The organism is Collinsella aerofaciens (assembly GCF_028206995.1).
GTDB lineage: Bacteria > Actinomycetota > Coriobacteriia > Coriobacteriales > Coriobacteriaceae > Collinsella > Collinsella aerofaciens_AQ.
The window spans coordinates 261,372-372,779 of record NZ_JAQLFL010000001.1 but is presented as its reverse complement, the minus strand read 5'-3'; the positions used below and the strand labels follow the sequence as shown (position 1 = coordinate 372,779).

The window sequence follows — 111,408 nt, the reverse complement described above, 5'->3', positions numbered from 1 at the left end:
GTCATCCTGACCCGCGTCATGCGCTACAACGCCGCCGAGGCTCCCGTCAAGATGGGTACCTTCTCCCAGTATCCTTACCCCAACGCGCTGCACAACTACGCCGAGATGGCCAAGTACTGCGGTATCGAGGGCAAGGACGACAAGGAGGTCTTCGAGAACTTCATCACGAAGCTCGAGGAGCTCAAGGACTTCATCGGTGTCAAGAAGACCATCGCCGACTACGGTGTTGACGAGCAGTACTTCCTCGACACCCTCGACGAGATGACCGAGCAGGCATTCAACGACCAGTGCACCGGCGCTAACCCGCGCTACCCGCTCATGAGCGAGATCAAGGAGCTCTACCTGGACGCCTACTACGGCCGCGAGCCCCAGGACTACGCCGTCTGCTAGTTTTTAGCACGGTTTTTTGCGGCGGGGGTGCACGGGTGTTTCACACACCCCCGCCGTCGCTTCTATCGCATCGTTGAAAGGATGCAACCATGCTGCTACCCGATTCCAAGACCGAGCTCGTCCGCCGTGGCAACAAGGTCGTTTACGACCTGGGCGACAAGATCGTCAAGGTCTTTAACGAGACCAAGCCTGTCTCCGACGTGTTCAACGAGGCTTTGAATCTTGCCCGCATCAATGAGTGCGGCATCCGCAGCCCCAAGGCTCTCGAGGTTTCCCAGCTCGAGAACGCCAACGGCTGGGCGCTCGTGACCGAGAAGGTTCCGGGCACCACCCTTGCCGAGAAGATGACTGCCGAGCCCCAGCGCTTCGGTGAGTACCTCGAGATGTTCGTCGACCTCCAGATCGAGATCCACGGCTACACCTCCCCGCTGCTCAACCGTCAGCGCGACAAGTTCGCCCGCATGATCGACAGCCTTGATCAGCTCAATGCCACCACGCGTTACAACCTTCAGGAGCGTCTGGACGGTATGACCAAGGAGTTCAAGGTCTGCCACGGCGACTTCAACCCCTCCAACGTCATCGTCGGCGACGACGGCCAGCTCTATGTGTGCGACTGGGCACACGCTACCCAGGGCTCCCCTGCTGCCGACGTTGCCACCACCTACCTGCTCTTTGCCCTCAACAGCAAGGACCAGGCCGAGGCTTATCTGGAGCTCTACTGCGACCGCGCCGACATGCCCATGCAGGTCGTGCGTCAGTGGACGAGCATCGTCGCCGCTTCCGAGCTCGCTCGTAAGCGCAACGTGAACGATGAGTTCCTGAAGAACTGGATCGACGTCGTCGATTATCAGTAATATCTGAGCGATTTATTTCGCATCGGAGGCACAAAGGAAACCCCGCAGCTCGCATGGGCTGTGGGGTTTCCTTTTAGCGATTGAGTACGCCGACAAGATAAAAGGACGGCCCCGCATCTCCCCTATCTGGAGAAATGCGGGGCCGTCCCGTATATCGAACTACAAGCGAAATCGCCGATTAACGGCGTGCCGCCTTCACAAGCTCGGCGACCTTGGCGACGACCTCGTCGATCGCCACGTCCTCGCGCTCACCCGAAGCACGGTCCTTGAGCTCGACGGTGCCGTTCTTGAGGCCACGCTTACCCAGAACGACCTGATACGGGAAGCCCATAAGGTCGTTGTCGGCAAATTTAAAGCCGGGACGCTCGTCACGGTCATCGACGACGACCTCGATACCCTCGGCGCACAGGCCATCAACGATCTGCTCGCAGACGGTAGCGCACTCCTCCTTCTTGGGATCGAGCGGAATCACCGCGACCTCGTACGGGGCAACGGAGACCGGCCAGACGATACCGTGCTCGTCGTTGTGCTGCTCCACGACGGCAGCGAGCGAGCGGGACACACCAACGCCGTAGCAGCCCATGATGAGCGGCTTCTCCTTGCCGTCCTCGTCCATAAAGGTGGCACCCATGGCCTCGGAGTACTTGGTGCCCAGCTGGAAGACCTGAGAGACCTCGATGCCGCGGGCAGCGGAGAGCGGCTTGCCGCAGTGCGGGCAGGGGTCGCCGGCGACAACTGTGACCAGATCGGCCCACTCATCGACGGTAAAGTCGCGCTCGGGGCAGGCACCGGTAAAGTGATAATCGACCTCGTTGGCACCGCAGGCCCACTGTTTGGACTCGCGCAGGCTCTCGTCGCAGACCAGACGAATGCCATCGGGCAGGTTAACCGGTCCGATAAAGCCCTTGTGCAGACCGTTCGCCTGAAGCTCCTCGTCGGTCATCATGCGATAGCCCTTGCCAAAGACGTGCTCGGCCTTGCAATCGTTGAGCTCGTGATCGCCCGGAACAATGGCCACGACCGGCTTGCCCTCGGCGTCGATGAGTGCCAGCGACTTGCGCGTGCCGTTCTCGGGGAACCCAAAGAACTTAGCAACAGCCTCAATGGTGCCCATGCCCGGAGTCTCAACCTTGGTGAGCGTACCGTCACCAGGACCCTCGGTCACGACGACCTTGGTGCTTGCAGCCTCGTCATCGGCAGCGAAGCCGCAATCGTCGCAGTAGACGAGCGAAGCCTCGCCGGCGTCAGCCAAAGCCATGTACTCGACGGAGGTATCGCCACCGATCTCGCCAGAATCGGCGACGACGGGCAGAGCCTTGATGTAGCAGCGCTCGCAGATATTGGCGTACGCCTGCTTCATCTTGTCGTACTCCTCCTGCAGGCTCTCCTGCGTGGCGGAGAAGCTGTAGGCGTCCTTCATGATGAACTCGCGGCCGCGCATCAGGCCAAAGCGGGGACGGAACTCGTCGCGGAACTTGTCCTGGATGTGGTAGAGGTTAACGGGTAGCTGCTTGTAGGAGCGCAGCTCATTGCGCACCAGGGCCGTGACGGTCTCCTCGTGCGTGGGGCCCAGGACGAACTCGCGACCGTGACGGTCGTCAAAGCGCACAAGCTCCTTGCCATAGGCGTCGATGCGGCCGGACTCACGCCACAGCTCCGCGTCGACCATGATAGGCATCATAAGCTCCTGGGCGCCGGCGGCGTCCATCTCGTCGCGCACGATGTTCTCGATCTTGCGAATCGAGCGCCAAGCAAGCGGCAGGTAGGAATATAGACCGGCGGCCTCCTTGCGGATCATGCCGGCACGGAGCAGCAGACGGTGGCTGGCGAGCTCAGCGTCCGCCGGATCCTCTTTAAGCGTCGGCGCATAAAGCTTAGACATATACATTGCTCGGGTCATTTATTTCTCCTCAATAAGCTTGTCGACCTCGGCCATAAGCGCGTCGACAATTTGGTCCTCAGCTACTTTACCAATGATCTGGCCATGCGAAAAGAGCAAGGCCTGACCACGTCCGCAAGCAACGCCCAGATCGGCATCAGAAGCCTCGCCGGGGCCATTAACGGCACATCCCATCACAGCGATCGAAAGCGGCGCGGAGTAGTTCTTAAGCCGCTCGGTAACCTCCTCGGCAATGGGAATAAGGTTAACCTGGCAGCGGGCGCATGTGGGGCACGAGACAATCTCGGGGCCACGGCGACGCAGGCCCAACGACTGCAGAATACCCCAGGCAACCGGCGGCTCCTCAACCGGATCGGCTGTGAGCGACACACGCATGGTGTCGCCAATGCCTTCGGAAAGCAAGATACCCAAGCCTACAGAGCTCTTGATGGTGCCCTGGAGCTTGGTCCCCGCCTCCGTCACGCCCAGGTGAAGCGGAACGTGGGGAATCTCACGCGACAGGGCTCGATAGGTATCGAGCGTCGTTTGCACGCTATGGGCCTTGGCCGAAAGCACAATGTTCGTAAAGCCGCGGTCCTCAAAGTGCTTGACGAAGCGCTCGCTCGACATCACGAGCTTTTCGGGCTGCGTGAGGTCGTCGCGCTCGGCGATATCCTGCTCAAGCGAGCCCGCGTTCACGCCAATGCGAATCGCGCACCCAGCGGCGCCCGCGGCATCGATCACGGCATCGACCTTGGCCCAATCGCCAATGTTGCCGGGATTGATGCGGAGCTTGGCGGCACCGGCCTCTACGGCGCCGATGGCGAGCTTATGGTTAAAGTGAATATCGGCGACGATCGGCACCGGAGACTCGGCACAGATGGTGCGGAAACCCTCAAGCGCGGCCTCAGTGGGCACGCTCACACGCACGATATCGCAGCCAGCCTGCGCCAACGCGCACACTTGCGCAAGCGTTGCCTGGGCATCAGCGGTATCGGTGCAGGTCATGGATTGGACCACCACCGGCGCGCCGCCACCGATCTGCACGCCGCCCACATGCACGGGGCGCGTCAACTCGCGAGGCAAAGGATGGGATAAAGACAATCCAAACACTCCCCTACAGAATAAATCGAAGGATGTCGGAACGAAGCATATAGACAAACAGCAGCGCAAAGAGCGCGATGCCCACATAGCTCACAATCGTCTGGACCTTGAGCGGAAGCTCGCGGCCCACAATCTTTTGAATGATCTCGATGACCAGCTTACCGCCATCGAGTGGTGGGATGGGCAGCAGGTTCATAAAGCCAAGCGAGAACGAAATGAGGGCGGCAAACGAAAGGAATGTGGCAGGGCCGGCAGCAGCAGCCTGTGAGGACATAACGCTAATTCCCACGATCGAGGAGGACTGATCGAGGATCTCCATCGTATGCTGCGGCTGGAGTAGGCGCATCACGCCCTCCGCTGTCTGCACGACATAGGAGAACGACAGGCGAGCCGACGTGATGGGGTCTAAACGGACCACCTGCGTAGAGGCATACACACCTAGGCGCTCGTCCTCTTTGAGCGCAACCGTGGTCGAATGCTGCTTGCCGTCACGCTCGTACTCGATGGCGATATCGTCCTTACCGGCAGCCTTGCCGATGGCATCGTAAACATCCATCCAGGTAGAGCACGATACTCCGTCAACCGAAAGGATCGCGTCGCCGCCCTCGATACCCGCCTTGGCGGCAATAGACCCCTCGTCAACCTGACCGATCACGTTGGTATCCATCGGCACGGTGACACCCGCAATGGAATAGATACTCATAAGGAGCAAAAAGCCTGTCAAGATATTGACAATAATGCCCGCGAGCAGCATAAAGGCGCGCTTGAGAAAACCCTGGCCAAGATAGGTGTGCGAACGCTCTTGTGCAAGGAACTCGGCCTCGCCGCACGGCAGCTCCCACACATCGCCCTCGAAAGTTGAATGTTCGCGATCGAAACGGCGGCCGTCAAAGGTGGTGTAACCCGCCGCATCTCGCGGCAGCGTCTGATACTTGGTGGGATAGTAGCTCGGCGAGGGCTTCTCCCCTTCCTCATACCAAGGCGCGATAGAGCCCCAACCCAAGAGCAAGGCGCATGCCTCGAGCACAACCTCCTCGGATAGCTCGAGCTCGGCGGCAAGGTCGGCCACGGTCACGCGACCATGACGATAGATAGCCGCGAGCACGCGATCGGCGCAGGAGACGTCGGTCGGATCCATACCGCAGATGGCAGCGTAGCCACCCAGCAGCAGCGGGGTCACGCCAAACTTGGTTCCAATGCGACGCGACGTGTAATGGATGTCAAAGCGGCAAGGCAGGCCCAAAAAGAACTCGGTCACACGGACGCCGCAGGCACGCGCCGCCAAAAAGTGGCCGCCCTCGTGCAAAAACACGAGGACGGAAAGCATCAGCAGGCCCCAAAAGACCGATGAGAGAACGCTCAGAACAGTATCCATAAAACGAAAAAGCAATCCTTATGGGTTAGGAACGGGTTGCGGCGAGCACCTGCGCAGCCTTTTCACGCGCCCATGCATCGATGTCGTGAAGCTGCTCAAACGAATCGACCGCCTGCAAATCGTGGGAATCCATGCAGGATTCCACAATGCGATCGATATCGGTAAAGCTGCAACCATCGTGCAGGAAGGCATCGACGGCGACCTCGTTGGCGGCATTGAGCACGCACGGCATGGTGCCACCCGTCTTGCCGGCACGCTCGGCCAGTGCCAGACAGCGGAAGGTATCCATGTCGGCAGCATCAAACGTGAGCTGCCCCAGCTCGCGGAAATCGATACGAGGCGCCGGGGTATCCCAACGCTCGGGATACGAGAACGCGAACTGGATGGGAATACGCATGTCAGAAGCACCGAGATGCGCCATCACGGAGCCGTCGGCGAACTCGACCATAGAGTGAATCTTGGACTGACGCTGCACGACCACGTTAATGAAATCGAGGTCGCAGTTAAACAGATGCATGGCCTCAATTCGCTCCAGGCCCTTGTTCATGAGGGTGGCGGAGTCGATGGTGATCTTGGCACCCATGGCCCACGTGGGATGTGCGAGGGCATCGGCACGCGTCACGCGATTGAGCTCGTCGCGCGTGCGGCCAAAGAACGGACCGCCCGAGCAGGTGAGCCAAATACAATGAGCCTCGAGCGGGTCCTCCCCCAGATAGCACTGGTAGATGGCGGAGTGCTCAGAGTCGACTGGAATAAGCTGGCCCGGTTGCGCCAACGGCATAAGCAAGTCGCCGCCGACGACGAGGGACTCCTTGTTGGCAAGGGCAAGACGCTTATTTGAGGTCAAGGCCGCATGGCTCGCCTCGAGACCAGCGGCACCCACAATAGCAACGAGCACGCAGTCGACATCGTCGCGACGCGCGAGCTCGCAAACCGCCTGCGCGCCAAGGCCAAGCTTCGTTCCCTCGGGCAACTCCTGCAGCACGGCGTCATCGCCATGAGCGACATCGGCCACGGCAACCGCCGGAACCGAGAACTCGCGGGCAGCGGCAACAAGCTCGGAGGTGCTGGAGTTAACGGACAGCGCCGTCACCTGCAGGCGATTGGCATGCTGGCGGCACACATCGAGCGCCTGGGTGCCGATGGAGCCCGTACAACCCAGGATGGCAACACGGAGGCGTCCATCGGGGCCATACGTCGTCTGGAATGACATTACAGCACGCCTCCGATCATCAGCATCAGCTGCGCGGTGATGCAGCCGAAGATAAGCGAATCGCTACGATCGAGCATGCCGCCGTGGCCCGGGATAAGGTTGCCGGAATCCTTGACGCCCACACCGCGCTTGATGCGCGACTCGATGAGGTCGCCGATAACGCCCAGAACGGACACGACCACGCCGCACAGCAGCGCATAGGGCAGGCTGAGCTTGTAGAAGTGCGTCGCCCACAGAATGAGCCAAATCAAAACCGAGCCCAGGATGCCGCCGACAAACCCCTCCCAGCTCTTTTTGGGAGAGATCTTGGGAACCATCTTGTGCTTACCGATACGGCTGCCCACGATGTAGGCAAACGAATCGGAGACCCAAAGGGACGCGCAAACGCCCACCGAAAGCAGGGCGCCGGCAAAACCGGGCACGGCATCGCGCAGCAGCACGATAGCCGACAGCATAAAGCCAGTGTAGATGGGACCCATGAGCGTCACGGCCACATCAGAGATGCGGGTACGCGGCGACCAGACATACCAAATCCCCACAGCGAGCATCAGGGCAAAAAGCAGGGCATTCAGCAACATCGAATCGCCCAACGCCGACAGCGGAAAGAGTACAGCGGCAGCGATACCCATGCGCTCGTTAGCCATCTTGCCATCGAGCCTTGTCATACGGAAAAACTCATAGCAGCACAGACCGCTCATGACGGAAACAAAGATGGCCGTGGGCACGATACCCAAAACCAAGCACAGGATAAAGACAACGGCGTAGACGATACCAGCGGCGGCACGGGTAATAAAGCCCGCCAGCCACGAACCGGTGCCGCTCTTCGCTGCAGGCGCTCCCGCAGTGGTAGCTTTGCGCGCAGGCGTCTTGGGAGCAGATGCCTTGGGACGATCGGACACGATTAAGCCTCCTCGGTCTTGCTCAGTCCACCAAACCTACGGTCACGGCCCTGATAGGCCAAAATGGCGTCGACAAGGCCCCAACGATCAAAGTCAGGCCAATAGGTATCGGTGACATAGAACTCGGAATAAGCCACCTGCCACAGCAGATAGTTCGAAAGGCGCAGCTCACCAGAGGTACGAATCACAAGCTCAGGATCGGGAAGACCGGCGGTATAGAGGTGGGAGGCCACCATGTCGTCATCAATTGCGGCAGGATCGATCTTACCGGCGGCAGTGTCGAGTGCGATTTGACGGACAGCGCGGGTAATCTCGGCACGCGCGCCGTAGTTGACGGCAAGCGCCAGCGTCATACCGGTGTGATCGGCGCACTCGGCAAGACCGCGTTCAAAAACGTCGCGGGTCTTCTTGGGCAGCGCGGAAATATCACCCAAAAAGACAACGCGCACGTTTTCGCGCTTCAGAAGCGGCAGCTCGTCGATAAACGTCTTGGCAAACAGGTGCATCAAGACGTTGACCTCATGCTGCGGGCGGTTCCAGTTTTCGGTAGAAAACGCATAGGCCGAAAGCACGTCGACGCCCAGACGCACGCAGGCAGTAATAATCTCGCGAAGGGAGACAATACCCGCCTTGTGGCCCTCAGTGCGTGCAAGACCGCGCGACGTGGCCCAACGACCGTTGCCGTCCATGATGCACGAGATATGGTGCGGAATGTTATTGAGGTCAAGGTCGGAAAAACCGACGCCCGCAGGGGCGTCGGCAAAGTACTCGACCAGTTTATGCTCGTCGTATTGCACCTTAGATCTCCATGACCTCGGCTTCTTTTTCCTTCAGAAGCTCCTCAACCTTGGCGACATACTCATCAGTGTGCTTCTGGACCTTGGCCTGCTCGCGACGGACATCGTCCTCGGTGAGCTCCTCATCGCGCTCGAGCTTGTTGTTGAAGTCGCGACGGATGTTACGGATAGACACCTTGGCCTGCTCGGCGTACTCGCGGCACTCCTTGACGAGCTCGCGACGGCGCTCCTCGGTGGGAGCCGGGAACGGAAGACGAACGACGGTGCCATCGGAGTTGGGGGTAATACCCAGATCGGAAGCGCCGATGGCCTTGACGATAGCATTGATGAGTGCCTTGTCCCACGGCTCGATGAGCAGCATGTGGGCCTCGGGGGTCTTGACGGCGGCAACCTGCGTGACCGGCGTAGGAACACCGTAATAATCGACGGTGATGTCGGACAGAATGTTGGCATTGGCGCGGCCGGTACGGACCTTGGAGAAGTTATGCTTGAGGGACTCGAGCGACTTGTCCATATGGGCGGTGATGTTCTCTGCCATGCTTAATCCTCCTGATAGACGAGCGTGCCGACGGGCTCACCCGAAAGCGCGCGCTTGACGGTGTCCTCGCCATCGATGTTGAGGACCAAAATCGGCATACGGTTATCCTGGCACAGTGCCGTAGCCGTGGAATCCATAACCTGCAGACCGCGGACGAGCACCTCGTGATAGGTAATCTTGTCAAAACGGACGGCATCGGCGCACTTGACGGGATCCTTGTCGTAGATGCCGTCAACCTTGGTGGCTTTAATCAGAATCTCGGCGCCGATCTCGCACGCACGAAGAGCCGCGGCGGTGTCGGTCGTAAAGTACGGATTGCCCGAACCGGCAGCAAAGATAACGACGTTGCCCTTGGAAAGGTGGTTGATGGCGCGACGGCGAATATAGGGCTCGCAGATCTCGTTCATCTGGATAGCGCTCATAACGCGGCAGGGAACATCGTTGTGCTCGAAGGCATCCTGCAGGGCGAGCGCGTTCATAACGGTTGCCAGCATGCCCATGTAGTCGGCCTGAGCACGCTCCATGCCACCGGCAGCGCCGGCCATGCCGCGGAAAATATTGCCGCCGCCGACAACGACGCCGACCTCATGGCCAACGGCGAGCAGCTCCTTGACCTGTTTGGCAAGATGGTCGGTAACCTTGGGGTCGATGCCATACTGGCCGTCGCCCATCAGTGCTTCGCCAGAAAGCTTAAGAAGCACGCGTTTATATCGGATGTCGGACAAAGCGATCCTCCTTTAGATTGAACTCTCAACATTCTATCAAAGGCTCTAAGAAGAGCCATGAAAAAGCAGGCTGTGAGTAAAACCCACAGCCTGCTCATTACCAGCTACAAGAGCTTATTTACTCGCCACGGACCAAACGGTCAAAGGCAACGACGGTAATGGTGTCGCCGAGCTCCTTGGAGACCTGCTCAGCGTACTTCTTGATGGTGAGGGAGCTGTCCTTGATGAACTCCTGCTCGGTGAGCACGGACTGCTTGTAGAACTTCTCCAGACGGCCGACAGCCATCTTCTCCTGGATAGCCTCGGGCTTACCGGACTCGGCAGCCTGAGCCATGTAGATCTGCTTCTCGTGCTCGACGGTCTCGGTCGGAACCTGATCGCGGGTAGCACAGATCGGGGCGACGGCGGCAACCTGAAGGGCAACGTCGTGAGCGAAGGTCTTGAAGGACTCAGCCTGAGCGGTCTCGGCCTTCTCGAAGGCGAACTCGACGAGGACGCCGATCTTACCACCCATGTGGATGTAAGAAGCGAGCGCGCCGTTCTCGGCCTTGCGAGCAGCGAAGCGGGAGATCTTCATGTTCTCGCCCATGATGTGAATCATCTCGGTGAGCTCGGAGGAAACGGTCTCCTCGCCCATCGGCTTCTCGAGCAGAGCGTCGACGTCAGCAGGCTCGGTGGTGGCGACAACCTCGGCGACCTTGGAAGCAAAGCCGCTGAACTTGGCGTTGGAGCCAACGAAGTCGGTCTCGCAGGAGAGCTCGAGCAGAGCGCCGGTCTTGCCATCCTCGGAGACGAACGCGGCGACAGCGCCCTCGTTGGTCTCACGGCCAGCCTTCTTGGCAGCCTTGGCAAGGCCGTTCTTACGCAGAACGTCGACAGCGGCGTCCATGTCGCCGTCAGCCTCGACGAGAGCCTTCTTGCACTCCATCATCGGGGAGTCGGTCATCTCGCGGAGCTGCTTGACCATAGCGGCGGTAATCTGGGCCATTGTGGTTCCTTTCAAAGAGATGAAAAAGAATTAACTAAGACTGATTTACTCGGCCTTGGGCTCAGCGGCCATCTCGGCCTCGGAGACCTGCTCCTTGCCGGAGCCAGCGAGGCAGGCGTCAGCCATGAGCTCGCACATAAGGGTGACAGCGGAGATAGCGTCATCGTTGCAGGGGATGCCGTACTCGACCTCGTCGGGATCGGAGTTGGTGTCGATCAGAGCGACGACGGGGATGTTCAGGCGCTGGGCCTCCTTGATGGCGTTCTCCTCGCGCTTGGTGTCGATGACGAAGAGAGCCTGGGGCAGACCCTTCATGTCGCGGGCGCCACCGAGGTTGGTCTGGAGCTTGGTGAGCTCCTTGCCGAGCACAGCCTGCTCCTTCTTGGGCAGAACAGCCATGCGGCCGTCCTCGACCATAGCCTCGAGCTCCTCCATGCGGTTAATGCGGGAGCGGATGGTGACGAAGTTGGTCAGCATACCGCCGAGCCAACGCTGGTTGATGTAAGGCATGTTGGCGCGCTCAGCAGCGTTCTTGACGGCCTCCTGAGCCTGCTTCTTGGTGCCGACAAACAGCACATTGCCACCCTTGGCGACGTTCTTGACGAAAGTGTAGGCCTGGTCGGCGTCGAGGATGGTCTGCTTGAGGTCGAGGATGTAGATGCCGTTGCGCTCACCGAAGATGAACGGCTTCATCTTGGGGTTCCAGCGACGGGTCTGGTGACCGAAGTGGCAGCCGGCCTCGAGCAGGGTGCGGATATTAATCTTGGTAGCCATGTTAAACCTCCTGTGGTTTGCCTCCGCGCGGGGTCATCCTCCAAAACCAACCCGGACATGTGCTACCAAAGCCCGGGCACCACGGTATGAAGTAGCCGCGCGTGCGTGATAAAAACATGTTGCCGTGAAGCAACCCGATGAATGATAGCAGGAATGCATCTTCCTGCCAACCCGCAATCAAAACCACACACCTGAGTGCGGCGCGGGACGTCCCAGCCACTATTCGCCGCGGGGATGGGCTTGAGCCACGGCACGTTTGAGCCGATCGGGTGTGAGATGCGTGTAGATCTGCGTCGTGGACAGGCTCGCATGACCCAGCAGCTCTTGAACCGAGCGCAGGTCCGCACCGCCCTCGAGCAAGTCGGTCGCAAAGGTATGGCGCATCGCATGCGGGGCGATGTCAGCCGGAATGCCGGCGAGCGTCGCCAGCGTATGGAACCGCCGCCGGAGCATGGCAGCGCTCATGCGATTGCCGCGCGCCGATATAAACAGCGGATGCGGCCCGGTAGCGAGGTCACGGCGCTTTGCCCGAGCGAGCAACTCCGGTCTCCCCTCCTCAATATAGAAACGAGCCACCTCGAGCGCACGACGATACAGGGGGACGATACGTTCTTTGCTCCCCTTGCCCCACAGGCGCAGCGTGCGCTCGGACCATGAGATGGATTCCACATTGAGCGCCGCAAGCTCTGAGATGCGGGCACCCGAGGCATAGAGCAACTCGAGCATCGCCGCATCGCGCAGTCCCGCGGGTGTTGAGGTATCGGGGGCTTTGAGGAGTGCCTCCACCTGTTGGGTCGTCAGCACACCGGGCAGATCGCGCGGGAGCTTGGGCGAGGATATTGCCGAGACCGCATCGCCCTCGACAATCCCCTCGACAGCCATCCACCGATAGAGTGAGCGAATGGCAGACAGGTGTGCCGCAAGGGTCCGAGCCGCCACCTGGCCACGCGACAGCTCGGCCAAATAGGAACGAACGGTCCGTACGTCGGCGGCGCGAGCGTCGATGCCCTCGCGTTCGCACCAGGCAGCAAAGCGCTCCAGCCTCGAGCCATAGGCCGTCACCGTGTTGGGAGAAAGTCCCTCGACGCGTGCGATATAGGCGATAAACGAGTCGACGGTGTCGTACAGGTCAAAGGCTATGACCGGTCGCCTCCAAACAGATCGGGGCGAGTAGCCAGATAGGCGTCAAGGGCCTCGAGCGCACGGTCCGCATAGGCCTGGTAGCGGTCGCGCTTGCTGCGGCGCTTACCATCCTCGAGTGGCGGCACCAGGCCAAAGTTGACATGCATGGGCTGATAGCCCACGGTGGCAGGATCGGTCGCATAGCCCACGAGCGCACCCAGGGCGCCCACGCGGGGCAACTCGACGCCCGCGGCACCGATAGCCTCGGCATAGGTGTTGAGCGCCGCGAGCAGACCTGTCGCCACGGCTTCCATGTACCCCTCGGTGCCGGTGATCTGACCGGCCAGGCGCACGCCGGTACCGGGCACGGCAAAGGTGCCATCGAGCACGTGTGGAGCGTCGACAAAGGTATTGCGGTGCATGACACCGTAGCGGAAGAACTCAGCGTTCTCCAGGCCCGGCACCATATGGAAGACGCGCTTCTGCTCGCCAAAGGTCAGGTTGGTCTGGAAGCCCACCAGATTGTAAGCGGTCTTCTCCTTGTTCTCGGCACGCAGCTGAATCGCCGCCCAGGGGCGACGTCCGGTACGCGGGTCGGTGAGGCCGACGGGCTTCATGGCGCCAAAGCGAATAGCGTCCTTGCCGGTGCGTGCAACCTCCTCGGCAGGCTGGCAGGCCTGGAACAGATCGCCGCCCTCAAAATCCTTGAGCACCACGCGGTCGGCCGTGGTAAGCGCCTCGATAAAGGCCTCGTACTCCTCCTTATTGAGCGGAGCGTTGAGATAGTCGCCGCTCCCCTGCTCCTCGTAGCGCGACTGCGAGAACAGCACGTCCATATCGAGCGTGGAGGCATCGACGATCGGCGCCGCCGCATCAAAGAATGCCAGGGCATCGCCACCGACGAGCTTCATGACCTCTTCACTCAGCGCCGGTGAACACAGCGGGCCCGCGGCAATGACCACGTGACCCTCGGGAATCTGCGTAACCTCGCCGTGCACGACCTCGATATTGGGACGAGCGGCAACCTCGGCCTCGACAAACTCGGAAAACTTGACGCGATCGACCGCCAAGGCGCCACCGGCGGGAACAGCCGCGCGATGGGCGCAGTCGAGCAGGACTGAACCCATGCGCTCAAGCTCGGCCTTCAGCAAACCAGCCGCGGAATCCGGACGGGTCGACTTAAACGAATTGGAGCAGACGAGCTCTGCCAGGTGATCGGTATGGTGGGCCGGGGAGCTCACCTGGGGGCGCATCTCGCACAGCTTTACGGCAAACCCGCGGTCTGCCAGCTGGATCGCGCATTCCGAACCCGCCAGACCGCCACCGATAACCGTCACCTGATCGAACTGCATCTGCAAACACCTTTCTAATTGACACGTTTTCCATTGTGACCGAAGGGCGTCTGGGCGTGAAGGGCAAACTTGGAGGGCGCATACCTTCCATCCATCATGCGCTCGATAAGGCCCTCGAGTTCAAGCGAACCCAAGAGTTTGAGTACGCCGACAGCATCGAGTGAGACGAGCGCCGCGATGTCGTCGACCTTGAGCGGAGAGGCGATGAGCGCATGCATCACGGTCTGCTGTGTTGGATTCAGGTCGGCAATGCCGGGAGCATCGGGGCGCGAGTAGCGCAGGGTGCCGTATATGCGAGAGATAGCCATCTCGATGGACTCCTCGTCGACAATGCAGCAGGCACCGTTCGCAATGAGGTAATTCGTGCCACGCGACTCGGGCGATAGGATCGACCCCGGCACGGCAAGAAGTTCGCGCCCCAAATCCATAGCAGCCTCGGCTGTAGAAAACGTCCCGGAAGGCATACCCGCCTCGGATACAAAGAGGGCTTGCGACAGGGCCGCGATCACGCGATTGCGACGCGGAAAGGCAAACTTGCGCGGACCCATGCCCCACGGAGAGATCGACACGACCGCGCCGCCCGTATCGAGCGTGCGCGTAATAAGCCCCGCGCTCGAACGCGGGTAGACCACGTCGGCGCCCGTACCCAGCACCACGACGTGTTTGCCGCCGGCGTTGACCGCAGCCCAACCCGAGGCCTGGTCACAACCGACCGCGCCGCCCGAAACTACCGTCACTCCCGCCTCGACCGCCACCTTTGCCGCAAGCTCTGCCACGGCAAGACCATACGGCGAGGCCTTGCGCGCGCCGATGATGGAGAGCGCGGGCGTCGAAAGCACCTCGGGGTTGCCGCGCACATAGAGCGTCTGGGGTACATCAGAAAGCTCCAAAACGGTCTCAGGATACAACGCGTCGCCTGGATGCAGCTCGAAGGTCCCCTCGGCCATCATTGGTCCCTCCTTCCCTGGTACATCGCCGCCTCGAGCACGTGGTCCTGCGTCACTTGCTCGCTCTCGGCGACATCTGCGATCGTGCGCGCAATGCGAACCAGGCGCACGATGCCACGCCCTGTGAGATGTGTGCGTTTGGACAGACCGAGTACGCATTTCTCGGCAGCATCATCGAGCTCAAAGCTCGAAACGACACCGTCAATGGACCGCGTCTCGTCATCCTTGGCCTCGGCATCCGCATCGTCCATACGGGATTCGCGCCAAGCGCGAAAGGCGCGACCGCGCACAACGTAGTCACGTAACTTGGCCGACGATATACCCTCCGCACCCTCGATAATCACTTGGGGGTCGGGACGGGTCACATCGATCATCATGTCGATACGGTCGGCCAAAGGACCGCGCAGTTTAGACCGATAGCGCTCGACCATCGATGCCGAGCAGCGGCATGGCACCTCACGGTCGCCCAAAAAGCCGCAGGGGCAGGGATTGCTCGCAGCGAGCAGCTGAAAGCGCGACGGGAAGGTAAAGGCCCCGTCGACGCGTACGATCCTCACATAACCGCGTTCGATGGGCTGACGCAGCGCCTGCAGTACACCCGTGGGAAACTCGGCAAGCTCGTCCAAAAAGAGCACGCCGCCATGAGCCAGGCTAATTTCGCCCGGATGCACTGGACGTCCGCCGCCGATGAGGCCCGCGGTCGAAATGCTGTGATGCGGGCTGCGGAAGGGGCGATGCCCCGCAAGCAGTCCATCGATGTTCTCACCCAAAACCGAATGGATGCACAGCGCCTCCTGTTGATCCTCAACGGAAAGCTCGGGCAGGATGCCGGTCATACGGCGCGCAAGCATCGTCTTGCCCGATCCCGGGGACCCAATCATGAGCAAGCCGAGTTCTCCTGCCGCCGCAAGCGCCATGCCGCGTTTAGCGACTTCCTGCCCCAGCACGTCTGCATAGTCGAGCTCAGGCTCAAAGGTCGCCTCGACGCCCTCAGAATCCAAGTAGTGCCGCGCGGCATCGCCCATACCATGAGCAAGCTGAGACAAATGATCGATGAATCCACAATCCACGCCCGCGAGTGGCACATGCTGGTCGGACCTGCCGGCGATAAAAGACAGCCCCATATCACGCGCCAATAGTTGAAACGCCACCTCGCCCTTGACGGGAAGCACCGTACCGTCCAGACCAAGCTCACCTGCGATAAGGCAGCGATCGAGGTTGTCACGGGGAATCTGCCCATCGGCCGCCAATACCGCGATGGCGATGGGCAGGTCAAAGCCGCTACCGGTCTTGCGGATATCGCCGGGTGCCAGGTTAACGGTAATGCCCGAGCGTGGGATCTCGAACCCGGCGGAGCGCATCGCACAACGAATACGACCACGTGACTCCATCACCTCCATACTCGGGATGCCGAGCATCTGGATGCCCGGGATGCCACCGACAAGCGAGACCTCGACCGTGACGTGAATCGCCTCGACGCCGCGGATGCAGGCCGCGTGAACGGCAAACGTCTCGAACGCCATCACGACACCTGCCAATCGAACGCGTTGTACTGGTGCTCGATCTCGGCGATATGCCCGCCGCGAATGGTGACGCCCACGGCATCGAAGCGAATCGCCTTGAGCGGATAATGCTCCATGAGATAGCAGCTTGCGATGCGGCGGTAGCGGCGTTGCTTTTGGGCATCCACGGCCTCCTCGGGAAAGACCCGCGTGGTGCAATCCAGGGCGACGCGTCTCGTCTTGACCTCGGCCATCACAACGACATCGTCGAGCTCATCGAGCAGCACCAGGTCGGCCTCGCCCTCGGTGCAACGATAGCCCTGCTCCAGCAAGGTGTAGCCGCGCTCGTTAAAGTAGTCGATTGCGATAAGCTCGCCCAGCATGCCCAGCTCGCGAGGACTGAGTCCCTTGATAAACTCGGGCGTCATCGCTCCGCAGTCGAGCTCGCCGTTTTCCCAACGCTCTTTGAGCTGCTGCGTCTTGCTCTTTTTGCTTGCGGCACTCATGGGGTCTCCTTTCCCGCACACTGCATTGCCCCGATGATGAGGGCACCTTTCATGCGGGTAAGTACCGGAAGCAAACCAAAAGCTGACCAAATGCCGACAAAAAACGGGCCGTACGCAGCAATGGTGTTGCATACGGCCCGCTACCAGCAGGTTTATAAAACCCCAGGGGTCCCTATCTCCACAATTGGCCTAGAAAAGGCGCTCAGTCTGCAGAAAGTTTCCGCAAAAGCTCACGCGGTGCAGCGGACAAAGTCCATGTTTGCGAATGGCCTCGATGTGCTCGGGGCTCGCATAGCCCTTCGACTCGGCCAGATGGTACTCGGGATACTCGGCGTCGTACTCGACCATCATCTCGTCACGCGTGACCTTGGCCATGATGGACGCCGCGGCGATGCAGGCGATCTTGGCATCGCCCTTCACCACATCGCGCTCGTTAGGAACGGCGCCCAAGGGGTTGCCATCCATAAGCACGCAATCGGGCTCGAGCCCCGTATCGGCCACGGCGCCCGCAACGGCGGTACGGATAGCACGGGCCATGCCCATCTCATCGATATCCTTAGGCGCGATATGGCAAAAACCGATCGCCGTCGCCACCTCGGCAATCTTCACTGAGAGCAACTCGCGGCGCGCCGGCGTGAGCTTTTTGGAATCGTTGATGCCCCAGACGCGCGGCTCCATAGGAAGGCAGACAGCGCATACCGTCAAAGGACCGGCCACCGATCCGCGACCCACCTCGTCGACACCAACGACCACTCCATCGCCGCCAAGCTCATGCATAAGCTCGTACATGTCATTGACGCGCTCGCGCTCGGCAAGCTCTTTGGCATGGCGTTTGAGGGCGCGTTCGCAAGCCTTGATCACCTGCTGGCGCGGGTCCTCGCGATAATGCTCCACGAGGGCGGGAATCTCCTCAAACGTGGCGCTCGCCAACTCACCGGCAACCTGCGATGCCGAAACCGAGCTCGTCATGTTGGCCATACCAGGCCCTCCTTGCATGCAAATCAGATAAAAAGAAGGGCCACCCGAAGGTGACCCTTGTGTCCAAACGAGTGGACAGACGCTGCGATCTTCTTAGCGCTTCTCGGGGATGCGAGCAGCCTTGCCCACCTTGTCGCGGAGGTAGTACAGCTTGGCGCGACGGACGCGACCATGACGAACGACCTCGAGCTTGGCGATCTTGGGGCTGTGAAGCGGGAAGGTACGCTCAACACCGACACCGAAGGACATCTTGCGGACGGTGAAGGTCTCGCGGGCACCGGCGCCGGCCATGCGGATGACGTCTCCCTGGAAGACCTGGATGCGCTCGCGGTCGCCTTCCTTAATGCGGTAGTGAACCTTGACGTTGTCGGCGACGCGAACCTGAGGAATGTCCTCGCGGATCTGCTGACGCTCGATTGCGCGGATGTAATCCATGTGCAATTCCTTACTCTTCTAGAGGTGCCGTACCACCATGGCCGGCACGTAGTTGAACAAACGTATTCGAGTATACACGCGCGGGTTTGCGCTGCAAGAACAATTTTTTACGCAGACAAAAAGACAAAACCCGCACATGATAACCGCCCGTCTCACAAATGAGACGGGCGGCATGAAGGGGGGCTACACTAGGCGTCTACGCCCAAAACGTTAGGCGGGACGCTTGGCCTCGAGCTTGGCCTGGGCGGCAGCCAAGCGCGCGAGGGGCACGCGGTAGGGCGAGCAGGACACGTAGTCCACGTCGGCCACGTTAAACAGGCCCTTGATGGACTTGGGGTCGCCGCCGTGCTCGCCGCACACGCCAAAGTGCATGCCCGGGTTGGTGGCGCGGCCCTTCTCGACAGCCATGCGCACCAGCTCGAGCACCGCCGCGTCGATGGTCTCGAAGGGATTGTCCTTCAAGATCTTCTTATGCATGTACAGCGGGATGAACTTAGCCTCGGCGTCGTCACGCGAGAAACCGAAGGTCGTCTGGGTGAGGTCGTTGGTGCCAAAACAGAAGAAGTCTGCGTAATGGGCGATCTCGTCAGCGACCATGCAGGCGCGCGGCAGCTCGAGCATCGTGCCCACGGGAATATTGAGCTCGACGCCCTCTTCGTCAGAAACCTCGGCGATCACGCGTTCGATAACCTCGCGGGTCTGGACATGCTCGGCCGTGATGGAAACGAGCGGAACCATGATCTCGGGGCGCGGGTCGACGCCCTCCTTGATAAGGTGGGCAGCAGCCGTGGCGACGGCGCGAACCTGCATGAGCGGCAGATCGCCAAAGACGACGGACAGGCGCACGCCCCGTAGGCCGAGCATCGGGTTGGACTCGACCATGCCGTCGATACGACGCAAGCGGGCGCGCAGGACGGCAAGCTCTTTCTCGCTGGCGCCAGCGGCTTCCTTCTTGGTGATGGCGACCTCGAGCTCGCGAGGATTATCCAGGAACTCATGAAGCGGCGGATCGAGCAGGCGGACGACCACATCGCGACCGGACATGGTCTTGAACATCGCCAGGAAGTCCTCGGTCTGAACCTTGAGCAGGTCGGCCAGGGCCTGCTGCTTCACGGCCTCATCGTCAGACAGGATAAAGCTCTGGATGATGTTCTTGCGATCGCCCAGGAACATGTGCTCGGTGCGGCACAGGCCAATAGCCTCGGCGCCAAACTCGAGGGCGAGCATGGCATCCTCGGGATTGTCGGCGTTGACACGCACATGGTTGGCATGGCCGCTGGTCTCGTCCAAACGGATTTCGTCGGCCCAGGACAGGATGGTGTCCAGGTCGCCGGTGAGCTCGGCGGAGACCAGGTCGACGGGACCGTCGACGACGATACCCTGGGTACCGTCGATGGAGATAACGTCGCCTTCGTGCAGCACGCGGTCGCTGCCCTCGATGCGCACGACCTTCTCGGCGGCGTCGATGTGGAAGCGCTCAACGCCGCAGACGCAGGGCGTACCCATGCCGCGAGCGATAACGGCGGCATGGCTCGTCTTTCCTCCGTGGCTGGTCAGAATGCCCTCGGCGGCAACCATACCCTTCAGGTCGTCGGGGTTGGTCTCCCAACGAACCAGAATGACCTTGTGGCCCTCGTTGGCGCGCGCGACGGCGTCATCACTCGAGAACACAACCTCACCCACGGCGGCACCGGGGCTGGCGTTCAGACCGCTGGCCAGCGCCTCGTACCTCTTGGAAGCGTCAAACTGCGGGTGCAGGAGCTGGTCGAGTTGCGCGGGATCGATACGGCTCACGGCCTCTTCGCGGGTGATCAGGCCTTCCTCGACCATTTCGATGGCGATGCGCAGGGCGGCGGTGGCAGTGCGTTTACCCACGCGTGTCTGGAGCATCCAGAGCTTGCCCTGCTCGATGGTGAACTCGATATCGCACATATCGCGGTAATGGTCCTCGAGCGTCAGGAACACGCGCTCGAGCTCCTCACCTGCAGACTCGAGGCCCGGGGTGGTCTTGAGGTCGGCAATGGGCTCGGTGTTGCGGATGCCGGCGACGACGTCCTCGCCCTGGACATTAACCAAAAAGTCACCGTAGAACTCTTTGGTGCCGTCGGCCGGATTACGCGTAAAGGCGACGCCCGTCGCAGAGGTCTCGCCCTTGTTGCCAAAGGCCATGGCCTGCACGTTGACGGCGGTGCCGAGCTCGTCGGAAATACCATGCTGCTTGCGGTAGATGCAGGCACGCTCGTTCATCCAGCTGCCAAAGACGGCCTGGATTGCAAGGCGTAGCTGAAGCTCTGGGTCGTGCGGGAAAACGGGCTTGCCGTCAGCGACCTCGAGCTCGGGATACAGGGCGGCCTCGACGTTATCAGAGAAGATGCCCTTGAAGGTCTCGACAAGCTCCTGAAGGTCCTCGGCCGAAAGCTCGGAATCGACGCGAACACCGGCGACCAGGCGGGCCTGGGTCAGGGCGTTCTCGAACAGGTCGGCATCAACACCCATAACGACGTTGGAGAACATCTGAATAAAGCGGCGGTAGCTATCCCAAGCAAAACGCGGATTTTGCGTCTGGGCGATGAGCCCCTGAACGGAGTCGTCGTTGAGGCCTAAGTTGAGGACCGTGTCCATCATGCCGGGCATGGAGAACGGAGCGCCCGAACGAACCGACACGAGCAGCGGATCGGAGGCGTTGCCGAGCTTCTTGCCGCAGCGGGCCTCGAGGTCCGCCTCGGCAGCAACGATCTCATCGAGTGCACCCTCGGGCCACACGTTGCCGGCACCGGAGTACTCGACGCAAGTCTGGCAGGTAATAGTAAAGCCACCGGGAACCGGCAGGCCGATACGGCTCATCTCGGCAAGGTTAGCGCCTTTGCCGCCAAGCACGAAGTTCATGGACTTGTCGCCCTCGGTGACACAGGTGCCCTGGGCGTCGGTTCCAAAACGGTAAACCCTCTTGCAATCGCTCACGATACTTCCCCTTCCATGCGCTCTCGCGCACGACCGTGGTAACGAATCGACCCGCCGAATGCGGGCCGTGAGGGAACTATACGGCGGGTTTTGGGCAGGCTTGAGCAGAGGGTGCGCGGTTTGGTAAACGTGCTAAAACTGGCGGTAAACGGTAGGTAAAGGTGGTTACCTTATGAAGATACCACTGCAATAAAAAAGCAGGTCAGTGCGATGTTTTTGCTAAATCGCTTTACCATAAGTAGCTAATTTGGGACGGGGCTTTTTTAGCTGCCCCCGTCGGCAATCGGCCAAAAAGCTCGCGGCCTCAGTCGGGGTAGCTAAAAAAGCCCCGTCCCAAATTAGCTACTTTTGTTGGGCTCGACGGGCGGCGCGGCGGGCACGGGCTTCTTGGATTTCCTCCAAGTGGCTAATGATCTCGGCAGCGCTTTCCTCGATGGCCTTGCCGTCGGTACGCACCACAAAGCAGCCTAGGCGTTTCATGAGGGCACGAGCTTCCTCAAGCTCGCTGCGCACGCTCTCGGGCTCGGCATAGGAGCCGGCAACGGCACGAGCGTAGTCATCGCCCAAGCGGCTATCGCGAATTTCGGAAATCACATCGACGGTCGAAATCAGGCCGAACAGGCGCATCGGGTCGACCTCGTAAATCGACTTCGGCGGCTCCATGCCATGGGCCAACGGAACATTGGCAACCTTGTAGCCCTGATAAGCCAGATACATCGACAGCGGCGTCTTGGACGTGCGCGATACGCCCAGCAGCACGATATCGGCACCCGACAAATCGTCGCAACCGCGCCCGTCATCGTGCTCAACGAAATATTCCATGGCCTCGATACGATGGAAATAGCGGTCATCGGTCCTGTGAATCACGCCCGCGACGCCTTTGGGCGGCACACCGATGAGCGACGATAGCACGGCGAGCGTCGGACCGATCAGGTCGACCGAACGGATATGCAGCATGCCCAGGTAATCGAGCACGCGGGCGCGAAGCGCCGGATCGACAATGGTGTGAAACACGGCAATATCGCGATGGTCGGCATCGACGCGCGGGCCCACAAACGACTCCACCTGCTCCACCGAGGTCACCTTGGGCAGGCGCAACAAACGAAAAGCCCCTTCATCAAATTGCCCGGACGCCGCAAGCACCACCTCACAAGCGGTATCACCGAGCGAGTCGGAGATAACGATAACGGTGGGACGAGCGGTGACCGGGCAATCCATGCGGGGCTCCTTTTGCGCTTACGCGCAGGCTGGCTTACTTTTTACGAGCAAGCTCACCGATGTTGGCGATGCCGGAGAAAACGGCCTCGAAGCGGTTGAGCAGCTTAAGGCGATTATCGCGGAGCTGCTCGTCCTTGTCCATGACCATGACCTCGTCGAAGAAACGGTCGATGGGCGCGCGCAGGGCGGCGAGGGCAGCAAATGCGGCCGGGTAGTCCTCGGCAGCAAGGGCAGCATCGACAGCAGTCTGAGCAGCCTCGGAAGCATCGGCAAGCGCGAGCTCGGCCTCGCCCATCAGGCTGCGGTCGTACTCCGCGCCCAGCTCGGACTTGGAGATATGCGCGGCACGGGCATAGGCCGTAGCCAGGTTGTCAAAGGTCTCGGCATCGTTCTTGCGGGCCTCGTCGAGGGCGGCGCAGCGGGCGAAGAAGACGGACGGGGCGATGATGTGCACCGCAGAGACGGCGGCAACGGTATCGGCCGGGATCTTTTCGTCGCGGGCCATGCTCACCAGGCGGCCATGGAAGAAGTCGCGAACCTGCTGGGCGACCTCGGCGGCGTCGAACTCAATGCCCTGCTCGCTATAGAGCTCGAGGGCGAAGTCGATGAGCGACGTGGGGTCGATCGGCAGACGGTCGCGCAGGATGTTGATGATGCCGATAGCGGCACGACGTAGCGCGTAGGGGTCGGAGGAGCCGGTCGGGGGCTCGCCAATGGCAAAGATACCGGCGATGGTATCGAGCTTGTCGGCGCAGGCCACGATGCAGCCAGCGGTGCCCTCGGGCAGCTCGTCACCGGCAAAGCGGGGACGATAATGATCGCGAATGGCGTGGGCGACCTCGTCGTTCTCCCCCATCGCGGTGGCGTAGTAACCGCCCATCACGCCCTGCTGGCTCGTGAACTCGACGACGGCGTTGGATACCAAGTCGGCCTTGCACAGGTGCGCGGCGCGAGCGGCATCGGCGGCCAGGTGGGCGCCCAGATGGGTCTCGCGAGCGATGGCAAGCGCGAGTTGCTCAATGCGCTCGGACTTGGCGAGCACGCTACCGAGCTTCTCCTGGAAGGCAACCTTGGCCAGGCGCTCACGGAACTCGTCGAGGGAGATCTTCAGGTCCTCCTCGTAGAAGAACTTTGCGTCGTCCAGACGGGCGCGCACGACGCGCTCGTTACCGTCGATCACGCGCTCGGCATTCTCGGGCTTGCTGTTGGAAACGACCACGAACTCACGCGTGAGCTTGCCCTCGCCGTCATAGATCGGGAAGTAGCGCTGGTTGGTGAGCATGGACTCGCAGATGATCTCGTGCGGGACCTTGAGGAACTCCTCATCGAAGGTACCGACGAGCACCGTCGGCCACTCGCAGAGGTTAATGACCTCCTCAAAGACCTTCTTGGGCGTATCGACATGGCAGCCGGGACGGGCAGCCTCGACCTCGGCGATACCGGCAAGGATGGCCTCACGACGACGCTCGGCAGAAAGCACACCGGCGTCCTCGAGCACCTGCTCGTAGACGGCGGGGCTGGCGACCACATGGTCACCGGGGCCAAGTACGCGATGACCACGCGTGGTGTTGCCACTCGTCACGTCGGCAAACGACACGGGCACAACATCCTCGCCCAAAAGGCAGCAGATCCAGCGGACCGGACGAACAAAGGTCGCATGCTCGTGACCCCAGCGCTGGCTGCGGTAGTTGGGCCACTGCAGGCCGGCGATGGTCTTCTCGCACAGAGCGGTCAGAATCGGCGTAGCCGGTGCGGAGGGAATGTTCTTCTCGGCGAACACATACTCGCGACCGTCAGTGTCCTCGCGACGGACCAGGTCCTCGGCAGCCACACCGCACTTGCGGGCAAAGCCCTGGGCGGCCTTGGTGGCGTTACCGTCAGCGTCGAAGGCAATGTTGGCCGCGGGGCCACGCTTGACCTCGTGAACCTCATCGGTCGCGGTGGCGACGTTGGCAACGAGTGCAGCCAGACGACGCGGGCTCGAGATCACGCGGACCTCGCCGTGGGCCAGACCGGCCTCGTCGAGGCCCTTGGCGATCATGGTGCCAAGCTGCTTGACGGCATTGTTCAACGGTGCGGAGGGCATTTCCTCCGTACCGATCTCAAACAGGAAATCCTTAGCGTCTGCCATGGCTTACGCCACCTCGCCTTCCTGGTCGGCATTCTCGTTGACTCCGGCGACCTCGGCCATGTAGGCCTCGCAGCACGCCTTGGCGACGGCGCGGACGCGCAGGATGTAGTTGGCACGCTCGACTGCGGACAGGGCGCCACGGGCATCGAGCAGGTTGAAGGCGTGGCTGCACTTCATGACACAGTCGTACGCCGGCAGCGGCAGCTTGCGCTCCAGACAGGAGTGACACTCGGCCTCGTAGTCGTCAAACTTCTGACGCATCATCTCGACGTTGGCGACCTCAAAGTTGTAGGCGCTGAACTCGCGCTCGTTCTCGAGGAACACGTCGCCATAGGTCATGGGCGTGCCGTCGGGCAGGTAGCTCCACACCAGGTCGTAGACCGAGTTGACGCCCTGGGCGTACATGGCGATACGCTCCAGGCCATAGGTGATCTCGACGGGCACGGGGTCGACCTCGATGCCGCCCACCTGCTGAAAATACGTAAACTGCGTGACCTCCATGCCGTTGAGCCAGACCTCCCAGCCAAGGCCCCAGGCACCCAGGGTCGGGCTCTCCCAGTCGTCCTCGACAAAGCGGACGTCATGGTCGTTGGGGTCCAGGCCAATGGCGGCCAGCGAACCCAGATAGAGCTCCTGGGCGTTGACCGGCGAGGGCTTGATGAGCACCTGGAACTGATAGTAGTGCTGCATGCGGTTGGGGTTCTCGCCGTAGCGGCCGTCGGCGGGACGGCGGCAGGGCTGCGCATAGCAGGTGCGCCACTCGGCGGGACCGAGCGAGCGCAGCGTGGTCGCGGTATGGAAGGTACCGGCACCGACCTCGGAGTCATAGGGCTGCATAATGACGCAGCCCTGCTCGCCCCAGTACTGCTGGAGGCGCAGGATGATGTCTTGGAAGGAAAGCGATGAAGCGTTCATGCCTCTAATATCCCCTCGTCGAAACGATTACACGGTTAGGTACTGTACTATAGCGGTTTTTAGTCGATAGCACCGATGCGGTTGAGCGGCCAGTAGCGAACGAGTGCCACGGCCATTAAATCGGAGCGGTCGACCGGCCCAAAATAGCGGGAGTCGGCTGAGTTCTCTCGGTTGTCGCCCATCACCCACACACACCCGTCGGGGACGGTGTAGGGATAGCTTACCTGAGCACCGGGCGCTTGGACCGAAAGTGGCCAGCTCATGCCCGTCGTATAGTCCTCGTCGAGCGCTTGGCCGTCAACGACCACCTTGCCATCCTGCAGGTCGACCGTCTGGCCGGCCGTGGCAATAACACGCTTGACAAGAACATCATGCTCGGAGGTGCCATCGGGGTTGTGAAACACCACGATATCGCCCTGCTTGACGGGCTGACCGAGCTCGAGGCTCACCTTTTGTGCCAGGATCTGGTCGCCAATCTCGATCGTGGACTCCATGGAGCCGGTGGGCACCACAAAGGGCTCGACCACAAAGGTGCGGATCAGGAAGGTGGCGGCGAGCGCGATTAGAATGACCAAAACCCATTCCAAGGCGCCCCGCAAAGTGAAAACGGACCTCTCGCCAAAATCATGTTCAAGATGAACTCGTTGGCGGCCTTTATTGTCCTCTATGTTATTCACCTCTTCCAGAAAGCAAATCCTGCGCGTAAGCGCGCTCCTCGGGCGTGAGCCGCGCCGTCTCGATCAAGTCGGGACGCCAGCGGCAGGTGCGCTCGATGGCGTTCTTGCGACGCCAGACATCGACCTTGGCGTGATCGCCGCTCACAAGCACCGGCGGCACGCCCTCGCCGTTGAACTCGGCGGGACGGGTGTACTGCGCGTACTCGAGCAGGCCTCCGTCCTCGGCGGTCGAGAACGACTCGTCCACATTGCTCATCTCGTCGCCCAGGGCGCCGGGAATCAGGCGTACGACGGCATCGGCAACGACCATAGCGGGAAGTTCGCCACCCGTAAGCACGTAGTCGCCGATCGACAGACGCTCATCGGCATACGCATACGCACGCTCGTCGACGCCCTCGTAGCGGCTGCACACAAACAGCAGGCGCTCACTTTTGAGCAGGCGCTCGGCCACATGCTGCGTAAAGGGCTCGCCACAGGGGGTGAAGAACACTACGGTGGGCTTGGGACCCTCGGAGCTGATGGCCTCGATGGCCTCGGCAATAGGCTCGACCTTCATGAGCATGCCCTGCCCGCCGCCGTACGGCTCGTCATCGACGGTACGATGGCGGTCGTGCGTCCAGTCGCGCAGGTTATACGCCTTAAAATCAAAAAGGCCGGCCTTGCGGGCGCGGCCCAAGATCGATGTGGACATGACGGGCTCAAACATCTCGGGAAAGACCGAAAGGGTCTCGATCAGCATGTTGTCCTCCCTACTTGTCCATATCGATCAGGCCGTCCATAATGTGGACGGAAATTGTTCCTGTGTCGGGAAGATCGAGCACGACCTGCTCGATCACGGGAATCAGTACCTCGCCGTACCGATCGCCCTCAACAACCCAAACATCGTTAGCGGGCGTCGACATGATCTCGACGATCGTGCCGAGTAAACCGAAGCGCTCGTCGACCACCTCGCGACCCATCAGGTCGGTATAGGCAGCGTCGAGCGAATCGAGCTCAAAATCGTCACGATTTGCCAGCACGTAGCATCCCGTGATGCCCTCGGCGGACGTCAAGTCGTCAATGCCCTCAAACGAGACCAGATCGCCATCGCCCGTATCGGTGACGGACACGACCGTGCAAAAGCGGTCGCGCTTGAGCGCCGGCGGCGTCAGGGCGACGCGCATACCCGGCTCTAATACAGAAGGAAGCCCCCGCAGCGGCTGCGCGAGGACCTCCCCCTTCCTTCCGTGCGGCTTGACCACACGGGCGATGTTTTTGTACTGGGACCTCAAGGTCCTAGCCCAGAACCTCTACCTCGACAGCAGTGTCGAGGCGAGCGGCCAGTGCACGGGCGAGCGTGCGAATGGCCTTGATGGTACGGCCACGACGGCCGATGACCTTAGCGACGTCATCCTCGGCGACCGAAACCTCAATCGTAGAGGCGTCGTCACCATCGATGACCTCAAGGCTCACGGAATCCGGGTCGTCGACGATCTGAACAACGAGATATTCGACGAGATCGGCGATGCGATCTGAGAGCATTGCCTCACCCTCGAGCTGTGCAGCGTCAACCTCAGGCACGATTTACTCCTCGGCGCCCTCAGCGGCCTCAGCGGCAGCCTTAGCGGCCTCGGCCTCTTTGGCGAGCTGCTTCTTGGACTTCTTGACGACGGTCTCGGTCTTCTCGCCCTCGTTGGCGGCCTTGACCAGAGCGGCGACGGCGTCGGTGAGCTGAGCGCCCTTGGACTGCCAGTCGGCGATCTTCTCGAGGTCGAGGTTGATGGTCTTGGGGGCGGTCATCGGGTTGTAGCGGCCAACCTCCTCGATGATACGACCGTCACGCGGGGCGCGGGAATCGGCGACGACGACACGGTAGTACGGACGCTTCTTAGCGCCGTGACGAGCAAGGCGAATCTTGACTGCCAAAGGAAACTCCTCCAACCAAGCAGCTTTAGGCTGCAACTACAAACAAACAGTTGAACATAATACGCCATCGACGCGGGCAGGTGAAGTCCGTGAGACCAACTTCTTCGGTGTAGTCGAGGGCAAATCCATATCTTAGACAAGAATTCGGGATTTGCAAGCACATACACGCACCCCACATGAGCTGCGCGGTATACTCATGACATGGAAAGACGCGAACATACATACGGTTATGAGGATGCCATGGGCGTCACGCCGCCTCCCTGGACGGGTCCGGCGGTGGGCCTCATGGACCTCGATGCGTTTTTTGCGAGCGTGGAGATGCTCGACCATCCCGAATGGCGCGGAAAACCGCTCATCGTGGGCGGAGACGCCGATTCGCGTGGCGTCGTGTCCACGTGTTCATATGAGGCACGTCGCTTTGGCGTGCACTCCGCCATGCCCTCGGCCGAGGCACGGCGCTTGTGCCCGCAAGCCATTTGGACGCACGGGCACTTTGATCGCTACCGCGAGGTGAGCGCGGAAGTCATGGCGATTCTCGCCGACGAGACCCCGCGCGTGGAGCGCGTATCCATCGACGAAGCCTTTATCGATATCACACCGGGTCGCTTTGCGCCCGAAGACCCGTTGCTGGTTGCGCGGCGTATAAGCGACCGCGTGGCAGGGCTGGGAGTGACCTGTTCCATTGGCGTGGGCTGCAACAAGACGGTCGCAAAGATCGCAAGCGAGCGTGACAAGCCGTTTGGATTGACGATTGTGCGCCCCGGAACCGAGCAGCGCTTTTTGGCCGCGCTGCCGGTATCTGCCATGAGCGGCATCGGGCGCTCGGCCGAGGAGCGACTGCGCCGCATGCGCATCTACACCCTCGGCGAGCTATCACGTGCACCGGAATCCACCTTGGCCTCTATTTTTGGCGTCAACGGCGAGCGCATGCGTCAGCGTGCGCTGGGACTCGAAATCTCCGAAGTTACGAGTCTCGATGAAGAGCGCGAGGTCAAGTCGGTCAGCAATGAACGCACCTTTGCTAAAGATTTGACTGAGCGCGGGGACATCAAAGCGGCGATTGCGCTGTTGGGCGAGTCGGTTGGACGCCGCCTGCGCCGTCAGGGACTGACGGGCGCCACGGTGACGCTCAAGCTCAAATACTCGTATGGCAGCGGGCGTACGGCACAGCGCCGGCTGCCTCATCCGACCGACGATGAGAACATCTTCGTGGCGGTTGCACTCGAACTGCTCGACAACATCTGGCAGGATGGCATGCATGTTCGCTTAGCAGGCATCGGCATGAGCGATTTCGACCACCAAGGCGGGATCCAAACCGACCTGTTCTGCGAAGTCGACGACCGCGGAGCCCAATCCAGCGACCGACGCGACCTCTCCGTCGCTATCGACGCCGTCCGAGACAAATTCGGCGACACCGCCCTTTCCTTCGGCCGCCAATCCCGCTTCAACGATTAGTCCCTGAGGCAAAAAGAAAGCCGGGTAGCTGCGGAAAACCGCAACTGCCCGGCGATATGCGTGAGGGTAGCTAAACCCCGTCTCAAATGAGCTACTAGAGGAGATTGAGGGGGAGCTGGGGGGCGTCTCCCCAGAGTTTCTCGAGGCGGTAGAAGTCGCGGGCTTCGGGAGTGAAGACGTGGACGACAACCGAACCGTAGTCCATGAGCATCCAAGTCTTCTGCTCGCGGCCCTCGATGGAGAACGGATGCTCGCCGCAAGCCTCGGCGACCTTCTCCTCAATCTCGTCGACGATCGAATCAACCTGGCGGTTGTTGGTGCCGGTAGCAAGGACAAAGTAGTCGCACACATCGGAAAGCTCAGTCAGGTCGAGCACCTGAACGTCCTCGCCCTTCTTGTCGTAGGCGGCCTGCGCGGCGGCGCGGGCGACATCCTCGGCGGCGACACCGCTCGCGGACAGCGAGGCGGCGGTGCGGTCGGACGTGGCGGCGAAGCTCTTGTGCTCCACATCCTTGAGAATCTGCTCGTCAGTCATGGTCTCGTCGGCCATGGAATACCTCTTTCTAGACGCACCCGAGCTAGCGTAGCTGGGCGTAATGGTTGTAAATCGTAATAGCCGTGGGATAAAGATAACGCCCGGACTGGATCACATAGACCAAACCCTGCGCAAAACAGGAGAAGAACAACTCATCGAGCGTCGACTCCCCCACCATCTTGCGCAGCGCATGCGCATAGTCGCCGTGGCGGTTGGGCTCGATGGCATCGGCCACAAAGACCACCATATCGAGCGGCGTCATGTCGCAAGCTCCCACGGTGTGACGGTCGACAGCCTGAAAGACCGCCGGCGACAGCCCGGGAAAAAGCTGCGGAAGCTCATAGGCGGCAACTGGGCCATGCAGCAGCGGTGTCGCGGCCGAAGGAGAGCCGGCAACCTTGATGCCATAGTGAAGCGCGCGGGCCACGAGCTCGTCATCGGAAAGCACCTTGTCCCAGTCGTGGATCAAGCCGGCGGCAGCGGCATCAAAGCGGTCAACGCCGTAGACCTCGGCCAGATGAAGTGCGGTCTCGGCAACACCCAGCGAATGCACATAGCGCTTGCGCTTATCCTTCATGCGAACATCGAGCAGCTCTTGAATGCGCTTGAGCAGTGCGCGCTCATCGCCCTCAAACTGATCCTCTACCGACAACGTAGACCCCCATCACTCAAAATCTTCTTGGCCCAAATCGGCATATAGCCTGCGTTTGCGAATGTAGCCGAGCACGGACTCGCTCGTAAGATAGCGCACGCTCATGCCGCGGGCAACTCGCTTACGAATGTTCGTCGAGCTGATCGCCAGCGCCGGAATCTGAATATAGCGCACGTCGAACGGCAGCCCCGACTCTTTGATTCGGGCACGCGCTGTATCGATATCAAAGCCCGGTCGTGTCGCCGCAATAAAGGTAGCAAGCTCAGCGATTCGTTCGGCATCATGCCAGGTCACGATATCGATAATCGCATCGGCGCCCGTAATAAAGTAGAGCTTTACCTGCGGCGGGTAAAAGTCGCGAAGGGCATGAAGCGTATCAGCCGTATAGGTTACGCCCGGGCGGTCGATCTCGAACCGGCTCGCCAAAAAGGCCGGGTTCGCGGCGGTGGCGAGGACCGTCATGGCATAACGGTCCTCGGCAGGCGTCACCGGCTTGTCAAGCTTAAAGGCAGGCGTGCCCGCCGGCATAAAGAGCACAGCATCCAAGTCGAGGGACTCACGCGCCTGCTCAGCGGTCACCAGGTGCCCGTAATGGATGGGATCAAAGGTGCCACCCATAATGCCGAGCCTAAACTCCTGCCCGTCCTCTAGAGGAAGCTCGGGCAGACCGATTCCACCGCGCAGCGACATGGCTTACTCGCCCTCCGAGGTCTCGGCATCGTCCTCGGCATCCGCCGCATCGACAACCTCGACGCCCTCATCCGCAGCATCGGCCACGTCAATGGCCTCGACGGCAACGTCCTCGCCAGCATCCTCGAGCTCTTCGTACTCCGAGAAGTCCTCGGCGCCCTCAAAGTCAAAAGCGCGCTGGCAAATGCGGACCTCGTCGCCCGCACGGCAACCGGCCTTCTCGAGCGCGTCGTCAACACCCATACGCGCAAACTTATGCTGCAGGTAAATGACGGCTTCCTCGTTTTCCCAGTCGGTCTGGATGACCATGCGCTCGATGGCACGACCGACCACGCGGAAGGCACCGGGCTCTTCCTGGACAATGCGGAAACGCTTCTCGCGCTGCAGGCGGCGACGCTCCCACTCCTCGTCGCGCAGATCGACCGGCTCATCAGAGACCGCCAGCTCGGCGCGAAGCTTAGCCACCTGCTCGCCCACGGCAAGCATCAGCGTGTTGAGGCCGGCGCCCGTAACAGCAGACACGGCAAAGAACATATGGCCATCGTCGAGCGCCGCACGCTTAAGGTCGGCAATCTTGTCGGCCGTGCCCGGCGCATCACACTTGTTGGCAACGACGATCTGCGGACGCTCCGAAAGCTCGGCGCCATACTGCTCGAGCTCGCGGTTGATGATGCGATAGTCCTCGACCGGATCGCGATCCTCAAAACCACCCGTCATATCGACGACGTGCATGATGAGTGCCGTACGCTCAATGTGGCGCAGGAACTGGTGACCCAGGCCCTTGCCCTCGCTCGCGCCCTCGATGAGACCGGGGACGTCGGCAACGACGTAAGAATATTCGCCGGCACGCACCATGCCGAGGTTCGGCACGAGCGTGGTAAACGGGTAGTCAGCAATCTTGGGGCGGGCGGCACTCATGCGCGCAATGAGCGATGACTTACCCACCGAGGGAAAGCCCACAAGCGCGGCATCGGCCATAAGCTTCATCTCGAGCTCGATCCAGTGTTCCTCGGCAGGCTCGCCGAGCTGGGCAAAGGCCGGAGCGCGACGCACCGACGTCACAAAGTGTGTGTTGCCCAGACCGCCGGCACCGCCGGGCGCCACGACGACGCGCTCGCCGTCGTGCACCAGGTCGGCAATCTCGAACATCGGGGTCTGCGTCTCGGGATCGAGCTCGCGCACCACGGTACCCATAGGGACCTTGAGAATCAGGTCCTCGCCGCTCTTACCGTTACGACGGGCACCCTGCCCGTGCGTGCCGCGCTCGGCGCGGAAGTGATGCTTAAAGCGGTAATCGATCAGCGAAGACAGCTGAGCATCGGCCTGGATGACGACATTGCCGCCACGACCGCCGTCGCCGCCATCGGGGCCGCCCTTGGGGACAAATGCCTCGCGCCTAAACGACATGCATCCGGCTCCGCCGTCGCCGCCGCACACGTTAATGCGGCTGATATCGGTGAACTGTGACAACAGAATCGCCTCCTACAAAAAAGAGGGAGACCCTTGAATCCTAAAACTCAAGTGCCTCCCACATATGTGCTCTATGAAGGGTGAATTACGCGTTCGCGAGCGGGCGTACGCTGACCCTGTGCTTGATACCCTTGTGGAACTCAACGGTACCGTCGACCAGCGCGAACAGCGTGTCGTCCTTACCACGGCCAACGTTCTCACCCGGGTGGATGTGCGTGCCGTGCTGACGGACGAGAATCGTGCCCGTGGTTACCGTCTGGCCGGCATAGCGCTTCGTGCCAAGGCGCTGACCGCGGGAGTCACGGCCATTACGGGAGGAACCGAGTCCTTTTTTGTGTGCCATTGTGTATACCTACTCTTTCGTTACGAGTGTAATCTACTCGGCGACGGGAGCCTCGGCAACAGCCTCGGCCTCTGCCTTGACAGCCTTCTTGGCGCGGGACGTAGCCTGGACCTTCACGATCTTCAGCTTGGTGAGCTTCTGACGGTGACCCTTCAGACGACGATAGCGCTTACGCTTGTGGAACTTGAAGACCAGCTGCTTCTCGCCCTTGAACTGCTCAACGATCTGAGCGGTAACCTTGGCCTTGGCCAGCTTGTCGGGATCGGTGACGATCTTCTTACCATCGTTGAGGAAGATAACCGGCAGGGTGACCTTGTCGCCCTCATTGCCCTCGATCTTCTCGACGGTGATGACATCGTCGGTGGCGACCTTGTACTGCTTGCCGCCCGTGTTAACGATTGCGTACATGTTTACTTACCCTTCATGCATCAGTTAGTGCAACAGCCGAATATAGTAGCAGGCGAAAAAACCCCCGTCAACGAGTATGTGGAGCAAATCCACAAGTTCGCACAGGTATGGGGCTGACGAGTCGGCCCTCGTCGTCCTCGCATGCTTGATTCTGACGCTCGACATCGTAGGAGCAGATGGTCACGAGGTCTTGCATACCGGTGGAAACAATAGGTGCATCCACGCCCGGGGTCAAGCCCTGCAACAAAACATCAGCAGCAGAAAGCAAAATTTCCGGACGCATAGAGCCCTCGTTGTCGGCATGGGTGTCGAGCATGAGAACCAAATGGTCCGGGCGCTCCCCCGCCGTGAGCTCATAGCCAACGAGCGTGTGATCCAAATCCAAGCGCTTGCTCTTTTTGCCGCGCGCGTAGTCGATGCCATGATCCGCGCGCAGCGTGTCGATCGCACGACGCACCTCGTCGGCGCTCACGGGCGCCTCGGGATCCAGGTGTAAGTCGATGCGATACGACAGGCGCGTGAGCTGCGCCGTCAATGCCGGCGTGCGCACGTCGATGTACGCCGCCTCGATGGGCGCCAGATCGGCCGGAGACGCCGCAGCCAGGCGCCCAAACGCCTCGTCGAGCGCCACGAACTCGGTCATAAACAGGTCATACCACTCGCAGGTCGACGACGTACCCACCGGCAGCGCCGAAGAGAAGCCCACGCGCATGTGCGGAGAGAAGCCCTGCGTGACGGCATAGGGAAGTCCCGCACGGCGCACGATGCGCTCAATGGTATGGATTACTTCGAGATGGCCCAGGTACTTAAGGCGATCGCGCTTGCCATAGCGAACACGAAGCCTAAAGAGCGAGGGGTTGTCGGTCAGGCGCTCACTCATGCGCGATCACCCATCAATACATTCTTGGCGTGGAGCGTGGGGCAGATCCCGCAGCCGGTGCACGACGTGCGGGTACAGTCGGGAGTCGTGACGCCCTCGAGCGAGCGACGGTACTCGCGCTCGAGGAAGCCGCGCGTGCAGCCGGGGCTCACGTGCTCCCACGGCAGGCGCCAGTCCAACTCGTAGGGCAGGTGCACGAGCTCATTGAGGTCGATGCCGTTTTTGGCAGCAGCTTCCTTCCAGTTATCGAGCGAGAAATGCTCTACCCAGGCGTCAAAGCGAGAGCCCGAGCGCCAAGCATCGATGATGACGGGCGTCATGTCACGACCGGCGCGGGAAAGCGCGGCCTCGATGAGCGAGGTCTCGGCATCGTGGTAATGCACGCGGACGGCACGGTTGCGAACGCTCGTGATAAGCAACTTCTGGCGACGCTTGACGTCGTCGTAGTCGAGCTGCGGGCACCACTGGAACGGCGTGGCAGCCTTGGGGATAAAGACCGAAACCGAGATGGACACCGAGATCGAGCCGCGACGAGCCTTGGGCACCACGGAACGACCGAGCTCCAGCACGTGATCGGCCAGATTGGCGATGGCCACGATGTCCTCATCGCGCTCGCCGGGAAGGCCCATCATAAAGTAGAGCTTCATGCGGTTCCAGCCGGCCTCGAAGGCCGCCTTGGCCGCACGGTCCAGGTCCTCCTCGGTCACGTTCTTGTTAATGATGTCGCGCATGCGCTGGCTGCCGGCCTCGGGCGCGAACGTCAGGCCGCCCTTCTTTTCGCCGGCGACCGACTCGGCCATATCCACGCCAAACGAATCCAGGCGCTGCGACGGAATAGACACGCGTATACCCGTATCCTCCAGGCGACGGTTGAGCCTGCCGAGCACGTCGCGAATGCAGGAGTGGTCGGTCGTGGAAAGCGAGGTCAGCGACACCTCGTCATAGCCGGTCTTTTCCAGACCCTGAATCACCGACGAGACGATCTGGTCGGCCGAGCGCTCGCGCACCGGGCGATACGTCATGCCGGCCTGACAAAAACGACAGCCGCGGGCGCAGCCGCGCAGGATCTCGATAGACAGGCGGTCGTGAACCAGCTGCGCATAGGGCACGCACGACTGCGACAGCGGATTCGTGGCGCCGAAATCCTCAACGACGCGCTTGTAGACCACGGTCGGCGCATCCTTGCCTTCACGCGGCACGGTGTAGCCATGCGGCGAGCAGGGCTCGTCGTGACGAACCTCATAGAGCGACGGCACGTAGTTGCCGGCAATGGATGCAAGCTGCTCGACAATCTGCGCGCGCGGGACCCCTTCGTCACGCAGGCGGCGATGCAGCTGGCAGGTCTCGAGCAGCGATTCCTCGCCCTCACCGATGAGGATGGCATCGAAGAAGGCCGCGTACGGCTCGGGGTTGTACACCGAGGGACCGCCGGCAATGATGATGGGGTCGTCTTCGCCTCGGTCAGCCGCCAACAGTGGAATGCCAGCGAGGTCGAGTGCCTCGAGGAAGTTCGTCACCGCCATCTCGTGCGGCACATGCAGACCGACGATATCAAACGAAGCGACCGGCGCTGCACCCTCGAGCGAGAGCAGCGGAATGCCCGCCTCGCGCATAGCGTCACCCATATCGGGCCACGGCACATAGCCACGCTCGCAGGAGATGCCCTCGGCCTGGTTAAGGATGTTGTAGAGGATGGCGATACCCTGGTTGGGCAGACCGACCTCGTACACATCCGGATAGATCAGGCAGCAACGGTAGTCGGCATCGGCCTTGGAAAGCGTGCCCCACTCGTGATTGATATAGCGACTCGGCTTCTCGACCTTGGCGAGCAACGGCTCAATTAAATGAAAACAGTCTTGGTATGCAACGCGCAACGGAAAACCCCTAAGCAGCGAGATCTGATGCGTCCTGATAGGACGCCATAGGACGGGTAGCGCCCGCGACCGTGGTCACCAGATCGCGAACGCGGGAGAACGTGGCAGTGACCACCTCGTTGGCACGGCTGTAGTCGACATCGCGCTCGTAGAGCGAAACGAGCGCACGGCCCATGCCATAGGTGCCCGCGGCGGCAGTGAGCGCCTTGACGGCAAACCCAATATGCGGCGTCTGCTTGACAAGTGCGCGGGTGACCGCTCGGATCACAAGACCGCCGGCAAGCACGCCCGCGACCTCGTAGCCGCGCTCAGGCTTAATGCCGCGTCCAAAGACGGCAGCGAGCTCAAAGAGCATACCCACCTGCGCCAGCGCCATAACGGGATAATCGGCGCCCGGCAAAAACACCAGCGCACCGGTCGCCATATTGGTGAGCGCGCACGAGGTGATGATACGATTGGCCGCCGCGATGCGCATGAAGGCAAAGTTCGCCGCAAAGGCCGTTTCCTTGTCGGTGCGATCGAGAATCCAGCGGGCAAGCGTCTCGAGCAGATACGTCTTATCGGTTGCCGCTACCACGCCGAGCATGGGCGTGGACTCCTCGATAAACGGCACCTCCACAGCAGACTCGGCAAGCACGCACACGGGCGCACCGGCGATCACGAGCTCCTGCACGGCACTCTCCAAGCGGTCGGAACCACACGAGAGCACCAGCACCACATCGGTATCGGTCTTTGGAGCAATTCGCTCCTCCCCCAGACGCTCGACGCGCACAATGCCCGAGGTCGTCTGCGGCACAAAGGCGTCACGCACCGTCTCGGCCAGAAAGCGCGAGGCGGACGAATCCAGATAGACCGAGACGCGCACCGGCGTATCGGAATCCTTCTTAACGGACGCGCCCATCTTAAAAGCGCGGGTCAGCTTATCTACGGGAATTTTCATAGCAAACCCCTCCAGCGGTTACGCGGCGCCCGAACGATGCCGCCATATGGATTGTACGATACCCACCGTCAGCAGCTGAATCATCATCGAAGACGAACCGAAGCTAATAAACGGCAGCGGAATACCGGTAATCGGCATCATACCGATGCACATGCCGATGTTTTCGAAGGTCTGGAACGCCCACATACCAACGATGCCCACACACGAAAGACGCAAAAACAGCGACTCGCACTTAAAGGCGACGCGAATCGTCGAAAAGATCAGCAGCACGTAGAGACACAGGAGCAAAAAAGAACCGCAAAAGCCAAAGGTCTCGGACAGGAAGGCGAAGACGAAGTCGGTGTGGAACTCAGGCAGAAAGCCGCCGGCCGACTGCGTCGCATGACCCAAACCCTTACCAAAGAAGCCGCCCGAGCCAACGGCGATAAGCGACTGCTGCAGGTTGTAGGCATCGTCCGAATCGGCATTATCGGGGTCGATAAAGACCGTCAGACGGTTCATCTGATACTGCTTGATGAGCACATCGTGGCCGAGCAACGAATCAAAAACCGAATCGAGCGCCAGAACGAGGGCCACCAGGCCCACGAGCAGGGCCAGGGTCGACAGCACCCATTCGCGGCGTGCGCCGCTCATACAAATGACGATGGCGCCCGAAACAAGCACGACCAGGCCCGAGCCCAGGTCGCCCATGGCAACGACGGCCAAAAACGGAATGGACAGCATGCCGCAGAGCTTGACGTAGTCGCGAACGGTATCGATGCGACCGTTATACTGCGAGCCAAGCGTAGCAATAAAGAAGATGGTGATGAGCTTGGCAAGCTCAACCGGCTGGAACGTCAAACCGATACCGGGAATCTTGATCCAGCCCGTCATGCCCAGACCGCCCGTATAGGACAGGCCCGGAATCTTGGGCGAGAAGATCACGATCAGGTCGATGACGAGCAACGCCGTCGAGAAATTGGAAATACCGCGCAGGTCGGTACGCCAGACCAACACCGCCAGCACCGCTCCGATGCCGATTCCCAGCAGATGGCGTGAGAACGAAGCATCGGCCTTAAACTGCGAAGCCGACCAGATGATGATGGCACCGTAGGCGACGAGCGCCACAGTGGCCACGAGCACACCGATATGCACCTTTTGGCGAAACGTGCCGCGCGAGGCCGAAAGTTGCTTGTTGACGCGGTCCAGGCTGCTGCGAGAGCCAGTCTTGGTTGAACGGAACAGATCCGCCGGAGAAAAATCCATCGCAACCTCCTATCGAACCGAAGAATCGCCCGAGGCCGAAGAGGTATCGGGCTCGTCATAAATCACACCGAGCACGTCGCGCACGACATGCATCGCGGTATCTGAGCCGCCGCCGCCCTGCTCTAGGACAGTAGCGATGACATACTTGGGATCATCGGCCGGTGCATAGGCGCAGAACCACGCGTATTCGTCCTCGCCGCTTTTCTCGCCCGTGCCCGACTTGCCGTATACCTGCGGCGTCAGGGTGCCAAAGTGAGCCGCCAGGGACGTCGATGCCGTGTAAATCACGTCGTGCATGCCGTTGCGAACAAGAGCCAAATCCGAATCGCTGTTGATCTTGGCCTCCAGGCGCTTCTTCTTGCCCTTGCCGTTGTACTTATAGGCATCGCCGTCGCCATCGCGCGACACGGCAGACAAAAACACGTGAGGCACGTACTGTTTGCCGCCGTTGGCAAGACCCATATAGGCACACGCCATCTGCAGAGGCGTCACCAGGATGTCGCCCTGGCCGATGGCGATGTTGGTCATATCGCCGGCATTCCACTTGCGATCCTCGGCAGAGGCGTCGGTGAAGTACGACTCTTTCCACTCGGCATCGGGAATACGGCCCGCGCCCTCACTTGGCAGATCGATACCGCAGGTCTTGCCTAGACCCCAGCGACGAAAGACCTCCTGCAGGCCCTCGGGATGTTGCTCGTCATAGAAGAACGCCTTGCCCATGTCGTAGAAGACGGGGTCGCACGAGTTGGCGATACCCGACTGCAGCGTCATGGTGCCGTGGCCGGAATGCAGCCAGCAGTACTTGCCCCACGACTTGCCCAGACCCGTCCAATAACCCGTGCAGTTGGTCGTCTGCCCCGACGTGTAGGTTCCAAACTCAAGACCGGCCAGTGCCGAGAGCGGCTTGATGGTCGAGGCCGACATGTACTGTCCGCTAATGGCGCGGTTGAGCAGCGGGTGCGAACCCTTATCATCATTGAGCTCGGTCCACACGTCATTTGAGACGCCGCCGATAAAGACGGACGGATCGAACTTGGGCTCGCTCGCCATGCCCAGGATCTCGCCATTGTTGGGATCGAGACACACCACAGCGCCGTTGCCGGCATTGCTGTAGCCAGTGGTCTTGGCAAGCTCGATAGCGCTCGCCAGCGCCGACTCACAGGCCTGTTGGATCTTAAGGTCGAGCGTGAGCTTAATGTCGGAGCCGGCCTTCGCGGGCACGGCGCCGGCCTGACCGGTCACATTGCCCGAGGCATCGACCTTAACGGTCTGCTCGCCACGAATACCCTGCAGCAGGTTTTCGTAGTAGCTCTCAACGCCCGCCTGGCCCACGATATCGCCCGACTGGTACGTAATCTTGCCAGCGGAAGCATCGTCATCGCCAGAGGTTTTCTTATTCTGGGCCTCGAGCTGCTCGGAGGTAATGGTGCCGGTATAGCCCAAGATATGGCATGCCGTCTCGCCATATGGATACTGGCGCTCGGTACGCTCGGCAATCTTGACTCCCGGGAACTCGCCGGCATGCTCCTGAATATAGGCAACCGTGGAGCGACGGACGTCAGTCGCGATGGTATGCAGGCTCTGGGCGCCCTCTGTATTGTCCTGGATATTGCGAAGGACCGCCACGTAAGGCATTCCAAGCACGTTGGCAAGATGGCGAACCAGAACCTCATCCTCGGCAAGGTCGCGGTAGGCCACGACAGCAAGTGAGGGACGGTTCTGGACAAGCGCCACGCCATTGCGGTCGAGGATGCGACCGCGCACAGCGGGCGTGGTAACGGTGCGAGTCTGATTGCTATTAGCCTGCTTCTCGTAATAGTCCGACGAGACCATCTGCATGCCCCACAGCTTGACGGCAAGCGCCGCGAACATCGCGCCCACACCCGTGGTGAGGATGGAAAAGCGGCCCTTAAAGGCGGTCGCCGCGGTATTGCCCTCGCCCTCGGTGGCGCGCGGGGCCGTTCCATGCTGCGTATCGTAGGTAAAACGGGAATCGCCACGACGCATGATGACCAGCGCGACCACGATGGCCACAACCAGCACGATACCGGCGATAATAACCGTCAACTGGGAAGACATCTACGGGCCTCCCCTATTTGAGCTTGCGGGTCTTGGGCTTAAAGCGCATACCCGTCTGGCGTCCGCCACGTGCGGAGAATCCATAGCCGGACTGCGGTACGACGCCGGACATCAAAAACGGAATGGCAACCAGACCCGTCAGGATCGAGGACGGCAGCGCATGGCCGAAGATCGCCACGACAAAGCTCGTCTCCAAACCCATAAACAGCAAGATGATGCTGTAGATCACATTAATGACGAGCGCGAAGGCGCCCACCGTGACGCCGCGCGCACTAGGGGTACCGACCGTCTGGCCGACGGCGCTGTGCACCAGGGCAAAAGAACCCACGGTCAGCAGGAGCGACATAACGCCCACCGGCACGGCAGCGGACAGGTCATAGAACAGGCCGCTGCAAAAACCGCACACGATGGCACGGGTCGGGTCGCCCGAGAACACGCTTAGGCACACCAGGATAATCATGAAGTTGACGCGACCGCCCGCAATGGAGATCTGCGGTGCCAGGCCTGCCTGCAGCAGCACGCACACGATGGCGGCGATCACAAACGTGCGGGAGCTCATCCCCTGCTCGTGTAGATCCATGGACATGCCCCCTATTCGCTCGAGCCGGAATCGGTCGTTTCGGACGTGTCGGAACTGTCATCCGAGCTCTCGTCCATCGTCTTGGTCGCAGCGTCGCGCGACGTTCCCTGCGGCGTGCTGTTGGCCGTGCTCACGTCCTCATCCGAAGCCGATTGTTCGTCGGTCAGCGAGGTGATGACCAGCACTTCCTCGTTGTTCTCGGCCGTCGTCTGGGCGCGCACCACAATGGTGTAGTACACATCGTTTGCCGATTTCTCAACCGACGAGACGGTGCCGAGCGGTAGACCCTTGGGGAACACGCCGCCGATACCCGAGGTCACGATGATGTCGCCAACCTTAACATCGGAGTCGACGCTCACGTACTCAAGACGCAGCGTGCCGTCAGCCTGACCCTGCAGCATGCCCTGGGCGCGCGTGTCCTGCACCATGGCGGACACACCCGAGTTCTCGTCGCCAATCAGGCGCACGGTCGACGTTTTGGCCGAAACCTCGATGATCTGGCCGATAACACCGGCCGAACTCGTCACGGGCATGTTGATGGTAAGCCCGTCGGCGGAACCCTTGTCGATGGTGACGGTCGAGGTCCAGGCATCGCCCGAGGCGCCAACGATACGAGCTGCGGTCGATTTGAGGTTGTAGGTCGACTGCAGGCCGACCAGCCCCTCCAGACGCTCAGCGGTCTTTTGAGCCTCGGAGAGCTCAGCAACTTTAGAGGTCAGCTCCTCGTTTTGTTTCTTGAGTTCGTCGAGCGTGTCCTGCGACGCCGTAAGGTTAGAGAACACGTTGCCGATCGCATTGAAGGGAGCCGCCACAGCCGAGCCCACAAAGCGCACCGGCGAGGTAATCGTCGTTACGCCCGAACGCACGGCATGAATCGGTCCTGCCTCGCCCTCGCGGATGTAAAACGTGAGCAGCAACACCGAAATCAGGCTGAAAACAATCAACGGGCGCATACCCGTTGATTGTCGCTTGGTATTCAGATTTGTGGAGAAACCCGAAGATCGTGCCAAATGGAATCCACCTTTTGGAAATTAAGCATTGGTCTGGACGAAGCCGCCATCAAACGCATTGGCCTCGAGCACGCGGGCACAGCCGTTTACGACGTTATCGAGCGCCGTGGGGCTGACGTTGACCGAAACGCCGGTCTCATCGCGCAGGCGCACGTCGAGACCGCGCAACAGTGCGCCGCCACCGGTCAGCAAAATGCCGTAGTACATAAGGTCCGAGGCAAGATCGGGGGGCGTAGCGTCGAGTGCGTCCTTGACGGCCTTGGCCATCTCGTCGAGCGGCTTGTTGAGTGCGCGACGAATCTCCTCGCTCTCGATGCGCACGGTCTTGGGCAGACCGGTAATCACGTCGCGGCCGTTGACCTCGACGTCGAGCTCGTCCTTAAGCGGCACGGCGGAGCCGACCTTGATCTTGATGTCCTCTGCCGTACGCTCGCCGATGGCCAGGTTGTAGGCATCACGAACGTGCGTGAGGATGGCCTGATCGAACTCGTCGCCGGCAATACGGATGGACTGCGAGACGACGATGCCGCCCATAGCGATAACGGCAACCTCGGTGGTACCGCCGCCGATGTCGATGACCATGGAACCGGTGGGTTCCTCGACGGGCAGGTCGGCGCCAATAGCAGCTGCCATAGGCTCTTCGATCAGATAGGCCTGGCGGGCACCGGCCTGGATCGTGGCCTCAAAGACAGCGCGCTTCTCGACCGACGTGACACCGGAGGGAACGCAGACGACAACACGCGGACGCGGAGTCCACGGGTAGCGCTTCTCGGACGCCTTGTCGATAAAGTAGCGAAGCATGGCCTCGGTAACATCGAAGTCGGCGATGACGCCGTCCTTCAGGGGACGAACGGCCACGATGTTGCCGGGCGTACGGCCGAGCATGCGCTTTGCCTCGATACCGACCGCCAGGATGCGCTCGTCGTTCTTGTCGATGGCGACAACGGAGGGCTCGCGAATGACGATGCCCTTGCCGCGCACGGAGACAAGCGTATTTGCGGTGCCGAGGTCGATGGCAAGATCGCCCGCATAGCTACCGAAGAACATATCCATCAAAGAAAACAACGCAACTCCTGATGTGTTGGATGATTGCTGGAAAACTACTAGCTCATCATACTAGCGCAAGCCCGGCACCTCACTTGCGGTGAAGCGCCGGGCAAAGCTAAATCCCATAAGGTCACTACTGGTTGTCAGCAGCCGAGAAATCCATATCGAGCGAAGAAACGGCCCAGCCGATATGGTTGTCGGAGCGCACGAACTTGACGGTGTACTCCTGCTCGCCGCCCTTGGACAGCGATGCCTTCACCTTGGCGGTCGTCTCGGTCATGGACTGATCCATGCCCTCGACGGACACGGTGGCACCCTGCGGAATCGAGGAGATGATCATCGACTTAGCGTCCTCGGACAGGCTCGAGGCCAGGCAAGACTCGGCCTTTGCGGCGTCACCGTCGCCGGCAGCCTGGAACAGATCGGTAACGACAGACTCCTGAGACGGGAAGCCAAAGCCGCGCGTGTAGGCAAAGCCCAGACCGCCCGCGGCGATCAAAATAAGCAGAAGCAGCACGATGAAGACTTTAAGACCCGTATGGCGATGGCGACGACGGACCTTGGCCTGCTTACGATCCTGACGGTCCTGCTGGACCATCTCGGACTCGGACAGCGTAAAGAAGCCGGTGTCCGAGGGATCGGGCATAAACTGACCGGTCGCGCCCGTAGGATCGAGAGGATCGACGGCAGGAGCGTCCATCGCGGGCGCCGGAGCCGTGGCCATAGCCGTCTGGGCAGACAGCGCGGCAAGCGAATCGTGCACGCGGGCAAGCTCATCGGCCTGCTCGGAGGTGAGCTGGTAGATGCCATCGGCAGTAGCGGTGTTAAAGGCGTCGAGTGCGTCGGAGGGACGGCCGGCGGCAGAAAGCGCCTGACCCATGCCGGCGTTGAGCGCACGCGTGTCGTCGCGGGGGCCGGCAAAGTCGATAGCCGTGCGGTAGGTCTCCACGGCGTCCGCCGGACGGCCGAGCTTAATGAAGCAACGACCGAGCTCGCCGAGTGCGGCGGCAGGAGCCGGATTGGCACCGTCGATGGCAGCCTGACGGAAGGCGGTTCCCGCGTTGGCATAGTCGCCCGACTGGAACAGCGCATTGCCCAGGCCCAGATAGGCCTTGAACGGCGTGGCATAGGAAGCATCCTGCGTAGCGGCAGAGAAAGCCTGAGCGGCCGTCGTGTAGTCGCCCACGGCAGCGAGCGCCTTGCCGCGGTTGGTGAGCAGCGCGCCGCGCTTGCCGTAGGTACCGTCGTTGAGGGCGGCGGCATAGGCCTCGGCGGCCTCGGCATACATGCCAAGGTGCATCAAGGCGTTGCCACGAAGGTGATCGGCCTCGCCCATAATCTCATCGGGAGTCTTTGCCGCCCCAAGCATCTGGGCTGCAGCGGAAAAATCACCCGCGCGGTAAGCGGCGCGGCCCTGTTGGATCAGCTGGCTATTCAAGGAAGTCCCCTTTACTCGTGAACGATCTCGACATGGACGATCTCATCGCCGGCACGCAGCTGCGAAATCACATCGAGACCCTCGACCGTGGTACCAAAGACGGTGTAACCAGAATCGAGGTTATGCTGGGCACCCAGGCAGAAGTAGAACTGCGAACCCGCGGAATCGGGATCCATGGAGCGTGCCATGGCAAGGGCGCCATCGACATGGCTGTTGCGCGGATTGGTGGCAAACTCGCCCTTGATGCAGTAGCCGGGGCCACCGGTACCGGGCATGCCGTCGGGGCCCTCAAGACCGGCAGCGACGTCGGCGCCGGACATGTCGCGGGTATTGGGGTCGCCGCCCTGGATAACAAAACCGGGCACATAGCGATGGAACTTAAGGCCATCATAGAAGCCCATCGTGGAAAGCTCGCAGAAGTTCGCGACATGAATGGGAGCGCCCTCGCCGTCAAACTTGACCTTGATGGTACCCTTCGACGTCTCGATTACGGCGCACTCGTCGCCGACAAGCTGATACTCGGGCGTGTAGAGCTCTTTCTTAAAACCAAACATGTGGTTCCTTCCTCGTGCGTTTAAAGCATATTTGTACGAATTGTAGCAATAAGCATGCGCTTACATCAATTGCGCACGTAGGTTATGCCGACTATGGCGAACTAATTTTGGGAACGCTGCTGCGGCTTCCAGGAGCCCACATTGGCGTCGTACTGGTTCAGCGCGCTGTTGCCGCCCTGTGCGATGGGCGCCAGGATCTCGCTTTGGTGGGAACTCATCGACTCGCCATCGGGAATGGCCAGCGAGATATCCCAGCTCTGGCAGATCACGTCGACACGCTCGTACATCCACTCGGCAAGCTGCTTTAAGTGGGCGATGTCGTCCGCATAGACCGTATCGTCCTGATACTTAAGGTTGTTAAGCTCATCTTGCGTCTTTTTGATCTGGTCGCGCAGGGCGTAAGCACTCTGCGACAGCTCCTGACGGGTGGACAGCGGCGATCGGAGATAGCCGTTGTTAAAGGAATCGATGACCTCGCCGATCTGGTCCTCGTCACCGTAGGACACGATGGTCTGATACAGACCGTCGAGCCTGGTATAGAGCTGGTTATCGGTGAGCACGGTTTCTTCCTGGACCACCTCGGCAGAATCGTCTTGCTTGGTATCGTCCTCAGTCGCCTCGCCCTTTTGGCGCGTAGGGAAGGTCGTCTGCGCGGCCTGACCAAACTGGTCATAGAAGCCAGGCATGACACCCATGGGATCGGCCGTCACGAACCAATAGGCACCGCCGCAAACGACGGCAAGGACCGCGATGACGATGAGCGGCTTGGGAATATGACGCTTGTGCTTGTGATAGGCGTCCTCGTCGGGATGCACCTTGCGCTTGGGTTTTTGAGCATCGTCATGCAAGGAAACCGGCGTGGGAATATCGACCTTGGGGATACCGAAATCCTTATCGAAAGCCGGCAGCACGCAGGTCTCGTTAGGATCGGCGGCGTCCGAAAGCACCGCAGCGGCAGAGGCCGGCGCATGAGGCACCTCGGTATCGATCTGCTCTTGCGTTAGGCGCGGAAAGCCTGCCGTGCGGCCCGCTGCCAGGTCGGATGCGGCCGCGTCCTCGGAGAGGATACCCGGAGCGGGGCGTCCGCATTTGGGGCACGTACGATCATGCGGAGAAAGACGGGCACCGCAGCCCTCACAGAACACGAACTCGGTGTGCTCGGGACCATCGCCCGGACCCACATAGGCGTTGCAGTAGGGGCAGAACGAGGCGCCGTCCTCGATAGTCTTAAGGCAATGCGGGCAGATCACGGCATCCTCTTTTCGAAGCAATTCAAACAATCGAGGTTAGAGCATAACATCGCCACGGCCCCACAGGAACAAGGCACCAATTCAACATCGCCAGGGCGCGTAGCTACTTCTTCTTTTTGCTTGGCATCGAGACTTTGATGCCTTGGGCGGACTTGGTCACACGAGAGCGCTTAGCTCCGGTACTCTTCTTTTTCTTGGGCTGGGCCTGGGCCACGCCCTCGAGTGCGCGGGCCTCGGCCTCGCGAGCGGTGCGATCTTCGCGGCGCTGCGCCATGTCGGCGGCGACGCGCTTGGCAAAACGTTCGGCCGTCGAGCCCGTCGAGCTCACCTTGCCGCCACCGCGACCCAGGCGGACGCGCACACCGCGGCCAAAACCAGTTGCGGCATGACGACGACGCGGCTTGAGCGAATCCATCATCGTGGCGAGCTTAAAGAACACCGAGCAGGTAAAGACCACGATAACAGCCAAGATAACCATCTGGCCCATCGACAGGTTGGCAATAGACAGCAGCTCCGGGAATCCGATAACGCCCACCAGGATGCCGGCGACTACAAACACAAAGAGCACCACACGTAAGGGCGTAAGAGGCTGCGAGATGCGCCAGATTAGGCTGACGCTCGCCGCGCACGACGTAAGCAGGCACATCGTAGACAGCGTGAGCTGGCTAAAGCCAAACACGCGCGCCACAAAGATGTCGAGCGCCGCAGCCAAAATGACCGCAATCGACGCCGGCAGTGCACGCTTGAGTACGTTGCTCAAAAACGCACCCTTCACACGAGCATTGTTGGGCTCCAGGCCCAACACAAAGCCCGGCGCGCCGATGCAGAAGAAGTTAATGAGCGTCATCTGGATGGGCTCGAAGGGGTACGGCGGCAGCGCGATACACAGCGCCGCCAGGCCCATCGAGAACAGCGTCTTGGTCAGGAACAGTGAGGCCGAACGCTGCAGGTTGTTGATGGAGCGACGGCCCTCGGCCACCACGGCGGGCATCGAGGCAAAATCGTTGTCGACGAGTACGATTTCGGCCACATTACGCGCGGCATCGGAGCCGGCCGCCATGGCGACGGAGCAGTCGGCCTCCTTGAGCGCCAGCACGTCGTTGACGCCGTCGCCCGTCATGGCCACGGTGTGCTCGCGGCGCTTGAGCGCCTGCACGAGCTCGCGCTTCTGCTGCGGGGTCACACGACCAAAGACATGGTAGCGGTCCACTGCGGCATCGAGCTTGGCCGGCGTATCGAGCGTCGTGGCGTCCACATAAGCGTCCGCCCCCGGCACGCCCACCACGCGCGCGATCGACGACACCGTACGCGGGTCGTCGCCGCTGATCACGTTGAGGGTCACGCCCTGCTCGTTAAAGTAGCCGATGGTCTCGGCCGCCGAGGTACGAATCTCGTCGCGGATGGTCACAAATCCCACGGGCTCGGCCTCGCCCACCATATCCCCATCGGGCGTAAAGCCGTCCACGCGCGCCACCACGAGCACGCGGCAGGTATCGGCAAGCTCGGCGACACGGTTCTCGACCTGGGCAAACGCACGATCAGAGAGCACAAATTGCGCGGCGCCCATTACGTAGGAGCCCTGCGCAAAAGAAGCGCCGCTCCATTTTTTAGACGACGAGAATGGAATGACCGACAGCGGCTCGGACACCTCGACCGGGCGATCGGCGTAATAGTTGAGCAGCGCCTGGCAGGTCTCGTTGGCATCGGCCGAAGTCGCACGTGCCACGTTAGCCAGCGCAAAATCGAGCACTGTGGTATCGACGGGAACAGCCGCCTCGTCCGAGTCCACGCCAAAGCCAACACCCTCAACAGGCAGCGGATACGTGCCCTCGACCTCCATACGGCCCGACGTGATGGTGCCCGTCTTGTCCAGGCACAGCACGTCGACGCGAGCGAGTGTCTCGATGCAGTAGAGCTGCTGTGCCAGCACCTTGCGGCGGGCCAGGCGCACCGTGGCGATGGCGAGCACCGACGAAGTCAGCAGCACCAGGCCTTGCGGGATCATACCCAGCAGGGCGCCCACCGTGGACAGCAGCGCCGACGAAGGCACATGACCGGCCAACAGCTCGGAGAAGCACCACGAAAGCGCGCTATCGCCCGGGGTTCCCGCAGCATCCCACAGCTCGCTCACACTCGAGGCAAACAACGCCAAACCGAGCGGGATCATGATGATGCTCGCAAAGCGCACGATGGCGTTCAGCGCGTTCATGATCTCGGAATTAACCTTTTTGACGTACTTGGCCTCGTTATTAATTTTGGCCACGTAGTTGTCGGCGCCGACATGGATCACGCGGGCGCGCAGCAGGCCCGAGTCGATAAAGCTGCCGCTCATGAGCTCAGAGCCTGGCTGTTTCTTAATAAGGTCGCTCTCGCCCGTCAGCAGGCTCTCGTTCACGAGCGCCTCGCCCGACACCACCACGGCGTCGGTGGGAATCTGGTCGCCGCGCCCCAAGCGGATGATGTCGTCGAGCACGATCTGGTCCAGGCCGAGCTCCACCTCGGCGCCGTCGCGCACCGCGATGGCCTTCTTGGAGGTCAGCAGCGTGAGCTTATCGAGCATCTTCTTGGAACGCATGGACTGAATGACGCCAATAGCGGTGTTCAAGAACACCACGAACAGGAACGTCAGATTCTTAAACGAACCGGTCAAAATGACCAGGAAAGCCAAGATCACGTTGATCAAATTGAACAGCGTGCAGAGGTTCTCGATGATGAGCTCTTTGACCGACTTGGTCTTGTGTTCCATGTTGCGGTTGATTTTACCGGCGGCGATACGCTCCTCGACCTCGGCGGTTGAGAGTCCGCGCTCGATATCCGTTGCTGCCATACCACGTCCCATCACGTCGCGTCGGTATAAGAAAAACCGCCCGGACCATGCGAGGTTCGGACGGTCTTACGTTCGATGGTGCCCCGTCTGCCTAGATTCTAGAACCGAGATCTGCGCCGTTGGGACCGTCGTGCTGCTCAGGATACCACGGGCGGCGTAGCGACACCTTTTCTCGAGAAAAAACCCGCCCGGGATAACCCGAGCGGGCTGCGGCTAGCGCCTGTTGATGCTCACAAGGCACAGGCCGATTGTCGCCACGGTGCCGCCGAAGAGCGCGCCGAGCACGAATGCCAACGCGATCATGCTAGTACGGGTTGCCGTCGGTGACGCAGACCTGGAGTCGGTCGAGCGGCTCGCCGTAGAAACCGGCGTAGTCATCGCCGCCGTAAGTGGAGCCGTCGTCGCACACGGTATCGAGCCATCCGGGGCGCACGGTGGTCTGCGAGCGGTACCACGCCTGCTTGTACTCCTCGCCGCCCGGGGTCACGTAGTACATGCGCACACCGTCGATGGTGTGGCCGGCGATTCCGGCGCAGCCGTTCACGGTGTCGTTGCGGTCGCCCTTGGTCACATAGCCGAGCCAGCCGTCCTCAATGGTGTGAACCTGATACTTGAGCGTGCCGCGGTCGACGCGTGCGCAAAGGAGGTCGTGCTGTCGGCACGGGTAGCCCGCGAAGCCGTTGTCCCCGGCGCCGAAGTCGGTCACCTCGTCCAGCCAGCCGCCGCCCTTGAGGTGGAGGGAGTAGTGGACGGGGATGCGCTTGCCAGATGCCTTTGAGAAGCCGCCGGATGCCGCCTGGGCGGGCTTTGCCGCGGCAGGCTTGGCGGCGGTGGAGGGGGCGGGTGCCTTGCCGCCCTTCATCGCGTCGTACCACGCCTGGGCGCGCTGCATGTAATGGTCGCGCTGGGAGCCCGCAAGCTCGCCGGGGCAAGCCGTGGCGCTCCAATAGCGGTGCGGGAACACGTTCTTGCACCACTCGGGGCGACCGAGGCCGTAGTACAGGCACAGGGCCGCGACAAGGTGCGCGCCGCTCTCGATTGCCTTCTCGTGGACCGTCCACGGGTTGCTGCCGCTGTTCGCGTGCTCGATGGAGATGGTCGTGTCGTTGCCGCGCCCGCTGCCGATTCCATCGCCGCAGGCGTAGGCGCGGTCGGTGTCGTTGACGTGCTGCACGATGTAGCCGTTGCGGTCGACCGAGTAGTGCGCCGAGCAGCCGTTGGCACCCCAGATGCCGTTGCACTGGCCGGCGTTGAGGTCGCCGGCCATGTGGTGGATGGTCACGCCCTTGATGCCGAACGGGCGGCCTGCGGAGAAGTTGCGCCCCAGAAGCTTGTACTCGTCCGGTTGGACGTTCGCGAAGTCTGCCATGTTAGTCCTCCTTGATGTCGCCGAGCGCCAGCAGGGCGTCCAGCCATTTGTCCGTGATGCCGACAGATTTGAAGGCCGCATAGGCCACCTGCACGCCGCCGACGGCGGCGAAGATGGACGTAACCCATGCCGAGGGTTCGGTCGGGACGCCGCCCGACATGGCCGTGAGGGCGCCGCATCCTGCCGAGACGGCGATGGCCGTCCAGCGGGCGACATTGCCCGTCATCGCCTTCGTCTTGATGGCCTGCACGATGTACGGCACGACCAGCACCGTGCATACCGTGAGGCCCGCCTGGATCTCATTCATTCGATTTGCTCCTATCTGTCGGATTCCTTGCTGTAGATCAGGTCGACGCGGTCGCAGATGTGGTCGACCTTCTCCGCCATTCCCTGGCTGCGCGCCTGGCTGTGCGCAAGGTCGTTGTGTAGGACCTCGTTGGATGCCACGACCGACTCCATGAGGGTCTTCATGGCCTCCATGAGGCTGTTGCTTCGCTCCATCTGCGCGGCGATGCGGCCCTCCATCTGCGAGCGCTCGCGGTCCCGCTGCGCGCGCTCGTCTACCTCGGCCTGCTTCCGCTCCTCGCGCTTCATGTCGATGCCGGCCTTGCGCTCGTTCTGCCGCTTGTACTCCTCGAGGAATTGGCGGCCGAAGTAGAACGCGATGAGGCCGAGAAGGACGCCACCGAGCCATCCCGGTCCGTAAGGCGCAAAAAGTTTGAGCACTTCCATCCCGAGCGCCCTCCTTCCGCCTATTCGGCCGCGTACTCCTCGCCGGTGATCTCCTTGTACTCGTCGGCGGTGATCCACTTGCACTCGACGGCCTTATGTACTCGCGCCTTTGTCCAAAGAGATCGGTCGTAGTACTTCTTGACGAGCGCGAAGTGCTTGGAATGCCCGTCGGTCTTCTTCGTCGGCATTACTGGTCACCTCCGACCGTCATGAGCAGGTAGTCGATGTTCGCCGTGTTCTGCTCGGTCTGCGTCGGATTCGACGCCTGCTCGCGCATCTGGCCGAGCAGCGCCGGTACGTCGGGCGTCTCGCCTCTGTCGTAGGCGGCGAGCGCCGCGGTGTAGGCGAGCTTTCGCGCCTTCCGCTCAGCGTACTCGTCATCGTCGATAACGCCCGCGTCGTACGCCGCGTCGGGGTCGCCGATCTGCGACAGCAGATCGCGCAGGGCGTTGACCTCGGCCATGGTGCCATCTTGAAGCTCGTTGGGGCGCGGCGTGTCTTCCTCAGTGTCCATGCGGACTCCTTTCTTGTCGGGGAATGTGCCGCCATCGTATTAGCGCCGTGAGATTGCCGAGCCGCTTTGATGGGCGCAAAGGAAGAAGGCGCGCCGCAGCACGCCTTCGATGCTTCTGTTATTTCGCAGCCGCTTCGCTTAGGCCGCTGCTTTGAGTTGCGGGTTCTCCGCTATTGCGAGGGCTTGCTTCCGCTTGAATCGTCCCTCTGTTTGGCCTGCATTGAGCACCCCCCCCCTGCGCGAGATTTCCGAACAGGCTGCGGTACAGCGCGTCCATGGCCCGCACGCTGCGGTGCGCGTCTAGCCGCTTCATGCCTCCGCGCCAGCTCTGGTAGCTCTGCTCCACCTGCTCGGGGGTCATGATGCCATCGGCGACCATGCGGGCCATCTTCTTGAGCTTGCGGCGCTCCCGCGTTATGGAGTCTCGGCACGGCTTCACGACTATGCGGCCCGTCTCCGTGTAGAAGATGCGCTTCTTCAGCCACGTGAACCCGCGCGTGAGCTTCACCACGCGCGTCTTGCGCTGGTTCAGCTCGATGCCCAGCTCGGCGCATTTGCCCTCTATCAGCAGCAGGCACACCTGCAAGTAGTCCTTGGACTCGTGTATCAGGTAGAAGTCGTCCATATATCGACCGTAGGCCTCGGGGCGCAGCATCTCGGTCACAAAGTGGTCGATGCGGTTGGGGTGGGCCACGGCGCATATCTGGTTCGGCTCGCTGCCCAGCCCCAGGCCCACATCGCCCTGCGCGTCTATCAGGCGGTGCTCCAAGGCGACCACGCGCGGATCTAGCAGCGCGGAGGCCACCTGGTCTTTGACGGGTTGGTGCGCTATGCGCGCGAAGTAGTCGGAGAAGTCGCCCAGGAGGATGTAGCCCTCGCGGCCGCGCCGCCTCCAGTGGTCGGCCAGGTGGCGCTTGAGCAGCTTCAGGGCGTAGTCGGTGCCGCGCCCCTTTATGTTCGCGGAGTTGGCGGCTATGAGGGTGGGCACGATCGCGGGCACGAGCGCGTTTTGTGCCAGGGACTTCTGTACCACGCGCTCGGGGAAGTGCACGGCACTGATATGGCGCAGCTTTCCGCGCTCCCACAGGTCGAACCGTATGAAGCCCCGGCATATGTCGCGCCCCTCCAAAAGGTCGCGGCGGGACAGGACGGCGTTGCGCAGGTAGCTTCTCATGTATCGCTGCGTGGATGCCTTCCACATCACGCCGCGCGCGGCCTGCTTCGATGCCTTGCACAGGCTGTTGAGGTCGGCCACGGTATCAAGCGTGCACGCCTTGACGCGCTCGGCCTTGGCCTGCGCGCGCTTCTCCTCGCGGCGCTTGCGGCGCGCCGCCCGCCTTTGCTCGGAGTTCACAGGAGGCACCCCGCGCGGCTTGCAATGTGGCTCTGGCAGCCGCTTGAGGTATGGCCATGAAACGCGGCGAAGCCACGGAGCGCCGCGCCATGCAAGCAGCGTCCGGCCACCCTCGCGGGGTGCGTATTTACGGGCGCATGCCCGACGGTCGCGCCTTCCTTCCTCTTCGCGCTCTGCTTTCGGCCCTGGGGCCTACTCGGTCTGGCAATAAGGGAATCCGGGGCGGGGGCGAACCCAGACGTTCGTCGCCGAGTTGTAGTTGGCATTGCCGTTGTTGTTGACATAGCACACGTTGGACGCGGAGCCCGACGCAACGGAACGCAGCCACCAATTGTACCGATAAACAAGGCGCGACCGCCGTCCATTATAGCGAACGCAGGCGCTCTAGCTCGGCCTCGGCCTCGGCTATGCGCTCCTCGGTGGACTTCTTGCCGGTGACGCGCACGTTCTTGCGCGCGCCCTTCAGCAGCCTGATCTCCTCCTCGACCATGGCCGCCAGCCCCTCGAAGCGGTTGGCGTTCACGGGCAGGCCGATATCCATGAGGCACTGCATGTCCAGCATAAGCTGCTCGCAGTCCGCTATGGCCAGCGTCAGGTAGCGTTTCCACTCCAGCGCGTTGAACGAGCTGTTGGGGTAGAAACAGTCGGCGCGGTTGACGTTGTACACGATGCCGCGCGCCGTCTCCACGGTCGGCACCGCGTTCAGCAGCCTGTAGGCCTTGGGCACTACTGAGGAGGACGCCATCAGCTTATTAACCTCAACGCGGATGGCGATGGCCTGTGTGAAGAACTTGTACTCGGACACCTCGCGGTTGCGCTGGTAGACGCCGCTCACGTGCACCTCCTGGGGAAACTGGCGGAAAAAACGGCCCGCTTCGCGGGCAGGAGGCGACCGCGCAAGGCGGTCGCCTAGAAGCAGAGTATAGAGCACTCGGCTGGCTAGCCGACGAGGAAGCCGGGGCGGGGGCGAACCCAGACGTTCGCCGCCGAGGTGTAGTTGGCAGTGCCGCCGCTGGCGACATAGCACACGTAGGACGCGGAGCCCGACGCAACGGAACGCAGCCACCAACGGTACCGATTTCCGTTGACTCGGTGAGCGGTGTCGCGGAACAGGTCCCACTGGCAGTCGAAGCCGACGCTGTAGCCCTTGGTGCCCCACACTGGGCAGCCGTACACCTCCATCTCGGACAGCGAGAACACCTTGCCGATATCCTGCCAGCTCCACGAGTTGGAGTCGTTGAGCGCGCCGCTTGCGCTGTAACGCTCCTCCAGCAGGACGCGCTGGGTCAGCAGGTACTTGGTCAGCCCCTCGGGCAGGCAGGCCTCGAAGGCCGTCTCCCACGCCTTGAGGTTGCTGTTGGGGTAGGGGCATTTCCGGTCGGCGGTGCCCTGGTTCGTGTTGGTCGTGTTCCACATCAGGAAGCTGTCGTTGACAACGCCGGTCACGGTCTTGGCCACGGCGATGGGCGCGGAGGCCACGAACGCGATGTGGTGGCCTTTGGAGCTGTCGCCGCAGCAGTAGTACGGGTCGAAGTGCGCCAGGAGGAAGCGCACGGACTGCTGGGCCGCCACGCCCGACGCGCTTACCAGCGGCACGTCGATGTAGTCTCCCACGCGCAGGCCCGCGAAGTTGCCGTTGGCGGCTCGCTTGTGCAGCGCGTCGTACACGCTGCCGTTGCCGATCTCTCCAGCCAGGATGGTGGCGATGTTCTGCCCGCCGTACTTGCCGATTTGGCCCTGGCGGTTGTACTCGGCGTTGTTGAGCGCCGTCTGCGCGTTGCTGCGCGCGGTATCGTCGATGACGTTGAGCGGCTGGCCGCCTACGACCAGCGTCTTTGCATTTGCCATTTATCCTCCTTAGGAAAGGGTTACCGTGCTGCCCGATACCGAGCACGTGCTGCCGAACGTCACCGTGTCCCCGGATACCGACGCCTTGCCGGCAGGGCAGTAGACCGTGCCGTCCATGTAGATGAACTTGTCTGTCGCGTCGGCGAGCATCGTCGCGAGCTGGCCGTTCTGGCGGCGCAGCTCGGCGATGTCGGACTCGCCGGCGGCGCCCTGCGCCGCCGCGTTCGCGATCTGCAATGCCGCGCTTGCCGCCGCATCGGCCCTCGACGCCGCACCGCTAGCGGCGGATGCCGCATCGAACGCGGATTGACCGAGCCGAGATAGCTCAGTGCTCCACTTCCTATAGAGCTCGTCGAGCTCCTGGTCGTAGCTGACGGCAGGCCCTGTTGTCCCGTCCACATTTTCCAGGATGACGAGCGCGAAGTCCTCGGTCGTCTCGGAGGCCCCGTTGGCGCTGTAGAACTCGAAGTATGCCAGCCTGCACCTGCCGGTGCCGTTGACGGCCTCCGGCGCCAGCGTGGCGCTCACCGATACCGTGCCGACGGTGGCGGCGCAGCGAGCCCACGTGCCGTCGGCATGGAGCACGCACAGGCGCGCTGACTGGTAGGTCGGCGTGTAGGCGGCGCCGTCCGTGGTGAGTGTCGCGGTCACCCGCTGGGTCTGGGTCTCGCCCCGGCGCACGGTGACGCGCTGCGGGATGGTGCCCGGGCGCTTACGCATGTCGAGTGATATGGCGTGGTTGATCATTCCTTGGCCTCCAGCGCCCTGAGCGCGGCGAGCGCGGCCTTGAAGGCCTCGACCGGGTCGACGGCCTCGGCCCCCTCCCCCGTCTCCTCGGCCGTGGCCGGCTGCGGGTCGACGATGGCCGAGAGCGCGTCGAAGCACGCCACGGTGGCAGCCGTGCGCTTGTCGACGTACCCGGCGGTCGCCAGCGGGATGCCGTTGACCGTGGGGTCTGGCTTGCGGACGTCCGCGGCCTTGACGACCTCGCGCGAGCCGTCGTCGTACTGGGCGACAAATATGAGTCCGGCGTCCTCGGCGCGCTGGAGCACGTCCGGGTCGTACTCCGTCAGGCACTGCTCGTTATTGCCGATGATGTCGTGGACCGCGTAGCCCACGACGATTTTCTTGCTTGCTTCCATTCCTTCTTGTCCTTTCATCTCTTATCCGCTCCACCCGGACGGCATGGTCGACACGCCGATCAGCAGGCCGTTCCTGAACTCGAGCACCGACGATGTCTGGGACTGGTCGTTGAAATATTTCTTGCCGTTCTCCGTGTAAAGCGGGTGGTATGCCGCTCCGACCTTGGTCGTCAGGCCTGACCACGTCGTGACGCTCGTGTCGGCGCTGCCGCTCACGCTGAGCCTCGGGGTCGAGACTCGCACGACGCCCTGTCCCTGCAGCTGCAGTCCGTGGTAGATAATCGACGGATTGTCGATGTCATGTGAGGTTGAGGAGCATTCGATGTATCCGTACTGCGTGCCGTCCTTGAACCCAGCCAGCTTCCCGCTCGAGTCGAGTTCCATGGCGTACCTGCTGCTGCGGTTTCCACCGGTGAAGCTTCCGGTCGCCGTGATGTTCTTCGCCGTCATGTAGTTGGTCGTCAGCACGCCTTCCTTGAGGTTCCACGAGTTGCGCCCCTTTGCGTCCGCGAGAGTCCCGGTTGCGATGTATGTCGCGTTGACGTAGACCCTGTTGTTGCTCATGTAGAGCCCCTGGTCGGCACCGTTGTTGGTCAGGCGGTCGAAGATGGCCTTCTGGTCCATCTGCTCGTCGTAGGCGCTCAGGATGCCGTCGGCGTAGTCCGACGCGTTCTTCTGCTCGATGGCGTGGCGCGCCCCGGTCGCGGCATCGGCGTAGTCCTTGACCGCGCTCGAGTAGGCTCCGAATGCGGCGTCGTACTCGTGCATGGCAGCCTTGAGCTCCTCGGCGGTCTTGCATATGATCACCTTGTCGACCTTGTCGGCATAGGAGCCGTACGTGCCGCCCTCATCGGTCGTGCCGAAGGCCTTGGTGTAGCGGGGGCCGAGGACGGACGAGAGGAACTGGGCGCTGAGGGCCTTGTTCGACTTCAGCGCGTTGTACTGGCTCGTGAGCTCCTCGCGCTCTTTGTCCACGTCCTGCTTGGCCTTCTTGACCGCCGCCCTCTCCGCCTCGGTCACCACACCGTCTTTGGCGAGGTCCTGCACCGTCGTGTCGAGGCCGTTGAGCGAGCCCGTCAGGTCGTGCGCGCTCTGATAGGCCTTGTTGTACGCGGCTTCCAGCACCGGCGCCGTGTGGGTGACGCTGCCGTCGCCGTAGGTGACGCGCTCCATCGACCAGACGAAGTATCCGTTCGACCATTGCGGGAGGTCCTCGGACCATCCCAGCTCTGGGTTCTGCGCATTAATTGGCGGCACGCTGTCCGACTGGTTCCTCGCGTACAGCTTCACGCGCGAGACGATGGCACTGCCGGCCATCTGGTTTGATCCGTTGATGGCCTTGGCGAGGCACGGCGCGGTGTACGTGACCGAGCCGTCCGTCCACGTGATCTTGCTCCTCGTCCAGATGTACTTGCCCTTCGCCCACGCGGGCTGTGCCTCAGACCAGCTGCCTCCGGACTGCGCGGTGGCGCTCATGGACAGGTAGTACTGCTCCACGATGCCTTTCACGCCGGTGCCGGTGGAGCCCTTGTCGCCCTTCGCGCCATCAGTGCCGTCCCTGCCACTGATGCACACGGGCTCGCTGTACTCGATGTCTCCGGACTGCATGGTGGTCTTGGTGCGCGTCCAGATGTACTTGCCCGACACCCATTGCGGCGCCGTGGTCTGCCATCCGCCCTGCGGCTCGGTGACGCGCGACGTTCCCTGGGCGTACTCGACGTCCACCGACGCTATCACGGCATCGGCGACGGCGATGTCCTTGCCGTCGAGCTTGGCGCCGGGGCCTAGATGGACCTCGCTCTCGTCGAGGTTCCAGTAGTTCTTGCCGCTCCTGTCTTGGATGGTTCCGGCCTTGATCAGGTCGCCCATGAGCGTGCCGACCGTGATTAGGTCGGCGGTGAAGCCCGCGCCGGTGCCGAAGGTGCGCCAGTCCCACGAGCCGTCGGCCTTGCAGCCGGAGGCGATGCGGAAGCCCTGCGAGCACAGCTGCATGGCGCTGCCCTTGCCCGTGGTCGAGCGGCCGTTTGCGTCCATGGGCACGGATGCGTAGATTGTCCCCTGCTCGAAGCTGGTGAAGGTGTAGCTGCTGCCGGACATGTTGAACTGGGCGTTCATCGCGTCCATGACCTGCTGGAGGTACGACGGCGGCGTGGATGCCGCCACGTCCCAGCTGGACGAGCGCTTGGACAGGCTGGACACTTTCTGCTGCTGCGCCAGCAACATGTCCGCAATTGTCTCGGTCACGTTGCCGAGCGTCACGCGGACGGTGCCGCCGAGCTCATCGGTGACGAGCTTGGTCACGCGGCCCTCGCAGCGCAGCGCCGGGCTGAATGCCGTATCGACGATCTGGACGTCGTCGCCCACGGCGACGCCCTCCCACTCGCGTCCGAACTGCACGAGGTCGACGGCGTCGGCCTCGTAAGTCACTCCCGGCTCTTTGCGGGAGCCGAAGTACGCGCGGGTCTCGGCGAGCAGCGTCGCCGCGTCCTCGCAATTTGGATTTTCATATTGCCCGAACACGTGGGCGTGCCCGCCCCTGCCGTCAGGTCGCCCGTACAGCTTGAGCGCGGTCGCGTCCTCCACGTAGTTCTTGCCGTTGTTAATGTCGCCGAAGGTCAGCTTGCGGCCGTATCCGCCGGTATCCGTCTCGATACCCTTGCCGTAGCCGTAGCAGGCCGTTATCGCCCCGTAATGCTCGGTGCGGGAGACGGATGCCAGGTCCTTGGTGTAGGTGAACCGGCGGTGACCGCCCTTCGCGCCTCGGTGCGAGCGGATGCCCACCCTGCGAGAGGCCACCCTACCGCCGGATACGGTGATTTCAGTCTCAAGCTCGCCGCCGCATTTCAAGATTGACTGGAGAGCCTCGCGCGACGAGGTGTGGTAGAAGGTCAGGCCCTTGTCGACGGTGCCGGTCTGGTCGACCGTTCCGGCGGTCCAGCGGGTCGGCCCAAGGCAGACATTCAGCGCCTGCAAGAAGCCGTAGCCGTAGGGGCGCTTGTCCTCGATATAGTCGCCGTACGTCTCGCAGATTGAGTTGATCGCCGTGTCCGTGTAGACCGTATCGCCTCCGGCGTGGAGGCCCTTGGGGTCTTGGCAGACGTGCTCGTGGACCTTGCCGAGGCGGTCGGCCCACACGAGGCGGTAGCCCTGCTTGAGCGCGAAGGTCGTGGCGATGTCCACGCTGTCCTCGCCGTTGAGCTCGTCGGTATGGGTGAGGGCGAGCAGCTCCTCGGGGCCGATTGTCGATACGTAGGCGTCCTGCCACGTGTATACGTCAATTCGCACCTAGAGCCACCTCTCCTCCCATTCGAGCGTCGCGGTGCCGCCGCTCGTCTTGATCTGCTGCACGCCGTCGAGCGAGAAGAAGTCGCTCGCGACGGTCACGGGCCAGTCCGCGCCGTTGACGGTGCAGCGCTCGGCGCGCATGTCCAGCACGACGGTCTGTGCGCCCGTGAACGACGCCTCGACGCGGACGAACCGCCCGGTCGAGACGTTGGTGATTGTCCAGCTCGAGCCTGCCGGGGGCCTGCACGTGACCGTAGGGTAGGCCCTGTAGTTGCCACCGGCGGCGACGGCGCGCTGGGATGCCGACACCTGCTCGGAGCGCCGCTGCCCGTAGGCGGCGGGGTCTGCACAGTAGAACCCGAGCGTGAGATTCGGCATGTGCGCGTTGCGCCCCTGCTCCGCCCCTCCCCTGTAGCGCGCGAGCATGTAGCGCTCGGGGGCGTCGTCGAGCACGAGGGCCTTCTCGCCGCCGGACAGCGCCGAGGCGAGCACGGCCCTTGCCTCGGCGACCTCGTCGAGGGAGCCGCCGACGATGTTGCAGTCGACCGCTATCTCGACGGGCTCGAGGCCCGTGGCACGGACGTGCGTGCCGTCCATGCCGGGGACCTCGGTCTCATCGAGCCGCACCTTGGGGACAACCGGTCTCGTGACCTTGGTCACCAGCAGGTACGGCGTGAGGTCGATTCCGCCGAATATCATGCGAACCCCCTTGCGGCGAGCGTGTGCCTGCCTCGCATCGCGATGGCGGAGGAGACGCGCTCCGAGTCGATGTACATGTTTCCGTCCTTGTCCCGGATCTGCTCGAGGACGGACAGGATGCCGGCGAGGGCGTCGTCTGAATCCTCCTCGGGACGCGCAGGCGTGTAGACCGCGGACGGCGCGACGGTCAGGCCCGTCGAGAGCATCCCCTGCGCGGTGTCCATGGCGCCGCTGATGGCGGAGACCACGGTGCCGGTGCCGGAGCCGATGCCCTGCGCCCAGCCCTGCATGAGGGCCTTGCCCGAGAAGGTCGTGTAGCCGTGCCCGGAGAAGGGGCCGACCTTTGCCGGCGAGAACGGGAAGAAGGAGCGGATTCTGGAGACTGCGCCGGAGACCGCCGAGGTCACCGAGCCGATTGCGGACATAATGCCGTCCTTCAGGCCGTTGAGTATCGACTTGCCGGAGTTGAAGAGCCAGTTTCTCGCACCCGAGAAGAACCCGGTGATCTTGCCCTTGATGCTCGTGACGGTCCTGTAGACGGAGTTGATTCCGTTGGAAGCCGCGCTCTTGATGCCCTCCCAGATGGACGAGCAGGCGCTCTTGATGCTCCCCCACATGCTCGACCACGTGGAGCTGATGCTGTTGAGCACGGAGCTGATCACGCCGCTGACCTGATTTATCGCCGAGTTGACGGCGAACTTGATGCGTCCCCAGACGACCTCGGCGAAGTCGCGGACGGTGTCCCACACGCTTGACCAAATCGAGCTGATTCCGTCGAGCGCGGACGTTATCACGGACTCGACGACCCCGATGGCCGCCCGCACGGCGAACTCAATCTGAGACCAGACGAGCTCGGCTACCGACTTGATGGTGTTCCAGACCGTATCCCAGTCTCCGCTTATCGCGGCGGTGACCGTGGAGATGACTGCCTGCACCACGGCCATCGCGACCTGGACGGCAGTGGAGATTGCGCCCATCACCCCGGTAAGCACGGCCGAGATGACCGGCCAGACCGCGTTCCAGACGGCGGAGATGATGCCCATCGCCACCTGGATGGCGCCCTGGATGAGCGGCATCGCCGCCAGCACTGCGGACAGCACGGACTGCACGGCGGGCATGGCGATGGCGACGAGCTGCGAGACGGTCGTCATCACATCCGCGATGACGTTGACCAGGAAGCCGATGACCGGCGACAGCGCCTGCACGATGCCGAGCACCACCTGTATGCCGGTGGAGAGCACCGGCAGCACGGCCTGCGCGATGTTGAGCAGCGCCGTGCCGATTGGCGCGATGAGCGGAGCGATGAACCCGATTGCCGCCTTGATGCCGTTGCCGACGGACGTGGCCACGCCCAGGATTGCCTGAAGCGCCGAGCAGATCTGCGAGGAGTCCAGCTTCGGCAGCTTGATACCGATGCCGGCGAGCGCCCCGACGGCGATGTTCCACGCCGTGGCGAGCGCCTCGGATACGATGGGCGTGAGCACCGACGCGATGCCGGAGAGCGCCGCGGGGAGCGCCTTGATGATGCCCTGCCCGATCTGCGCGACGCGCGGCGCGATGTTCTTGGCGACCGCGCCGACGGACGTGAGCAGCTGCTCGGTGAGCTGCGAGAAGTCCACGTCGTCTCGGCCCAGACCGGTGAGGAAGTTCTCCCACGATGCCTTGGCCATGCCGATGGAGCCGGAGATGGTCGTCGCGGCCTCCTTGGAGGTCGTGCCGGTGATGCCCATCTCGGACTGCACGGTGTGGATAGCCTCGACCACGTCGGCGTAGCTGTCGATGGTGAGGTCGGCGGTCTTGCCCTGCGCCGCGCGCAGCTTGTTGGCGTCCACGATGAGTCGCTCCATCTCGGACTTCGTGCCGCCGTAGCCCAGCTTCAGGTTGTCCAGCATCGTATAGTTTTGCTTGGCAAAACCTTGGTAGGCGTTCTGGACGTCGGCCATGTCCGAGCCCATCTTGTTGACGTTGTCCGCCATGTCGCCCATCGCCGTGTTGGCGGACTCGGCGGCCTTCGCCACGTCGCCGCCGCACGAGCTCACGAGCGATGCGGCGAAGCTGGTCGCCTGGGTCATGTATTGGTTTGCGCTCATGCCGCACGTCTTGTACGCTTCCGCGGCGTATCCCTGCAGTTTGCCGGACGCGGAGCCGAAGAGCGTATCGACGCCGCCGACCAGCTGCTCGTAGTCGGCGTATGCGGATACCGCAGCGCCGCCGATTGCGGTCACCGCCGTGGTGAGCGCGCCCATGCCAGCCGCGGCGACGGTCCCGACGCCCCTGGCGACGGTGCCGAGCCCGCTCAGCAGCCCGCCCGAGCGCTTGACGCCGCCGTCCACGCCGGAGGTCATCGAGTCGCCGAATGACTTTCCGGCCTTGGAGCCCGTATCGCCGAACTCCGAGCAGATGCTGCCGGCGAAGCCCTTCATGGACGGCATGAGCGTGATGCACGCCGAGCCTACGCTAGTCGCCATCCCGTCCTCCTAATCCTAGAATCTCGTCGATTTCCGCCCTGTTCGCGAGGGCGTTGCGCTGGTGCCTCTTGAGCTCCGCGAGCTGCCCGGGCGTCTTGAGCGGCTGCGGCTCCTGCGGCGGCCGGTGCTTCTTGTCGCTCAGCCCCCACGCGAGGCTCCTGAGCTGATGCTCGATGCGCCAGAGCATGTACGTCTCCTCGCTCCATTTGAGCTCCGGGTACATGCGGCGCGCGCACCTCGACTCCTTCGGCAGCTGCTCCCACAGGAGGGCGGCGCGCCGGAGGTCGTCCGGTCCGCCCTCGAGCGGGAGGTCGATGCCGTAGTACTGGCGGAAGTCCGCTACGACTTCTGCGCGGTGCCCTTCGAGCTCGAGGACGAACCCTGGGAGTTTTTTGCCTTCGCCGCCTCGAATGCGGCCTGCATGAGCGTGCCCGTGGACTCGACGGAGCCGCCGAGGCGCTCCATGTACTCCTCGTCGCGGCCAGCGAAGACGCGCTCGAAGGCCTCGAACATCCCGCCCGGCTCGGTCTCGCTCTTGGCGAACTGCTTGTTGGTCTTGTAGCTGAGCAGCTCGTCGAGGTCGGCGGTGAACTCGCCGTCGATGCCGGGGATGGTGAACGTGAGCTCGGTCATTACTTGCCCTCCGCGGTCTCGGCGGCCTTGGCGACAGCGGTCTCGGTGGACTGGATGTAGTCGTAGCAGGTGTTGCCGTCATCGTCGGTAAGGTACTTGACCGTGAGGGCGCGCGCAGCGAGCTCGCCAACGGCGAGGGTGAGGTCGTCCAGCTCGGAGGACTGGGCGAGCGGCACGACCTTGCGCCAGCGGCGGCCGTCCTTGAGCACGAGCTCGAGCACGGCGGGCCACGTCTCAGTGGAGTCGCCGTTGTGCTTGACCGTGATCATGCCAGCCTCGTCCTTGACGTTGCCGGAGCCGTACATGACCTTGAGGGTCGCGGCCTTGATCTCGGCGAGCGTGAGCTGCGCGCTCTCGACGCGGGAGGTCTGCGGCGACGCCATGAGGTCGCCGTTCATGTCCTTGATGTCCTCGGAGTCGGTGTCGAGCGTCTCGACGTAGCCGTCCTCGCTGATGTAGCCGAGGCATTTCCACGCCTCGGGCAGCGCGGTCGTGTAGTCGGTCGGCAGCGCCGTTCCGACGGGAGCGGTGAAGATGTAGCCGCCCTTGACTCCCTTGGCGCTGGAGACGTTGGCGACGTTGTTCTTGTTGCTTTCTGCCATGATTGCTCCTTATTCGCAGATGGTCAGGTTGATGTTCGTCTGGTATCTGGGAGTCCCCGTGTCGGGGTCGTCCCATCGGTACGTGCCGTCGGGCACGGCGGAGAACACGTTCGGCTCGTCCTCGATGGCGGAGCACGCCCGCTCGACGGCCTCGGCGATCTCGCGTGCGCGCCTGCGGGTCTTCGCCCACGACGTGGCGAGCACGTGCGGCGACTGGATGAACCGTGTCGCGCTCGTGGCGGCGAGGGTGACCTGGACGAACTCATCTGGTCTCTCGCGCGGAACGTCCGGCACGCACTTGATGCCGGTCGCGCGCATAAGGCGCTGGGCCACTACCCTCTCGATGTCCATCAGTCACCTCCGAAGATTGCCTGCAAGCGGTTGTGCTTCTTCTCGCTGCGGAAGGCGTGGACGCCCTCTGTGTGGAGCGAGCGCCCCTTGGCGAGGGAGCCGCCCATAACGTCACACACGTATCCCGTGTCGCCAGACTTCTTCTCGAGCGATGCGTTGGCGGACGCGATGACGGCGTTTGCCTTCTGGTCGAGCATGGCCTGCACGCCCCCGCCGTTCATGACCTCGGCGTATCCGCCGCGGTTCCAGCCCTTCCACTTGATCTTGACCTCGCACTTCGCCTTAGCCATCGGTTCGGGTCACCTCGCAGGTGAGGTCCCAGGGGCCGGGCGTATTGGCCGCTGTGTATCGCTTGGGGTCGCCGACAACCTTGTAGTCGGTACCTCGCACCGTGACGGTCGCGTCCTTGAGGTCCACATCCGCGCCCTTCGGGAAGCAGAGCGTGTAGGCGACCGTCACGCCGTTCGGGCGCGTCGAGTCGAGGTCGGCGGTCGCGCCGGGGCAGACCACGACGTTGTCGACCGCCGTCTCGGTCACCGTCTCGCCGGTAGGCTCGCCCAGCTCGTCGAACGACTGGGCCGCATAGCGCACGGTCACGGTCTCGCCGGATATGAGGTACATCATTCGGTCACCCCTCCCCTCTCCAAAGGCGTGAGCGCCCCGAGCGCCTGACCGGTGAGGCCGAGGCGCCTGAGGTCGTTCTTCCCGAGGTACATCTCGCCGAGCGCCGAGCCGTAGGTCACCGATGCGGTGTAGATTCCGGCCCCCTGGCTGTACTGCGTGGCGCCCGCCATCGCGGACGGTGCCGTGAGCACGCGGTTGACGAGTAGGCAGCACACGGCGGTGGCGGCACGGTCGAATGCCGGGCACGCCCCCTCGGTGTACTCACCGATTCGGTCCTCGAATGCCGCTAGCATCAGGTCGGATGCGTCCTGCAGCAGCACCCCGGTGCGGGCCTCGTCCGCGGGCTCGCCGTAGCGGCCCCTGTAGTCGTCCACGCTGGCGAGCGCGGCCATGGCTACTCGGCCTCCATGATCCCGGCGTCGATGAGGGCCTGAACGACCTTCGCGACGGTCGGGCTGGCGCCGGGATTGGCGACCTTCTTGGGCAGCACGAGCGGCTTGCCGTCGGTGGACACGAACGCGACGTGCTGCGGGAGGATGCTGGACGCCTTGTCCGCGTCCTCCACGATGAACTTCTGGACTAGATGAGCCATCTCGGTACCCCCTAGGCGCTCTTGAGGACGGCGAAGGCCTTGGGGTCGAGTACCGCGTAGGCCAGCACGGCCTCGGTGCGGTAGGCGATCTGGTTGTAGCCCTTCAGGTCCTGACCGGTGTTGTCGGGGTCGCCGTACTCGATGACCTCGGCGGTGATGTCGCGGACCATGCCCCACTTGATGGCGGAGAAGTCGCCCATGATGGCGGAGACCTTGGTCGGGGTCTTTGCGAGGCGGCCGTTCACGGTTCCGGACACGGAGGCGGGGATGCCGTCGAGGTTGCCCACGTTGAGGGACAACGGCACCTCGGGGTACAGACGCTGTCCGGTGGCCGGGACGCGCAGCTTGCGCAGCTCGGAAGCGAACTGTCGGCTCATGGCGATTCCGTTGATGCCGTAGTCGAGCAGGGCGTCGGAGAGGGAGTCGATGTCGTCGACCGGGGAGTCGGTCTTGGTGACGCTGTGGACGTTCTCGTCCGCGGTCAGGGCGGTGTAGCCGCTGAGGGCGAGGCCGGTCTTGGGGTTGATGGCGTGGTAGATGATGTAGTCGAGCGCGCGGCCCGCGGCGGCGGTCTGGTCGGCGATGATGTTGGAGATGATCTCCAGCTGGTTGTCCTCGTCGGCCCACTTCAGCTCGTCGGAGACGCGCGTGGTCGTGACGATCTTGGCGCGCTTTGCGACCACGGGGTCGGTGGAGATCTCGGAGCCGGACTTCTTGCCGCCCTCGGCGACGACCTCGGCCTCTGCGGTCGGGTTGAACACGAGATAGGTCGTGTCGGCGAACTTCTGCGGCGTGCTGGGGCTCAGCGTGGCGATGGTGGAGGTGTCCTTCACCTTGCCGATGATGGTGGAGACCACGCTGGACGGCAGCGTGATTTTCTTGGTGTCGTTTGCAGCCATTTCTGTGCCTTTCTTCGGGTTTGGCTTACTTCAGGAGGCGCTTGGCGAAGTCTCGCAGCGCCTCGTCCCCGTCCTTGCCGCCCTTGTCGAAGCTGCCGGGCTTCTCCACTCGCGGCGCGGGCTTTGTCTTGAAGGCGGCGAGCATCTTGTCGCACCATTCGGCCATGCTCTCCTCGTCCTCGCCGACGATGAGCTCGGCGGGGACTCCCTTCTCCTGCGCGACCTTGGCGGCGGTCTTGGCTCGCGCCTCGGCCTTCTCCTTGGCGTCGAGTCGCTTCTCGAGCTCCGCGACCTTCTCGTCGGCGGTCTTCTTCGCCTGGTTGGCCTCGTCGAGTGCGCTTGCCGCGCCCTTGTTGGCCTTGGCCTGCTTCTCCCACTTGCGGGAGTGCGCCTTCTCGGCCTCGTAGAGCGCCTTGTAGTCGGGCTCCTCGCCCCCGGTCGGCTCCGTACCGCCCGTGGGCTCCGTGTTGGTCTCTACTGCCATGTCGCGTCCTTTCCCGGACCGTGCGGCCCGTCGGGCCAGCCGTGCGGCCGAACCCCTTAGATGTACGTTTCGGGCCGTGCGGCCCTGTCGCGCGGCAGTGTCCTACGGGCGTGAGATTTGGCCTGTTTGGCGTTTTTCGGCATGAAAAAAGCCGCCCGTGGGCGGCCATGCGGTATGATGAGATCAGGCGGAAGCTGTTTGACTCACCTATTGAGACATGCAGCTCCCGCCTATTTTTTTATCGTTTGGAGCGACCCGTCGTGCCCCAGCATCCGCACTTCAGAGATTCCATACCTCTTCATGTACTTGCGTATCCACGCTTCGGCTTGGCTGTCGGTGACCGACTTGTTCTCGCTGACATCGAAGACGGCGAACCGCACTCCGTTCTTGTTGGCCACGGACTTCATGTGCGACTTGAACGTGTTCTCCGATTTCGACGTGTACACGGTCTTGATTTCGATGCCCGTGGACAGGTCGGCGCGGCTTACGGTCGTTTTTCCCTGCGCGTTCTCGCTCTTCAGGTGCACTTCGTCTTCCCAGAACTCGGTCTTGTAGCCCAGTGCCGCCAGCTTCTCCGCGGTTCTCCTCTCTCCGGGGTCTACCCTCCACCTCTTTACCTTGTCGCGCCTCACCGCATCGTCCGTGAACGTTATGCCCTTATGCTCACCGCCGGCGTACCAAGACGGGTCGCGCAGCTCTATCTCGGATGCGACGCGGTTGTTGAGGTAGGCGGTGTACGCCTTCCCCTCCTTGTTGCCGTGGCGCCTCACGAGCGCTTCGCGTTCGTCCTCCGGCATTGCGTACCAATCGGAGGCGATGCCGTCGCGGCCTCCGAGCGCGGCCAGGCAGTCGTTATACCTCTCGTACATCCCGTCAGGGTCGTATCCCTTGACCGTAGTCACCCCGTCGAAGCCGGGAACGATTCGGCAGTCGCAGTGCGCGTGCGAGTGCTCGGCCGCCTCCTCGGTCTTGGCGTAGAAGCCGAACGACGCGAGCATGAGGCAGAACCCGCACGTCTCGCCGCGGGGAACGCGGGCGTACCACGGCTTCGCCGGGTCTTTGCGCGCGTTGTGGGCGACGCACCTGTTGGCGGCGCGCCTGATCTCCTCGTCGACCCTCGTGACGCACCGAGAGACGAACACCTCGGGGGCGCCCTCGACGACCTTGCCGATGAAATACCTCACCGCGCCGAGCGTGGCGTCCGGGTCTCGCATGGACTCGGCGACCGCCCGATACTTCCCGGGGAAGCCCTGCGACGCCCTGACCGCGTCGTAGTATTCGGCTGCCCTGGCGGCGGCGCACGTGTCGGCGTAGTACCCGAGCACCGCCTCGATCGTCTCGTAGGCCCTCTCGCGGAGAGCGGCGACATCGCCGCCACCGCCGCGCTCCCAGCTCGACAGCAGGGACTCGAGCGCCGGCCTCACCTTCGCCTGGGCGTCTGCCGACAGCGCGTTCACCTCATCGGTCAGCTCGTCCAGCAGGCTAGTCGGCACCGCCGCCATTCTCGCCCTCCTTCGGCTCGAACAGCGATGCGATAGCCGCGCCCGCCTGCGCCTTCTTGGCATCCGACTCGATGCGTTGGATCTGCTCGTCCGTGTAGTCGAGCATCTCGTAAGCGACCGTGGAGTTGGCGAGCTTGGGGAGCGCCTGCACCTGCTTGAGCAGCGCGTCTGACAGGCTCACCGTGGACGGGTACGCCGGGGACAGGAATCGCGGGTTGATCTCATGCCCCGCGTCGCGCTCGGTGGCGAAATCGGTGCCGTTCGCCACGGCGAGCGCCATGTAGGCCACGTTGCGCAGCGCCGTGCCGTTGTCGCGGTTGAGGTTCTTGGCGTCGATGACCAAGGGCTCCAGGGACGCGGCGATAGCGTCCGAGGAGGACGGGTTGTCGTTGGACACGCCGAAGAAGCTCACCGGCACGTTGGTCACGGCCGACATCTGGCAGGCGAGCTGGCGCAGGTACTCCGTGAGCGGTGCCATCTGGAGCTGCGCGGACTGCCAGACCGTGGGCTTGTCGCCGTCCGGGTCTTTCGTGATCTCGTTGACCGCGCCCATCGAGGCGTCGTACTTGTTGCCGTCGTTGAGCATCTTCTTGTAGGTGCCCAGTAGCCAAGTCTGCGGCAGGGTCGCGGCCTCGGCGGCGACCTCCATTCGGGCGCGCTGCCGGATGGCGTCGTCGGTGATGCTCATCACGGAGCGGCTTATGCGCGAGGTGCCGAAGGGGCGCTCGAGCGTCGCGCCGTGTGCCATCGGCTCCATGAGGCAGCGCCCCATCGAGTGCTCGCGGTACTCGGCTACCCACGAGCCGCCGTCGCGCGTGAGCACCACGAGGCTGTCGTCGGTGAGCAGGTGCACCACGGTCGGCACGCGCTCGGTGTCGCCGGGCATCTTCTTGGACTCAGCCACGACGATGCCCGCCCTGATGGCCTTGCGAGCGTCGTCCCACAGGGCCGCCGCCGCGGTGGCGGGGTATGCCGAGATGACCGGGTAGCCGCCGCCGTCCGTCACGGTCCAGAAGCCGCAGCAGTGCTTCAGCTCGCCGATGAGGTTCTTGCGGTAGAGGCGCTCCAGCTGGTTCGACTCGCAGATGGCGCGGAGGGCCTTGCTCGTCTGCTCGTCCGCGCACGTGTAACCGTTGAAGATGGAGCGGTCCGCCAGGGCGTGCACGGCCTTGCGGGGCCAGTCGACGCGCGGGTTGATCTTCTTGGCGAGGCTCGCCGGCATGGCGATGCCGAGGTCCTTCACCGACACGTGCCCGAGGTAGTAGTCCTCGCGCTCGAGATTGCTGGCGCGGTGCTCGCGCCAGACGGTCATGAGCTCGCGGACGAGCGCCGCGTCGCCCGGCTCCAAGCCTGCGGCGGATGCTACCTGCCCCGCCAGTTCCATGTTCACTGCTGCCATCAGAAGCTGGCCTCCTGTTCCCTTCGCGGGTCTCGTTTCGTTGTTCTCGCCGCCCAGAGGGCGAGCGATGCGGACTCGATGGGGGCGGCGATGGAGTCGGGACCGTCCTCGAAGCCCCACCCGTCCCTGCCGATGTCGCGCTTGAGCGACTTGCGCGCCGAGTCGTCGAGCGCCGGCGACTCGATGTGCGAGAGCGTGCCCGAGTCGACCTCGTCCTTGAGCATCGACGCCGCAGCCTGCACGATTGCCGGGGTTCCCATCTCGAGTGCGCACTTGCTGAAGCCGCCGTCGAGCATCCGCCGCTTGAGCGCGTCCGCTCCGGACTTGCCGTCGATGCAGACGCACGCGATCTCGTCTCGGTTGCGCAGGAGCATGTCCGAGATCGCGACCGTTCCGCCCGAAGCGCCCATCACGTCGTACAGCTCGACGTAGGACGGTCCGTCCCTGTCGGCGAGCGCCCAGGACACCGCGGCGCGGGAGCCGTCCACGGAGAACTTCACGCCGAAGGCGAGCTTTCCGCCGGTGGGCGCTGAGTCGCGCCGGCACCCGTCCCACTTCTTGGAGGACAGGGCGTAGAGGAGCGAGCCTCCCGTCTTCGCCCACCATCCGAGACGCTCGCGCGCGAACACGTCGGGCTGCATCTGCTCGGACTCGCCCTTGACGGCCTCGTAGTTGAGCACGGTGCCCATGGACGGGTTGAACTCGTACCATCTCGACTCGTCGTGGACGTCGCCTATCTCGTCCGCGCCCCACTCGATCCACGCCATCTCGGACTCGCCGTCGTGCACGTCGTCGTGGAGGTCGCGGAACACCGTGCCGACGTTGTCGGGGCCTGGCGGCGTTCCGAGGTAGATGGTCTGCGGGTTGTGCATCGCGCTCGCCGAGATTGCAGGCAGGGACGCCGCCTGCTGCGTGTCCGTGAGCTCCTGCGCCTCGTCGTAGATGAGCACGTCGTAGGTCTTGCCTCGCGCCAGCGAGTTGGTGCGGGTGGTGAAGCGAATGAGTCCGCCGTTCTTGAGGCTGATGGCCTGCTGCCCGTTCGTCTTGCGCACGGCGAGCAGGAGGTCGTGCAGCTCGGTCTCGTCCTCGTCCTCGAATGGCTGGGACAGCTCCTTGAACATCTGGTCGGAGGTGTCGCCGTGCTGGCAGGTGTACAGGATCTTCTCGCCGTTGAGCGCGCCGTAGAAGCACCTGGCGCGCACGACCCAGCTCTTTCCGTTCTGGCGCGGGATGGAGATGCCCAGCGTGCGCAGCAGGTACTTGTCGCGCGCGTCGCGGGCCAGCATCGCGTCGAGCAGGTGCGGCTGCCACGGCAGCGGGTCGCCGAAGTAGGCGGTCGCGAGCTCGCAGGCCATCTCGCCGTCGCCGCTGAGGTCCTCCGGGACGTTGGCCTCGTATGTCGGCGTCTGCCTGGGCTCCATCAGGCGCCCGCCGCCTTGGCCTTGCGCTCGCGGTCGGCGAACATGAGGCTCAGCACCCTAGCGCCGTCGCTCTGCGGACGCGCCTGCTGCACCTGGATGGGCACCGCCTTGCGCGACAGCCCGAGCAGCTCGTTGAGCGCGCGTATCTCGGCTGTCGCCTGCTTGAGCACGGACACGGCGGGGTGCGGACGCTCCATGATGGCGTGCCGCCCGTTCTTCGCCTTGACTGGCTTGTAGCCGACGGGGTCGAGCACCTTCACGGACTTGCCCCTGCTCATCGCGTCCTCCGCAGCCTTCGCCACGGCGTGCCAGTAGCACAGCAGCGCGAGGTTCGGCGCGTCCTCGTCGGAGAAGCGCCCCGATGCGGTTACGCTCGCCCAGATATGCGATTGATAGTCGTCGGATGCGACCGATTCCGGCATCTCCGGCATCACGGCCTCCTTTCTCGTGCCCGCATTGTGCGATGCGTGTGAGATTCGCGGCCTACCCCCGCCCTGGGGTCATGGGGCGGGGGGAAATCGGCACTGAGCAGCATGGGTGTCCTTGCACCCCGGGGAGGGGCGATGCCCCCGCCATCGGCGGCTCAGCGCCCCGGAAAAGCAGTGGGGCGCAGCCGTGCCGACGACCGCGCCTCCAGTTAGGCTTTTCAGCCTCGCCTATTCAGTTATCTCGAGCCTTCAGAACAGCCTCGTGCGCCTTATCTCGACGGGCTTCGCGTCACCAGGCATGTGCTTGCCCTTCCTCTGGTTGCAGATGCGGTGCGCCGCGTCGAGGTTCGAGTAGTCAAGCACCGCGCCGCCCCTCGCCCTCGGCACCACGTGGTCGGCCTCGAAGCTCCACGGCGTGCCGGGCGGCAGGCTGTAGTCTATGGGCTGGCCGCATATGTGGCACGGCCTGCCCTCGGCGCGGAGCCTCGCCTTGAGCTTGCGCTCGGCGTTGCCGTTGGAGCTCCACGTCATGCCAGGCGCTTCCTCGCGAGGTAGTCCTTCTTCACCGACAGGGTCGGGGTCTCGTCGGTGCTTCCTATCTTGATGGTGAGCGTTATGGGAGGCAGCACGAACCTCTCGTCGATGTCCCCCGCCACGTCGTCCACCATTGACTCCAGCAAGGCCGCGGCGTCGCGGAGCTGCTGCGCCACCCTCTCGCCGGCGCTCATGCGACCAGCCCCGCGAGCACCTGCCAGCACCACACGACGGCGGCGGCGCACAGCAGCACGAGTGCCGTCACGATGAGGCACCCGATGAGCTTGCCGGCCAGCCTTACGATCCCGTCCATTCAATCCTCCAATCTCACCCGCACGCCATGCGCACGAGAACGGTCAAAACCACGGCGAGCGCCCATGCGGACCTCGCCGCCCACGCCAGCAGCGCCGCCAGCGGCATCAGCCACAGAACATGTCGCACGCCGCCTCCTGCATGTCCCTCATGTGGTTCGCTATCCATGGGAGCGCCCAGTAGGCGACGTCGCTCGGCTCCGCGTCCGCCCCGTCGAACTCCTGCCGGAAGGCGTTGTCGAACTCCACCTCGCAGATGCCGTAGTCACAGCAGCACTCGTACATCTTGGTGCATTCGGCGCACGTCGGCCCGCCTCCGCAGTGCCTGTCGATTGCCGCGTCGGTGCATCCGGGAGGCAGGTTGTAGCCGCTGCCTGGCTCACAACTGCCGTCCAATGCTGGTCACCTCCTCGCACCAGGACTCGCACGCGTACATCTCGACGTACCAGTGCGCATCGTCCTTTATCTCCTCCAGAATCTCCTCGAGCGGCCTGTCCGCGTCGAGCTCCTCGTCGGGAATGTCCACGACGTGGGTCTGCGTGATCTCGAATCTCATCTCTCCACCTTCTTCCTCACGATGTCGCGCGGGTCTTCGCCCATCGCCTCCGCCAGATTGAGCAGCAGGTTCATCTTCACTTCCCTGCCGTCGCGGATGGCATGGCCCAGGCTGCTGAGATTGACGCCGGCCGCACGCGCCAGCTGCTTGAGCGGCACGTGGTTGTCGGTTCTCCAGTGGGCGATCTTCTCGGCGTCCAAAACGTATTCCGTAGTCATGGCTCGATGGCCGGCTCGCTTCGCGCAGTAGTATTCGCAGGTGGCCTCGTAACTTCCCATGATGAAGCCGTCAATCTTGCAGGCGCGCCCGTCGTAGTTGGCGCACGTGCCGCACGTCTTCCCATTCATTTCGCCCTCCAGTTCCACAGGTCGATTGATGCGTTCCGAGCCGCCTCGGGAGGGACGTTGCGTCCACGAGTCTCCTGGAATCGGAAAGCCATTCATCAGTCCTCACCTCTCAGCTTGCGGATGCGCTCCTGGATGGCCTTGAGTGCCAGCGAATCGCAATGGCATTGACTATCCCTTGGCAGGACGCACGTGGAGCATTCTTCCGACGGACTGTACGCGCAAAGGCTATCCGCCTTAATGCACCTGTCCAAGTCCTCTTCCAGCTTCTCCCAGCTATCGGGCTGGGTAAGGTACATGAGCTCGGGATCGAGTTTCCTGCCCGCGTCCGTGACCGCGCGCCAGCAGTTCCTCCACTCTTTCTCAAGGTCGGAATCGGTCGTGAACACCCAGTACACGATGTTTCGGGCCGTGCCGCCGTAGCCGTACATCACCTTGGTGCCCAGCGGAATCTCTCGCCCCTCGGCGTCCTTTGGTAAGTGAATCATCGTTTTCTCCTATCTGGCGTTAAACTCCATCCATCCCTATCTGTTCGCACCACTGGCGGGCCATCGCCTTTGCGATGCCCGGGAACGTGCGGCTGCGAACCTTGGCGCGTTCGTGTGGCGGCAGATGCCACGCATCTGCGTACCATGCAGGCATGGAGTTGCCTGATTTGAATACCTTGCGCGGCTCAGGCTCGACCTCATCAGTCGGTTTGAGCGGATCGAGTCCCTTCAGCCACAGGCACCTCTTTTTTTCGTACGGGTCGCCGAACATGTACGGCTGCACGATCTGATCTGGCTTGCGCCATCTGGTACTCATGCAGCCGACGGGGTTCTCGATTGCGACGTGCGGTGCATTGCACTCGGCGAACGCCATGAAGAACTCGACGGCGGCCTCGCGGTCAGCCTTGCGCTCGCGCGCTCTGTCGCCGTACTTCCCCTCGTCGAACCAGCGGTTGCCGGTGACGGTGAGGTACGTGCATGGCGGGTGCGCGATCACCAGGTCCCACTTGAGCTTGAGCATCTGGAGGGCGTCGACGTTGAGGTGCATGAGGTCGTGACCCCCCCCCCGCTTCCTCAAGGTCGCAGCTGTAAGCCTCGTGTCCCATTTTGCGAAACTCGAGCGCCACGCGCTGTGACTCCTCGCAGGCGATTAGGACGCGCATCTACGCCACCCACTTCCTGACGACGGCCACGTCGTACATGCCCTCGAGGTAGCCGACGGCCCTCGCGGCCTTGAGGATGTTCCGGGCCTCCCCGTTCCAGTCGATTACGCTCATCGCGCCTCCCAGTAGTTGCATATGGCCTCGGCCTGCGTGCGGTGCACGAACTCGGGCCTGCGTTCGCACTCGTACTCCGTGCGCTCCACGCCGTGGACGGTGCGCAGCACCGTCGCGCAGCAGTGCGAGCAGTTCTCGCAGCGCTCCTCCCGGAGCCCGTCCGCGTAGATGTCCGGCCTCTCGTCTCCCGTCATCTGCATCCCCTCTTCCCGTACCTTCCGTCGTTTACCATGTTCTTTACGTGGCGCCGTATGTCCTGCGCCGCCTGGTCTCCCTCGGGCGGCAACTTCCGCCCGCTCGCGCATTCGACGCAGTGGACGCGCCAGCCGCCGCGATAGCGCTCGAAGTGCCCGAACCCGGGAGGCGTCCACCTGCCGCACTCGCGGCAGTAGCCGCCGTAGACGTTCCTAGCCATTCCCCTGCTCCTTCCTGTACTTGCCGCCCATCACCGGCACCTCCCGATACTCTTCAGGTACAGGTTGTTGCGGCGCGAGCGGGCGAGTGCGCGACGGCGACGGCGCCGCCACTTCGGGTCGAGCGCCTTCGCGAGCTTCCTCATGAGACGGCGGGCGTCTCGGAACACGCGGGAGATGCTCTCCCACAGCATCTCGGCGACGGCATTCGCGGCATCGCCGATTGCCTCCAGCAACCGCGTCGCCGCCCAGCTAAGCGTCCCGGGGTATGGCGCCTCGGACGTCTCGTCGGCCTTCTTCTCGTCGGTCATCGGTATTCCTTCCATTCGGTTCCTATTCGCATTCATAGACATCGCGGGCCATTGATTCCGCGAGCGCGCGCATGTCGGTCACCTCGGCGCACTCCGCGCCGAAGAACATACCCAGCTCGCCCCTCTTGTGCCTGTCGCACCGGTAGGCGCGGCAGATCTCGGGCCGCGCGGCGTATACCGCGCACTCACGCGCATCCGTCAGGTACGGGCACAGCAGGTCGTACTCCACCCTGGGCTCGGCGGGCTGGATTCCGTTCCGGCGCACGTACACCTCGAGGCGCACCCGGTCGAACGGGCTCACCGGCAGGAACCGCGAGCAGCACTCGCCGCAGCCCCTGCAGTCGCCCGTGTACAGGTCGGTCACGTCGTCGCTCTGGAGCCCGGCGTGGATGGCGGCGGCGACGGCCCTCTCGTCATTCATCGGCCTGTCCCTTCGCCCTTGCCGGGCGCGGCGGCCCCACTACTTGGAACATTCGGCCACCTTCTCGTCATAGATCCTCTTGAGGTCCCGGCGCATGAACCGGGTGAGCTCCTCCTCGCCGACGTCGTCCGCCAGCGCCACATATCGCATCGCATCGTGGCACCATTCGTCGAAGCCGAGCAGCCTGCCGCTGAACGCGCTCTTGACGTCCGTGACCTCGGCGTAGGTGAAGCGGGTCAGCATCTCCTCGCGCATGACCCTGTCCGCGAGCGCCTCGATGGGTGTCTTGGGGCGGTTGATGATCCGTCTGTAGCCGTTCGCCCTCTTTGTCATGGCGTCGAGCCGCTTTGCCAGCCTGTCGTTCTCCTCCGCGAGGCGCTCGTTGCGGCGCTGCTCACAGTCAAGCTCGGCGAGCACGTACTACTCGCAGTTGTTGATCTCCATCGTCATTTCACCTCTCGGATGATCTCGTTTCCGTATCGGTCGGTGATGACCCAGTAGCCGAACATGTAGAGGTCGGGGCTGTGCGGCGGGTACTCCCTGAGCAGCGTGCCGGACCACCATGCCTCCTCGGCCGCCCCGGTGTGCCACACCCACTCGGCGTGCAGTCCGCCGTCGTGGAACTTCCCGTGGCACCCGGTCGTGCCGGAGCCGCACAGGGCGAACAGCGGGCTGCGCAGCTCCCACACCCCGTTGGGCGTGACGAGCCTGAACGTCTTCCCCCACGACCTGCGGGCGACGTGGTGGCAGTTGGAGGCGCGCCTGCCGCACACCGCGCACCGGGCCTGCGTCGGCTCGTATGCCGTGTCGTGCGTGTACCTCGCCCCGAGGTGGGGCTTGCCGTACAGCTCGGCGCGCTCCTTCGGCCATCCCCTCAGCAGGCCCGCGTCAAGAATCATGAGAGCCTCCTCTCGCACGCGGCGCGTGCGGCAAGCAGCCTCTGCGCGTCCTGGTACAGCCCGAACCGGTCCCTGCTCGCGGTCGTGCCCCTCGGGGCCTCGACCTTGGCCGGGTCGATGCCCGGGTGCTCGGACGCCCAACGGCGCTCCTGCTCGGCCAGCGCCTCCTCGGGCGTCCTGGTCGGCCTGAACGTCGCGGCCTCGACCTCCGAGGCGGTGGGCTTGCCCCTCGCCCGGTCGTCGGCGTCGATGCGCTTCTGGCGCCTTGACCAGTCGAGCGCCAGGGCGCCCCAGTTGCTCACCGGCTGGCCGTTGCTCTTGACCCAGCCCTGCGACTCGAAAAAGGCCCAGAAGGCGTCCGGGTCGCCGCTCAGGCAGTTGGCGCCGAAGTACCCGCGGGCCTCCTCCAGCGACGGCGGCTCGAACTCGGGCGGCGCGGCGGGGGCATCGCCCCCATCACAGGACAGCTCAGCACAATCCAGTTCAGGACAGGACAGGCTAGGGTAGGTTAGGTTAGGGTTTTCACTTTCCGAAACCTGCGTTTCGGGTTTGACTGAAACTGGTTTCACGTTTGGAAAACCTAGGTTTTCACTTTCGGAAACCTCGGTTTCGGGTTTGTCTGAAACTGGTTTCTTACGCGGGCGGCCGCCCTTGCCGCCCCTGCCGCGCGCGTCCTTGGAGTTGTCGATGGCGTTCTTCATGGCCTTGAAGACGCGGCGGAGGTGCTTCGGGAGGTCGGGTTCGACTCCGTGCAGGCCGTACATCATGATCGCGTCGGCGAGCACCGCGCGGTCGCGCATGTCCTCGGGGTCGCTCTCGTCGAAGTCGTCGTAGACCTCGGCGAAGCTGTCGAACACGGTGAATGCCATCAGAACCACCCCCATAGAAGCGAAGAGAAGAACAGGAAACCCGCGGAGAAGGAGGCGGCGAAAAGGGCCGCCTCCCAGTGGTCGCGGAAGATGTCGGGTACGCGCCCCATCAGAACGGGATGTCCTCGTCGTACACGTCCAGCTGCTGCTGGGCGGGTGCCTGCTGGGGCGCGGCCTGCGGTGCCTGCTGGTAGGCCTGCTGGGCGTTCCATTGCGGCGCGGGCTGCCGCGGCGCCGGCTGCGGGGCGTATGCCCGCGGGGCGGGCTGCGGCGGGTACGCCTGCTGCTGGTAGCCCTGCGGCGCGTACTGCTGTGTCTGCTGCCCGTTGGGGTTCTGGCTCATGAGCACGACCTCGTCGGGGATGATCTCGACCTTTGAGCGCCTTCCGCCCCCGTTCTTGTCCTCCCAGGAGCTGTAGCGCAGCTTCCCCTCGATGGCGACCTTCATGCCCTTGCGCAGGATGCGCGAGAGCGCCTCGGCGCGGTTGCCGAACATGGTGCAGTCGATGAAGTTGGGATAGTCCTCCCACTCCCCCGTCTGCTGGTTGCGGCGGCGGTCGTTGACGGCCACGCCGAAGCCCAGCACCTGCATGCCGCCCGGCGTTGCGCGCAGCTCGGGGTCTCGGGTCAGGTTGCCCGACACTACCACTCTGTTGATGCTCATCTGTATATCTCCTCTCCGCCGCTCGTCCATGTCCTCTGGATGTCGGCGTCCACGGTCTTGATTCGCAGCTTCAGCGCCATGATCGCCTCGGATGAGGCCTTGTAGAGCGCCTCCGCGCAGTCGCGCAGCTGCTTCTTCTCGGCTATCTCCTCGCGCCCCCGGCACAGGTCGCCGATGATGGTCACCGGCGTGCCCTTGGAGCGCTCCTCGAGGATGGCGATGCGCAGCGCCTTTCGGTAGTCCGCCTCGTTCTCGGCGTACTGCTGGCCCGTCCGCCTGAGCGTGTCCAGCTCCGCCATGAGGCGCCCGAACAGCTCCTCGCGCTGCGCGTACATGTCCTGCATGGCCTACAGGACGCGCCACGTCGGCGTGGCGCAGCAGCCGGGGTGCCTCTTGAACTCCTCGTACTGCTCTTTCGACTCGAAGGTGTAGGCCGTGCCGCAGGCCTTGCACTTCGCCGTGAACCCGCCGCTCTCGGGCGGCTCCTTCTCGGGCCTGTCCGAGAGCGCGTCCGGGTCGCTCTGCCCGTCGATGGCGAACAGGCCGCACAGCGCGTACTTGCGCGCGTAGCTCGACGCCATCCCGGTCACCTGCGCGTCGTCGGAGCCGCTCTTGTGCTCCGCCTCGCGGGCGTAGGCCTTGAACTCCTTCTTCTCGCCGTGCCCGTCCACAAAGAACAGGGTGCACGTGGCCTCGACGTAGTAACGCTCGCCCACCTTGCAGATGCCGTCCTGGAGCGTGAACGCCACGCCGGCCTCCTTGCAGGGCTCCTTGAGCGCGGCGACGATGTCCTCGAACGAGCGGTAGCTGAACTTCCCGAACGCGTTGTAGCGCGCCTTGGGGACGGTCACGGAGCGCTGCACCTTGGCTATCGCCTGGGAGAGCGTCATCTTCTCGTCGGCCATCTAGCGCACCCCCTTGCACTTGATGGTGCCGGTGATGCCTCGCTCGCGCAGCGCCGCGGCGAGCAGCTCCATCTGCGAGCGGGTCGCGAACGGGATCTCGACCGTCCACGCGCAGGACAGCTCGGGGCGCGCCGCGGCGGCGGGTTCCGCCTGGCGCCTCGGCGCGGGGCGCGGCGCGGGCTTGGACTCGACCGCCTCGCGCATGGCGGCGATGCGGGCGTCCTCATCGTCGGCGGCGCGGGCGGCGTTGAGCGCCGAACCCAGGTCGAGCGTGCGGAACAGCTCGCGCTCGGCGACCTCGTAGTGGGCCATGGAGTCGCGCTGCGCCTTGAGCGTGTCCCAGTCGCGCGCGACGGCTGAGACCTTGTCCTCGAGGGCCTTCTTGGCCTTCGCCTCGCCGAACGACTTGTTGAGCCATCTGTCGTCGTGCAGGCGCTCGTAGGGCACGACCGGCGAGAGGAGCTCCGCGAACTCCCTGTAGTGGGCCTCGAGTGCGGCCCTCGCGCCCGCCTTGCGCCTCTCATCCGCCTCGTCGAGCTGCGCCTTGATGCCGTCCGACGCGCCGTCGATGATGGACGTGATCTCCTTGCAGCGCTTCTCGAAGGCGGCGAGCGGCTTGTTGTACTCGCGCTTCACGGCCTTTCGGCGCTCCTCTATCTCGGACTTGAGCCCGTTGAGGTAGGAGCGGTCGTGCTTCGCCTCCTTGATGGAGTCGTCCTTGGTCAAGTCGTACTTGGCGCCCTCGTAGTCCGCGACCTTCGCGCGGACGTGGGCCTCCAGCGCGTCAAAGTTGGCGCTGATGACGGACGGCGAGTACGTGACGACGAGGTCGGACGCCTCTTGCTCCTCGATGACCTCGGCGATGACCTCCTCGGCCCCGTTCTCCCCAGCCATTACCTGACCTCCTCGTTGAGCATCCGGTTGTACTTCCTCTCGGTTAGCGCCTCGTCGATGACGGCGGCGTGCTCGACGATCCACTTGGCGAGCCTCTCGCGCGCGTCCATGAACTTGTCGAACGCCTCGTCGGACTTCGTTATGACCGAGATGGTGAACATCGCCTGCTCCTCCGTGGCGAGGTCGGCCAGCTCGGCGAACATCCCCTTGTAGTCCTCCATCACTCGGTCACCTCCCCGTCGTGGCTCACGAACAGGATCTGGGGCTGCTTGCTCTGGATGGACAGCCAGACCTCCTCGCCGCTCTTGCGGATGGCGTCGAACGCCGCGCTGTCCTCCGTGTCGACCTCGAACTGCAGGACGGCGACGCCGCCCTTCACGGTGGCCTGCTTGAACTTGGCCTCGATCTCCACCGGTATGTTTGTGCTCTCCATTGCTATTCCTCCCTGTCTGCGCCCGCGAGCATCGCCGCGAACGTCTCCAATGTCATGGTCACGAACTGCTCGCCCGGGATGGCGGTGCCTCGGCGCTTCCAGACGACCACGCCGTAGTCCGCCCCGCGGTTCCTGCGCTCGGTTTCCGCCTCGCGCAGCCACTTGGGCAGCTCGTGCCTCCCCTGGTAGTCCTTGCACTCGATCGCGATACCCCGCCCGGCCATCGACACGCCGCGGATGTCGCCCGTGTCGTGCGAGCCGGTCTTGACCTGCCTGTCGATGTCGGCCCCCAGCCTCCCGGCGAGGTAGTCGGCGACCAGGCGCTCGAACCTCGTGCCCGCGTCCTTGGCGGTCCTCCTGCTCCTACTCATCGACGAAACCGTCGCTCTTGGAGCGGTGCTTGTTGAATGCGTGCCTCAGGTGCGGGTAGCGCGCCTCCATGATGCGGGCGAGGCTCGGCGCGAGGCCGTTCTTCACACCGACGTGCAGCTCGTTGCGCACCATGTGGATGAGGTAGTTGATCGAGACGTAGCCCTTGCGGTTGAGGCGGGTGGCCTGCTCGACCATGAAGTCCCACGCCCGCGGGTGCTCGCCTATCCATGCGCGCGCATCCGCCATGTCCTGCTCGCCGTCCGCGCCGAGGCCGAATATCTCGAGCTGGTTGCTCATCGGCTTCTGGCGGTACCTCTCGTCGTTACGCATTGACGGCTCCCGCAGCGCATGCGGCCTTGGCAGCCTGGACCGCGCCGTCCATCGTCGGGAGGACGAAGACGGTCAGGACCGCCGCGAACAGGACCGCGGCGGCGATGAAGCCGACCATGGCCCCCGCCCTGAACGCATCGGAGTCGAGCTGCTCGCGGACGGTCGGTCGGTATGGCTTGGGTGCTATGATGGTCTGAGCCTCATGTCTGGGGCTGTTTAGGCGAGTGCTCACAAGTTGGTAGCTGGGGGCGCTCGCTTCTTTGTATGTGTACATCTTGTGTTCCCTTCTGATGTTTCCGCAGGTCAGGGCTAGGGTGCTTTTTAGGGTCTTTATTTTTGGGACTTTTTCGCGCGGCTCTTGGCGCTGTAGCACCTCTGCCGCTCGCGATCGTTCCGCTTAGACCTCGCAGTCTCCTCGCGCATCGCGCTGGCCTGCTCCCTGAGGTCTGCCACGTGGCCCTCCTTCGTGCACTCCGCACACCATCCGTTCGCCTTGTTGAGCGGCTTGAACGTCATACGCCCGCACTTTGGGCACATCCAGCGCATCCGGAGCGATATGCCGCACTTCCTCGCCTGGAGCTTCACGGCCTCGGTAGTCCTCCCGAGCGCCTTGGCTATCTCCTTGGCGCCGTCGCCGGCGTGCTCCCTCAGGTACCGGATCTCACGTGTCGACCATGGCCTCACTGTCTCTTGCTCCCCTCCTTCCTCTCCCATTCCCGGTACGCCGTCCGAAGCGTCGAGCACATGGTGTCGAGCGCTATCTCGCGCGTGGTCTTGGGCTTCTCATCGTGTTCTTTGGCGTCCATTTAGGACACCGTCAGCTCGTGAAGCTCATCAAGCGATACCCCGAGCAGGCGCGACAGCTTGTAGGCTTCAGATAGGCTGAACTCGTATGAGCCTCGCACCTTGTTGAAGAACGACGAGCGGCTGATGCCGAGCTTGTCCGCGATTGAATCGCGGGTCTCGTTGTTCTTTTCGGCGTACTCACCGACCTTTTCAGACAGGTTCATTTCTCTCCTTTCCTCCTGTACAAAACTTTGTACTGGAGACAGTATTGTACAGAACTTTGCACAGTGCAATACTTTGTACGTGTAAATATTTGGACTGTTAGGGGAGGCCATGGAATACCGCTACGTACTTGCTTTTTACCTCGACAAAAAGGATATGTCGCCGGCAGAATTGGCCAGCAAAATCGGTTCCCCGCGCTCAACGATCTCCGCGCTCCTTAGTGGACGAGCCAAGGAGCCCACACTTGGAAAAGCGAAGGCCATAGCGGACGCGCTGGGAGTATCGCTTGATGAAATGGCTAAGAAAACGTTTGAGGAGTGACCCATGGGATTGTTTGGAAACATACTGAGGGCGGCCGGCATCGTAGCTAAAAAGCCGTCAGGTAAATATCCTGAGCCGGCGGTGCCAACTCCGCCGGCATTCATCCCGATGAGTTACGAAAACAACGTGGCACTTTCCGGTGACTGCGAACGCCAGGTCTACGTGTACTACGGCGAACCGCTGAGCGGCATCAAGATCGGTGAGTATTTCGGCGCAGACATCGTGACGGAGCCGCTTGTGCTGACCAGCGCGCTGACCGGTGGCACATGGGACACGTCCGATAACGGGGTGGCGCTGGCATACAGGGGTATGGTATTCGGGGCAACTTCGGCTCTCGGGCAGACGCTCTCGAAGATAGTGCGTAGCGGCACGGGCGTCACTGTAAGGTGCAGGATGGTCGGGTGGTACGCACCGGGCGTTCCCGACGTCATCATGACCATTCCCGACCCAGATGAAATCTTCGCCTGGGTCGATGCCTGCGAGGGGCTTGGCAGATTCGTCGCATTTGACAAACGGCACGATGAGGAATGCGAGGCGGCGACATCCAAGGTGCAAACGGCGCGATGGCTGTCTAAGATGTGCGGGCGAGAACTGCCGGTGGGCGTGGACGGAGACTGTGTCTACATCGAGGATGACAAGTGGGCCGGCAGGAGAAAAAGCGGGATATTTCCGGTCGAGGTCTCCACGGAGCTGATCCCGACTCCTCGCGGGTCAAAGGCGAAACCGCATGTCGCCGTCTTTGTGAACGGGGCGATGGCGGCCGATGTCAGCGCGAGGTGCGTGCACTACAAGACCCTCGCCGAGCATGCCGGCGAACGCCCCTATTTCGCCTGCTGCCAAAAGCGCGAAGGTCACGACGGCTCTCCCATATGGAGGGTGACCGTTGTCTATCTCGGAAGATAAAAGAGCCCCGTCGGCAGCGCTGGTACCGCTTTAGCCGACGGGGCATCCAACCAGTGCACCCATGCAAACTCAACTTGAAGGAAGGGTGACATACACATTATGCCAAAGAGGGCAGTGATATACGCGAGATTCTCGTGCAACAGGCAGCGCGAGGCCTCGATCGAGGACCAGCTGCGCGTCTGCCGCGAGTGGTGCGCGCGCGAGGGCTACGAGGTCGCGGCGGAGTACTGCGACCGCGCCGTGTCGGGGCGCACCGACGACCGCCCCGAGTTCCAGCGGATGATAGCCAACGCCGGCGAGAGCGAGATCGTCCTCGTCTACATGATGGACCGCTTCAGCCGCGGCGAGTACGACGCGCCGATATACAAGCGAGAGCTCGCCACGCACGGCGTCAAGCTGGTCTCGGCGCTCGAGCAGATACCCGACAGCCCGGAGGGCATCATCTACGAGAAGCTGCTCGAGGGGCTCGCCGCCTGCGAGTCGAGGAAGACCGCCATCAGGACCAAGCGCGGCATGGAGGGCAACGCCCTCAAGTGCAAGACCAACGGCGTGCGCATCTTCGGCTACCGCAGGAACGAGGACGACGAGTACGAGGTCGACGAGGCGCAGGCGGCGTGGGTGCGCGAGGCCTTCGCGCTGAGGCTTGAGCGCATGTCCATGAACGCGATAGCGCGCGAGTTCGCGCGGCGCGGCCTCAGGACGCGCAAGGGCAACCCGTGCGGCCAGGCGATGGTGCAGCAGATGCTGCGCGACCGCAGGTACACGGGAAGGTACGAGTGGGGAGGCATCGTCCGCGAGGGCGGGATGCCGGCGATAGTGGACGAGGTGACGTTCATGGAGGTCCAGGGAATCAAGTGCCGCAAGCAGCGCTCGAGCGAGAACTGGGGCGACTTCGCCCTCGCGGGGACGGCGCTGTGCTCGGAATGCGGCAGGAACCTGCAGGGCGTGAGCGGCAGGGGCCGCAACAACGTGAAGTACGAGTACTACAGCTGCCCGGGGTCGTGCGTCCGCAACATCAGGCGCGAGGAGCTCGAGGGCTCCATAGCCTCGGCGCTGCGCGGGCTGCTCGGCGACCGCGGCGAGGCGCTGCAGATAGCCGACATGGTGGCGGAGCGCGCGGACACGGTCGAGGTGCGGGCTCGCCGCAGGCAGGCCGAGGACTCGCTCAGGGCTGCGGAGAGGGGCCTGAGGAACATCCTCAACGCCATCGAGCAGGGCGTGATAGCACCGGGCGTGAACGAGCGCATAGCCGAGCTCGAGGAGCAGCAGGCGCGCGCTAGGTACGACCTCGAGGCCATCACGGACGAGCGGATAGACCCGGAGCGCTTCGCCGACTTCCTGCAGTGCGGGACGGCGCTCGACGACGCGACGCTGCTGAAGGCGTTCGTGTGGCAGGCTGTCGTCTCGGAGGACGAGATACTGGTCACGCTGAACTACGACAAAAAGGGCGAACCCGCCAGATTGGACATCCAGCGGGTTCGAGCAAAATTGGAATGGTGCCCCATGTTGGATTCGAACCAACGGCCTTCTGCTCCGGAGGCAGACGCTCTAATCCCCTGAGCTAATAGGGCCAACGTTTGGCATTATACCCAAGTGCACCACGGGCTATCAAAATAAAAGAAAAAGCTTTGCAATTCCGAGGAAGACGCGGCGCAACGGCCCACTTTAGAAGGCAAAAGCGAGTCAGATAGTATAAACTCTCATGCACCATATATACACGGCTCGCGATGCGGGCCGTTTTTGCAAAAGTTATCCATCGAGGTGAGAGGCACACCATGATTGCAATTTTAAAGCAGAGCGCCAGCGACGAGGCCGTCGGCCATATCGTCAGCTGGATTGAGAAAAAGGGCCTGAAGACCGATGTCTCGCGCGGCGAGAATGAGACGATTATCGGCCTGGTGGGCGATACGACCAAGATCGACCCGTTCCTGCTCGAGTCCATGGATGTCGTCGAGCGCGTGCAGCGCGTCTCCGAGCCGTTCAAGCGCGCCAACCGCAAGTTCCACCCCGAGGACTCCGTCATCGACTGCGGTCACGGCGTCAAGATCGGCGGCGACCAGTTCCAGGTCATCGCCGGTCCCTGCTCCGTCGAGGGCGAGAACCTCATCCGCATCGCACGCCGCGTGAAGGCCGCCGGCGCCACGATGCTGCGCGGCGGTGCCTACAAGCCCCGCACCTCCCCCTACGCCTACCAGGGCATGGGCCCCGCCGGCCTCGACCTGCTGTGCGAGGCGTCTGCCGAGCTCGACATGCCGATCGTCACCGAGATCATGGATCCACGCGACGTGCAGGTCTTCTTGGACAAGAAGATTGACGTCATGCAGATCGGCGCCCGCAACGCCCAGAACTTCCCCCTGCTCAAGGAGGTCGGCAAGACCCAAACCCCGATTCTGCTCAAGCGCGGCATGTCCGGCACGATCGACGAGCTGCTTATGGCAGCCGAGTACATCATGAGCGAGGGCAACGACAACGTCATCCTGTGCGAGCGCGGTATCCGCACCTTCGAGACCCGCACCCGCAACACCTTCGACCTTAACGCCGTGCCGGTGCTGCACCACCTGTCGCACCTGCCCGTCGTCGCCGACCCCAGCCACGCCACCGGCTACACCCGCTACGTCGAGCCCATGGCGCTCGCCGCGACCGCCTGCGGTGCCAACGGCCTGGAGATCGAGGTCCACGACGAGCCGAGCCGCGCCTGGTCCGACGGCGCCCAGGCCCTCACCCCCGATCAGTTCGACGACACCATGCGCCGCATCCGAGCCATCCGCGAGGTTGTCTGCCAAGAGACCATGGAGTAGCCCATGGGTACGGTGAGAAACGCGCGCGTTAACCAGGGCGGCCCCAAGTGCGCCGGCATCGTCGGCCTTGGCCTCATCGGCGGTAGCTTTGCCCGCGGCTATGCACAGGCGGGCGTCCGCGTGCTGGCCTGGGACCCCGATGACGATGTCATGACGGCCGCCAGCATGGGCACTGTCGCCGGAGAGCTCAACGACAAGACACTCGGCGAATGCGACATCATCGTCCTGGCTTGCTACCCCGAGGCATGCATCGAGTGGCTCGAGACGCACGCCAAGGCGCTCGCCGACGCCACCGACACCGACGCCATCATGGGCCCCGTGGTGATCGACACGGTGGGCGTCAAGGGCATCGTGTGCGAACGTGCCTTTGAGCTTGCCCGCGAGCACGGCTTTTACTTTGTGGGCGCGCACCCCATGGCGGGCACCCAGTTCTCGGGCTACGCTAACTCTCGTGCCGACCTGTTCCAGGGCGCCCCGCTGGTGCTCGTACCGCCCGCGGTAGACGATGCGCTCAAGCTGGAGCTTTTGGGCCAGGTGCGCGAGATGGTGCGCCCCTTGGGCTTTGGCAAGTTCAGCGTGACCAGCGCCGCCGAGCACGACCGCGTCATCGCCTTCACGAGCCAGCTTGCGCACGTGGTATCCAACGCCTACGTCAAAAGCCCCACCGCCCAGGTCCACCACGGCTTTTCGGCCGGTAGCTACCGCGATCTCACCCGCGTGGCGCACCTCAACCCGCAAATGTGGTCCGAGCTCATGATCGACGACGCCGACGCGCTCGCCTTCGAGATCGACCATCTGATCGAGTCGCTTGGCGCCTACAGCCGTGCGCTCAAGAACCGCGACCAGCGCTATCTGGAGAATCTCCTTGCCGAGGGCGACCGCATTAAGCGCGCACTCGACGACGAGGCCTCCCACTAGACCACCTATCACGCCAGGTCGAAAGGACCGAAGCTTATGGCGATTACCATCGATATCGACACCGCACGCCCCTACCAGGTGCATGTTGGCACGTTTTTGCTGGAGCAGGCGGGACCGCTCGTGCGCGCCACTGCCGGCGGCACCAAGGCCGTCATCGTGACGGACACCAACGTAGGCCCGCTCTACCAGATGCCCGTTAAGCAGAGCCTGGAGGCATCAGGCTACGAGGTGAGCATCTGCACCTTCGAGGCCGGCGAGGCCCATAAGCGCGCCGAAACCTATGTTGCCATTTTGGAGTTTGTGGCCGAGCACGAGCTTTCGCGCTCCGACGTGATCGTGGCACTCGGGGGCGGCGTCGTGGGCGATGTGGCGGGCTTTGTGGCCGCGACCTACATGCGCGGCTGCAAGTTTGTGCAGATCCCGACGAGCCTGCTCGCCATGGTGGATTCGTCGGTGGGCGGCAAGACCGCCATCGACCTGGCTGCCGGCAAGAACTTGGCCGGCGCCTTTTGGCAGCCGAGCGTGGTTATCGCCGACGTGGGGTGCCTGGCCACCCTCACGCCCGAGCAGTTCGCCGACGGCTGCGGCGAGGTCGTCAAGCACGCCGTGATCGCCGACCCGGAGCTTTTCGCCAAGCTGGAGAAGACCCCGCTCACGCTGGAGCTGCTCAACCGCGATGTGGCCCGCGTAGCACTCATCATCGCCCGCAACATCGACATCAAGCGCGCCGTGGTCGTCGTCGACGAGCACGAAACCAACCAGCGCAAGCTGCTCAACTTTGGACACAGCGCCGGACACGCCGTCGAGGCCTGCGAGCACTTTGAGCTCGGACACGGCAACTGCGTGTCGATCGGCATGGGCATCATCACGCGCGCCGCGGCCCTGCACGGCGTTTGCGATGCTGCACTGCCCGGCCGTATTGAGGAGCTCTGCGCCCGCCACGGCCTCAAGACCCGCTGCGACCTCAATGCCGATGCCGTCTTTGCCGAGGCGCTCCACGACAAGAAGCGCGCGGGCGACACCATCGACCTGGTGATTCCGCACGGCATTGGCCGCTGCAGCATCGACCGCACGCCGCTTTCCACTTTCCACGAACTCATTGCCGAGGGCCTCGGCCAGAAGGGAGACGCATCCGCATGCTAGCCCGCATCACCCCGTCCCCGCTTAAGGGCACCGTTCCCGCCATCGCGTCCAAGTCGATGGCGCACCGTCTCATCATCTGCGCTGCCCTTGCCAACGGAGAGACGCATGTGACCTGCAACACCACCTGCGCCGATATTGAGGCCACGGTCCGCTGCCTCACGGCGCTCGGCGCCCGCATCGAGACCGTCGAGGACGGCTTCCAGGTCCACCCCACCATGAAGAGCATTGAGTTCGGCCTGCTCAAGGCCCTTGCCGGCGGCACGCTCGACTGCGGCGAGAGCGGCTCCACGCTCCGCTTTATGCTGCCCGTCGCCTGCGCGCTGGGGGCAGAGGCAACCTTTGTGGGACAGGGCCGCCTAGGCGCACGCCCGCTGTCCCCGCTCTCGGACGAGATCATTGCCGCCGGCTGCGACCTACAGGGTCTGGGCGGTTTTCCGCTCAAGACAAGCGGACGCATGCGCCCGGGCACCTTTGTGCTGCCGGGCAACGTAAGCTCGCAGTATATCTCCGGCCTGCTGCTGGCAGCCCCGTTGCTCGCCCAGCCCTCCTGTGTGCAGGTGACTGGCCTCATTGAGAGCCGCCCCTACATCAACCTAACGATCCAGGCCATGAAGGCCTTTGGCGTTGAGGTCAACGTCGAGCGCATTCCGGCCAAGGACGGCCAGCCCGAGGTCACGAACTTCCGCGTGAGCAGCGGCTCGTACCGCACGCCCGGCAGCGTGGCCGTCGAGGGCGACTGGTCCAACGCTGCCTTTTGGCTGTGTGCCGGCGCTATCGGCACCGACCCCATCACCGTCGAGGGCGTGTCCCTGAGCTCCGCACAGGGCGACCGCAACGTGCTTGCCGCGCTTTCGCGCTTTGGCGCCCGCATCGTGCGCTCCACCAACGCCGCCACCGTGCAGTCCGACAAGCTCGCCGGCTTTGAGATGAGCGCCCACGACATTCCCGACCTGGTGCCCGTTATCTCGGCCGTGGCCTCGCTGGCACAGGGCCGCACCTTTATCCGCGATTGCGCCCGCCTGCGTATCAAGGAATCCGACCGCCTGGCCACCACCACCCGCGAGCTCACCGCGCTGGGCGCGCAGGTGCGTATTGCCGGCGACGACCTCATCATCAAGGGCGTCGATGCCTTTACCGGCGGCGAGGTCGATTCGCACAACGACCACCGCATCGCCATGATGGCCGCCATCGCCGCGAGCCGTGCCACCGGCGAGGTCGTGATCCACGGCGCCGAGGCCGTCAACAAGTCCTATCCCGATTTTTTCGACCACTACCGCCTGCTGGGCGGCAAGGTCACACTCGAGGAGGAATAGCATGTCCTCGACCTTTGGCAACGTCTTGCACTTAAGCATCTTCGGCCAATCGCACTCCCCCGCTATCGGCTGCTCGCTCGATGGCATCCCGGCGGGCATCGCCGTGGACCAGGAGAAGCTGCAGGCCTTCCTCGACCGTCGCGCCCCCGGCCGCGACGAGACCGCAACCAAACGCCGCGAGGCCGACGCAGCGCATATCATCGCCGGTGTGATCGATGGACATACCACCGGCGCGCCCATCGCCGCGATTATCGAGAACACCAACACGCGCTCCAATGATTACACCGAGCTGCGCCGCAAGCCCCGTCCCGGACATGCGGACTTCCCTGCGCGCGTGAAGTATCACAACATGCACGATGTCGCTGGTGGCGGGCATTTTTCCGGCCGCCTAACGGCCCCCTTATGCATCGCCGGCGGCATTGCGCTGCAGGCACTTGAGGCCCGCGGCATTCAGGTCATGGCGCACGTCGCGCAGATCGGCGGCATCTCCGACCTGCCGATGGACGATATGGTCTATCGCGAGGCCGACCGCAAGGCAATCCTTACGAACGATCTGCCGTGCATTGACGCCGCCGCAGCCGGCCGCATGCGCGAGGAGATTCTTGCCGCGCGCGACGAGCTCGACAGCATCGGCGGCATCGTGGAGTGCGGCATTTACGGGCTTCCCGCGGGCATCGGCGACCCCATGTTCGACGGCATCGAGAACCGCATCGCGCAAATCGCGTTTGGCATTCCCGCCGTAAAGGGCGTGGAGTTTGGCATGGGCTTTGCCGTGGCCGCCATGCGCGGCAGCGAGAACAACGATCCGTATCGCATCGACGCCGAGACCGGCGAGATCGAGGTTGAGTCCAACAACGCCGGCGGCATCCTGGGCGGTATTTCGACCGGCGCGCCCGTCATGTGGCGCATGGCCGTAAAGCCAACGCCCTCGATTGGCCGCGAGCAGCAGACCGTAGACATGGACGCCATGGAAAATGCCGAGCTCTCGATCCACGGCCGCCACGATCCCTGCATCGTCCCCCGAGCCGTCCCCGTAGCCGAAGCAGCCGCCGCCCTCGCCATCTGGGACGCTCTCCTCGAGGACGCCGCCCAGCTCTAACCCGACTCACCTGGGTTGCCTGCCAACTCAGCCGTTACGTGAAAGGGGCCTCCATGGACCTTGCTGACATCCGCCAGGCCATCGATGGCATCGACACCACGCTCCTCAACAGCTTTGTCGAGCGAATGGACATTGCCACCGAGGTAGCCAAGTCAAAAATCGAGATGGGCAAGGCCGTCTTCGACCCCGCCCGTGAGCGCTCCAAGCTCAACAACCTCGCCAGCCGCGCGCCCGAGCGCTACAAGGCGCAGACCATCACCCTGTTCCGTCTCCTCATGAGCATGAGCAAGGCCGAGCAGCAGCGCTACATCAACGAGCTCAAGGGCATCACGGTGTCGCAAAAGGCCCATGCCATGGCCGCAGCCTTTGACACACCCTTCCCCCAGACGGCAACCGTCGCCTGCCAGGGCGTCGAAGGTGCCTACAGCCAAATCGCCGCGTGCAAACTCTTCGACGTGCCCGACATCGCGTTTTTCGAGACCTTCGAAGGCGTCATGCGCGCCGTACGCGACGGCTTCTGCGAGTTTGGCGTGCTGCCCATCGAAAACTCAACCGCCGGCTCGGTCAACGCCGTCTACGACCTGCTCGCCCAGTTCGACTTCCATATCGTGCGCTCGCTGCGCCTCAAGATCGACCACAACTTGCTCGTCAAGCCCGGCACCAAGCTCGCGGACATACGCGAGGTCTACAGCCACGGTCAGGCCATCGCGCAGTGCGCTAGCTTTATCGAGGCGCACGGTCTGCACGCCACCAAGTACCCCAACACCGCCATGTCGGCCGAGATGGTCGCCAGCTCCGAGCGCACCGATGTTGCCGCCATCGCATCGCGTAGCTGCGCGGCACTCTATGGCCTGGAGGTGCTGGAACCCAATATCCAGGACTCTGACAACAACTACACGCGCTTTGTCGTCATCAGCCGCGAGCCGCGCGTCTATCCCGGTGCCAACCGCACCTCGCTCATGATCACCACGGCCAATGAGCCGGGTGCCCTCTATCGCGTGCTCGAGCGCTTCTACGCGCTCAGCATCAACCTCATCAAGCTCGAGAGCCGCCCCATCCCCGGCCGCGACTTTGAGTTTATGTTCTACTTTGATCTGGACTGCCCCTTTGGCAGCAAGGCCCTCGACGACCTGCTCGATTCCATCGACGACGTGTGCGAGAGCTTCACCTACTTTGGCAGCTACACGGAGGTGCTCTAGATGACCGATACCGCCGCAACCCGTCCCTACGGCGTACTGGGCCGTGTGCTGGGCCACAGCTACACCCCGACCATCTACAAGGAGCTCGCGGGGCTTGAGTACGTGCGCTTTGAGCGCGAGCCCGAGGACCTCGCGGCCTTTATGACCGGCGACGAATGGGAGGGCACCAACGTGACCATCCCCTACAAGCGCGCCGTCATGGACTACCTGGACGAGTTGAGTCCCCTGGCCGAGCGCATGGGCAACGTCAACACCATCACACGCCTACCTGACGGTCGCCTGCGCGGCGACAACACCGACTACTTTGGTTTTCGGTGCCTGGTCGAGGAGTTGGGCGTTGAGGTTGCCGGCAAGAAGGCCCTCGTGCTCGGTGCCACCGGCGGCGCCGGCACCACGGCAAGTATGGTGCTGGGAGACATGGGCGCCATCGTCGTACCCGTGGGTCGCACGAGCGAAGTCAACTACAGCAACATCGCGCAGCAGTCCGACGCCGCCCTGCTCGTCAACTGCACGCCTGCCGGCATGTTCCCCCACTGCCCCGACGCGCCTTGCACACTCGAAGGGCTCGATGCGCTCGAGGGCGTTATCGACATTGTCTACAACCCCGCTCGCACGGGACTCATGCTCGAGGCCGAGCGCCGCGGCATCCCCTGCATCGGTGGCCTGCTCATGCTTGTTGCCCAGGCGGCACAAGCTGTCGAGCGCTACACCGGCCAAGTCACCCCGCGCGAGCGCATCCTGGACGTAACGGAGCGCCTGTCACGCCGCGAACAGAACATCGCGCTGATCGGCATGCCGGGCTCGGGCAAGACCCGCGTGGGCGAGCAGATCGCCCTGCTCACGGGTCGCGAGCACATCGACCTGGATCGCGCCCTCGAGGAGCGTCTGGGCATGCCCTGTGCCGACTTTATCGTCAAGCGCGGCGAGGCCGCCTTCCGCGAGCAGGAGACGGCGGCGCTGGCCGACATCTCCAAGCGCAGCGGCCTGGTGCTCTCCACCGGCGGCGGCGTGGTAACGCGCGACGAGAACTACCCGCTGCTGCACCAGAACAGCCAGATCGTGATGCTCAACCGCAAGCTCGACGAACTCGCTCATAAGGGACGCCCCATCACCGCCCGCGACGGCGTCGACAAGCTCGCCGAGCAGCGCATGCCGCGCTACCGCGCTTGGGCCGACTACATCATCGACTCACGCGACTGCGCCGCCAACACCGCCCAAGCCCTCCTCGACACCATCCCACCCGCTCTCTAACCAAAACCACCACAAAGGGGACAGGCACCTTTGTAGTGGTTTTCCAATCGCAAAGGAAGCAACCATGAAAGCACTCGTCATCAACGGCCCCAACCTCAACATGCTCGGTATTCGCGAGCCGGGCATCTATGGCAGCGACAACTACGACCGCTTAGTGCAGATCTGCCAGGAAGCGGGCACCGCTCAGGGCTTTGACGAGATCGAGGTCTTCCAGTCCAACCACGAGGGCAGCATCGTCGACAAGATCCAGGAGGCTTACGGAAAGGTCGACGGCATCGTCATCAACCCGGCCGCCTACACGCACACAAGCGTGGCCATCCTGGACGCGCTCAAAGCCGTCGCCATCCCGGCTGTGGAGGTCCACATTAGCGCAGTCGAGACCCGCGAAGACTTCCGCCAGGTGAGCTACGCCCGCCTAGCCTGCTTCGCCACCATCACCGGCGAGGGCCTGCAAGGCTACGCCCACGCGCTGGAGCTGCTGAGGGAACGTCTCGAAAAGTAGCCTCGCGAGCAAATCCATCAACGCGATTCACACGCTAATAATGCCAGTGCCGCCAGCAGCAACCTCGCTACTGGCGGCACTTTATTACTGGCATATAATCATTGCAGTCACACAACGTCTGGAGACGCGCATGTTAAGCATCCATCTGGGGGATTACCCCGGTTCCATCTACGATACCGAAACCTATTTTAGGAACTCATACTTGGACTCATGGTTCGAAGACCCTATGGCCGCACAGATTATTAAAAGCGTGGACGGATCAGAGCTCATCGGTCCCCACAACATCGTAAGCAAACAGCTGGGCTCGATCACCCCACTCGAACTGTCCGGCGGCGTTAAGACGCTGCTGCTGGTGCGCAATCTCCCAAATATGGTGTTCAACGCATCCACCTGCGGAGACAACTGTGCCCGCTGGCTACTCAAGATCGGCAAAGAGCAGGATGTGATGGTGACCTTATACCACATCATGAAATTCCCCTGGAAGAGCTTTGAAATCCGCATTGAAAACGATGGCCGCATCGTCAGAAACATGCAGGAGTTTGTCGGCGCCACGAATGACTTTTTGGATGTTGATGAGTAATGAAGGGAACGCATACCGTTGTCGTAGAGCGTGCAAAGGTCAAATACACACTCACGTTTAAGCGCAATATTTCCTTTATACGCGGCAACAGCGGCACGGGTAAAACGACGCTCATCTCGATGATTCGCGACTACAACGACCGAGGACCGGAAAGCGGCGTTGCACTCAGTTGCGACGTGCCTTGCGAAACGCTTTCCGGCAGACGCTGGGAGCGCGAGCTATCGATCATCGAAGATTCAATCGTCTTTCTAGATGAGGGTAACGAGTTTATCTACTCAAAGGACTTCGCCAAAGCCGTCAACGGCTCGTCCAACTATTTTGTTCTGATATCTCGTCGCGATGCCAACGAGCTCCCCTACAGCGTTGATGAGATCCTGAAGCTAGTCAACACGACAAGTAAAACAATCAATGGCCGCAAGAGCGACAGGCGCTTCTACTCGGTGACCAAGCCGCTATATGACCACACGGCAAGTATGCTGTATCAGGATCTAAATGTTGGATTCGAGGTACCCGACGCCGTAGTTGTCGAGGATAGCAAATCTGGCTATCAATTCTACGACGCTCTTTGCAACCGACTCGGGATCCCCTGCTATACCGCCACCGGCGTTGCGAATCTAAAACGTACGATTCACGAATGTCCCGAGCAAAACATCCTTGCTATTGGAGACGGAGCAGCATTTGGTCCCTACATCGAAAAGGTGCTCGGACAGCGCGTTTACAAGAACGTACGCTTGTTCCTCCCCGAATCATTCGAGTGGACACTCCTGCAATCTGGCCTCATTCCCAGTAACGATATCTTAAAAATCCTCGAGGATCCCTCAAGCTATATCGAAAGCCGCGACTACCTGAGCTGGGAGCGGTTCTTCACCGATGTGTTGATCAAATACTCGGCAGACACTCGCTACGCCTACAGAAAGGTAAAGCTCAATGAGCAGTACCTGAGGCCGCAGGCGATGAATGCAGTTGCAAACGTCTTGCCCGAGTGCCTGAAGGCAGACTAGAAACAGCGGGGAGGGCCAAGTTGGTCCTCCCCGCTTTTGTTACGCCTTCTTGATCACGTACGCCAATCCAATATCGCAGGCACAGCGTACGATTGACGCGAAGAACCACGATGCTGGCAGCGTCATAAGCAGAGGCTTGCTCACGCTCGGCTCCAGCCCCCTTTGGCGCGCCGTATAACCAATCCACATCAGCAGCACAATAGCAGCTCACGCCACGGCTTCGGCCTAAACGTATACCCGGCAAGAACAAAGAACACCGGCATGTGAAAAAGCCCAGACCACCAAGCGGTCCGGGCTTAATAAACGATGGTGCTCCATGGCGGATTCGAACCGTCGACCTTGGGATTAGAAGTCCCCTGCTCTATCCAACTGAGCTAATGGAGCAAATAACCACACGCCCAAGCAAGCGCAAGCCTGTCGGGCGCAAGTAATTATAACCTAGTTGAACTGCTCGCGATACGCCTTGCAGACCTCATCGACCGGGCCGTCCATGCGAAGGTCACCCTTCTCAATCCAAACGGCACGCTGGCAGATGCGCTCAACCTGCTCCATGGAGTGCGAAACGAACAGAACCGTCACGTCACCGCTCTGGATAAAGTGCTGAATGCGAGCCTCACACTTCTGCTGGAAGAACACATCACCGACGGACAGCGTCTCGTCAACGATAAGAATATCGGGCTCGGTAATCGTCGCGATTGCAAAGGCGATACGCGCCACCATGCCCGAGGAGAAGTTCTTAAGCGGCATATCGACAAAGTTCTGAAGCTCAGCGAACTCAATAATGCCGTCAAAGTTGGCGTCGATGAACTCCTTGGTATAGCCGAGCAGGGCGCCGTTCAGATAGATGTTCTCGCGGGCGGTCAACTCGGGGTCAAAACCGGCACCAAGCTCAATCAGCGGCGCAATGTTACCGTGCACCTTAACGCTGCCCTCGCTGGGCTCGAGCACGCCGGCGATAATCTTGAGCATCGTAGACTTGCCGGAACCATTGGTGCCCACCAGGCCCACGACCTCGCCGCGATGAATATCAAACGAGATATGCTTGAGCGCCCTAAATTCCTCAAAGAACAGCTCGTGCTTGGCAAGCTTGATGAAGTACTCCTTGAGGTTGGTCAGCGACTCGGACGCCATGTTAAAGATCATGGTGACGTCGTCGACCTCGACAGCCAGAGGCTGCTCGCTGTAATCAACAACAGATTCAGTCATCACAGCACTCCTTAGATGTAGAGGATGAACTTGCGCTCGGACTTATGGAACACGGCATAGCCGATGACAAGCGCAATGACCGCCCAAGCCACGCACATACCAAACGTCATAAGCGAGGGCGTAGTCTGGAACAGGAAGATATCGCGCATAAACTGCAGGTAGTTATACATGGGGTTCGCATAGACCAGAATGCGCACGAGATGCGGCATTTGCGCAACGAAGTCGGTCGTCCAGAAAATAGGCGTGATGTAAGTCCACGCCGTAATGACGACGCTCCACAGATGCATGACATCGCGGAAGAAGACCGTGAGGGCGGAGAGCATCATGCCCAGGCCCATGCAGAAGCACATAAGCAGCAGTAGGCAGACCGGCAACAGAATCAGGTGCCAAGAAGGCATAACGTGGAACCACAGCATAACGATGGCAACGGCGACCAGCGAGAAGGCAAAGTTAACCAGCGAGAAGAGCACCTTCTGTACTGGGAAGACCCAGCGGTGCACCTTAACCTTCTTGAGCAGCGGGGCAGCACCCACGATCGACGTCAGGGCCTGGTTCGTGGACTCGGACATGACGGCAAAGGTGACGTTACCCACGATCAAGTACAGCGGGTACATCTCGGGCGTAATTGAGCCATTGCGGCCCTGGGCGAAAATCGTCGAGAACACGATGGCCATGACGATCATCATCAGCAGCGGGTTGAGCACCGACCATGCGACGCCCAGAACGCTACGGCGATACTTGATCTTAAAATCCTTGGTAACCAGCTGACGAAGGATAAACGCGTCCTTCTCAAATTCGTTCTTAGCAAACGTCGCAGGCAGACTGCGAGTTTCTTGTTGCTTTGTCTGATCCGACACGGATGCAACTCCTTTACTCGTAATCGTTGACAAACGAACAGTATAGACCCGACGGCCATGCAAACGATTCGCGCAACAAAACTGGAGAACTAACCCACATCTTAGGATGCCAAGCCCAAACGGCTATACTTTCAAGGATTGAATGTATAAGGAGCATTGAGTGAATTCTGATTCCATCGCCGTCATCATCCCCTGCTACAACGAAGCGCTCACGATCGGCAAAGTCATCGACGACTTTCACCGCGAGCTTCCGCAGGCGACGGTCTATGTCTATGACAACAACTCGTCGGACGATACCTCACGCATCGCCACCGAGCACGGCGCCACGGTCCGCTTTGAGCCCCGTCAGGGAAAGGGCAACGTGTGCCGCCAGATGTTTCGCGATATCGACGCCGATTGCTACCTGATGGTCGACGGAGACGACACCTACCCCGCCGAGGCGGCCAAAGCCCTCTGCGAGCCTATCCTCAGCGGCACGGCCGACATGACCGTAGGCGATCGCCTTTCCAACGGCACCTACGCCGAGGAAAACAAGCGTGCCTTCCACGGCTTTGGCAACAATCTGGTCCGCGCCATGATCAAGTGGATCTATGGTTACAGCTTCGATGACGTCATGACCGGCTACCGCGCCATGAGCCGCCCGTTCGTTAAAACCTTCCCCGTGCTTTCCGAGGGCTTTCAGATCGAAACCGAGCTCTCGATTCACGCCGTCGACCACCGCTGGCGCATCAAAGATGTACCCATCGAGTACCGCGACCGTCCGGAAGGCTCCGAGTCCAAGCTCAATACCGTGAGCGACGGCATTAAAGTCGTTACGATGATCGGCACGCTGTTCAAGGACTACCGCCCGCTGAAGTTCTTCAGTCTGGTTGCGCTTTTATTCGCGATTATCGGCCTGGCTTTGGGCATTCCTATCTTTGTTGAGTACTTTCAGACCGGCCTGGTCCCGCGCTTCCCCACCGCCATGCTCGCCGCCTCGTTTATGTTCCTGTGCGGACTGAGCCTTGCGACCGGATTCATCCTGGATTCTGTGGCAAAGGTTGAGAAAAAGCAGTGGGAGGTCAACGTGTACAGCAAATACGCCTACGATGACCAGCCCGGCCACCCTACTTCCAAGCCAAGCGAGAGGTAGATCTTCCGCAAAATACTATTGGCACCACTGCGCAGATAGCCATCAACAAGAAAAGCCGCCGTTAAAGAACGGCGGCTTTTACTCTCGAAAAGTTAATAGCGGCTAGAGCGTCTTAAGGTACTCCCCCAGCTCTTCCTCCCAGTCGGGCATGTGGAAGCCGACCAACTCGAGCCTGGACAGGTCGAGTGCGGAGTGGACCGGGCGCGGGGCGACGGGGCCCGCGGCGCTCGCGTAGTAGTCGGCGGTCGATACCGGCACGACCTTCTCGCCGTTGCCGTTGGCGGCCTCGAAGACGGCGCGGGCGATATCGGCCCAGGACTTGACGGTGCCGGAGCCCGTGCAGTCGTAGGTGCCGTAGGGGGCGTGCGTCCCCAGCACGTGGAAGATGGCCTCGGCCATGTCGCGCGTGAAGGTCAGGCGGCCCAGCTGGTCGTCCACGACCGTGACCTGCGTGAGCCCGTCCTCCGGGTCGGCGACGCGGTCGGAAAGCCCCTTCATGGTCTTGACGAAGTTGTGCCCCTCGCCGATGACCCAGCTGGAGCGCATGATGTAGTGGCGCGGGCAGCCGGCCACGGCGATGTCGCCGGCGGCCTTGGTCTGGCCGTAGACGGACAGCGGGCTGAGGGGCTCGTCCTCGGTATGGACCTCGGCGGTGCCGTCGAAGACGTAGTCGCTGGACACGTGCACGAGCGTGATCCCGTGCCCGGCGCAGGTGCGGGCGAGGAGGGCGGGGCCGGTCGCGTTGGCCTTCCAGGCGATGACACGGCCCTCGGGGGTCTCCGCCCTGTCCACCGCGGTGTAGGCGCCGCAGTTGATCACGGTGCCGTAGAGCGACCAGTCGTATTTGGAGTAGGCCTCCGGGTCGGACATGTCGAAGGTGTCGATGTCGCAGAAATCGAAGTCCTTCGCGACGCCGCGCTCCTCGGCCAGCGCGCGGACCGCATGACCCAGCTGGCCGTCGCAGCCGGTGACGAGGGTGCGCTTCGGCGCCATGGGGACGACGTCCTTCAGCATCGGGTGGTTGAGGTCGGCCTCGGAGACGGTGGCCTGGTCCAGCGGGATCGGCCACTCGATGGCGAGCTCGGGGTCGGCCAGGTTCACGAAGGTATAGGTCTTCTTGAGCTCGAGGGACCAGTGGGCGTCCACCAGGTAGGTGTAGGCGGTGCCGTCCTCCAGCGCCTGGAAGCTGTTGCCCACGCCGCGCGGGACGTAGATGGCCCTGGACGGGTCGAGCGTGCAGGTGAACACCTTGCCGAAGGTCTCGCTGCCCTCGCGCAGGTCCACCCAGGCGCCGAAGACCGAGCCGCGGGCCACGGAGATGAACTTGTCCCAGGGCTCGGCGTGGATGCCGCGGGTGACGCCGCGGCTGTCGTTGTAGGAGATGTTGTTCTGGACGACGCGGAGGTCCGGGATGCCCAGGGCGGTCATCTTGGCGCGCTGCCAGTTCTCCTTGAACCAGCCGCGCGAGTCGCCGTGGACGGCGAGGTCGACGACCTTCAGGCCCCCGATGCCGGTCTCGGTGACGGAGAGGTCCTTCTCGAATGCGATGTCTGCCATGTGGGAAAAGCTCCAATCGAAGAGGTTGGGAAACCGGGGGCGCCCGCGCGGGACCGCAGGATCATCCCCATGCCCTGCGGCCCCGCGCGGGCGCCCCGCGGCGCGGTTCGCCGGGATGCGGTCTTACTGCCCCTGCGCGCGGTAGCGGGCCTCGGTGGCCTCCTTGGCCGGGCGCCACCAGGACTCGTTGGCGACATACCAGTCGATGGTTGCCTTGAGCCCCCCGGCGAAGTCGGTGTGGGCCGGCCTCCAGCCCAGCTCGCGCTGGAGCTTCGTGCTGTCGATGGCGTAGCGGCGGTCGTGGCCGGGGCGGTCGGCGACCCAGTCGAAGTCCTCGGGGTCGCGGCCCATGGCCTCCAGGATCATGCGCAGGACCGTGATGTTGTCCCTCTCGCCATTTGCCCCGATGAGGTAGGTCTCCCCCATGCGGCCCTTGGTGAGGATGTCCCAGACGGCGCTGGAGTGATCCTCGGTGTGAATCCAGTCGCGGACGTTCTCGCCCTTTCCATAGAGCTTGGGGCGGACGCCGTCGATGATGTTGGTGATCTGCCTGGGGATGAACTTCTCCACGTGCTGATAGGGTCCGTAGTTGTTGGAGCAGTTGGAGATCGTGGTGCGCAGGCCGTAGGTGCGGGTCCAGGCGCGGACCAGCATGTCAGAGGACGCCTTGGTGCTCGAGTACGGGCTGCTCGGGTGGTACGGCGTCTCCTCGGTGAACTTCGCCGGGTCGTCGAGCGCCAGGTCGCCGTAGACCTCGTCGGTGGAGACGTGGTGGTAGCGGATGCCGTACTTGCGGACGGCCTCCAGCAGGCGGAAAGTGCCCTCCACGTTGGTGCGCAGGAACGGCTCGGGGTCGGCGATGGAGTTGTCGTTGTGGCTCTCTGCGGCGTAGTGCACGATGGCGTCGTGGCCCGGGACGATCCTGTCCAGCAGCTCCGCGTCGCAGATGTCGCCCACGACGAGCTCCACGCGGTCCGAGGGCAGCCCGGCGATGTTCTCGGGGTTGCCGGCGTAGGTCAGCTTGTCCAGGACGGTCACGTGGACGCCCGGGTGGTTGTTCACGACGTAGTGCACGAAGTTGCTGCCGATGAAGCCGCAGCCGCCCGTGACGATGATGTTCTTGGGTTCAAAGATCTCAGACATGAAAATCCAATCTGAAGCATGTACAGCTTCTTTAGTATGCCGCAGGAAGTGACGACGCGACACTATTCAACAAAACTATCGGACATTTCGGCATGCGATAAGAGCCATAACCTTCGCAGAATTACCTCCCGTACAAAACGCCTCCGGAATGCAGTCTTTGTCGTAGTGAAAAACCGAATCCTCAGTTATTTCACGTAAGTACTTATAGAAGAAGTCTTCCCAGCTTTTAAACTTCTCACTGTTTACAAAGGCTTCTGGGGTTTCCAAAACCGCCTTAACATCTAACCCTGAAATTACGCCAGAGCTCAGCAGAAGCCACTCGAATGACTCGGGAAGACAAACCGTAACAGTATCGCGATGAATGTCTTGCAGCTTAAGGACGCGGTCCGCATAGCACCCAAATGCCGCTCCGTCCGCGACAACAAACACGCGATCGTCGAAATGCTGATCCAACCAGCCCAAAATCGCGCTGTTCGTCATGGCCGAAGCACAGGTAAGCTCACTATCAGCGAAATGCCGTTCAAAGAACTGGAAACCAGACTTACTGTCCTCGCATAGAAGGATAGAAAAGTCCTGTTTTGGCGCCGATCGGGAAATAGCATAACGATGATTTCCGCGATCTTGATAAACAGGGACGAAGGAATGGTATTTTCCGCTCGTCTTAATCTTGTAAATCTCATCCACGCTATACGGAAGATTGGGGAAATCAGCCCTTGAGATCAGCACAAAATAATTCGAGGAATACAGCACATGATGGGCAAACTCATCAGAATGAATCTCTTTTAAGCCCTCATCGACAAATACAATCGAGTCATGAACGGACGAAAGCTGGTTTCGCCAATCATAATCGGTCAGGGCGACACAGGGACAATCGCATTGCAAGGAAACACCCGACTGCTCACCCGTTCGCATGTAGTCTGCGACCATATCAAACAGTGTCGTCTTACCCGTGCCGCTATCGCCACGCACAATAGTGATGTTTCGCTTGATGGTAAATGTGTACTTGGTTCCCCTACGGCGGGAAATCTTAACAAGATGCGAACCGTTCATAAGCAGCACCTACAGATACGGAATCGACTCGTGAATCAATTCGGCCATGTTATGAACGATTCGACCGCTGTTCGCGACTTTGATTTTAAACTCCTCGCGACCAAAGTCCATCACATGATAGAGATTCACAACGAGCTTGCGGTCTTTCGCGATGTCGAGAATCCACTTGGCACAGTTATCACCACAGGTCGAAGCGTTAAAAAAATGCTTACGATCAAATCTCATAAGCAGCAACGTTTTCACGCCACCAGAAAGCTGGAGTGGGGAGATGGAACCAAGCACAGGGCTTTCGATGACGTTTTCGGAGACAACATCCGATCGATCGACATCTTTAATTATCGAGACCGCATAGGGATCCGTAATCCAAGAAGACCGGTAAGAGTTTTTGAAATATGTCGCTGTGTTGTAAATCGCTTCTGGCATATCGCCAAAGTAGACGCTTAACACATCCACTCCCAATCATATTGGCTATATGGTCACCGTAATCATAACGAAAGGGGCCACCAAATAACGGTGGCCCCTAAAAGAAAGCAAGAAGGCGCTAGTACTCGCGCGGGCTGTTGACGATCTCGCCGGCGGCGACCTTCTTCAGGTGCTGGCCGTAGACCGACTTGCCGTAGGCCTTCGCGGCCTCCTCCAGCTCGGCGGTCGTGATCCAGCCGTTCTCCCAGGCGATCTCCTCGGGGACGGACACGGGAAGGTCCTGGGAGTGCTCCACGGCGCGGACGAACTCCGCGGCCTCGTGCAGGCTCTCCATGGTGCCGGTGTCCAGCCACGCGTAGCCGCGTCCGAGGGTGACGACGGACAGCGTCCCCTCCTCCAGGTACATCTGGTTGAGCGTGGTGATCTCCAGCTCGCCGCGCGCGGACGGCTGAACCTCATGGGCCTTGGCGGCGACGTCGCCCGGGTAGAAGTACAGGCCGGTGACGGCGTAGGAGCTCTTGGGGCGCTCGGGCTTCTCCTCGATGGAGACGGCCCTCCCCTCGCCGTCGAACTCGACGACGCCGAAGCGCTCGGGGTCGTCCACGTGGTAGCCGAAAACCGTGGCGCGGCCCGACTGCGCGTTCTCGACGGCCTTCTTGAGGTGGCGGCTGAGGCCGTTGCCGTAGAAGATGTTGTCGCCGAGCACCAGGGCGCACGGCTCGCCGGCGATGAACTCCTCGCCGATGGTGAAGGCCTGCGCCAAGCCGTCCGGCGAGGGCTGCTCGGCGTAGGAGAGGTTCACGCCGTAGCGCGAGCCGTCCCCGAGCAGGCGCTCGAAGTTGGGGAGGTCCGTCGGCGTGGAGATGACCAGGATGTCCCGGATGCCCGCCAGCATGAGGGTGGACAGCGGGTAGTAGATCATGGGCTTGTCGTAGACCGGCAGCAGCTGCTTGGAGGTCACGAGCGTGAGCGGGTACAGGCGGGTGCCGGACCCGCCGGCGAGGATGATGCCCTTCATAATTGAAGAACCTTTCTAACAGAAATCAAACCGTTAGGTTAATTTTATTATTAATAATCCCACAATGCTAAATTCGCACAAGAACCTTGCCGACTACTAGGATTTTAGATCACGTTTAATTTGAGTGGTGGAAACTTCCGGCGTGCGTGGCAGGTAAACGACATCAACGCCCTCATTCTTCAGGAAGTCGAACTCGCCTTTCCAATCATCGCCCATAACAAACGTATCGATATGGTATTCACGCACGTCAGTCACTTTCTGGTCCCATGATTCTTCGGGAATCACAAGGTCAACGTAACGAATTGCTTCAAGAAGGGCTTTGCGTTTATCAAAAGAGAAATAACACTTCTTTCTCTTCTGATTCCAATTGAAGTCATCGGTAGACAAAGCGACTATTAGATAGTCGCCATACTGCTTGGCCCTCCTTAGTAAATTGATATGCCCGTAATGTAGTAAATCAAACGTTCCATATGTAATAACGCGCTTCACGTCAATGCCTACCAAACCTAAATACACGACTCAATGACCCCGAAAGAGAATGCACGGGCTCATCTGAAAGAGAGTGTCCGCGCTCCATGAGACATGAAACATAGTCAGCTGAATCCCCAAGCTCACATCTGTCGAAATTGACACACAGCTCGCCAGCCGAGCCATCAAAGCCTGAGACCAGAATCTGAGGGTCAAGTCCACAGAATACGATATTGGAGTGTGATTCAGAACCATTTAACGCGTCCCAAATCAATGGCGTTCCGTTAAAAGAGAAGGAAACATCCTTTAAGAGAAATGAACCGTCATCGGCGGGGTCAAAGCGAACTTCGTTAACGCCAGAAGGGACATTGAAAGTCAGGCAGACATGAGACCCAAAACAGTTAGACGTATATTCGATGGACAAAACATCTTCAGAATTGAAGCCCGAACCATAGTCTAAAAATAGTTCCGCTTTGGAACGTAGATTCATATACTGCCGCAAAGGGGAATTCGAGTCCGCAAAGCATGAACCGATTTCCTTGTCACAGTCACGCGAGTTGGTGCTGGCAACTCCGATCATCCTTTGAACAACACGCTCAGCAGCTTTTGCATCCCTATGAGAATGAATGACTGGCATGAACGACTCACGCAATGAAGCAGCAGCGTCAACTCCATTAAAAAACGAACCAAGCGCACTCAATAACTCGGATTGCGACTTAACAAAAGCCCCAGGCATCATCCAGCGTGGGTCATCGCTAATGAATCCTCTGTCCTTCTTGTATTCTTCGAAATCCGGACATGAAAAGACAATAGGCCTATTAAGAAGAAGATAGTCTACATACACTGACGAGTAGTCAGTTATCAATAAGTCGAATGCGTTAAGAACATGGTAAATGGTGAGCAACTTCGAACCCAAAGACAGACTATCGAGGAATAAAACCCTTTTGGGTAGCTCAAAAGAACTTTGGTTGAAGCTCGAATCATCGGCAAAGTGCATCTTCGCAATTACATAAGCATCATTCAGCTTCAGGAACTCATCAAGACCAGCAGCGTCGTAATCCTCGTAATTAAAGATATTTTTATCGAATTGACCGCCTTCAGCCTTTAGACCCTTGCGCATCGTGGGCAGATACATAATCAATTTACTGCTGCCGAAATCAACCCCCAAAGCGCCTTCCAGGAGTTTTCTACCATCAGTTGTAAAAAGGTAATCATTTCTCGGGAAACCGGAATTCATTACCTTGCGAGGGTCCATAGAAAGCATACCGGCCATCATGAGCTGCGACACACGTGATGTAGTGGTCAGAAGATCACATTGGGTCGTAATGACCTTCAAATCTCTAAGCGCACTTGAATCAGACGCTGCATCTTCATCAAACCCGATGGTCTTAGGACCAAAGCCATGCCATGCCGAAACATGAATCTGCCCTGGACGCTTATTGTACGCAAACATAAAGCTGGACGTAACCAGATAATGAGCACATTGCTCCATAGCAATAGCGCGGTCTGAATTCTCAATATCACAGTCAACGCCAGCAGCCCTCATGGGCCCTAGCATAGCCGGATCCTTAACAACCCAAAAAGTCTTGAAATCAGTCTTATCGACGATGTAATCATACAAAGCACGAGAATTGTCAGCGAAATCTGGATTCGATTCAAAGAGAACAAGGTTTTGATCAATCATGACAATCCAAACGTCATCGAGTACTCATCGGACTGTGATAAGGGTCACCGTTGACATAATACTCCGCCCAAGCAGTGCGTAATTTGCCCTGCTCACGCATAAATCGGACTTTCTTTTCACCAGTCTCATAGCCACGGCTGAAGGACTCATAATGATACAAGAGGGCATCAGCATCGAAAACAACAAGCTTGTCGAGCGAGCGAACTCTCAGGCAAAAATCAACGTCATTAAAAGCAACCTCAAAGTCCTCGTTAAACCCATTTAGCTCTTCAAATACAGAACGCTTCGTCATCATGCATGCAGCGGTAACAGCACTTAAATCTTGTGAAATAACAGCGCGGCGCATGTAACCTGGATCATCCCGGTCAAGGTTGTTGAATACGTGAATGGGGCCGCCCATTTCGCCTTCATTTCTACAACATATCATCATTACGCCTGCATGCTGCACCGTATCATCTGGATACAGCAGCTTTGCACCGACCGCTCCAACATCGTCACGCTGACAGAAAGACAGCATTGAAGAAAGCCAGCCGCTCTCAATAACCTCGGTATCATTATTCAAGAACAGCAGGTATTTGCCGGATGTCAGTCCAACGCCATAATTATTGATAGCGGAGTAATTAAACGGACCATCCCATGTTGCAATGCGAACGTTCTCATATTGCTCGGAAACGGTGCGGTAATACTCAAATGTCGCGTCCTCCGTACTGTTATTCTCAACAACCAGAATCTCGAAGTTGCGGTAATCAGTTTTTTCCTCAATAGAGTCAATGCAGCGGCGTAAGACCTCAACACTATCTTTATTGGGGATAACGATACTGACCAAGGGTTCTTCATTAAGAGCGTAGGCAATGTGATAGAAACAGGCAGAATCAGTTAACTCCGCAGTTCCGTTCAGACCGCAGCGATCCAAATGCTCTTGCAGTGCCCTTCTGCCAGCATCGTCGGCATAGTTCTTATTTCCCGCACTCTTCGCAGTTGACGTATCGCTAATTCTCCAATGATAGAGAACCTCAGGGACATGATAGATATTCTGAGTTCTCTCTACTAAACGCAACAGAAAATCATAGTCTTGAGCTCCATCGAACTCTTTCCGTAGCATCAGTTCTTTAGCAAACGAGGCACGAACGCAAAGCAGATGAGTTATGTAGTTATGAACGCGAAGGAGATCTAGATTGAAATCAGACTTGAAATGAGGGGCCACATACTCACCGGTCTCATTTAAGAAGTCCTCATCGCAATACAGTGCATCAGTATCAGGACAGTCCTGAATTCGCTCTGCGTATCTATAAAGAGCAAACGGATCGAGTGTATCGTCGTGATCGAAAAACACGACATAATCGCCCTTTGCTTTAGCAATGCCAAAGTTAGTGTTCCCCGAAATACCCTTGTTTGACTCAAGGGTGACAACTTTGATGCGTTTATCAGTCAGTTTATCCAAAGCGGCAGCCAGCTCAACACATTCTGGAGTTGAGTTAATCAAAATGAGTTCCCAATTAGAATATGCCTGATTGATTACAGAATGCACCATATCGTTAAGAAAACTAACAGGTGTCTTATATAACGGAACAACAATACTAAACAGAGGGCCGCTAATTAATTTACATTCACTAAAATCCAGCATCGAAAGATAGTCAATACGTTTGGAATGAGAAGAAGCGTAGGCACCGGCAGATGAGGCCTTGTAGAAAAGTGGCGATAGCGTCGAAAGATAATATTGAACGGAAGCAGCATCAAAGCACAGAAAACCAGGCTGTTCATTACTGCAATTTCCGTCAGCAACTAGCGTATAAGTGTTGCCGTCCATTGGAATTCGCAGTGTAAAAGAAATTTCAGAACGTCTTTGGCTAAAAGTTACGACATCGTTGCAACGGCCAACACTTAAATTGCCTGAATCACTTCTGCTGCCGCTCTCATCCAAGAGAAAGATATCGGAGTTTCTGCAACTATACGGCCCGCAAACCACGCCTTTAATGATGAGATCACCGGCAGGTGATTCAAGAGCAAGCTCTGGCTTAACGTGAATTTGATGCGAATAAACCTGCTGATCAATATCACGCAAAGCGAAAGCTAGCTTGCGTTTAAATTTATAACAATAACGTGATAGCCACTTTATTGCAATCCAGTTCAATTTTCCGCTATACAAACTCTTGACCATGCCACTATCTAATCTCAACTTAATAGAGATATGGACTCCGCCAGAACCCAACAACGGAACAGCCAAAATCAACATGTCTTTAGAATTTAATCTATATATCCCAACCGGAAGTTGATTTCCCAAATCCGTGCGCACCTCAGCGGAAATTCCACTAATGTCAACCTGACTATTGATCGCAAAGCCAAAGTAAGCCTTACCGAGGCCGCGGCAAAGACAGGTCAATCTAGCTTTCATCGAATCCTCCAAAATGCACTACAGGCTGCATAATCTGAATTACAAAACACCACTTGAAAGTAACGGAATAATCAAATGAATAAAAATGCGAACGAACAGCAGCAGATAAAATAGCACTGTTGCCACAACGGAAAACTTAACTAGCTTAATAAATACACCATAGTCATTAATTGATATAGCCAAGCGCTTCTCTAATGAATTACCAGATTCATCTTTGCAGGATTTAACTTCAATTTCCGCGCATAGCAAGGTCCAGAGACCCTGGCATAACGAAACAATCCCAAAAGCACAAAGCAGAGACAAGATCCCGAATCCAGCCATCACATACCTGCCCTGAGGCTGATAATCAGATGCCCATGAATAGTAAATTGATAAAAGAAATGGAGTCGCAACAGTAATAAGGCCAGGAATAAATGTTAAATAATCGCCAGTTTGTTTAGCAGTAAACAGGCGACGAATAAGACCGATTACGAGTGAAGGAATAAATACTAATAAATATAAAACGAATGACGTATTGCCTACAAAGATACTCATATATCCAAATGTACCTATAAATGACTGAGCTACAGACAAAGGCCAATACACCGAATAGTTCATTTGATTAAACAAACAGTCAGGCAAATACCCTTGCTGACGTAAGGTGCCACGTTGCGATGGTTTAAAGCCGCTAGCACCATATATCTCAGATGTTTTAGAGCTAGTAGCCATTCCGATAAAGTCTCCGTTATACAACAGCGCATTTCTTATAAAGAACCAGCCGCAGACTATAAATGAACCGGAAAAAACCACCAAAGGACGATAAAGAATAGCGGAAATATAATCGGATTTCGTCCTTAAACAAAAATCTTTCTTAATAGAACTGAAATAGAATATGATTGCTGCAATTATTACACCATAAGCGTAGTAATAAGAGAGCGCGAGCACCCCCAAGCCGCAGCCCAAGAAGAAACAGCTCCTATAGCTCCAGCGATTCTCTCGTGCATTCAAACAAAGAATTATCACAAGGTTTGTCGAGAGAAATTCAAGCTGTTCAGAATTAAAGTAAGCAGCAAGGAATACGTTTTGTGGTAAAAATGCAAATAGAGTTGCGGCAAGAATTGATGTTAAATTGCCAAATTTAAGTTTTTTACCCATCAGATAGATACAAACTATATTTAACGCAGCAAGAAGGCAATTCGATAATCTCGCAGCAATTATTAGCGCTGCAGAAGAATTGGGAACCACCAGCTTAGCAACACAGATAAACGGCACTGCAATCAACGAGGACCCGTACACGCTAAATGCATATGATGTACCCCAAACCTCATTTATGATCGCAGGATCATCTCCACGCGGTAAACAGCCATTCTCTGCAATAAATAAGGGTACTTGTAGCCTCATATACTCATCAGGCGCTGAAGACATAGGCAGACGAAATGCCCACCAGATGCTCATCAAACAAAACACTGCAAGAACGAGCACCAAGCAATAGACGTTTGCATTTTTGTAAAATTTCGTAGAATTCAACCTAAACCTACTTACACACTTAAATGCCGCCACATTAAAGCAATTAACAACAAGCCTTAGCGGCTAAAGACGAAATACGCTGCCCATAACCATCGCCAGGAACTGCCCAGCGACCATTCAAATCCTCGACGCATGGCGCAACGCCACGCTTGACTTTTTCAAAACGGGGGTCGACACAAGGATTATTTAAAGGTTCTTTCGAAGCATAAGCCTTTAAATGTTGGACCTGTGCACGAAGACCAGATCGCACATCCCCAAAAGACGCACCACCCGCTGTGGCATTCACGGCGCCGATTCCACCGAAGTTGCATTGTTCCGCTTTTACGTTACCACCAAATTGAAGCCAGCCAGTTTCGTACATTGCTTGGGCAAACAGGATTTCCGCCTTAACACCTTCAGCATTCGCTTCCTCAGATACTATCTGGCAAAAGTCATTAATAGTTGTTGCGCCTTTGGAGGCATAAATAGTCGGATAGATATGTCCAGTTGAGTTGTACAAGGAAACCATGCTCGAAACCGAAGCGGCAGACTTTCCCATAATCGGAGTGCCCAAAGTTGTGCACGCCACGAGGTCGGCGTCGGAGAAGGTCGACCAGGACGATCCGTTCCAGGCCTGGACCAGGAAGCTGTAGGACGTGCCGTTCGAGAGGCCCTTCACGGTGTAGGACTCCTTGGCGCAGTCGAGCGTGTAGGTCTTGTAGCCGGACCCCTGGCGGACGGCGACCGCGTAGCGGGTCGCCCCGGGCACGTGGCCCCAGGAGAGCTCGACCGACCTGTCGCCGGCCTTCGCGGAGACCTTGGGCCTGACGGTGCCCGACGGCGCGGCGGAGCACAGGTAGCCGTCGGCGGTCGAGGACCAGGACCCGTCGACCCGGGCCTGGACCAGGAAGCGGTGGGTCACGCCGTTGGCGAGGTCGGAGACCTTGAAGGAGGTGCCCTTCTCGTCGAGCGTGTAGGTCCTGTAGGAGCCGTCGGCCGTCTTCTCGGCGACGGCGTAGCGCTCGGCGCCGGCGACCGCCTTCCAGGAGACGGTGACCTCCCCGTCGCCGGTCGCCTCGGCATGAGCCTCGGGGGCTCTGGGGTCCGACGGGCGGCACGCCACGAGGTCGGCGTCGGAGAAGGTCGACCAGGACGATCCGTTCCAGGCCTGGACCAGGAAGCTGTAGGACGTGCCGTTCGAGAGGCCCTTCACGGTGTAGGACTCCTTGGCGCAGTCGAGCGTGTAGGTCTTGTAGCCGGACCCCTGGCGGACGGCGACCGCGTAGCGGGTCGCCCCGGGCACGTGGCCCCAGGAGAGCTCGACCGACCTGTCGCCGGCCTTCGCGGAGACCTTGGGCCTGACGGTGCCCGACGGCGCGGCGGAGCACAGGTAGCCGTCGGCGGTCGAGGACCAGGACCCGTCGACCCGGGCCTGGACCAGGAAGCGGTGGGTCACGCCGTTGGCGAGGTCGGAGACCTTGAAGGAGGTGCCCTTCTCGTCGAGCGTGTAGGTCCTGTAGGAGCCGTCGGCCGTCTTCTCGGCGACGGCGTAGCGCTCGGCGCCGGCGACCGCCTTCCAGGAGACGGTGACCTCCCCGTCGCCGGACGCCTCGGCATGAGCCTCGGGGG

Annotated in this window: 125 protein-coding genes, 2 tRNA genes and 2 pseudogenes (1 of these 129 cut by a window edge); 17 read left to right on the top strand and 112 right to left on the bottom strand. The window is 61.4% G+C overall.

From position 1 onward, the window contains the following. On the top strand, positions 1-390 hold the 3' portion of the coding sequence (gene adhE, locus PMX60_RS01755) for a bifunctional acetaldehyde-CoA/alcohol dehydrogenase (RefSeq protein ID WP_271746671.1). The gene continues 2,259 nt to the left of window position 1, outside the view; 390 of the gene's 2,649 nt are visible here — the last part of the coding sequence; its start codon lies beyond the left edge, outside the window; its stop codon occupies positions 388-390. Positions 391-479: 89 nt separating this feature from the next. Next, positions 480-1,244, top strand: a complete 765-nt coding sequence (locus PMX60_RS01750; protein WP_006236119.1) for an aminoglycoside phosphotransferase family protein — start codon at positions 480-482, stop codon at positions 1,242-1,244. Between the two features lie 178 nt (positions 1,245-1,422). On the opposite strand, the gene PMX60_RS01745 is transcribed toward PMX60_RS01750, so the two are convergent. The 26 genes from PMX60_RS01745 to rpsP all read right to left on the bottom strand — a co-directional run bounded on the left by PMX60_RS01745 (position 1,423) and on the right by rpsP (position 28,185). Continuing rightward, positions 1,423-3,144 carry a proline--tRNA ligase gene (locus tag PMX60_RS01745; RefSeq protein WP_271746670.1) on the bottom strand — a complete coding sequence of 574 codons (1,722 nt, stop codon included), beginning with the start codon at positions 3,142-3,144 and terminating at the stop codon, positions 1,423-1,425. Further along, positions 3,145-4,227, bottom strand: coding sequence for a flavodoxin-dependent (E)-4-hydroxy-3-methylbut-2-enyl-diphosphate synthase (gene ispG / locus PMX60_RS01740; protein ID WP_195361310.1), 1,083 nt, complete (start codon positions 4,225-4,227; stop codon positions 3,145-3,147). 13 nt (positions 4,228-4,240) lie between these two features. After that, positions 4,241-5,602: a M50 family metallopeptidase gene (locus tag PMX60_RS01735; RefSeq protein WP_271746668.1), complete on the bottom strand. Its 1,362-nt coding sequence runs from the start codon at positions 5,600-5,602 to the stop codon at positions 4,241-4,243. A gap of 25 nt (positions 5,603-5,627) precedes the next feature. Continuing rightward, positions 5,628-6,815, bottom strand: a complete 1,188-nt coding sequence (gene dxr, locus PMX60_RS01730; protein ID WP_271746667.1) for a 1-deoxy-D-xylulose-5-phosphate reductoisomerase — start codon at positions 6,813-6,815, stop codon at positions 5,628-5,630. Further along, entirely contained in the window at positions 6,815-7,714 is a 900-nt protein-coding gene (locus PMX60_RS01725; RefSeq protein WP_271746666.1) for a phosphatidate cytidylyltransferase, read from the bottom strand. Before PMX60_RS01725 ends, dxr begins: the two co-directional genes overlap by 1 nt. A 2-nt stretch (positions 7,715-7,716) precedes the next feature. After that, a complete protein-coding gene (locus tag PMX60_RS01720; protein WP_117776218.1) occupies positions 7,717-8,511 on the bottom strand; it encodes an isoprenyl transferase in 795 nt (264 codons plus the stop codon). 1 nt (position 8,512) lies between these two features. After that, complete coding sequence (gene frr / locus PMX60_RS01715; RefSeq protein ID WP_006236112.1) at positions 8,513-9,049, bottom strand: ribosome recycling factor; 537 nt, start codon at positions 9,047-9,049, stop codon at positions 8,513-8,515. A 2-nt stretch (positions 9,050-9,051) separates the two neighbouring features. Further along, entirely contained in the window at positions 9,052-9,774 is a 723-nt protein-coding gene (gene pyrH / locus PMX60_RS01710) for a UMP kinase (RefSeq protein ID WP_035138557.1), read from the bottom strand. A 118-nt stretch (positions 9,775-9,892) separates the two neighbouring features. Next, on the bottom strand, positions 9,893-10,762 hold the full coding sequence (gene tsf, locus PMX60_RS01705) for a translation elongation factor Ts (protein WP_271746665.1): 870 nt from the start codon (positions 10,760-10,762) through the stop codon (positions 9,893-9,895). A 45-nt stretch (positions 10,763-10,807) separates the two neighbouring features. Continuing rightward, positions 10,808-11,536 carry a 30S ribosomal protein S2 gene (gene rpsB, locus PMX60_RS01700; protein ID WP_006236109.1) on the bottom strand — a complete coding sequence of 243 codons (729 nt, stop codon included), beginning with the start codon at positions 11,534-11,536 and terminating at the stop codon, positions 10,808-10,810. Between the two features lie 219 nt (positions 11,537-11,755). After that, complete coding sequence (locus tag PMX60_RS01695; protein WP_334203755.1) at positions 11,756-12,664, bottom strand: tyrosine recombinase; 909 nt, start codon at positions 12,662-12,664, stop codon at positions 11,756-11,758. A gap of 8 nt (positions 12,665-12,672) precedes the next feature. Further along, complete coding sequence (gene trmFO, locus PMX60_RS01690; RefSeq protein WP_271746664.1) at positions 12,673-14,010, bottom strand: methylenetetrahydrofolate--tRNA-(uracil(54)-C(5))-methyltransferase (FADH(2)-oxidizing) TrmFO; 1,338 nt, start codon at positions 14,008-14,010, stop codon at positions 12,673-12,675. 14 nt (positions 14,011-14,024) lie between these two features. Further along, positions 14,025-14,957 carry a DNA-processing protein DprA gene (locus PMX60_RS01685; RefSeq protein ID WP_161115626.1) on the bottom strand — a complete coding sequence of 311 codons (933 nt, stop codon included), beginning with the start codon at positions 14,955-14,957 and terminating at the stop codon, positions 14,025-14,027. Then, on the bottom strand, positions 14,957-16,480 hold the full coding sequence (locus tag PMX60_RS01680) for a YifB family Mg chelatase-like AAA ATPase (protein ID WP_271746663.1): 1,524 nt from the start codon (positions 16,478-16,480) through the stop codon (positions 14,957-14,959). Before PMX60_RS01680 ends, PMX60_RS01685 begins: the two co-directional genes overlap by 1 nt. Further along, complete coding sequence (locus PMX60_RS01675) at positions 16,480-16,965, bottom strand: YraN family protein (RefSeq protein WP_271746662.1); 486 nt, start codon at positions 16,963-16,965, stop codon at positions 16,480-16,482. The genes PMX60_RS01680 and PMX60_RS01675 overlap by 1 nt, the downstream gene beginning before the upstream one ends. A gap of 189 nt (positions 16,966-17,154) precedes the next feature. Beyond that, positions 17,155-17,943, bottom strand: coding sequence for a ribonuclease HII (locus PMX60_RS01670; protein ID WP_055250018.1), 789 nt, complete (start codon positions 17,941-17,943; stop codon positions 17,155-17,157). Positions 17,944-18,036: 93 nt separating this feature from the next. After that, positions 18,037-18,378 (bottom strand): 50S ribosomal protein L19, encoded by a 342-nt coding sequence (rplS, locus tag PMX60_RS01665; RefSeq protein WP_006236098.1) that lies wholly within the window; start codon positions 18,376-18,378, stop codon positions 18,037-18,039. 210 nt (positions 18,379-18,588) lie between these two features. Then, entirely contained in the window at positions 18,589-21,339 is a 2,751-nt protein-coding gene (gene ppdK / locus PMX60_RS01660) for a pyruvate, phosphate dikinase (RefSeq protein ID WP_271746661.1), read from the bottom strand. 342 nt (positions 21,340-21,681) lie between these two features. Beyond that, positions 21,682-22,557, bottom strand: coding sequence for a pyruvate, water dikinase regulatory protein (locus PMX60_RS01655; protein WP_271746660.1), 876 nt, complete (start codon positions 22,555-22,557; stop codon positions 21,682-21,684). Between the two features lie 34 nt (positions 22,558-22,591). Further along, positions 22,592-24,688, bottom strand: a complete 2,097-nt coding sequence (gene glyS / locus PMX60_RS01650; protein WP_271746659.1) for a glycine--tRNA ligase subunit beta — start codon at positions 24,686-24,688, stop codon at positions 22,592-22,594. A gap of 3 nt (positions 24,689-24,691) precedes the next feature. Then, the gene (locus PMX60_RS01645; protein ID WP_006236091.1) at positions 24,692-25,603 is read right to left on the bottom strand and encodes a glycine--tRNA ligase subunit alpha; all 912 of its coding nucleotides are present in this window, start codon (positions 25,601-25,603) and stop codon (positions 24,692-24,694) included. 59 nt (positions 25,604-25,662) lie between these two features. Next, positions 25,663-26,178, bottom strand: coding sequence for a signal peptidase I (gene lepB / locus PMX60_RS01640; RefSeq protein ID WP_271746658.1), 516 nt, complete (start codon positions 26,176-26,178; stop codon positions 25,663-25,665). Between the two features lie 94 nt (positions 26,179-26,272). Beyond that, positions 26,273-27,019 (bottom strand): tRNA (guanosine(37)-N1)-methyltransferase TrmD, encoded by a 747-nt coding sequence (gene trmD, locus PMX60_RS01635; protein ID WP_271746657.1) that lies wholly within the window; start codon positions 27,017-27,019, stop codon positions 26,273-26,275. 10 nt (positions 27,020-27,029) lie between these two features. Beyond that, the gene (gene rimM / locus PMX60_RS01630; protein ID WP_271746690.1) at positions 27,030-27,521 is read right to left on the bottom strand and encodes a ribosome maturation factor RimM; all 492 of its coding nucleotides are present in this window, start codon (positions 27,519-27,521) and stop codon (positions 27,030-27,032) included. Between the two features lie 34 nt (positions 27,522-27,555). After that, positions 27,556-27,801, bottom strand: coding sequence for a KH domain-containing protein (locus tag PMX60_RS01625; RefSeq protein ID WP_171021534.1), 246 nt, complete (start codon positions 27,799-27,801; stop codon positions 27,556-27,558). Between the two features lie 42 nt (positions 27,802-27,843). Beyond that, entirely contained in the window at positions 27,844-28,185 is a 342-nt protein-coding gene (gene rpsP / locus PMX60_RS01620) for a 30S ribosomal protein S16 (protein WP_022094749.1), read from the bottom strand. Positions 28,186-28,386: 201 nt separating this feature from the next. Here rpsP and dinB point away from each other — a divergent pair, with 201 nt between their 5' ends. Further along, positions 28,387-29,640 carry a DNA polymerase IV gene (gene dinB / locus PMX60_RS01615; RefSeq protein WP_416377918.1) on the top strand — a complete coding sequence of 418 codons (1,254 nt, stop codon included), beginning with the start codon at positions 28,387-28,389 and terminating at the stop codon, positions 29,638-29,640. Positions 29,641-29,734: 94 nt separating this feature from the next. Here dinB and rsfS read toward each other — a convergent pair whose 3' ends face one another. From rsfS to PMX60_RS01265, 71 genes and pseudogenes are all read right to left on the bottom strand, one after another. Further along, positions 29,735-30,190 (bottom strand): ribosome silencing factor, encoded by a 456-nt coding sequence (gene rsfS / locus PMX60_RS01610; RefSeq protein ID WP_138374982.1) that lies wholly within the window; start codon positions 30,188-30,190, stop codon positions 29,735-29,737. Positions 30,191-30,218: 28 nt separating this feature from the next. Then, entirely contained in the window at positions 30,219-30,752 is a 534-nt protein-coding gene (gene yqeK / locus PMX60_RS01605) for a bis(5'-nucleosyl)-tetraphosphatase (symmetrical) YqeK (protein WP_192923881.1), read from the bottom strand. Between the two features lie 87 nt (positions 30,753-30,839). Continuing rightward, entirely contained in the window at positions 30,840-31,517 is a 678-nt protein-coding gene (nadD, locus tag PMX60_RS01600) for a nicotinate-nucleotide adenylyltransferase (protein ID WP_089573445.1), read from the bottom strand. A gap of 3 nt (positions 31,518-31,520) precedes the next feature. Next, positions 31,521-32,987, bottom strand: coding sequence for a GTPase ObgE (gene obgE / locus PMX60_RS01595; RefSeq protein ID WP_172544921.1), 1,467 nt, complete (start codon positions 32,985-32,987; stop codon positions 31,521-31,523). 85 nt (positions 32,988-33,072) lie between these two features. Then, positions 33,073-33,330 carry a 50S ribosomal protein L27 gene (gene rpmA / locus PMX60_RS01590; protein ID WP_006236075.1) on the bottom strand — a complete coding sequence of 86 codons (258 nt, stop codon included), beginning with the start codon at positions 33,328-33,330 and terminating at the stop codon, positions 33,073-33,075. Positions 33,331-33,363: 33 nt separating this feature from the next. Next, complete coding sequence (gene rplU / locus PMX60_RS01585) at positions 33,364-33,738, bottom strand: 50S ribosomal protein L21 (RefSeq protein ID WP_271746655.1); 375 nt, start codon at positions 33,736-33,738, stop codon at positions 33,364-33,366. Positions 33,739-33,805: 67 nt separating this feature from the next. Beyond that, positions 33,806-34,618 carry a TIGR03936 family radical SAM-associated protein gene (locus tag PMX60_RS01580; RefSeq protein WP_006236073.1) on the bottom strand — a complete coding sequence of 271 codons (813 nt, stop codon included), beginning with the start codon at positions 34,616-34,618 and terminating at the stop codon, positions 33,806-33,808. Further along, positions 34,615-36,492, bottom strand: coding sequence for a TIGR03960 family B12-binding radical SAM protein (locus tag PMX60_RS01575; RefSeq protein ID WP_271746654.1), 1,878 nt, complete (start codon positions 36,490-36,492; stop codon positions 34,615-34,617). Before PMX60_RS01575 ends, PMX60_RS01580 begins: the two co-directional genes overlap by 4 nt. 10 nt (positions 36,493-36,502) lie before the next feature. Next, positions 36,503-37,432, bottom strand: coding sequence for a YcjF family protein (locus PMX60_RS01570; RefSeq protein ID WP_006236071.1), 930 nt, complete (start codon positions 37,430-37,432; stop codon positions 36,503-36,505). 18 nt (positions 37,433-37,450) lie between these two features. Then, on the bottom strand, positions 37,451-38,677 hold the full coding sequence (locus tag PMX60_RS01565) for an FtsW/RodA/SpoVE family cell cycle protein (protein ID WP_022094759.1): 1,227 nt from the start codon (positions 38,675-38,677) through the stop codon (positions 37,451-37,453). A 9-nt stretch (positions 38,678-38,686) separates the two neighbouring features. Further along, positions 38,687-40,756, bottom strand: coding sequence for a penicillin-binding protein 2 (gene mrdA / locus PMX60_RS01560; RefSeq protein ID WP_271746653.1), 2,070 nt, complete (start codon positions 40,754-40,756; stop codon positions 38,687-38,689). Positions 40,757-40,769: 13 nt separating this feature from the next. After that, positions 40,770-41,336, bottom strand: a complete 567-nt coding sequence (locus PMX60_RS01555; RefSeq protein ID WP_271746652.1) for a rod shape-determining protein MreD — start codon at positions 41,334-41,336, stop codon at positions 40,770-40,772. 11 nt (positions 41,337-41,347) lie between these two features. Beyond that, positions 41,348-42,289, bottom strand: coding sequence for a rod shape-determining protein MreC (gene mreC, locus PMX60_RS01550; RefSeq protein ID WP_416377920.1), 942 nt, complete (start codon positions 42,287-42,289; stop codon positions 41,348-41,350). 78 nt (positions 42,290-42,367) lie between these two features. Next, the gene (gene mreB, locus PMX60_RS01545; protein WP_006236061.1) at positions 42,368-43,399 is read right to left on the bottom strand and encodes a rod shape-determining protein; all 1,032 of its coding nucleotides are present in this window, start codon (positions 43,397-43,399) and stop codon (positions 42,368-42,370) included. 127 nt (positions 43,400-43,526) lie between these two features. Next, positions 43,527-44,831, bottom strand: coding sequence for a tetratricopeptide repeat protein (locus PMX60_RS01540; protein ID WP_233539084.1), 1,305 nt, complete (start codon positions 44,829-44,831; stop codon positions 43,527-43,529). 11 nt (positions 44,832-44,842) lie between these two features. Continuing rightward, entirely contained in the window at positions 44,843-45,385 is a 543-nt protein-coding gene (locus PMX60_RS01535) for a peptidylprolyl isomerase (protein ID WP_055249980.1), read from the bottom strand. A gap of 101 nt (positions 45,386-45,486) precedes the next feature. Beyond that, entirely contained in the window at positions 45,487-46,635 is a 1,149-nt protein-coding gene (locus PMX60_RS01530) for a zinc ribbon domain-containing protein (protein ID WP_271746649.1), read from the bottom strand. Between the two features lie 103 nt (positions 46,636-46,738). Then, entirely contained in the window at positions 46,739-49,462 is a 2,724-nt protein-coding gene (locus PMX60_RS01525; RefSeq protein WP_271746648.1) for an HAD-IC family P-type ATPase, read from the bottom strand. Positions 49,463-49,766: 304 nt separating this feature from the next. Further along, positions 49,767-50,831 carry a peptidoglycan recognition protein family protein gene (locus PMX60_RS01520; protein WP_271746647.1) on the bottom strand — a complete coding sequence of 355 codons (1,065 nt, stop codon included), beginning with the start codon at positions 50,829-50,831 and terminating at the stop codon, positions 49,767-49,769. Position 50,832: 1 nt separating this feature from the next. After that, positions 50,833-51,138, bottom strand: coding sequence for a hypothetical protein (locus PMX60_RS01515; protein WP_161160241.1), 306 nt, complete (start codon positions 51,136-51,138; stop codon positions 50,833-50,835). 11 nt (positions 51,139-51,149) lie between these two features. After that, positions 51,150-51,563: a hypothetical protein gene (locus PMX60_RS01510; RefSeq protein WP_271746646.1), complete on the bottom strand. Its 414-nt coding sequence runs from the start codon at positions 51,561-51,563 to the stop codon at positions 51,150-51,152. Positions 51,564-51,583: 20 nt separating this feature from the next. Continuing rightward, positions 51,584-51,751 carry an XkdX family protein gene (locus PMX60_RS01505; protein WP_271746645.1) on the bottom strand — a complete coding sequence of 56 codons (168 nt, stop codon included), beginning with the start codon at positions 51,749-51,751 and terminating at the stop codon, positions 51,584-51,586. Then, entirely contained in the window at positions 51,751-52,077 is a 327-nt protein-coding gene (locus PMX60_RS01500) for a hypothetical protein (protein WP_271746644.1), read from the bottom strand. Before PMX60_RS01500 ends, PMX60_RS01505 begins: the two co-directional genes overlap by 1 nt. A 118-nt stretch (positions 52,078-52,195) precedes the next feature. Further along, a complete protein-coding gene (locus tag PMX60_RS01495; protein ID WP_271746643.1) occupies positions 52,196-53,431 on the bottom strand; it encodes an RNA-directed DNA polymerase in 1,236 nt (411 codons plus the stop codon). Between the two features lie 192 nt (positions 53,432-53,623). Next, positions 53,624-53,764, bottom strand: a pseudogene (locus tag PMX60_RS10205) (DUF6273 domain-containing protein); the annotation flags it as partial. A gap of 31 nt (positions 53,765-53,795) precedes the next feature. Beyond that, positions 53,796-54,266 (bottom strand): hypothetical protein, encoded by a 471-nt coding sequence (locus tag PMX60_RS01490; protein ID WP_271746642.1) that lies wholly within the window; start codon positions 54,264-54,266, stop codon positions 53,796-53,798. Between the two features lie 104 nt (positions 54,267-54,370). Further along, positions 54,371-55,279 (bottom strand): DUF6273 domain-containing protein, encoded by a 909-nt coding sequence (locus tag PMX60_RS01485; RefSeq protein ID WP_271746641.1) that lies wholly within the window; start codon positions 55,277-55,279, stop codon positions 54,371-54,373. A 9-nt stretch (positions 55,280-55,288) separates the two neighbouring features. Further along, positions 55,289-56,026 (bottom strand): BppU family phage baseplate upper protein, encoded by a 738-nt coding sequence (locus PMX60_RS01480; protein WP_271746640.1) that lies wholly within the window; start codon positions 56,024-56,026, stop codon positions 55,289-55,291. Next, a complete protein-coding gene (locus PMX60_RS01475; RefSeq protein WP_271746639.1) occupies positions 56,023-56,421 on the bottom strand; it encodes a hypothetical protein in 399 nt (132 codons plus the stop codon). Before PMX60_RS01475 ends, PMX60_RS01480 begins: the two co-directional genes overlap by 4 nt. Before the next feature lie 21 nt (positions 56,422-56,442). Beyond that, a complete protein-coding gene (locus PMX60_RS01470; RefSeq protein WP_271746638.1) occupies positions 56,443-59,706 on the bottom strand; it encodes a phage tail protein in 3,264 nt (1,087 codons plus the stop codon). After that, on the bottom strand, positions 59,707-60,405 hold the full coding sequence (locus PMX60_RS01465; protein WP_271746637.1) for a distal tail protein Dit: 699 nt from the start codon (positions 60,403-60,405) through the stop codon (positions 59,707-59,709). Further along, positions 60,402-62,873: a phage tail protein gene (locus PMX60_RS01460; protein ID WP_271746636.1), complete on the bottom strand. Its 2,472-nt coding sequence runs from the start codon at positions 62,871-62,873 to the stop codon at positions 60,402-60,404. The genes PMX60_RS01465 and PMX60_RS01460 overlap by 4 nt, the downstream gene beginning before the upstream one ends. Further along, positions 62,863-63,060 carry a hypothetical protein gene (locus PMX60_RS01455; RefSeq protein ID WP_147356477.1) on the bottom strand — a complete coding sequence of 66 codons (198 nt, stop codon included), beginning with the start codon at positions 63,058-63,060 and terminating at the stop codon, positions 62,863-62,865. Before PMX60_RS01455 ends, PMX60_RS01460 begins: the two co-directional genes overlap by 11 nt. A gap of 152 nt (positions 63,061-63,212) precedes the next feature. Further along, positions 63,213-63,506, bottom strand: coding sequence for a hypothetical protein (locus PMX60_RS01450; protein WP_195234087.1), 294 nt, complete (start codon positions 63,504-63,506; stop codon positions 63,213-63,215). Continuing rightward, a complete protein-coding gene (locus PMX60_RS01445) occupies positions 63,506-64,108 on the bottom strand; it encodes a phage tail tube protein (RefSeq protein WP_271746635.1) in 603 nt (200 codons plus the stop codon). The genes PMX60_RS01450 and PMX60_RS01445 overlap by 1 nt, the downstream gene beginning before the upstream one ends. 9 nt (positions 64,109-64,117) lie before the next feature. Beyond that, positions 64,118-64,459 (bottom strand): hypothetical protein, encoded by a 342-nt coding sequence (locus PMX60_RS01440; RefSeq protein WP_271746634.1) that lies wholly within the window; start codon positions 64,457-64,459, stop codon positions 64,118-64,120. Further along, the gene (locus tag PMX60_RS01435) at positions 64,459-64,749 is read right to left on the bottom strand and encodes a hypothetical protein (protein ID WP_271746633.1); all 291 of its coding nucleotides are present in this window, start codon (positions 64,747-64,749) and stop codon (positions 64,459-64,461) included. Before PMX60_RS01435 ends, PMX60_RS01440 begins: the two co-directional genes overlap by 1 nt. After that, a complete protein-coding gene (locus tag PMX60_RS01430) occupies positions 64,742-65,083 on the bottom strand; it encodes a hypothetical protein (RefSeq protein ID WP_271746631.1) in 342 nt (113 codons plus the stop codon). The genes PMX60_RS01435 and PMX60_RS01430 overlap by 8 nt, the downstream gene beginning before the upstream one ends. After that, on the bottom strand, positions 65,080-65,475 hold the full coding sequence (locus PMX60_RS01425; RefSeq protein ID WP_271746630.1) for a Gp19/Gp15/Gp42 family protein: 396 nt from the start codon (positions 65,473-65,475) through the stop codon (positions 65,080-65,082). The genes PMX60_RS01430 and PMX60_RS01425 overlap by 4 nt, the downstream gene beginning before the upstream one ends. Before the next feature lie 2 nt (positions 65,476-65,477). Beyond that, the gene (locus PMX60_RS01420; RefSeq protein WP_271746629.1) at positions 65,478-65,675 is read right to left on the bottom strand and encodes a hypothetical protein; all 198 of its coding nucleotides are present in this window, start codon (positions 65,673-65,675) and stop codon (positions 65,478-65,480) included. An 11-nt stretch (positions 65,676-65,686) separates the two neighbouring features. After that, complete coding sequence (locus PMX60_RS01415; protein ID WP_271746628.1) at positions 65,687-66,574, bottom strand: phage major capsid protein; 888 nt, start codon at positions 66,572-66,574, stop codon at positions 65,687-65,689. A 25-nt stretch (positions 66,575-66,599) separates the two neighbouring features. Continuing rightward, a complete protein-coding gene (locus tag PMX60_RS01410; protein WP_271746627.1) occupies positions 66,600-67,058 on the bottom strand; it encodes a hypothetical protein in 459 nt (152 codons plus the stop codon). A gap of 230 nt (positions 67,059-67,288) precedes the next feature. Continuing rightward, a complete protein-coding gene (locus tag PMX60_RS01405) occupies positions 67,289-68,560 on the bottom strand; it encodes a VG15 protein (protein ID WP_271746625.1) in 1,272 nt (423 codons plus the stop codon). Next, positions 68,541-69,959, bottom strand: coding sequence for a phage portal protein (locus PMX60_RS01400; RefSeq protein WP_271746623.1), 1,419 nt, complete (start codon positions 69,957-69,959; stop codon positions 68,541-68,543). Before PMX60_RS01400 ends, PMX60_RS01405 begins: the two co-directional genes overlap by 20 nt. Continuing rightward, entirely contained in the window at positions 69,959-71,380 is a 1,422-nt protein-coding gene (locus PMX60_RS01395) for a terminase large subunit (protein ID WP_271746622.1), read from the bottom strand. The genes PMX60_RS01400 and PMX60_RS01395 overlap by 1 nt, the downstream gene beginning before the upstream one ends. Further along, positions 71,380-71,811, bottom strand: a complete 432-nt coding sequence (locus PMX60_RS01390) for a P27 family phage terminase small subunit (protein ID WP_271746621.1) — start codon at positions 71,809-71,811, stop codon at positions 71,380-71,382. Before PMX60_RS01390 ends, PMX60_RS01395 begins: the two co-directional genes overlap by 1 nt. Positions 71,812-72,057: 246 nt before the next feature. Continuing rightward, the gene (locus PMX60_RS01385) at positions 72,058-72,339 is read right to left on the bottom strand and encodes an HNH endonuclease (protein WP_271746620.1); all 282 of its coding nucleotides are present in this window, start codon (positions 72,337-72,339) and stop codon (positions 72,058-72,060) included. Next, positions 72,336-72,536, bottom strand: coding sequence for a hypothetical protein (locus tag PMX60_RS01380; protein ID WP_271746619.1), 201 nt, complete (start codon positions 72,534-72,536; stop codon positions 72,336-72,338). Before PMX60_RS01380 ends, PMX60_RS01385 begins: the two co-directional genes overlap by 4 nt. Then, entirely contained in the window at positions 72,533-72,655 is a 123-nt protein-coding gene (locus tag PMX60_RS01375) for a hypothetical protein (RefSeq protein WP_264291532.1), read from the bottom strand. Before PMX60_RS01375 ends, PMX60_RS01380 begins: the two co-directional genes overlap by 4 nt. Before the next feature lie 377 nt (positions 72,656-73,032). Continuing rightward, on the bottom strand, positions 73,033-73,209 hold the full coding sequence (locus PMX60_RS01370) for a hypothetical protein (RefSeq protein WP_271746618.1): 177 nt from the start codon (positions 73,207-73,209) through the stop codon (positions 73,033-73,035). Next, positions 73,206-73,556 carry a helix-turn-helix domain-containing protein gene (locus PMX60_RS01365; RefSeq protein ID WP_271746616.1) on the bottom strand — a complete coding sequence of 117 codons (351 nt, stop codon included), beginning with the start codon at positions 73,554-73,556 and terminating at the stop codon, positions 73,206-73,208. Before PMX60_RS01365 ends, PMX60_RS01370 begins: the two co-directional genes overlap by 4 nt. Before the next feature lie 95 nt (positions 73,557-73,651). After that, on the bottom strand, positions 73,652-74,041 hold the full coding sequence (locus PMX60_RS01360; RefSeq protein ID WP_271746615.1) for a hypothetical protein: 390 nt from the start codon (positions 74,039-74,041) through the stop codon (positions 73,652-73,654). A 19-nt stretch (positions 74,042-74,060) separates the two neighbouring features. Then, the gene (locus PMX60_RS01355) at positions 74,061-74,588 is read right to left on the bottom strand and encodes a hypothetical protein (RefSeq protein WP_271746614.1); all 528 of its coding nucleotides are present in this window, start codon (positions 74,586-74,588) and stop codon (positions 74,061-74,063) included. Positions 74,589-74,813: 225 nt separating this feature from the next. Continuing rightward, the gene (locus PMX60_RS01350; protein WP_271746613.1) at positions 74,814-75,017 is read right to left on the bottom strand and encodes a hypothetical protein; all 204 of its coding nucleotides are present in this window, start codon (positions 75,015-75,017) and stop codon (positions 74,814-74,816) included. Further along, positions 75,008-75,232: a hypothetical protein gene (locus PMX60_RS01345; RefSeq protein WP_271746612.1), complete on the bottom strand. Its 225-nt coding sequence runs from the start codon at positions 75,230-75,232 to the stop codon at positions 75,008-75,010. Before PMX60_RS01345 ends, PMX60_RS01350 begins: the two co-directional genes overlap by 10 nt. Positions 75,233-75,262: 30 nt before the next feature. Then, the gene (locus PMX60_RS01340; RefSeq protein ID WP_271746611.1) at positions 75,263-75,541 is read right to left on the bottom strand and encodes a hypothetical protein; all 279 of its coding nucleotides are present in this window, start codon (positions 75,539-75,541) and stop codon (positions 75,263-75,265) included. A gap of 22 nt (positions 75,542-75,563) precedes the next feature. Beyond that, complete coding sequence (locus tag PMX60_RS01335) at positions 75,564-75,962, bottom strand: YkgJ family cysteine cluster protein (RefSeq protein ID WP_271746610.1); 399 nt, start codon at positions 75,960-75,962, stop codon at positions 75,564-75,566. 39 nt (positions 75,963-76,001) lie between these two features. Further along, complete coding sequence (locus PMX60_RS01330) at positions 76,002-76,379, bottom strand: hypothetical protein (RefSeq protein ID WP_271746609.1); 378 nt, start codon at positions 76,377-76,379, stop codon at positions 76,002-76,004. 29 nt (positions 76,380-76,408) lie between these two features. Then, positions 76,409-76,861 carry a hypothetical protein gene (locus PMX60_RS01325; RefSeq protein WP_271746608.1) on the bottom strand — a complete coding sequence of 151 codons (453 nt, stop codon included), beginning with the start codon at positions 76,859-76,861 and terminating at the stop codon, positions 76,409-76,411. Then, complete coding sequence (locus PMX60_RS01320; protein WP_271746607.1) at positions 76,858-77,730, bottom strand: hypothetical protein; 873 nt, start codon at positions 77,728-77,730, stop codon at positions 76,858-76,860. Before PMX60_RS01320 ends, PMX60_RS01325 begins: the two co-directional genes overlap by 4 nt. 109 nt (positions 77,731-77,839) lie before the next feature. Next, the gene (locus PMX60_RS01315) at positions 77,840-78,394 is read right to left on the bottom strand and encodes a single-stranded DNA-binding protein (RefSeq protein ID WP_271746606.1); all 555 of its coding nucleotides are present in this window, start codon (positions 78,392-78,394) and stop codon (positions 77,840-77,842) included. Next, positions 78,391-78,738 (bottom strand): hypothetical protein, encoded by a 348-nt coding sequence (locus PMX60_RS01310; RefSeq protein WP_271746605.1) that lies wholly within the window; start codon positions 78,736-78,738, stop codon positions 78,391-78,393. Before PMX60_RS01310 ends, PMX60_RS01315 begins: the two co-directional genes overlap by 4 nt. Before the next feature lie 3 nt (positions 78,739-78,741). Then, positions 78,742-79,299: an ERF family protein gene (locus tag PMX60_RS01305; protein ID WP_271746604.1), complete on the bottom strand. Its 558-nt coding sequence runs from the start codon at positions 79,297-79,299 to the stop codon at positions 78,742-78,744. Then, the gene (locus PMX60_RS01300; protein ID WP_271746603.1) at positions 79,300-80,193 is read right to left on the bottom strand and encodes a DUF1351 domain-containing protein; all 894 of its coding nucleotides are present in this window, start codon (positions 80,191-80,193) and stop codon (positions 79,300-79,302) included. It lies immediately after the preceding gene. Beyond that, positions 80,193-80,414 (bottom strand): hypothetical protein, encoded by a 222-nt coding sequence (locus PMX60_RS01295; RefSeq protein ID WP_271746601.1) that lies wholly within the window; start codon positions 80,412-80,414, stop codon positions 80,193-80,195. Before PMX60_RS01295 ends, PMX60_RS01300 begins: the two co-directional genes overlap by 1 nt. After that, positions 80,414-80,626: a hypothetical protein gene (locus PMX60_RS01290; RefSeq protein WP_161160804.1), complete on the bottom strand. Its 213-nt coding sequence runs from the start codon at positions 80,624-80,626 to the stop codon at positions 80,414-80,416. The genes PMX60_RS01295 and PMX60_RS01290 overlap by 1 nt, the downstream gene beginning before the upstream one ends. Positions 80,627-80,628: 2 nt before the next feature. Further along, a complete protein-coding gene (locus tag PMX60_RS01285) occupies positions 80,629-80,997 on the bottom strand; it encodes a PDDEXK family nuclease (protein WP_271746600.1) in 369 nt (122 codons plus the stop codon). After that, positions 80,990-81,328, bottom strand: coding sequence for a hypothetical protein (locus PMX60_RS01280; protein WP_195234033.1), 339 nt, complete (start codon positions 81,326-81,328; stop codon positions 80,990-80,992). The genes PMX60_RS01285 and PMX60_RS01280 overlap by 8 nt, the downstream gene beginning before the upstream one ends. Beyond that, complete coding sequence (locus tag PMX60_RS01275; protein ID WP_271746599.1) at positions 81,321-81,602, bottom strand: hypothetical protein; 282 nt, start codon at positions 81,600-81,602, stop codon at positions 81,321-81,323. The genes PMX60_RS01280 and PMX60_RS01275 overlap by 8 nt, the downstream gene beginning before the upstream one ends. 56 nt (positions 81,603-81,658) lie before the next feature. After that, on the bottom strand, positions 81,659-82,042 hold the full coding sequence (locus PMX60_RS01270; RefSeq protein WP_271746598.1) for a hypothetical protein: 384 nt from the start codon (positions 82,040-82,042) through the stop codon (positions 81,659-81,661). 92 nt (positions 82,043-82,134) lie between these two features. After that, positions 82,135-82,338, bottom strand: a complete 204-nt coding sequence (locus tag PMX60_RS01265; protein WP_161160799.1) for a helix-turn-helix transcriptional regulator — start codon at positions 82,336-82,338, stop codon at positions 82,135-82,137. Positions 82,339-82,447: 109 nt separating this feature from the next. On the opposite strand from PMX60_RS01265, the gene PMX60_RS01260 reads away from it, so the two are divergent. The 3 genes and pseudogenes from PMX60_RS01260 to PMX60_RS10200 all read left to right on the top strand — a co-directional run. Then, positions 82,448-82,657, top strand: a complete 210-nt coding sequence (locus tag PMX60_RS01260) for a helix-turn-helix domain-containing protein (RefSeq protein ID WP_161160798.1) — start codon at positions 82,448-82,450, stop codon at positions 82,655-82,657. A 3-nt stretch (positions 82,658-82,660) separates the two neighbouring features. After that, the gene (locus PMX60_RS01255) at positions 82,661-83,560 is read left to right on the top strand and encodes a hypothetical protein (protein ID WP_161160797.1); all 900 of its coding nucleotides are present in this window, start codon (positions 82,661-82,663) and stop codon (positions 83,558-83,560) included. A 99-nt stretch (positions 83,561-83,659) separates the two neighbouring features. Beyond that, a pseudogene (locus PMX60_RS10200) lies at positions 83,660-84,400 on the top strand (recombinase family protein); the annotation flags it as partial. A gap of 143 nt (positions 84,401-84,543) precedes the next feature. Here PMX60_RS10200 and PMX60_RS01250 read toward each other — a convergent pair. Further along, positions 84,544-84,756 carry a hypothetical protein gene (locus PMX60_RS01250; RefSeq protein WP_271746596.1) on the bottom strand — a complete coding sequence of 71 codons (213 nt, stop codon included), beginning with the start codon at positions 84,754-84,756 and terminating at the stop codon, positions 84,544-84,546. Between the two features lie 298 nt (positions 84,757-85,054). Next, a tRNA-Arg gene (locus tag PMX60_RS01245) sits at positions 85,055-85,131 on the bottom strand. Positions 85,132-85,335: 204 nt separating this feature from the next. Between PMX60_RS01245 and aroF the strand changes: the two genes are divergently transcribed. The 10 genes from aroF to PMX60_RS01195 all read left to right on the top strand — a co-directional run bounded on the left by aroF (position 85,336) and on the right by PMX60_RS01195 (position 95,364). Beyond that, positions 85,336-86,358, top strand: a complete 1,023-nt coding sequence (aroF, locus tag PMX60_RS01240; protein WP_035138595.1) for a 3-deoxy-7-phosphoheptulonate synthase — start codon at positions 85,336-85,338, stop codon at positions 86,356-86,358. Between the two features lie 3 nt (positions 86,359-86,361). Continuing rightward, positions 86,362-87,276, top strand: coding sequence for a prephenate dehydrogenase (locus PMX60_RS01235; protein ID WP_035138596.1), 915 nt, complete (start codon positions 86,362-86,364; stop codon positions 87,274-87,276). 36 nt (positions 87,277-87,312) lie between these two features. Beyond that, entirely contained in the window at positions 87,313-88,419 is a 1,107-nt protein-coding gene (aroB, locus tag PMX60_RS01230) for a 3-dehydroquinate synthase (RefSeq protein WP_271746595.1), read from the top strand. Continuing rightward, on the top strand, positions 88,413-89,732 hold the full coding sequence (gene aroA / locus PMX60_RS01225; RefSeq protein WP_138112729.1) for a 3-phosphoshikimate 1-carboxyvinyltransferase: 1,320 nt from the start codon (positions 88,413-88,415) through the stop codon (positions 89,730-89,732). The genes aroB and aroA overlap by 7 nt, the downstream gene beginning before the upstream one ends. 1 nt (position 89,733) lies before the next feature. Then, positions 89,734-90,831: a chorismate synthase gene (gene aroC / locus PMX60_RS01220; protein ID WP_195621683.1), complete on the top strand. Its 1,098-nt coding sequence runs from the start codon at positions 89,734-89,736 to the stop codon at positions 90,829-90,831. Between the two features lie 53 nt (positions 90,832-90,884). Continuing rightward, positions 90,885-92,030: a prephenate dehydratase gene (gene pheA / locus PMX60_RS01215; protein WP_271746594.1), complete on the top strand. Its 1,146-nt coding sequence runs from the start codon at positions 90,885-90,887 to the stop codon at positions 92,028-92,030. Next, the gene (locus tag PMX60_RS01210; RefSeq protein ID WP_271746593.1) at positions 92,031-93,281 is read left to right on the top strand and encodes a shikimate kinase; all 1,251 of its coding nucleotides are present in this window, start codon (positions 92,031-92,033) and stop codon (positions 93,279-93,281) included. A gap of 64 nt (positions 93,282-93,345) precedes the next feature. Then, positions 93,346-93,783 (top strand): type II 3-dehydroquinate dehydratase, encoded by a 438-nt coding sequence (aroQ, locus tag PMX60_RS01205; protein ID WP_271746592.1) that lies wholly within the window; start codon positions 93,346-93,348, stop codon positions 93,781-93,783. 130 nt (positions 93,784-93,913) lie between these two features. Then, the gene (locus tag PMX60_RS01200) at positions 93,914-94,363 is read left to right on the top strand and encodes a DUF4869 domain-containing protein (RefSeq protein ID WP_055249958.1); all 450 of its coding nucleotides are present in this window, start codon (positions 93,914-93,916) and stop codon (positions 94,361-94,363) included. Continuing rightward, the gene (locus PMX60_RS01195; RefSeq protein ID WP_055249956.1) at positions 94,363-95,364 is read left to right on the top strand and encodes a DEAD/DEAH box helicase family protein; all 1,002 of its coding nucleotides are present in this window, start codon (positions 94,363-94,365) and stop codon (positions 95,362-95,364) included. Before PMX60_RS01200 ends, PMX60_RS01195 begins: the two co-directional genes overlap by 1 nt. Positions 95,365-95,671: 307 nt before the next feature. Here the strand turns inward: PMX60_RS01195 and PMX60_RS01190 are convergent. From PMX60_RS01190 to PMX60_RS01180, 3 genes are all read right to left on the bottom strand, one after another. Continuing rightward, positions 95,672-95,748, bottom strand: a tRNA-Arg gene (locus PMX60_RS01190). 54 nt (positions 95,749-95,802) lie between these two features. Beyond that, on the bottom strand, positions 95,803-96,570 hold the full coding sequence (locus PMX60_RS01185; protein ID WP_006236046.1) for an ABC transporter ATP-binding protein: 768 nt from the start codon (positions 96,568-96,570) through the stop codon (positions 95,803-95,805). A gap of 11 nt (positions 96,571-96,581) precedes the next feature. Beyond that, positions 96,582-97,427, bottom strand: a complete 846-nt coding sequence (locus PMX60_RS01180; protein WP_271746591.1) for an ABC transporter permease — start codon at positions 97,425-97,427, stop codon at positions 96,582-96,584. A gap of 160 nt (positions 97,428-97,587) precedes the next feature. Here PMX60_RS01180 and PMX60_RS01175 point away from each other — a divergent pair, with 160 nt between their 5' ends. After that, positions 97,588-98,559, top strand: a complete 972-nt coding sequence (locus PMX60_RS01175; RefSeq protein WP_271746590.1) for a glycosyltransferase family 2 protein — start codon at positions 97,588-97,590, stop codon at positions 98,557-98,559. A gap of 102 nt (positions 98,560-98,661) precedes the next feature. Here PMX60_RS01175 and PMX60_RS01170 read toward each other — a convergent pair whose 3' ends face one another. From PMX60_RS01170 to PMX60_RS01125, 10 genes are all read right to left on the bottom strand, one after another. After that, positions 98,662-100,116 (bottom strand): sugar nucleotide-binding protein, encoded by a 1,455-nt coding sequence (locus tag PMX60_RS01170; protein WP_271746589.1) that lies wholly within the window; start codon positions 100,114-100,116, stop codon positions 98,662-98,664. Positions 100,117-100,239: 123 nt separating this feature from the next. Continuing rightward, complete coding sequence (rfbB, locus tag PMX60_RS01165) at positions 100,240-101,259, bottom strand: dTDP-glucose 4,6-dehydratase (protein ID WP_271746588.1); 1,020 nt, start codon at positions 101,257-101,259, stop codon at positions 100,240-100,242. Positions 101,260-101,334: 75 nt separating this feature from the next. After that, positions 101,335-102,309 carry a hypothetical protein gene (locus tag PMX60_RS01160; protein ID WP_271746587.1) on the bottom strand — a complete coding sequence of 325 codons (975 nt, stop codon included), beginning with the start codon at positions 102,307-102,309 and terminating at the stop codon, positions 101,335-101,337. 9 nt (positions 102,310-102,318) lie between these two features. Beyond that, positions 102,319-102,756: a DUF4869 domain-containing protein gene (locus tag PMX60_RS01155; protein WP_271746586.1), complete on the bottom strand. Its 438-nt coding sequence runs from the start codon at positions 102,754-102,756 to the stop codon at positions 102,319-102,321. Positions 102,757-102,850: 94 nt separating this feature from the next. Continuing rightward, a complete protein-coding gene (gene rfbA, locus PMX60_RS01150) occupies positions 102,851-103,750 on the bottom strand; it encodes a glucose-1-phosphate thymidylyltransferase RfbA (protein WP_195622025.1) in 900 nt (299 codons plus the stop codon). A gap of 96 nt (positions 103,751-103,846) precedes the next feature. After that, positions 103,847-104,239, bottom strand: coding sequence for a glycerol-3-phosphate cytidylyltransferase (gene tagD, locus PMX60_RS01145; RefSeq protein ID WP_195622027.1), 393 nt, complete (start codon positions 104,237-104,239; stop codon positions 103,847-103,849). A 1-nt stretch (position 104,240) separates the two neighbouring features. Next, positions 104,241-105,902 (bottom strand): CDP-glycerol glycerophosphotransferase family protein, encoded by a 1,662-nt coding sequence (locus PMX60_RS01140; protein ID WP_271740426.1) that lies wholly within the window; start codon positions 105,900-105,902, stop codon positions 104,241-104,243. Positions 105,903-105,915: 13 nt separating this feature from the next. Next, a complete protein-coding gene (locus PMX60_RS01135; RefSeq protein WP_195622031.1) occupies positions 105,916-108,294 on the bottom strand; it encodes a glycosyltransferase family 2 protein in 2,379 nt (792 codons plus the stop codon). A gap of 39 nt (positions 108,295-108,333) precedes the next feature. Next, positions 108,334-109,800 (bottom strand): glycosyltransferase family protein, encoded by a 1,467-nt coding sequence (locus PMX60_RS01130; RefSeq protein WP_195622033.1) that lies wholly within the window; start codon positions 109,798-109,800, stop codon positions 108,334-108,336. 43 nt (positions 109,801-109,843) lie between these two features. Continuing rightward, positions 109,844-111,408: fibronectin type III domain-containing protein (locus PMX60_RS01125; protein ID WP_271746585.1), on the bottom strand; the 1,565-nt coding region annotated here is incomplete at its 5' end.

Bases quoted from the DNA above. Each gene is read 5' to 3' on its own strand.
- PMX60_RS01750 (WP_006236119.1), top strand. From the start codon at position 480: ATGCTGCTACCCGATTCCAAGACCGAGCTCGTCCGCCGTGGCAACAAG.
- PMX60_RS01745 (WP_271746670.1), bottom strand. From the start codon at position 3,144: ATGACCCGAGCAATGTATATGTCTAAGCTTTATGCGCCGACGCTTAAA.
- PMX60_RS01735 (WP_271746668.1), bottom strand. From the start codon at position 5,602: ATGGATACTGTTCTGAGCGTTCTCTCATCGGTCTTTTGGGGCCTGCTG.
- dxr (WP_271746667.1), bottom strand. From the start codon at position 6,815: ATGTCATTCCAGACGACGTATGGCCCCGATGGACGCCTCCGTGTTGCC.
- frr (WP_006236112.1), bottom strand. From the start codon at position 9,049: ATGGCAGAGAACATCACCGCCCATATGGACAAGTCGCTCGAGTCCCTC.
- tsf (WP_271746665.1), bottom strand. From the start codon at position 10,762: ATGGCCCAGATTACCGCCGCTATGGTCAAGCAGCTCCGCGAGATGACC.
- rpsB (WP_006236109.1), bottom strand. From the start codon at position 11,536: ATGGCTACCAAGATTAATATCCGCACCCTGCTCGAGGCCGGCTGCCAC.
- trmFO (WP_271746664.1), bottom strand. From the start codon at position 14,010: ATGCAGTTCGATCAGGTGACGGTTATCGGTGGCGGTCTGGCGGGTTCG.
- PMX60_RS01685 (WP_161115626.1), bottom strand. From the start codon at position 14,957: ATGGCCGAGGGGACCTTCGAGCTGCATCCAGGCGACGCGTTGTATCCT.
- PMX60_RS01680 (WP_271746663.1), bottom strand. From the start codon at position 16,480: ATGGCGTTCGAGACGTTTGCCGTTCACGCGGCCTGCATCCGCGGCGTC.
- PMX60_RS01675 (WP_271746662.1), bottom strand. From the start codon at position 16,965: ATGAGTGCCGCAAGCAAAAAGAGCAAGACGCAGCAGCTCAAAGAGCGT.
- PMX60_RS01670 (WP_055250018.1), bottom strand. From the start codon at position 17,943: ATGGCCAACATGACGAGCTCGGTTTCGGCATCGCAGGTTGCCGGTGAG.
- rplS (WP_006236098.1), bottom strand. From the start codon at position 18,378: ATGGATTACATCCGCGCAATCGAGCGTCAGCAGATCCGCGAGGACATT.
- PMX60_RS01655 (WP_271746660.1), bottom strand. From the start codon at position 22,557: ATGGATTGCCCGGTCACCGCTCGTCCCACCGTTATCGTTATCTCCGAC.
- glyS (WP_271746659.1), bottom strand. From the start codon at position 24,688: ATGGCAGACGCTAAGGATTTCCTGTTTGAGATCGGTACGGAGGAAATG.
- PMX60_RS01645 (WP_006236091.1), bottom strand. From the start codon at position 25,603: ATGAACGCTTCATCGCTTTCCTTCCAAGACATCATCCTGCGCCTCCAG.
- trmD (WP_271746657.1), bottom strand. From the start codon at position 27,019: ATGCTGATCGAGACCCTTTCGGTCTTTCCCGAGATGTTTGAGCCCGTC.
- PMX60_RS01625 (WP_171021534.1), bottom strand. From the start codon at position 27,801: ATGCTCTCAGATCGCATCGCCGATCTCGTCGAATATCTCGTTGTTCAG.
- dinB (WP_416377918.1), top strand. From the start codon at position 28,387: ATGGAAAGACGCGAACATACATACGGTTATGAGGATGCCATGGGCGTC.
- rsfS (WP_138374982.1), bottom strand. From the start codon at position 30,190: ATGGCCGACGAGACCATGACTGACGAGCAGATTCTCAAGGATGTGGAG.
- yqeK (WP_192923881.1), bottom strand. From the start codon at position 30,752: ATGAAGGATAAGCGCAAGCGCTATGTGCATTCGCTGGGTGTTGCCGAG.
- nadD (WP_089573445.1), bottom strand. From the start codon at position 31,517: ATGTCGCTGCGCGGTGGAATCGGTCTGCCCGAGCTTCCTCTAGAGGAC.
- rpmA (WP_006236075.1), bottom strand. From the start codon at position 33,330: ATGGCACACAAAAAAGGACTCGGTTCCTCCCGTAATGGCCGTGACTCC.
- rplU (WP_271746655.1), bottom strand. From the start codon at position 33,738: ATGTACGCAATCGTTAACACGGGCGGCAAGCAGTACAAGGTCGCCACC.
- PMX60_RS01580 (WP_006236073.1), bottom strand. From the start codon at position 34,618: ATGAGTGAGCGCCTGACCGACAACCCCTCGCTCTTTAGGCTTCGTGTT.
- PMX60_RS01570 (WP_006236071.1), bottom strand. From the start codon at position 37,432: ATGAAAATTCCCGTAGATAAGCTGACCCGCGCTTTTAAGATGGGCGCG.
- PMX60_RS01565 (WP_022094759.1), bottom strand. From the start codon at position 38,677: ATGGATTTTTCTCCGGCGGATCTGTTCCGTTCAACCAAGACTGGCTCT.
- mrdA (WP_271746653.1), bottom strand. From the start codon at position 40,756: ATGTCTTCCCAGTTGACGGTTATTATCGCCGGTATCGTGCTGGTTGTG.
- PMX60_RS01555 (WP_271746652.1), bottom strand. From the start codon at position 41,336: ATGGATCTACACGAGCAGGGGATGAGCTCCCGCACGTTTGTGATCGCC.
- mreC (WP_416377920.1), bottom strand. From the start codon at position 42,289: ATGCGCCCGTTGATTGTTTTCAGCCTGATTTCGGTGTTGCTGCTCACG.
- mreB (WP_006236061.1), bottom strand. From the start codon at position 43,399: ATGGATATGTTCTTCGGTAGCTATGCGGGCGATCTTGCCATCGACCTC.
- PMX60_RS01535 (WP_055249980.1), bottom strand. From the start codon at position 45,385: ATGTTTGGTTTTAAGAAAGAGCTCTACACGCCCGAGTATCAGCTTGTC.
- PMX60_RS01525 (WP_271746648.1), bottom strand. From the start codon at position 49,462: ATGGCAGCAACGGATATCGAGCGCGGACTCTCAACCGCCGAGGTCGAG.
- PMX60_RS01520 (WP_271746647.1), bottom strand. From the start codon at position 50,831: ATGGCAGACTTCGCGAACGTCCAACCGGACGAGTACAAGCTTCTGGGG.
- PMX60_RS01515 (WP_161160241.1), bottom strand. From the start codon at position 51,138: ATGAATGAGATCCAGGCGGGCCTCACGGTATGCACGGTGCTGGTCGTG.
- PMX60_RS01510 (WP_271746646.1), bottom strand. From the start codon at position 51,563: ATGGAAGTGCTCAAACTTTTTGCGCCTTACGGACCGGGATGGCTCGGT.
- PMX60_RS01505 (WP_271746645.1), bottom strand. From the start codon at position 51,751: ATGCCGACGAAGAAGACCGACGGGCATTCCAAGCACTTCGCGCTCGTC.
- PMX60_RS01500 (WP_271746644.1), bottom strand. From the start codon at position 52,077: ATGGACACTGAGGAAGACACGCCGCGCCCCAACGAGCTTCAAGATGGC.
- PMX60_RS01485 (WP_271746641.1), bottom strand. From the start codon at position 55,279: ATGGCAAATGCAAAGACGCTGGTCGTAGGCGGCCAGCCGCTCAACGTC.
- PMX60_RS01480 (WP_271746640.1), bottom strand. From the start codon at position 56,026: ATGATCAACCACGCCATATCACTCGACATGCGTAAGCGCCCGGGCACC.
- PMX60_RS01475 (WP_271746639.1), bottom strand. From the start codon at position 56,421: ATGGAAGCAAGCAAGAAAATCGTCGTGGGCTACGCGGTCCACGACATC.
- PMX60_RS01465 (WP_271746637.1), bottom strand. From the start codon at position 60,405: ATGATATTCGGCGGAATCGACCTCACGCCGTACCTGCTGGTGACCAAG.
- PMX60_RS01460 (WP_271746636.1), bottom strand. From the start codon at position 62,873: ATGGCGACTAGCGTAGGCTCGGCGTGCATCACGCTCATGCCGTCCATG.
- PMX60_RS01455 (WP_147356477.1), bottom strand. From the start codon at position 63,060: ATGCTCTGGCGCATCGAGCATCAGCTCAGGAGCCTCGCGTGGGGGCTG.
- PMX60_RS01450 (WP_195234087.1), bottom strand. From the start codon at position 63,506: ATGACCGAGCTCACGTTCACCATCCCCGGCATCGACGGCGAGTTCACC.
- PMX60_RS01445 (WP_271746635.1), bottom strand. From the start codon at position 64,108: ATGGCAGAAAGCAACAAGAACAACGTCGCCAACGTCTCCAGCGCCAAG.
- PMX60_RS01440 (WP_271746634.1), bottom strand. From the start codon at position 64,459: ATGGACATCGAGAGGGTAGTGGCCCAGCGCCTTATGCGCGCGACCGGC.
- PMX60_RS01435 (WP_271746633.1), bottom strand. From the start codon at position 64,749: ATGGCTAAGGCGAAGTGCGAGGTCAAGATCAAGTGGAAGGGCTGGAAC.
- PMX60_RS01430 (WP_271746631.1), bottom strand. From the start codon at position 65,083: ATGATGTACCTCATATCCGGCGAGACCGTGACCGTGCGCTATGCGGCC.
- PMX60_RS01425 (WP_271746630.1), bottom strand. From the start codon at position 65,475: ATGGCCGCGCTCGCCAGCGTGGACGACTACAGGGGCCGCTACGGCGAG.
- PMX60_RS01420 (WP_271746629.1), bottom strand. From the start codon at position 65,675: ATGGCTCATCTAGTCCAGAAGTTCATCGTGGAGGACGCGGACAAGGCG.
- PMX60_RS01415 (WP_271746628.1), bottom strand. From the start codon at position 66,574: ATGGCTGCAAACGACACCAAGAAAATCACGCTGCCGTCCAGCGTGGTC.
- PMX60_RS01410 (WP_271746627.1), bottom strand. From the start codon at position 67,058: ATGGCAGTAGAGACCAACACGGAGCCCACGGGCGGTACGGAGCCGACC.
- PMX60_RS01405 (WP_271746625.1), bottom strand. From the start codon at position 68,560: ATGGCGGCGGTGCCGACTAGCCTGCTGGACGAGCTGACCGATGAGGTG.
- PMX60_RS01400 (WP_271746623.1), bottom strand. From the start codon at position 69,959: ATGGCAGCAGTGAACATGGAACTGGCGGGGCAGGTAGCATCCGCCGCA.
- PMX60_RS01395 (WP_271746622.1), bottom strand. From the start codon at position 71,380: ATGGAGCCCAGGCAGACGCCGACATACGAGGCCAACGTCCCGGAGGAC.
- PMX60_RS01390 (WP_271746621.1), bottom strand. From the start codon at position 71,811: ATGCCGGAGATGCCGGAATCGGTCGCATCCGACGACTATCAATCGCAT.
- PMX60_RS01385 (WP_271746620.1), bottom strand. From the start codon at position 72,339: ATGACGTGGAGCTCCAACGGCAACGCCGAGCGCAAGCTCAAGGCGAGG.
- PMX60_RS01380 (WP_271746619.1), bottom strand. From the start codon at position 72,536: ATGAGCGCCGGCGAGAGGGTGGCGCAGCAGCTCCGCGACGCCGCGGCC.
- PMX60_RS01375 (WP_264291532.1), bottom strand. From the start codon at position 72,655: ATGGACGGGATCGTAAGGCTGGCCGGCAAGCTCATCGGGTGCCTCATC.
- PMX60_RS01370 (WP_271746618.1), bottom strand. From the start codon at position 73,209: ATGAGATTCGAGATCACGCAGACCCACGTCGTGGACATTCCCGACGAG.
- PMX60_RS01365 (WP_271746616.1), bottom strand. From the start codon at position 73,556: ATGAATGGGAAGACGTGCGGCACGTGCGCCAACTACGACGGGCGCGCC.
- PMX60_RS01360 (WP_271746615.1), bottom strand. From the start codon at position 74,041: ATGATTCACTTACCAAAGGACGCCGAGGGGCGAGAGATTCCGCTGGGC.
- PMX60_RS01355 (WP_271746614.1), bottom strand. From the start codon at position 74,588: ATGCACCTCAACGTCGACGCCCTCCAGATGCTCAAGCTCAAGTGGGAC.
- PMX60_RS01350 (WP_271746613.1), bottom strand. From the start codon at position 75,017: ATGCAGATGACGGGAGACGAGAGGCCGGACATCTACGCGGACGGGCTC.
- PMX60_RS01345 (WP_271746612.1), bottom strand. From the start codon at position 75,232: ATGGCTAGGAACGTCTACGGCGGCTACTGCCGCGAGTGCGGCAGGTGG.
- PMX60_RS01340 (WP_271746611.1), bottom strand. From the start codon at position 75,541: ATGACCGACGAGAAGAAGGCCGACGAGACGTCCGAGGCGCCATACCCC.
- PMX60_RS01335 (WP_271746610.1), bottom strand. From the start codon at position 75,962: ATGAATGACGAGAGGGCCGTCGCCGCCGCCATCCACGCCGGGCTCCAG.
- PMX60_RS01325 (WP_271746608.1), bottom strand. From the start codon at position 76,861: ATGATTCTTGACGCGGGCCTGCTGAGGGGATGGCCGAAGGAGCGCGCC.
- PMX60_RS01320 (WP_271746607.1), bottom strand. From the start codon at position 77,730: ATGGCATTCACCGTGTTCGACAGCTTCGCCGAGGTCTACGACGACTTC.
- PMX60_RS01315 (WP_271746606.1), bottom strand. From the start codon at position 78,394: ATGAGCATCAACAGAGTGGTAGTGTCGGGCAACCTGACCCGAGACCCC.
- PMX60_RS01310 (WP_271746605.1), bottom strand. From the start codon at position 78,738: ATGCAGGACATGTACGCGCAGCGCGAGGAGCTGTTCGGGCGCCTCATG.
- PMX60_RS01305 (WP_271746604.1), bottom strand. From the start codon at position 79,299: ATGGCCGACGAGAAGATGACGCTCTCCCAGGCGATAGCCAAGGTGCAG.
- PMX60_RS01300 (WP_271746603.1), bottom strand. From the start codon at position 80,193: ATGGCTGGGGAGAACGGGGCCGAGGAGGTCATCGCCGAGGTCATCGAG.
- PMX60_RS01295 (WP_271746601.1), bottom strand. From the start codon at position 80,414: ATGGAGGACTACAAGGGGATGTTCGCCGAGCTGGCCGACCTCGCCACG.
- PMX60_RS01290 (WP_161160804.1), bottom strand. From the start codon at position 80,626: ATGGAGAGCACAAACATACCGGTGGAGATCGAGGCCAAGTTCAAGCAG.
- PMX60_RS01285 (WP_271746600.1), bottom strand. From the start codon at position 80,997: ATGAGTAGGAGCAGGAGGACCGCCAAGGACGCGGGCACGAGGTTCGAG.
- PMX60_RS01280 (WP_195234033.1), bottom strand. From the start codon at position 81,328: ATGCGTAACGACGAGAGGTACCGCCAGAAGCCGATGAGCAACCAGCTC.
- PMX60_RS01275 (WP_271746599.1), bottom strand. From the start codon at position 81,602: ATGTACACATACAAAGAAGCGAGCGCCCCCAGCTACCAACTTGTGAGC.
- PMX60_RS01270 (WP_271746598.1), bottom strand. From the start codon at position 82,042: ATGGGAGAGGAAGGAGGGGAGCAAGAGACAGTGAGGCCATGGTCGACA.
- PMX60_RS01265 (WP_161160799.1), bottom strand. From the start codon at position 82,338: ATGAACCTGTCTGAAAAGGTCGGTGAGTACGCCGAAAAGAACAACGAG.
- PMX60_RS01260 (WP_161160798.1), top strand. From the start codon at position 82,448: ATGGAATACCGCTACGTACTTGCTTTTTACCTCGACAAAAAGGATATG.
- PMX60_RS01255 (WP_161160797.1), top strand. From the start codon at position 82,661: ATGGGATTGTTTGGAAACATACTGAGGGCGGCCGGCATCGTAGCTAAA.
- PMX60_RS01250 (WP_271746596.1), bottom strand. From the start codon at position 84,756: ATGTTCCTCAGGCCCCTCTCCGCAGCCCTGAGCGAGTCCTCGGCCTGC.
- aroF (WP_035138595.1), top strand. From the start codon at position 85,336: ATGATTGCAATTTTAAAGCAGAGCGCCAGCGACGAGGCCGTCGGCCAT.
- PMX60_RS01235 (WP_035138596.1), top strand. From the start codon at position 86,362: ATGGGTACGGTGAGAAACGCGCGCGTTAACCAGGGCGGCCCCAAGTGC.
- aroB (WP_271746595.1), top strand. From the start codon at position 87,313: ATGGCGATTACCATCGATATCGACACCGCACGCCCCTACCAGGTGCAT.
- aroA (WP_138112729.1), top strand. From the start codon at position 88,413: ATGCTAGCCCGCATCACCCCGTCCCCGCTTAAGGGCACCGTTCCCGCC.
- aroC (WP_195621683.1), top strand. From the start codon at position 89,734: ATGTCCTCGACCTTTGGCAACGTCTTGCACTTAAGCATCTTCGGCCAA.
- pheA (WP_271746594.1), top strand. From the start codon at position 90,885: ATGGACCTTGCTGACATCCGCCAGGCCATCGATGGCATCGACACCACG.
- PMX60_RS01210 (WP_271746593.1), top strand. From the start codon at position 92,031: ATGACCGATACCGCCGCAACCCGTCCCTACGGCGTACTGGGCCGTGTG.
- aroQ (WP_271746592.1), top strand. From the start codon at position 93,346: ATGAAAGCACTCGTCATCAACGGCCCCAACCTCAACATGCTCGGTATT.
- PMX60_RS01200 (WP_055249958.1), top strand. From the start codon at position 93,914: ATGTTAAGCATCCATCTGGGGGATTACCCCGGTTCCATCTACGATACC.
- PMX60_RS01195 (WP_055249956.1), top strand. From the start codon at position 94,363: ATGAAGGGAACGCATACCGTTGTCGTAGAGCGTGCAAAGGTCAAATAC.
- PMX60_RS01185 (WP_006236046.1), bottom strand. From the start codon at position 96,570: ATGACTGAATCTGTTGTTGATTACAGCGAGCAGCCTCTGGCTGTCGAG.
- PMX60_RS01170 (WP_271746589.1), bottom strand. From the start codon at position 100,116: ATGGCAGACATCGCATTCGAGAAGGACCTCTCCGTCACCGAGACCGGC.
- rfbB (WP_271746588.1), bottom strand. From the start codon at position 101,259: ATGTCTGAGATCTTTGAACCCAAGAACATCATCGTCACGGGCGGCTGC.
- PMX60_RS01160 (WP_271746587.1), bottom strand. From the start codon at position 102,309: ATGAACGGTTCGCATCTTGTTAAGATTTCCCGCCGTAGGGGAACCAAG.
- rfbA (WP_195622025.1), bottom strand. From the start codon at position 103,750: ATGAAGGGCATCATCCTCGCCGGCGGGTCCGGCACCCGCCTGTACCCG.
- PMX60_RS01140 (WP_271740426.1), bottom strand. From the start codon at position 105,902: ATGATTGATCAAAACCTTGTTCTCTTTGAATCGAATCCAGATTTCGCT.
- PMX60_RS01135 (WP_195622031.1), bottom strand. From the start codon at position 108,294: ATGAAAGCTAGATTGACCTGTCTTTGCCGCGGCCTCGGTAAGGCTTAC.